This is a genomic window from [Zimmermannella] faecalis ATCC 13722, assembly GCF_000381765.1.
Classification (GTDB): domain Bacteria; phylum Actinomycetota; class Actinomycetes; order Actinomycetales; family Microbacteriaceae; genus Gulosibacter; species Gulosibacter faecalis.
In genome coordinates this window covers 458189-571525 of sequence record NZ_KB907074.1, presented here as the reverse complement: position 1 = coordinate 571525, position 113337 = coordinate 458189, and the positions used below count along the sequence as shown (strand labels likewise).

112 protein-coding genes, 2 tRNA genes, 1 other RNA gene and 1 riboswitch (2 of these 116 only partly in view) are annotated in these 113337 nt (G+C 66.8%); of the genes, 90 read left to right on the top strand and 25 right to left on the bottom strand.

The genetic code is table 11. The annotated features are described in order from the left end of the window. The 7 genes from G328_RS0102700 to G328_RS15625 form a co-directional block, all read left to right on the top strand. On the top strand, positions 1 to 673 hold the 3' portion of the coding sequence (locus tag G328_RS0102700) for an ABC transporter ATP-binding protein (RefSeq protein ID WP_019617809.1). Its footprint begins 251 nt before the window's first position; only the last 673 of its 924 coding nucleotides appear in the window; its start codon lies off the left edge, out of view; it ends in the stop codon at positions 671 to 673. Next, complete coding sequence (locus G328_RS0102695) at positions 649 to 2205, top strand: hypothetical protein (protein WP_154651504.1); 1557 nt, start codon at positions 649 to 651, stop codon at positions 2203 to 2205. Before G328_RS0102700 ends, G328_RS0102695 begins: the two co-directional genes overlap by 25 nt. Positions 2206 to 2254: 49 nt before the next feature. Continuing rightward, positions 2255 to 2536 carry a DUF3039 domain-containing protein gene (locus tag G328_RS0102690; protein ID WP_019617807.1) on the top strand — a complete coding sequence of 94 codons (282 nt, stop codon included), beginning with the start codon at positions 2255 to 2257 and terminating at the stop codon, positions 2534 to 2536. Between the two features lie 102 nt (positions 2537 to 2638). Beyond that, the gene (locus G328_RS0102685; protein ID WP_019617806.1) at positions 2639 to 3643 is read left to right on the top strand and encodes an intradiol ring-cleavage dioxygenase; all 1005 of its coding nucleotides are present in this window, start codon (positions 2639 to 2641) and stop codon (positions 3641 to 3643) included. Between the two features lie 43 nt (positions 3644 to 3686). Further along, complete coding sequence (gene tatA / locus G328_RS0102680; RefSeq protein ID WP_019617805.1) at positions 3687 to 3974, top strand: twin-arginine translocase TatA/TatE family subunit; 288 nt, start codon at positions 3687 to 3689, stop codon at positions 3972 to 3974. A 3-nt stretch (positions 3975 to 3977) separates the two neighbouring features. Further along, positions 3978 to 4727 (top strand): twin-arginine translocase subunit TatC, encoded by a 750-nt coding sequence (gene tatC, locus G328_RS0102675; protein ID WP_019617804.1) that lies wholly within the window; start codon positions 3978 to 3980, stop codon positions 4725 to 4727. Between the two features lie 3 nt (positions 4728 to 4730). Continuing rightward, positions 4731 to 5237, top strand: coding sequence for a twin-arginine translocase TatA/TatE family subunit (locus G328_RS15625; RefSeq protein WP_019617803.1), 507 nt, complete (start codon positions 4731 to 4733; stop codon positions 5235 to 5237). Here G328_RS15625 and G328_RS0102665 read toward each other — a convergent pair. After that, the gene (locus G328_RS0102665; protein ID WP_019617802.1) at positions 5201 to 6553 is read right to left on the bottom strand and encodes a nicotinate phosphoribosyltransferase; all 1353 of its coding nucleotides are present in this window, start codon (positions 6551 to 6553) and stop codon (positions 5201 to 5203) included. The genes G328_RS15625 and G328_RS0102665 overlap by 37 nt on opposite strands. A gap of 101 nt (positions 6554 to 6654) precedes the next feature. Here G328_RS0102665 and murI point away from each other — a divergent pair, with 101 nt between their 5' ends. The 3 genes from murI to rdgB are packed head-to-tail and all read left to right on the top strand — an operon-like array spanning position 6655 to position 8824. After that, complete coding sequence (gene murI, locus G328_RS0102660) at positions 6655 to 7494, top strand: glutamate racemase (RefSeq protein WP_019617801.1); 840 nt, start codon at positions 6655 to 6657, stop codon at positions 7492 to 7494. After that, the gene (gene rph, locus G328_RS0102655) at positions 7491 to 8219 is read left to right on the top strand and encodes a ribonuclease PH (protein ID WP_019617800.1); all 729 of its coding nucleotides are present in this window, start codon (positions 7491 to 7493) and stop codon (positions 8217 to 8219) included. The genes murI and rph overlap by 4 nt, the downstream gene beginning before the upstream one ends. After that, positions 8216 to 8824: an RdgB/HAM1 family non-canonical purine NTP pyrophosphatase gene (gene rdgB, locus G328_RS0102650; RefSeq protein WP_019617799.1), complete on the top strand. Its 609-nt coding sequence runs from the start codon at positions 8216 to 8218 to the stop codon at positions 8822 to 8824. The genes rph and rdgB overlap by 4 nt, the downstream gene beginning before the upstream one ends. A 28-nt stretch (positions 8825 to 8852) precedes the next feature. Here the strand turns inward: rdgB and G328_RS0102645 are convergent, their stop codons facing one another. After that, positions 8853 to 9893: a GTP-binding protein gene (locus G328_RS0102645; RefSeq protein WP_026339609.1), complete on the bottom strand. Its 1041-nt coding sequence runs from the start codon at positions 9891 to 9893 to the stop codon at positions 8853 to 8855. 75 nt (positions 9894 to 9968) lie between these two features. Here G328_RS0102645 and ykgO point away from each other — a divergent pair, with 75 nt between their 5' ends. Beyond that, a complete protein-coding gene (gene ykgO, locus G328_RS16100) occupies positions 9969 to 10091 on the top strand; it encodes a type B 50S ribosomal protein L36 (protein WP_083919511.1) in 123 nt (40 codons plus the stop codon). A 178-nt stretch (positions 10092 to 10269) separates the two neighbouring features. Here the strand turns inward: ykgO and G328_RS0102640 are convergent. Further along, positions 10270 to 10354, bottom strand: a tRNA-Leu gene (locus tag G328_RS0102640). 40 nt (positions 10355 to 10394) lie between these two features. After that, entirely contained in the window at positions 10395 to 11420 is a 1026-nt protein-coding gene (locus G328_RS0102635) for an NAD(P)H-dependent flavin oxidoreductase (protein ID WP_026339608.1), read from the bottom strand. 109 nt (positions 11421 to 11529) lie between these two features. On the opposite strand from G328_RS0102635, the gene G328_RS0102630 reads away from it, so the two are divergent. The 15 genes from G328_RS0102630 (at position 11530) to smpB (ending at position 23396) form a co-directional block, all read left to right on the top strand. Then, positions 11530 to 12759, top strand: a complete 1230-nt coding sequence (locus tag G328_RS0102630; RefSeq protein WP_019617796.1) for a TadA family conjugal transfer-associated ATPase — start codon at positions 11530 to 11532, stop codon at positions 12757 to 12759. Then, positions 12756 to 13622, top strand: coding sequence for a type II secretion system F family protein (locus G328_RS0102625; protein WP_019617795.1), 867 nt, complete (start codon positions 12756 to 12758; stop codon positions 13620 to 13622). Before G328_RS0102630 ends, G328_RS0102625 begins: the two co-directional genes overlap by 4 nt. Further along, entirely contained in the window at positions 13619 to 14563 is a 945-nt protein-coding gene (locus tag G328_RS0102620; protein ID WP_019617794.1) for a type II secretion system F family protein, read from the top strand. The genes G328_RS0102625 and G328_RS0102620 overlap by 4 nt, the downstream gene beginning before the upstream one ends. Before the next feature lie 36 nt (positions 14564 to 14599). Continuing rightward, positions 14600 to 14800 carry a hypothetical protein gene (locus G328_RS0102615; RefSeq protein WP_019617793.1) on the top strand — a complete coding sequence of 67 codons (201 nt, stop codon included), beginning with the start codon at positions 14600 to 14602 and terminating at the stop codon, positions 14798 to 14800. Beyond that, positions 14769 to 15146 carry a TadE/TadG family type IV pilus assembly protein gene (locus G328_RS0102610; RefSeq protein ID WP_051082794.1) on the top strand — a complete coding sequence of 126 codons (378 nt, stop codon included), beginning with the start codon at positions 14769 to 14771 and terminating at the stop codon, positions 15144 to 15146. The genes G328_RS0102615 and G328_RS0102610 overlap by 32 nt, the downstream gene beginning before the upstream one ends. Then, positions 15130 to 15612, top strand: coding sequence for a hypothetical protein (locus tag G328_RS16575; protein ID WP_187325720.1), 483 nt, complete (start codon positions 15130 to 15132; stop codon positions 15610 to 15612). Before G328_RS0102610 ends, G328_RS16575 begins: the two co-directional genes overlap by 17 nt. Beyond that, positions 15609 to 16037, top strand: coding sequence for a pilus assembly protein TadG-related protein (locus G328_RS16570; protein WP_019617790.1), 429 nt, complete (start codon positions 15609 to 15611; stop codon positions 16035 to 16037). The genes G328_RS16575 and G328_RS16570 overlap by 4 nt, the downstream gene beginning before the upstream one ends. 115 nt (positions 16038 to 16152) lie before the next feature. Then, on the top strand, positions 16153 to 17289 hold the full coding sequence (locus tag G328_RS0102595; protein ID WP_019617789.1) for an L-talarate/galactarate dehydratase: 1137 nt from the start codon (positions 16153 to 16155) through the stop codon (positions 17287 to 17289). Positions 17290 to 17308: 19 nt separating this feature from the next. Next, positions 17309 to 17986 carry a FadR/GntR family transcriptional regulator gene (locus G328_RS0102590; protein ID WP_019617788.1) on the top strand — a complete coding sequence of 226 codons (678 nt, stop codon included), beginning with the start codon at positions 17309 to 17311 and terminating at the stop codon, positions 17984 to 17986. 43 nt (positions 17987 to 18029) lie between these two features. After that, positions 18030 to 19145 carry a peptide chain release factor 2 gene (prfB, locus tag G328_RS0102585; protein WP_019617787.1) on the top strand — a complete coding sequence of 372 codons (1116 nt, stop codon included), beginning with the start codon at positions 18030 to 18032 and terminating at the stop codon, positions 19143 to 19145. 57 nt (positions 19146 to 19202) lie between these two features. Further along, positions 19203 to 20825, top strand: a complete 1623-nt coding sequence (locus tag G328_RS0102580; RefSeq protein WP_019617786.1) for a sodium-dependent transporter — start codon at positions 19203 to 19205, stop codon at positions 20823 to 20825. Positions 20826 to 20831: 6 nt separating this feature from the next. Continuing rightward, positions 20832 to 20942: a methionine/alanine import family NSS transporter small subunit gene (locus tag G328_RS16090; RefSeq protein ID WP_083919509.1), complete on the top strand. Its 111-nt coding sequence runs from the start codon at positions 20832 to 20834 to the stop codon at positions 20940 to 20942. A gap of 51 nt (positions 20943 to 20993) precedes the next feature. Continuing rightward, positions 20994 to 21893 (top strand): cell division ATP-binding protein FtsE, encoded by a 900-nt coding sequence (gene ftsE / locus G328_RS13835; RefSeq protein ID WP_051082792.1) that lies wholly within the window; start codon positions 20994 to 20996, stop codon positions 21891 to 21893. Then, positions 21893 to 22807, top strand: coding sequence for a permease-like cell division protein FtsX (gene ftsX, locus G328_RS0102565; RefSeq protein WP_019617784.1), 915 nt, complete (start codon positions 21893 to 21895; stop codon positions 22805 to 22807). The genes ftsE and ftsX overlap by 1 nt, the downstream gene beginning before the upstream one ends. A 106-nt stretch (positions 22808 to 22913) precedes the next feature. After that, on the top strand, positions 22914 to 23396 hold the full coding sequence (gene smpB / locus G328_RS0102560) for an SsrA-binding protein SmpB (RefSeq protein WP_019617783.1): 483 nt from the start codon (positions 22914 to 22916) through the stop codon (positions 23394 to 23396). 71 nt (positions 23397 to 23467) lie between these two features. Here the strand turns inward: smpB and G328_RS0102555 are convergent, their stop codons facing one another. Continuing rightward, a complete protein-coding gene (locus G328_RS0102555; protein ID WP_026339605.1) occupies positions 23468 to 25261 on the bottom strand; it encodes a hypothetical protein in 1794 nt (597 codons plus the stop codon). A 165-nt stretch (positions 25262 to 25426) separates the two neighbouring features. Between G328_RS0102555 and ssrA the strand changes: the two genes are divergently transcribed. Next, positions 25427 to 25796: a transfer-messenger RNA gene (ssrA, locus tag G328_RS16085) on the top strand. Positions 25797 to 26159: 363 nt separating this feature from the next. Next, positions 26160 to 26672, top strand: a complete 513-nt coding sequence (gene aroQ, locus G328_RS13830; protein WP_019617782.1) for a type II 3-dehydroquinate dehydratase — start codon at positions 26160 to 26162, stop codon at positions 26670 to 26672. Between the two features lie 34 nt (positions 26673 to 26706). On the opposite strand, the gene G328_RS0102545 is transcribed toward aroQ, so the two are convergent. Then, positions 26707 to 27927 (bottom strand): cobalamin-independent methionine synthase II family protein, encoded by a 1221-nt coding sequence (locus tag G328_RS0102545; protein ID WP_019617781.1) that lies wholly within the window; start codon positions 27925 to 27927, stop codon positions 26707 to 26709. A gap of 139 nt (positions 27928 to 28066) precedes the next feature. Between G328_RS0102545 and G328_RS13825 the strand changes: the two genes are divergently transcribed. Further along, the gene (locus G328_RS13825) at positions 28067 to 29500 is read left to right on the top strand and encodes an MFS transporter (protein ID WP_019617780.1); all 1434 of its coding nucleotides are present in this window, start codon (positions 28067 to 28069) and stop codon (positions 29498 to 29500) included. A gap of 9 nt (positions 29501 to 29509) precedes the next feature. Here the strand turns inward: G328_RS13825 and G328_RS0102535 are convergent, their stop codons facing one another. The 3 genes from G328_RS0102535 to aroA are packed head-to-tail and all read right to left on the bottom strand — an operon-like array spanning position 29510 to position 32862. Then, positions 29510 to 30325 carry an inositol monophosphatase family protein gene (locus G328_RS0102535; protein ID WP_019617779.1) on the bottom strand — a complete coding sequence of 272 codons (816 nt, stop codon included), beginning with the start codon at positions 30323 to 30325 and terminating at the stop codon, positions 29510 to 29512. Positions 30326 to 30353: 28 nt separating this feature from the next. Continuing rightward, complete coding sequence (rsgA, locus tag G328_RS0102530; RefSeq protein WP_019617778.1) at positions 30354 to 31418, bottom strand: ribosome small subunit-dependent GTPase A; 1065 nt, start codon at positions 31416 to 31418, stop codon at positions 30354 to 30356. 16 nt (positions 31419 to 31434) lie between these two features. After that, complete coding sequence (aroA, locus tag G328_RS0102525; protein ID WP_019617777.1) at positions 31435 to 32862, bottom strand: 3-phosphoshikimate 1-carboxyvinyltransferase; 1428 nt, start codon at positions 32860 to 32862, stop codon at positions 31435 to 31437. Between the two features lie 62 nt (positions 32863 to 32924). On the opposite strand from aroA, the gene G328_RS0102520 reads away from it, so the two are divergent. Both G328_RS0102520 and G328_RS0102515 read left to right on the top strand, forming a co-directional pair. Next, positions 32925 to 33593: a sigma-70 family RNA polymerase sigma factor gene (locus G328_RS0102520; RefSeq protein ID WP_019617776.1), complete on the top strand. Its 669-nt coding sequence runs from the start codon at positions 32925 to 32927 to the stop codon at positions 33591 to 33593. Then, positions 33590 to 33826: a zf-HC2 domain-containing protein gene (locus G328_RS0102515; protein ID WP_019617775.1), complete on the top strand. Its 237-nt coding sequence runs from the start codon at positions 33590 to 33592 to the stop codon at positions 33824 to 33826. The genes G328_RS0102520 and G328_RS0102515 overlap by 4 nt, the downstream gene beginning before the upstream one ends. A gap of 58 nt (positions 33827 to 33884) precedes the next feature. Here the strand turns inward: G328_RS0102515 and thiE are convergent, their stop codons facing one another. After that, the gene (thiE, locus tag G328_RS0102510) at positions 33885 to 34559 is read right to left on the bottom strand and encodes a thiamine phosphate synthase (RefSeq protein ID WP_019617774.1); all 675 of its coding nucleotides are present in this window, start codon (positions 34557 to 34559) and stop codon (positions 33885 to 33887) included. A gap of 14 nt (positions 34560 to 34573) precedes the next feature. Continuing rightward, positions 34574 to 34674: riboswitch (TPP riboswitch) on the top strand. Here thiE and thiO point away from each other — a divergent pair. From thiO to G328_RS0102490, 4 genes are all read left to right on the top strand, one after another. Then, complete coding sequence (gene thiO / locus G328_RS0102505) at positions 34666 to 35814, top strand: glycine oxidase ThiO (protein WP_019617773.1); 1149 nt, start codon at positions 34666 to 34668, stop codon at positions 35812 to 35814. Its footprint overlaps the riboswitch before it by 9 nt. Beyond that, the gene (thiS, locus tag G328_RS0102500; protein ID WP_019617772.1) at positions 35811 to 36098 is read left to right on the top strand and encodes a sulfur carrier protein ThiS; all 288 of its coding nucleotides are present in this window, start codon (positions 35811 to 35813) and stop codon (positions 36096 to 36098) included. Before thiO ends, thiS begins: the two co-directional genes overlap by 4 nt. Positions 36099 to 36101: 3 nt before the next feature. Then, positions 36102 to 36896 (top strand): thiazole synthase, encoded by a 795-nt coding sequence (locus tag G328_RS0102495; protein WP_019617771.1) that lies wholly within the window; start codon positions 36102 to 36104, stop codon positions 36894 to 36896. Next, a complete protein-coding gene (locus G328_RS0102490) occupies positions 36893 to 38074 on the top strand; it encodes a ThiF family adenylyltransferase (RefSeq protein WP_019617770.1) in 1182 nt (393 codons plus the stop codon). The genes G328_RS0102495 and G328_RS0102490 overlap by 4 nt, the downstream gene beginning before the upstream one ends. Before the next feature lie 40 nt (positions 38075 to 38114). Here G328_RS0102490 and G328_RS0102485 read toward each other — a convergent pair whose 3' ends face one another. Further along, a complete protein-coding gene (locus G328_RS0102485; protein WP_275401662.1) occupies positions 38115 to 41795 on the bottom strand; it encodes a multifunctional oxoglutarate decarboxylase/oxoglutarate dehydrogenase thiamine pyrophosphate-binding subunit/dihydrolipoyllysine-residue succinyltransferase subunit in 3681 nt (1226 codons plus the stop codon). Positions 41796 to 41976: 181 nt separating this feature from the next. Between G328_RS0102485 and guaB1 the strand changes: the two genes are divergently transcribed. The 5 genes from guaB1 to G328_RS13820 are packed head-to-tail and all read left to right on the top strand — an operon-like array spanning position 41977 to position 48076. After that, a complete protein-coding gene (gene guaB1, locus G328_RS0102480) occupies positions 41977 to 43407 on the top strand; it encodes a GMP reductase (RefSeq protein WP_019617768.1) in 1431 nt (476 codons plus the stop codon). Positions 43408 to 43433: 26 nt separating this feature from the next. Next, entirely contained in the window at positions 43434 to 44789 is a 1356-nt protein-coding gene (locus G328_RS0102475; protein ID WP_019617767.1) for a hemolysin family protein, read from the top strand. Beyond that, positions 44786 to 45820 (top strand): hemolysin family protein, encoded by a 1035-nt coding sequence (locus G328_RS0102470; RefSeq protein WP_019617766.1) that lies wholly within the window; start codon positions 44786 to 44788, stop codon positions 45818 to 45820. Before G328_RS0102475 ends, G328_RS0102470 begins: the two co-directional genes overlap by 4 nt. Positions 45821 to 45857: 37 nt before the next feature. Then, on the top strand, positions 45858 to 46763 hold the full coding sequence (locus G328_RS0102465) for an ADP-dependent NAD(P)H-hydrate dehydratase (RefSeq protein WP_019617765.1): 906 nt from the start codon (positions 45858 to 45860) through the stop codon (positions 46761 to 46763). Continuing rightward, a complete protein-coding gene (locus G328_RS13820) occupies positions 46760 to 48076 on the top strand; it encodes a glycosyltransferase 87 family protein (protein ID WP_019617764.1) in 1317 nt (438 codons plus the stop codon). The genes G328_RS0102465 and G328_RS13820 overlap by 4 nt, the downstream gene beginning before the upstream one ends. 4 nt (positions 48077 to 48080) lie before the next feature. Here the strand turns inward: G328_RS13820 and metX are convergent, their stop codons facing one another. Together metX and G328_RS0102450 are read right to left on the bottom strand one after the other, a co-directional pair. Continuing rightward, positions 48081 to 49328, bottom strand: coding sequence for a homoserine O-acetyltransferase MetX (metX, locus tag G328_RS0102455; protein ID WP_019617763.1), 1248 nt, complete (start codon positions 49326 to 49328; stop codon positions 48081 to 48083). A gap of 26 nt (positions 49329 to 49354) precedes the next feature. Beyond that, the gene (locus G328_RS0102450) at positions 49355 to 50647 is read right to left on the bottom strand and encodes a bifunctional o-acetylhomoserine/o-acetylserine sulfhydrylase (RefSeq protein WP_019617762.1); all 1293 of its coding nucleotides are present in this window, start codon (positions 50645 to 50647) and stop codon (positions 49355 to 49357) included. Between the two features lie 136 nt (positions 50648 to 50783). Between G328_RS0102450 and G328_RS0102445 the strand changes: the two genes are divergently transcribed. From G328_RS0102445 to G328_RS0102435, 3 genes are read left to right on the top strand one after another with little or no spacing between them, the layout of a single operon-like run. Beyond that, positions 50784 to 51470 (top strand): type 1 glutamine amidotransferase family protein, encoded by a 687-nt coding sequence (locus tag G328_RS0102445; protein WP_154651503.1) that lies wholly within the window; start codon positions 50784 to 50786, stop codon positions 51468 to 51470. Further along, positions 51467 to 52171, top strand: coding sequence for a uracil-DNA glycosylase (locus G328_RS0102440; protein WP_019617760.1), 705 nt, complete (start codon positions 51467 to 51469; stop codon positions 52169 to 52171). Before G328_RS0102445 ends, G328_RS0102440 begins: the two co-directional genes overlap by 4 nt. A gap of 1 nt (position 52172) precedes the next feature. Continuing rightward, positions 52173 to 53627: an amidase gene (locus G328_RS0102435; RefSeq protein ID WP_019617759.1), complete on the top strand. Its 1455-nt coding sequence runs from the start codon at positions 52173 to 52175 to the stop codon at positions 53625 to 53627. A 4-nt stretch (positions 53628 to 53631) separates the two neighbouring features. Here G328_RS0102435 and G328_RS0102430 read toward each other — a convergent pair whose 3' ends face one another. The 4 genes from G328_RS0102430 to G328_RS0102415 form a co-directional block, all read right to left on the bottom strand. Then, positions 53632 to 54090: an SRPBCC family protein gene (locus G328_RS0102430; RefSeq protein WP_019617758.1), complete on the bottom strand. Its 459-nt coding sequence runs from the start codon at positions 54088 to 54090 to the stop codon at positions 53632 to 53634. A gap of 34 nt (positions 54091 to 54124) precedes the next feature. Beyond that, entirely contained in the window at positions 54125 to 54517 is a 393-nt protein-coding gene (locus tag G328_RS0102425; protein ID WP_019617757.1) for a hypothetical protein, read from the bottom strand. A 3-nt stretch (positions 54518 to 54520) separates the two neighbouring features. Further along, entirely contained in the window at positions 54521 to 55258 is a 738-nt protein-coding gene (locus G328_RS0102420) for a PspA/IM30 family protein (RefSeq protein ID WP_019617756.1), read from the bottom strand. A gap of 145 nt (positions 55259 to 55403) precedes the next feature. Then, on the bottom strand, positions 55404 to 57509 hold the full coding sequence (locus G328_RS0102415) for a TPM domain-containing protein (protein WP_020722868.1): 2106 nt from the start codon (positions 57507 to 57509) through the stop codon (positions 55404 to 55406). A gap of 242 nt (positions 57510 to 57751) precedes the next feature. On the opposite strand from G328_RS0102415, the gene G328_RS0102410 reads away from it, so the two are divergent. The 4 genes from G328_RS0102410 (at position 57752) to G328_RS0102395 (ending at position 60419) form a co-directional block, all read left to right on the top strand. Beyond that, complete coding sequence (locus tag G328_RS0102410; protein ID WP_040904448.1) at positions 57752 to 58495, top strand: gamma-glutamyl-gamma-aminobutyrate hydrolase family protein; 744 nt, start codon at positions 57752 to 57754, stop codon at positions 58493 to 58495. Positions 58496 to 58676: 181 nt separating this feature from the next. Next, positions 58677 to 59192 carry an RNA polymerase sigma factor gene (locus G328_RS0102405; RefSeq protein ID WP_019617752.1) on the top strand — a complete coding sequence of 172 codons (516 nt, stop codon included), beginning with the start codon at positions 58677 to 58679 and terminating at the stop codon, positions 59190 to 59192. Beyond that, positions 59189 to 59815, top strand: coding sequence for a methylated-DNA--[protein]-cysteine S-methyltransferase (locus tag G328_RS0102400; protein ID WP_019617751.1), 627 nt, complete (start codon positions 59189 to 59191; stop codon positions 59813 to 59815). Before G328_RS0102405 ends, G328_RS0102400 begins: the two co-directional genes overlap by 4 nt. Beyond that, positions 59808 to 60419: a DNA-3-methyladenine glycosylase I gene (locus G328_RS0102395; RefSeq protein ID WP_019617750.1), complete on the top strand. Its 612-nt coding sequence runs from the start codon at positions 59808 to 59810 to the stop codon at positions 60417 to 60419. Before G328_RS0102400 ends, G328_RS0102395 begins: the two co-directional genes overlap by 8 nt. Before the next feature lie 2 nt (positions 60420 to 60421). Here the strand turns inward: G328_RS0102395 and G328_RS0102390 are convergent. Then, positions 60422 to 60494, bottom strand: a tRNA-Arg gene (locus tag G328_RS0102390). 58 nt (positions 60495 to 60552) lie between these two features. Between G328_RS0102390 and argS the strand changes: the two genes are divergently transcribed. The 7 genes from argS (at position 60553) to prfA (ending at position 69790) form a co-directional block, all read left to right on the top strand. Continuing rightward, positions 60553 to 62217 carry an arginine--tRNA ligase gene (gene argS / locus G328_RS0102385; protein WP_019617749.1) on the top strand — a complete coding sequence of 555 codons (1665 nt, stop codon included), beginning with the start codon at positions 60553 to 60555 and terminating at the stop codon, positions 62215 to 62217. A 13-nt stretch (positions 62218 to 62230) separates the two neighbouring features. Next, positions 62231 to 62986 carry a hypothetical protein gene (locus G328_RS0102380; protein ID WP_019617748.1) on the top strand — a complete coding sequence of 252 codons (756 nt, stop codon included), beginning with the start codon at positions 62231 to 62233 and terminating at the stop codon, positions 62984 to 62986. 28 nt (positions 62987 to 63014) lie between these two features. Further along, on the top strand, positions 63015 to 64430 hold the full coding sequence (lysA, locus tag G328_RS0102375) for a diaminopimelate decarboxylase (protein WP_019617747.1): 1416 nt from the start codon (positions 63015 to 63017) through the stop codon (positions 64428 to 64430). Then, positions 64427 to 65737, top strand: coding sequence for a homoserine dehydrogenase (locus tag G328_RS0102370; protein WP_019617746.1), 1311 nt, complete (start codon positions 64427 to 64429; stop codon positions 65735 to 65737). Before lysA ends, G328_RS0102370 begins: the two co-directional genes overlap by 4 nt. After that, entirely contained in the window at positions 65734 to 66690 is a 957-nt protein-coding gene (gene thrB / locus G328_RS0102365) for a homoserine kinase (protein ID WP_019617745.1), read from the top strand. Before G328_RS0102370 ends, thrB begins: the two co-directional genes overlap by 4 nt. 128 nt (positions 66691 to 66818) lie before the next feature. Beyond that, positions 66819 to 68699, top strand: a complete 1881-nt coding sequence (gene rho / locus G328_RS0102360) for a transcription termination factor Rho (RefSeq protein ID WP_019617744.1) — start codon at positions 66819 to 66821, stop codon at positions 68697 to 68699. Beyond that, positions 68696 to 69790: a peptide chain release factor 1 gene (prfA, locus tag G328_RS0102355; protein ID WP_019617743.1), complete on the top strand. Its 1095-nt coding sequence runs from the start codon at positions 68696 to 68698 to the stop codon at positions 69788 to 69790. The genes rho and prfA overlap by 4 nt, the downstream gene beginning before the upstream one ends. A 70-nt stretch (positions 69791 to 69860) precedes the next feature. Here prfA and epsC read toward each other — a convergent pair whose 3' ends face one another. Next, positions 69861 to 70436 (bottom strand): serine O-acetyltransferase EpsC, encoded by a 576-nt coding sequence (gene epsC, locus G328_RS0102350; RefSeq protein ID WP_026339601.1) that lies wholly within the window; start codon positions 70434 to 70436, stop codon positions 69861 to 69863. A 150-nt stretch (positions 70437 to 70586) separates the two neighbouring features. Continuing rightward, positions 70587 to 71525: a cysteine synthase A gene (gene cysK, locus G328_RS0102345; RefSeq protein WP_026339600.1), complete on the bottom strand. Its 939-nt coding sequence runs from the start codon at positions 71523 to 71525 to the stop codon at positions 70587 to 70589. Positions 71526 to 71710: 185 nt separating this feature from the next. Here cysK and prmC point away from each other — a divergent pair, with 185 nt between their 5' ends. The 16 genes from prmC to G328_RS0102265 all read left to right on the top strand — a co-directional run bounded on the left by prmC (position 71711) and on the right by G328_RS0102265 (position 87792). After that, positions 71711 to 72565, top strand: coding sequence for a peptide chain release factor N(5)-glutamine methyltransferase (gene prmC / locus G328_RS0102340; RefSeq protein WP_187325719.1), 855 nt, complete (start codon positions 71711 to 71713; stop codon positions 72563 to 72565). Positions 72566 to 72595: 30 nt separating this feature from the next. Next, on the top strand, positions 72596 to 73273 hold the full coding sequence (locus tag G328_RS0102335; protein ID WP_019617739.1) for an L-threonylcarbamoyladenylate synthase: 678 nt from the start codon (positions 72596 to 72598) through the stop codon (positions 73271 to 73273). Further along, entirely contained in the window at positions 73274 to 74548 is a 1275-nt protein-coding gene (locus G328_RS0102330) for an MraY family glycosyltransferase (protein ID WP_019617738.1), read from the top strand. Then, on the top strand, positions 74545 to 75021 hold the full coding sequence (locus tag G328_RS13815) for a Cg1360 family ATP-synthase-associated protein (protein WP_019617737.1): 477 nt from the start codon (positions 74545 to 74547) through the stop codon (positions 75019 to 75021). The genes G328_RS0102330 and G328_RS13815 overlap by 4 nt, the downstream gene beginning before the upstream one ends. Positions 75022 to 75184: 163 nt before the next feature. Further along, the gene (atpB, locus tag G328_RS0102320; protein ID WP_019617736.1) at positions 75185 to 75982 is read left to right on the top strand and encodes a F0F1 ATP synthase subunit A; all 798 of its coding nucleotides are present in this window, start codon (positions 75185 to 75187) and stop codon (positions 75980 to 75982) included. Between the two features lie 105 nt (positions 75983 to 76087). Beyond that, positions 76088 to 76321 (top strand): ATP synthase F0 subunit C, encoded by a 234-nt coding sequence (atpE, locus tag G328_RS0102315; protein WP_019617735.1) that lies wholly within the window; start codon positions 76088 to 76090, stop codon positions 76319 to 76321. 11 nt (positions 76322 to 76332) lie between these two features. After that, complete coding sequence (locus G328_RS0102310) at positions 76333 to 76905, top strand: F0F1 ATP synthase subunit B (protein WP_019617734.1); 573 nt, start codon at positions 76333 to 76335, stop codon at positions 76903 to 76905. Continuing rightward, complete coding sequence (locus G328_RS0102305) at positions 76905 to 77696, top strand: F0F1 ATP synthase subunit delta (RefSeq protein ID WP_019617733.1); 792 nt, start codon at positions 76905 to 76907, stop codon at positions 77694 to 77696. The genes G328_RS0102310 and G328_RS0102305 overlap by 1 nt, the downstream gene beginning before the upstream one ends. Before the next feature lie 45 nt (positions 77697 to 77741). Continuing rightward, positions 77742 to 79385, top strand: coding sequence for a F0F1 ATP synthase subunit alpha (gene atpA, locus G328_RS0102300; RefSeq protein ID WP_019617732.1), 1644 nt, complete (start codon positions 77742 to 77744; stop codon positions 79383 to 79385). Positions 79386 to 79411: 26 nt separating this feature from the next. Then, a complete protein-coding gene (locus G328_RS0102295) occupies positions 79412 to 80308 on the top strand; it encodes a F0F1 ATP synthase subunit gamma (RefSeq protein WP_019617731.1) in 897 nt (298 codons plus the stop codon). 32 nt (positions 80309 to 80340) lie between these two features. Further along, complete coding sequence (gene atpD, locus G328_RS0102290; protein WP_019617730.1) at positions 80341 to 81807, top strand: F0F1 ATP synthase subunit beta; 1467 nt, start codon at positions 80341 to 80343, stop codon at positions 81805 to 81807. A gap of 3 nt (positions 81808 to 81810) precedes the next feature. Then, entirely contained in the window at positions 81811 to 82086 is a 276-nt protein-coding gene (locus G328_RS0102285; protein WP_019617729.1) for a F0F1 ATP synthase subunit epsilon, read from the top strand. Further along, positions 82083 to 82883 carry a YaaA family protein gene (locus G328_RS13810; protein WP_019617728.1) on the top strand — a complete coding sequence of 267 codons (801 nt, stop codon included), beginning with the start codon at positions 82083 to 82085 and terminating at the stop codon, positions 82881 to 82883. Before G328_RS0102285 ends, G328_RS13810 begins: the two co-directional genes overlap by 4 nt. Positions 82884 to 82982: 99 nt before the next feature. Next, on the top strand, positions 82983 to 83816 hold the full coding sequence (locus G328_RS16565; protein ID WP_019617727.1) for a DUF5684 domain-containing protein: 834 nt from the start codon (positions 82983 to 82985) through the stop codon (positions 83814 to 83816). 113 nt (positions 83817 to 83929) lie between these two features. Beyond that, positions 83930 to 85027 (top strand): DUF4192 family protein, encoded by a 1098-nt coding sequence (locus tag G328_RS0102270; RefSeq protein ID WP_019617726.1) that lies wholly within the window; start codon positions 83930 to 83932, stop codon positions 85025 to 85027. Beyond that, entirely contained in the window at positions 85024 to 87792 is a 2769-nt protein-coding gene (locus G328_RS0102265; protein ID WP_019617725.1) for an FtsK/SpoIIIE domain-containing protein, read from the top strand. Before G328_RS0102270 ends, G328_RS0102265 begins: the two co-directional genes overlap by 4 nt. Here G328_RS0102265 and G328_RS0102260 read toward each other — a convergent pair. After that, positions 87789 to 88796 (bottom strand): asparaginase, encoded by a 1008-nt coding sequence (locus tag G328_RS0102260; RefSeq protein WP_019617724.1) that lies wholly within the window; start codon positions 88794 to 88796, stop codon positions 87789 to 87791. The genes G328_RS0102265 and G328_RS0102260 overlap by 4 nt on opposite strands. A gap of 105 nt (positions 88797 to 88901) precedes the next feature. Here G328_RS0102260 and G328_RS0102255 point away from each other — a divergent pair, with 105 nt between their 5' ends. The 12 genes from G328_RS0102255 to rbfA all read left to right on the top strand — a co-directional run bounded on the left by G328_RS0102255 (position 88902) and on the right by rbfA (position 102060). Beyond that, positions 88902 to 90233, top strand: a complete 1332-nt coding sequence (locus G328_RS0102255) for a M50 family metallopeptidase (RefSeq protein ID WP_019617723.1) — start codon at positions 88902 to 88904, stop codon at positions 90231 to 90233. Between the two features lie 71 nt (positions 90234 to 90304). Next, a complete protein-coding gene (locus tag G328_RS0102250) occupies positions 90305 to 91306 on the top strand; it encodes an AAA family ATPase (RefSeq protein WP_026339596.1) in 1002 nt (333 codons plus the stop codon). Further along, on the top strand, positions 91303 to 92190 hold the full coding sequence (locus G328_RS0102245) for a DUF58 domain-containing protein (protein ID WP_019617721.1): 888 nt from the start codon (positions 91303 to 91305) through the stop codon (positions 92188 to 92190). Before G328_RS0102250 ends, G328_RS0102245 begins: the two co-directional genes overlap by 4 nt. Beyond that, complete coding sequence (locus G328_RS0102240; RefSeq protein WP_154651502.1) at positions 92183 to 92677, top strand: hypothetical protein; 495 nt, start codon at positions 92183 to 92185, stop codon at positions 92675 to 92677. The genes G328_RS0102245 and G328_RS0102240 overlap by 8 nt, the downstream gene beginning before the upstream one ends. Beyond that, positions 92668 to 93663, top strand: coding sequence for a vWA domain-containing protein (locus tag G328_RS13800; RefSeq protein WP_019617719.1), 996 nt, complete (start codon positions 92668 to 92670; stop codon positions 93661 to 93663). Before G328_RS0102240 ends, G328_RS13800 begins: the two co-directional genes overlap by 10 nt. Then, a complete protein-coding gene (locus G328_RS13795) occupies positions 93660 to 94700 on the top strand; it encodes a VWA domain-containing protein (RefSeq protein ID WP_019617718.1) in 1041 nt (346 codons plus the stop codon). Before G328_RS13800 ends, G328_RS13795 begins: the two co-directional genes overlap by 4 nt. After that, positions 94693 to 95502 carry a tetratricopeptide repeat protein gene (locus G328_RS15615; RefSeq protein ID WP_019617717.1) on the top strand — a complete coding sequence of 270 codons (810 nt, stop codon included), beginning with the start codon at positions 94693 to 94695 and terminating at the stop codon, positions 95500 to 95502. The genes G328_RS13795 and G328_RS15615 overlap by 8 nt, the downstream gene beginning before the upstream one ends. Before the next feature lie 59 nt (positions 95503 to 95561). Then, complete coding sequence (locus G328_RS0102220) at positions 95562 to 97325, top strand: proline--tRNA ligase (RefSeq protein ID WP_019617716.1); 1764 nt, start codon at positions 95562 to 95564, stop codon at positions 97323 to 97325. A 51-nt stretch (positions 97326 to 97376) separates the two neighbouring features. Beyond that, complete coding sequence (nusA, locus tag G328_RS0102215) at positions 97377 to 98405, top strand: transcription termination factor NusA (RefSeq protein WP_019617715.1); 1029 nt, start codon at positions 97377 to 97379, stop codon at positions 98403 to 98405. 46 nt (positions 98406 to 98451) lie between these two features. Then, entirely contained in the window at positions 98452 to 98733 is a 282-nt protein-coding gene (locus tag G328_RS16080; protein WP_083919505.1) for a YlxR family protein, read from the top strand. A 74-nt stretch (positions 98734 to 98807) separates the two neighbouring features. Then, a complete protein-coding gene (gene infB / locus G328_RS0102210; protein ID WP_026339593.1) occupies positions 98808 to 101648 on the top strand; it encodes a translation initiation factor IF-2 in 2841 nt (946 codons plus the stop codon). Continuing rightward, entirely contained in the window at positions 101641 to 102060 is a 420-nt protein-coding gene (gene rbfA / locus G328_RS0102205; RefSeq protein ID WP_019617713.1) for a 30S ribosome-binding factor RbfA, read from the top strand. Before infB ends, rbfA begins: the two co-directional genes overlap by 8 nt. 99 nt (positions 102061 to 102159) lie before the next feature. On the opposite strand, the gene G328_RS0102200 is transcribed toward rbfA, so the two are convergent. Both G328_RS0102200 and G328_RS13785 read right to left on the bottom strand, forming a co-directional pair. Beyond that, positions 102160 to 103056 (bottom strand): HhH-GPD family protein, encoded by an 897-nt coding sequence (locus G328_RS0102200; RefSeq protein WP_019617712.1) that lies wholly within the window; start codon positions 103054 to 103056, stop codon positions 102160 to 102162. After that, positions 103053 to 104054 carry a ketopantoate reductase family protein gene (locus G328_RS13785; RefSeq protein ID WP_019617711.1) on the bottom strand — a complete coding sequence of 334 codons (1002 nt, stop codon included), beginning with the start codon at positions 104052 to 104054 and terminating at the stop codon, positions 103053 to 103055. The genes G328_RS0102200 and G328_RS13785 overlap by 4 nt, the downstream gene beginning before the upstream one ends. Before the next feature lie 39 nt (positions 104055 to 104093). On the opposite strand from G328_RS13785, the gene truB reads away from it, so the two are divergent. The 5 genes from truB to G328_RS0102170 all read left to right on the top strand — a co-directional run bounded on the left by truB (position 104094) and on the right by G328_RS0102170 (position 107630). Further along, complete coding sequence (gene truB, locus G328_RS0102190; RefSeq protein ID WP_019617710.1) at positions 104094 to 105038, top strand: tRNA pseudouridine(55) synthase TruB; 945 nt, start codon at positions 104094 to 104096, stop codon at positions 105036 to 105038. A 59-nt stretch (positions 105039 to 105097) separates the two neighbouring features. Next, positions 105098 to 105418 carry a hypothetical protein gene (locus G328_RS0102185; protein WP_235619836.1) on the top strand — a complete coding sequence of 107 codons (321 nt, stop codon included), beginning with the start codon at positions 105098 to 105100 and terminating at the stop codon, positions 105416 to 105418. Next, entirely contained in the window at positions 105418 to 105831 is a 414-nt protein-coding gene (locus tag G328_RS0102180) for a hypothetical protein (protein ID WP_019617708.1), read from the top strand. Before G328_RS0102185 ends, G328_RS0102180 begins: the two co-directional genes overlap by 1 nt. Then, positions 105828 to 106763, top strand: coding sequence for a bifunctional riboflavin kinase/FAD synthetase (locus G328_RS0102175; protein ID WP_019617707.1), 936 nt, complete (start codon positions 105828 to 105830; stop codon positions 106761 to 106763). The genes G328_RS0102180 and G328_RS0102175 overlap by 4 nt, the downstream gene beginning before the upstream one ends. Positions 106764 to 107333: 570 nt before the next feature. After that, a complete protein-coding gene (locus G328_RS0102170) occupies positions 107334 to 107630 on the top strand; it encodes a hypothetical protein (protein WP_019617706.1) in 297 nt (98 codons plus the stop codon). 256 nt (positions 107631 to 107886) lie between these two features. On the opposite strand, the gene G328_RS15610 is transcribed toward G328_RS0102170, so the two are convergent. Then, positions 107887 to 108549, bottom strand: coding sequence for a maleylpyruvate isomerase family mycothiol-dependent enzyme (locus tag G328_RS15610; protein ID WP_019617705.1), 663 nt, complete (start codon positions 108547 to 108549; stop codon positions 107887 to 107889). Between the two features lie 181 nt (positions 108550 to 108730). Here G328_RS15610 and G328_RS0102160 point away from each other — a divergent pair, with 181 nt between their 5' ends. Continuing rightward, the gene (locus G328_RS0102160; RefSeq protein WP_019617704.1) at positions 108731 to 110890 is read left to right on the top strand and encodes a DEAD/DEAH box helicase; all 2160 of its coding nucleotides are present in this window, start codon (positions 108731 to 108733) and stop codon (positions 110888 to 110890) included. A 134-nt stretch (positions 110891 to 111024) separates the two neighbouring features. Next, entirely contained in the window at positions 111025 to 112545 is a 1521-nt protein-coding gene (locus tag G328_RS0102155) for an aspartate ammonia-lyase (RefSeq protein ID WP_019617703.1), read from the top strand. Between the two features lie 5 nt (positions 112546 to 112550). Here G328_RS0102155 and G328_RS15605 read toward each other — a convergent pair whose 3' ends face one another. Then, positions 112551 to 113000 carry a hypothetical protein gene (locus G328_RS15605; RefSeq protein ID WP_154651501.1) on the bottom strand — a complete coding sequence of 150 codons (450 nt, stop codon included), beginning with the start codon at positions 112998 to 113000 and terminating at the stop codon, positions 112551 to 112553. 42 nt (positions 113001 to 113042) lie between these two features. Between G328_RS15605 and G328_RS13770 the strand changes: the two genes are divergently transcribed. Next, positions 113043 to 113337, top strand: partial view of a PrsW family intramembrane metalloprotease gene (locus G328_RS13770; protein ID WP_083919503.1) — the 5' portion only. It continues 896 nt past the right edge of the window; the window shows 295 of its 1191 coding nt (coding positions 1–295); its start codon is at positions 113043 to 113045; its stop codon lies off the right edge, out of view.

Here is a 113337-nt window from a genome sequence, read left to right as displayed (position 1 = left end):
CTCGTTCTCGGCAATCGTCGGGCCGAACGGCGCGGGCAAGACCACGACGCTCTCGATGATCGCTGGCCTGCTCTCGCCGAGCCACGGCACGGTCGAGGTCTTCGGCATCGACGCGTGGCGCAAGCGTACCAAGGCGCAGGAGCTCATCGGCATCCTGCCCGACCGGCTGCGGATGTTCGAGCAGCTCACGGGCGCGCAGTTTCTCTCGTATGTCGGCGCCGTTCGGGGTGTGAAGGGTGAGACGCTGCAGGAGCGGATGGAGTACCTGCTCGACGACTTCGACCTTCGCGACGAGGCCAACCGGCTCGTCGTGGACTACTCGCTCGGGCTCCGCAAGAAGCTTGCGCTCGCCGCCACCCTCATCCACGCGCCGCAGTTGCTCGTGCTCGACGAGCCATTTGAGGCGATCGACCCGGTCTCGGCAGGCACGTTCATTGATGTGCTCAACTCCTACGTGAACCGCGGCGGCACCGTGATCCTCTCGAGCCACTCCATGGACCTCGTGCAGCGCGTCTGCGACCACGTCGCCGTCATCGCGAAGGGCGAGCTACTCGCCGAGGGCACCGTCGACGAAGTGCGCGGCGATGTGTCGCTCGAAGAACGATTCCGCGACCTCGTGCGCGGACCGGGACAGGCGGAGGGGCTCGATTGGCTCGAAATCTCCTTCGGGTGAGCTGGGGCGGCCTGTTCGCTTCCCTGCGGCGCAGCTCGCAGCTGCGAAGGTCGACCGGCTGGATGCTCGCCCTCGCGGTTGTTGGGGCTGCGGCCGCAGCCGTGTTGCTCACGGTCACGCTTGCTGGCGACGCGACGCAACGGCTCCTGCTCGCACCACTCATCCTCGTCGCGATCCCGCTTGCGGCGTTCGGGCTCGGCGTGCTCGGACACCCGAGTGATGTGCTCGACGGACGTCGGCTGGGGGTACTCGGCGTCGGCCCCGCGCGGGCCGCGACGCAGACACTGCTGCTCGGGTTCCTGCACCCCACCGCGGTCATCGCACTCGTGCCGTACGGCGCGTTCTGGCTCGCGCGCCGCGAGGAGCTCGAGGCGGGGACGGCGCTCGGGCTCGCCGCGCTCGGGTGGGCGGGCTGCGTGCTCGCACACCGGATCGGCACGCGTGTTGGACGCGTCGTCACCGCGCGGCGCACGACGCGCGAGGTGGGCGCCGTCTTCTGGTACCTCGTGACACTCGTCGCGTCGACGCTCGCGTTCGCGCTGCTCTTCCTTCCTTGGCGCGAAGTCCTCGACGACGCAATCGATGCGATCGCGGCCGTTGTCGAGTGGATTCCTGCCGGGAACCTCGCGCTCGCCGGGCGCGACGAAGCGACCGACGTCATCGTGCTTATCAACGCGGCGGTCGTCGCGGTGCTCGGAATCGCCACGTGGCTGATCGAGCGACGCGACGTGACCCGGTCGATGTTTGCTCGCGGCCACGGCGGCCGGGTGCAGCTTGGCGTTCTGCGCGCGGCACCGGGCTCAGCCACCTGGGCCATCGCGGCCCGAACCTGGCTCTCGTGGCTGCGCGACAGCCGCTACCGGCTCTCCCTCATCACCGTGGCGATCCTGCCGCCGCTGCTCGTCTTTCCCTCGTGGATCGCGGGCGTCGGGTCCGCGGAGCTCGTGTTGCTGCCCGTGCCGATCTTTGCCCTGCTGTTCGGGTGGGCACTCCACAACGACACCGCGTACGACTCGACCGCCCTGTGGCTCCACGCGACCGGCGGGCTCCCCGGGCGTGCCGATCGACTTGGCCGGGCTATCCCCACCCTCGTCACTGGCGTCGTGCTCATCTCGGTCGGGGGACTGCTGGTGTGGTGGGTAACGAGCGACCCACAGCGCGCCGTGCTCGTTGCGACGACGTCGCTCGCCCTGCTCGGTGTTGGGGTCGGCGGCTCGTCGATCATGTCGGCCGTCGCACCGTATCCGGTCGCGCGCCCGGGCGACTCGCCGTGGTCGCAGCCGGTCTCATCGTGGGGCGGGTCGTTTGCGGTGCACGGCATTAGCCTCGTGGTCGAGCTCGCGCTGTGTGGGCCCGCGATCTGGTTCGGTGTCGTCGCGCTCCTGAGCGTTGACTGGAACGACGTGTGGCTCGCGGCGGGGCTCGGCGTGGCGACGGGAGTCGCCGTGTGCGCGCTCGGAGTGCTCGTGGGCGGACAGGTGTTTACCGCCCGTCGCACGCGCCTGCTCAACACCGCGACGCTCGTCGACTAACGCGCATCCACGCCGGGTCGCGAGGCCGTGGCCCGAGTACCCTAAAGGCATGACTGGATACGCACGAACCGAAGACCCCGGCTCGATCGGCTCGGGCGGCAGCACGGATGTGCTCGACCGCGAACTCGAGAAGCTCGTAGAAGATGAGCAGTACGACGATGGCGACCACGATAAGTTCTCGCACTACGTGCGCAAGGAAAAGATTGTCGAGTCGGCCGTGACCGGCAAGCCGGTTCGGGCGCTGTGCGGCAAGAAGTGGCTGCCGAACTCGAACCCCGACCGGTTCCCGATCTGCCCCGACTGCAAGCGCATCTACGAGCAGATGAAGTAACGACGCTCACGGCACATAAGAAATAGATAGGGGCCACATCGCTCGTGGCTTAGCTCCTCGCGCAAGGTAATCGCAACAACGGTTACCGGAAGGAGCACCACCATGAGCAATACCCCCGAACCAACCCAGACCCCCGACGGCCCGGCCTACGAGGGCCGACTGCTCGACCACCCCGAAGACGACGTCGTCGATCAAGGCGCCCGCTTTGACGTGCACACGATCCTGAGCCGTCGCGGCGTACTCGCCGCCGTCGGGGTCGGGGCCGGCACGCTCGCCCTCGCCGCCTGCACGGCACAAACCTCCGCGAGTATCGGCACCACCTCCACGTCACCGGCAGGGTCGACCTCAACGGCAACCGCAACCGAGTCGACGACGTCGACATCGTCGACATCGTCGACGATCGACGTGACGAGCGAGATTCCCGACGAGACGGCCGGCCCGTACCCGGGCGACGGCTCGAACGGCCCCGACGTGCTCGAGGAATCGGGCATCGTGCGACAGGACCTCACCCAGAATCTCGACGGCAGCGCGACGGCCGATGGCGTTCCGCTCACCTTCTCTCTCCAGATTGTCGACATGGCGAACGGCAACGTGCCCATGATTGGGGCCGCCGTCTACGCCTGGCACTGTGACGCCGACGGCAACTACTCGATGTACTCGAGCGGTGTTGAGGACTACACCTACCTGCGCGGCGTGCAGGTGACGAGTGACGACGGCACCGTCACGTTCACTTCGATCTATCCGGCGTGCTATTCGGGTCGCTGGCCGCACATCCACTTCGAGGTGTACCCCTCGGTCGACGACATCACCGACTCGGCGAACGCCATCGCGACGTCGCAAATCGCGATGCCCGACGAGACAAACTCCGCGGTGTTCGCCGACTCGCGCTACAGCGCATCCGTGCAGAACTACGCCCAGGTGTCGCTGTCGACCGACAACGTGTTCAGCGACGACGAGGGCGCCTCGCAACTGCCGACGATCACCGGCGATGTGACGAGCGGCTACGTGGCCTCGCTCGTCGTCGGCGTCGACACGACGACCGAGCCAACCGGCGGTGACGCACCTGGCGGCGCGCCCGGCGGTGGCGATGGCGGCCCCGGCAACTAATCGCGAACCCATCACACCGAACCCAACAAGCTAGGAGACTCAGATGTTCGCAAACCTCACGGGCTGGCACGCCCTCATCATCCTCGCCATCGTCGTACTCATCTTCGGGGCCGCGAAACTGCCGGCCCTCGCGAAGAGCGTCGGCCAGTCGATGCGCATCCTGAAACACGAAGTGCGTGACGACACCTCGGCGTCGACGTCCGGCGCGACCGCCGACGCACGCTCCGAGACCTCGCCGAGCGAGCAGGGAACGGCCGAGGAAACGCCAGCGCCGGCCGTGTACGCCACCGCGAGCAGCCACCAGGCGCCGGTGCGCGCCGTCGGGGAGTAACCCGTGACCACCCTCGCCACCCCGGCCGCGATGCCGCTTGCGGGCCACCTCAGGGAGGCTCGCAAGCGGGCCACCCGGGCCGCGATTGCACTCGTGGCCGGGATGGTCGTGGGGTACTTCGCCTCGGATGCCATTCTCGAGGTGCTCCGTCAGCCCATCCTCGAGCTCGCGGAGTCGGGTACGGCAAGCCTGAACTACTCGAGCGTCACCGGAGCCTTCGACCTCAAACTGCAGATCGCGCTCACGGCCGGCATCGTGCTCTCGAGCCCAGTGTGGCTCTACGAGCTCTTCGCGTATGTCGCGCCGGGGCTTCATCGCCGCGAGAAGAAGTACCTCTTCGGGTTCCTCGCAGCGGCGGTGCCGCTGTTTGCCCTCGGATGCGCAACCGCACTCGCCGTCTTCCCTCGCGTCGTCGAACTCCTCACGGGGTTTGCCTCGACTGAAGACACGACCCTGCTGGCCGCGGCCGACTACGTCGAGTTCGTGCTTCGACTCGTGATTGCAATGGGTGTTGCCTACGCGCTGCCAGTGCTGCTCGTCGTCCTCAACTTCATGGGCGTGCTCAGCTCGGCGGCGCTCGCTCATAGCTGGCGCTGGGTCATCGTCGCGATCGTGCTCTTCAGCGCGCTCATCACGCCTGCGGCCGACGCGCTCTCCATGTTCGCGGTCGCGGTGCCGATGACGGCGCTGTTCCTGGCAGCCCTCGGCATCACCCACCTCCAGGACCGCAGGCTCGCAAAGAAAGGGAGCTGACCGATGTTTGGGCTCACCCTGGAAAAACTCGTGATCGTCGCGATCATTGCGGCGATGATCATCGGCCCGATCCGGCTGCCGGGCGCCGCGAAGCGGCTCAGCGAGTTCGTTCGGAGCTTCCGACGCGCGCTCGACGACACCTGCAGCCGCGTTGCGGCCGATGCCGGAGTCGCTGACCTCCGCACGGAGCTCGATGAGCTCGACCTGCGGCAATACGACCCGCGCCGCATCATTCGCGAGGCGCTCGAGACGCCGGCCGCCGGTGACAAAACGACCGCGTCAGTGACTTCGGCAGAGGCGGTACCGGCATCGGCACCGGTGAACGAGGATGCCGGCGTGGTGTTCGACGCGCGAGCTACTCGGCCGCCCGGCCGGTGGGTCGTGTCCGGCACCTCAGCGCATCCACGCCGCGTCTGGGTTGTCGATGAACCTGACCCTTCGGCCTCCGAATCGGCGGCCGAGGTCAGCGAATCTCATGCGAGCGAGGCCGTGCCCGCCTCGTCGACGTAGAACGTCGCGAGGGCCGGGTCGCCCTTGCCGAGGCGGCGGGCGTTGCGGGGGAGTTCCGCGACCGCGGCGGCACAGTGCTCGCGGGCGGCGGCGACGCCCTCTGCCCCGAGCCACTTGCGGTCGATCTCGCCGTTCGTGACGTAGTCGACGTAGAGCGGTCGGTCATCGCTGTCGCCGACCGGCAGCCCGCCGACCGAGATGAGCTCGGCCGAGGCGACGCCGTTTTCGCGGCGCCGCACCGGGTACTTCACGCCACCAACCGACTTCTTCCCGGGAGACGCCTTCGCGACGGGAACCCACTCGCCCGCGTCATCCTTGCGCGCGACGAGCTTATAGACCATGCCCGACGCGACCGCGCCCGAGCCGGTGACGACGGAGGTGCCGACGCCGAACGAGTCGACGGGGGCCGCAGCGAGCGCCGCAATCGCGTACTCGTCGAGGTCGTTCGTCACCGTGATGCGCGTCTCGGTTGCGCCGAGGTCATCGAGCTGTGCGCGCACCTCGTGCACGAGCACGGGCAGGTCGCCCGAATCGAGACGCACGCCGCCGAGCTGCGGGCCCGCGACGTCGACGGCGAGCCGAACGCCCTCGGTGACGTCATAGGTGTCGACGAGCAGAGTCGTGCCGACCCCGAGCGCGTCGACCTGGGACTGGAAGGCGTCGCGTTCCGATTCGTGCAGGAGCGTCCACGAGTGCGCGGCGGTGCCCATGGTTGGCACGCCCCAGCTCCGGCCGGCCTCGAGGTTCGAGGTGGCAGCGAACCCCGCGATGTACGCGGCACGGGCGGCGGCGACCGCGCTTCGTTCGCCCGTTCGGCGCGACCCCATCTCGGCGAGCGGTCGGCCACCGGCGGCCGACACCATGCGCGCGGCGGCGGAGGCGACGGCCGAGTCGTAGTTGAACACGCTCAACAGCATCGTCTCGAGCACGACCCCTTCGGCGAACGATGCGTGCACCTCGAGCAGCGGTGACTGTGGGAAATACGCCTCTCCCTCTCGGTAACCGCGAATAGACCCCGAAAAGCGGAAGTTCGCAAGCCAGTCGAGCGTCTTCGCCGACACCACGTTCGCCTCGCGCAGGAACTCGAGCTCAGCATCCTCAAACCGGTAGTGCTCGAGCAATTCAAGCGCGCGCCCGATGCCGGCGACGATGCCGTAGCGGCGATCGTTCGGGAGCTTGCGGGCAAACAGCTCGAACATGCACTCGCGATCGGCGGTGCCGTCGTGCATGGCGGCGTCGACCATCGTGAGCTCGTAGTGATCGGTCAGCAGCGACGTTGCGGCGGGAGCGGCGGGGCGCGGGTCAGGCTTTGACATGCGCACAGGCTATCGAACCCGAGGCGCTCGACCTAGGCAGGATGCGCGAGCCTCCAAGGCACGCAGGCGCGGCCCGTGCGGCGCGCGTAGAATCGCTGGTCGTGAGTAACGCACCAATTGGCATCTTCGACTCGGGGGTCGGTGGGCTCACGGTCGCTCGCGAGGTGCGGGCACAGCTGCCGCACGAGTCGATCATCTACATCGGTGACACCGAGCACACCCCGTACGGGCCACGCCCGATCGCGGAGATTCGCAAGTACTCGCTCGAGATCCTCGACGAGCTCGTTGACGAGGGCGTGAAGATGCTCGTCATCGCCTGCAACTCGGCCTCGGCGGCCGTGCTGCGCGACGCCCGTGAGCGCTATTCGGTGCCCGTCATCGAGGTCATCGCGCCGGCGGTACGGGCGGCCGTGAGCGCGACGCGCACGGGACGTGTGGGCGTCATCGGCACCGAGGCCACAATCGGCTCGCGGGCATATCACGATGCGTTCGCCGCCGCGGTCGACGTTGAACTCTTTTCGCAGGCCTGCCCACTGTTTGTTGAGCATGTCGAGCAGGGCGACACGACGAGCCCCGAACTGATCGCGATCGCGCGCGACTACCTGGCACCGCTCCAGGAGCACGACATCGATACGCTCGTGCTCGGCTGCACGCACTATCCGCTGTTGCAGGGTGTGCTCGGCTACGTCATGGGGCAGGAAGTGCGGCTCGTGTCGAGCGATGTTGAGACCGCGAAGGACGTGTACCGCACGCTGCTGACGCGCGACCTGCTGCACGACGGGTCCACGCCGCCGCGCTACGAGTATCGGGCGACCGGCTCGAACACCACCGCATTCATGACGCTCGCGAGCCGAATTCTCGGCGGCGAAGTATCGAAGGTCGAACACCACCCGACGGGCGTCATCGACGTCGTCGGAACCGCGATGAAGGAGAACTCATGACCACCCGTGCCGATGGTCGCGCCGTCGACGAACTCCGCCCCGTGCAGATCGAACGCGGTTGGAGCGAGCAGGCCGAGGGCTCGGCCCTCATCTCGTTCGGGCGCACCCGCGTGCTCTGCACCGCATCCTTCACGCCCGGCGTGCCGCGCTGGCTCAGCGGCAAAGGCACCGGCTGGGTAACGGCCGAGTACTCGATGCTGCCGCGGGCGACGAACGAGCGCTCGCAGCGAGAGGCCGTGAAGGGCAAGATTGGCGGGCGCACGCACGAGATTTCGCGCCTTATTGGCCGCGGGCTGCGCGCGGCGATCGACATGCAGGCGCTCGGAGAGAACACGATCGTGCTCGACTGCGACGTGCTGCAGGCCGATGGCGGCACGCGCACGGCCGCGATCACCGGAGCATTCGTCGCGCTCTCTGACGCGGTTGACTGGGCCCGCGCCGAGAAGCACATCGCGCGCAAGGCCGAGGTGTTGAAGGCCTCGGTCTCGGCGGTATCGGTCGGCATCATCGACGGCGTGCCGATGCTCGACCTGCCGTACGAGGAGGATGTTCGGGCCGACACCGACATGAACGTCGTGATGACCGGCACGGGCAAATTCATCGAGGTGCAGGGCACGGCCGAAAAGGAGCCGTTCGACGGCACCGAGCTCAACGAACTGCTCGCCCTCGCGATCAAGGGCAACGCCGACCTCGCGCGGATTCAGTCGGAGGTGCTCGCGCGATGACTGAGCAGGCGGTGCTCGCGTCGAAGAATGCGCACAAGCTCGAGGAACTCCGCCGGGTGCTCGCTGCCCAGGTTCCCGAGCTCGAGCTGCTGCCGTATGATGGCGACGCCCCGGTTGAGTCGGGGCTGACGTTCGAGGAGAACGCGCTCATTAAGGCGCGCGCCGCCTGCGCGGCAACCGGGCGGCCCGCGCTCGCCGACGACTCGGGGATCTGCGTCGACGTACTCGGGGGCATGCCGGGCATGTTTTCGGCCCGATGGGCCGGCCCCGGCCGGTCAGATCGCGACAACCTCGAGCTACTGCTCTGGCAGCTCACCGATGTGCCGGACTCGGCCCGCGAGGCGCAGTTCGTGGCCGTGGCCGCGGTCGCACTGCCCGACGGCCGCGAGCTTGCCGTCCGCGGCACCTGGCCCGGAACGATCCTCCGCGAGGTGCGCGGCGAGGGTGGGTTTGGGTACGACCCGATCTTCCTTCCCGAGGGCGAGACGCAGTCGGCTGGCGAACTCACGCCCGAGCGCAAGGATGCCCTGAGCCACCGGCGGCGGGCATTTGACGCGCTCGCGCCGAAGCTTCGGGAGTTGCTCGGGCTCGACCACGCTGCGTAACAGGGGCCTTCGCGCACGACAATCGAGGTCAGTCCGCGGGGTCGCCCGAGGTCTCCCAGGCCGGGAACGGGTCGGGATACTCGGCCCACGCATCCGGGCCCGCCGCGATCTCGGCGTCGGTGAGGAGTGCTTCGTCGAGGGCAGCCTCTAGCGCCGACTGCTCGAGGTCGAGTCCGATGAACGCGAGGTCCTGCCCGAGTTCGAGGGTGTCGTCGCCGGACTGGAGCGGAATGAGCGAAAACATTGAGCCGATATGCTCCCACTTTGCCGTGGCGGTTGAGCGCGTGGCGAGCCTCGCGAAGCCGCACGAGCGAACGACCGTGCCGAGGGTGGCGGGCTCGATGGTTTCGTCGAGCAGGTGCTCGAGGCGCTTCGGATGGAAGGGCCGCGGCCGATCGTAGCGAAACGCGCTCACGCGAGCGTCGGTCATGTGTGGTTCGAATTCACGGTTCAGTAGCTGCACCCAGCCGGGCTGTTCCTGAGCACGTTCGTACTCGCGTCGGCCCGGGCCGCGAGCCAAGTCGCGCGGCTCGTGGGTAAGCCCCTCGAGATCGCTCCCGGCGAGGTCGAGCTTGAGTCGGACTGCGGGGGAGAGGTGGCTCACGAGCGCCATCGTGGTCGACAGCTCGTCGGTCGTGAGCGCATCCCAGTTCACGAGAAACACGGTGGATGCGAGCTCGAGCTGCGTAACTGTGTGCAGTGCGTGGGCGGTGTATTTGAACTCGTCGCCGTCGATGCGGCGTGTGACGTAGTCGTCGCGGCGAAGGTCGCGCAGCAGGTGGGTGGCGTCGACGACGCACACGAGTTCGACGAGCCGGGTGAGATCGTCGTGCACGAATGCGCCGATGATCTCGGCGACCGGGGTGGTCGATGGAAATTCCACGATCGCACCGCCTGGAGGCTCCGCCCAGGGCGCGAGGGCGACAGCCTCGGTGATGGCGTCGCCGCCCATCACGAGTCGGGCCGCGGGCACGAGCATCCCGCCGCGTTCGGCGGCTCGCCGCCGGGCATACTGATGCCGCTCTGGAGCGCACGTACCAACGACGCCAACGACTTCGACCACCCGCATGAACATCCTCGCCTTCCTGAGCTGACTCGGGCGAGTATACTCACTAATGATAATCGTTCTCAAACAGAGGTGGGTATGAAGGTCCGTGCATCGCTTAAGTCGCTAATCAAGCAGCCCGGGGCGCAGGTGGTGCGCCGTCGAGGTCGCATTTACGTCATCAACAAGCGCAACCCGCGGTACAAGGGAAGGCAGGGCTAGGGCATGGATGAGCTCATGCGGCTGGTCAAGCTGCTTGAAGCAGAGTCGGGGTCGCGCCGCCCAACGACTGACTAGTGCCGATCGCAGTGTCGAGGCCCGCGACACCTTCGCGAACTGACGGCAATTTGCGGCATTTCCGCCGGAAAAGCCGTAAATTGCCGTCAGTTCGCGAAGTTCTTGGTGCGGAAGGCGGGACTTGAACCCGCACGCTCGAAAGCACAGGAACCTAAATCCTGCGTGTCTGCCAATTTCACCACTCCCGCGCAGTGCTCCAGTCTACGGGGATGCGCCGGGCGCGGCGAGTCAGACGAGGTCTGTGAACCGCGCGAGCAGGTCGGCGACCGACTCGTCGCGGCAGTCGCGATAGTTCACGCCAGCCCAGAGGTTCAGGTACTCGGGGTTGTCGGTCGAGGCATCGCGGATGGGCTTCGTCAGGTAGTGCACGAGCGGGTAACTCGCGGGGGCGACGAGGTCGAACTCGTCGACGAAGCGGTTGCGCAGGGCCCGCGCGTTGCGTCCGGAGAATGCGCGGGTCACGACCGTTTCGCGCTCGCCAGCGAGGAGTGCTTCGCGGTGACGGGGGCGGGTGCCCGACTCGTGCGTGGTGAGGAACAGCGTGCCGAGCGCGACGGCGTCGGCGCCGACCGCGAGGAGGTCGCGCGCACGCTCGGGCGTCGAGATGCCGCCGGCCGCGATAAGCCGTGCCCCGTGCGCCCGCGCGAGGGGGAGCACCTCGGCGAATAGGCGATTGAGGGAGTGCGGGTCGGGCGCCGCGGCCTGGTCGAGGGTGCCTCGGTGGCCGCCAGCCTCGGGACCCTGCACGATGAGGAAATCGGGGTCGAGCGCGAGCGCGGCGCGTGCATCCTCGAGGCCCGCGACCGTGATGCCGACGGCGATGTTCGCGTCGTGCAGGCGCGCCATCTCGTCGGCGCTCGGGAGCCCGAAGGTGAAGGAAACGAACGGCACGCGTTCTTCGACGAGGAGGTCGAGCTTGGCCGCGTAGTGGTCGTCACCGGGGGAGTTGGCCACGTCGGCGACACCGACGCCGAGCCGTTCCGCGAGGGGCACAAGGCGTTCTCGGTACCGCGCGGCAGCTTCTAACTGGGGGGCGGTCGATTCGCGCGCAAAGAGATTGACGCCAAATGGTGCGCTCGAGAGCTGCCTCGTCGCGGCGAGGTCGTCGGCCAGCTGCTCGACCGACCGATACCCGGCCGCGAGCATCCCGAATGCCCCCGCATTGCAGACCGCGGCGACGAGTTCGGGCGTGGTCGGGCCGCCAGCCATGGGCGCCTGGACCACCGGAAGCGGGAGAGCTGTGAAGTCGACCACGTGGCCAGTCTAGGCCGGTTGGCGGCGAATCGGCGGAGGGACGGGACCTTCTCCGCGGCACCTGTGGATAACTCAAACGGGGCCAGCGGAATCCGTGCAGGATGCCCATGTGGACATCGCCGTAACGAAAATCGCGGATCGCGTGCGCGATCGAGTTGAGCGCGAGGGGATCGAGCTTGAGCCGGGCTCAAAGTCGGCCCTCGAGCTCGTGCGCTCCGAAGTACGTGCCTACGGGGAGCGTGCGCTGGGTGGCGAGGCGCGCTTGTTGCGCGATGAAGCGAGCACCGTGCGGGCGGTGCTCGCGAATGTCACTGGGTTCGGCGTGCTGCAGCAGTACCTCGATGACCCCGAGATCGAAGAGATCTGGGTGAATGCGCCGAGTCGCGTGTTTGTCGCCCGCGCCGGCGTCGCCTCGCTCACCAACACGGTCATCTCGGAATCCGACCTGCGCGACCTTGTCGAACGCATGCTTCGGTCGACCGGGCGCAGGCTCGACCTGAGCAGTCCATTTGTCGACGCATCGCTTCCCGATAACTCTCGCCTCCACGTCGTGATCCCCGACGTCGCGCGACGCTACCCGTCGGTGAACATCCGCAAGTTCATCCGCCGCATTCGCGATCTTGCGGCGCTCGTCGAGCGGGAGGCGATGACGGCGGAGGCGGCGACGTTTCTCCGAACGGCGGTGCGGTGCGGGCTGAACATTCTCGTCTCGGGCGCGACGCACACGGGCAAGACGACGCTCGTCGGTGCACTCCTCGCCGCGGGTGACCCAAATGACCGCATCGTTACGGTCGAGGAGACCTTCGAACTCGACGTCGTTGCCCGCGATGTCGTCGCGATGCAGTGCCGTCCAGCATCGCTCGAGGGCACGGGGGAGATTACGCTGCGGCGGCTCGTGAAAGAGGCGCTGCGGATGCGACCCGATCGGCTTGTCGTCGGTGAAGTGCGTGAGGCCGAGGCGCTCGAACTGCTCGTCGCGCTTAACTCCGGAATCCCCGGCATGTGCACGATCCACGCGAATTCGGCGCGCGACGCGCTCGTGAAGCTCGCGACGCTGCCGCTCCTCGCGGGCCGCAACATCGACTCGAGCTTCGTTATTCCGACGATTGCGTCGACGATCGACCTCGTCGTGCATCTCGAGCACACGCCGAACGGTGGCCGCCGTGTGGCGGAGGTGCTCGCGCCTACCGGCGCAGTGCACGGGGGAGTGATCGAGGCAACGACGATCTTCCGGAGGGAACACGGAGCCCTTGTTTCGACCGGAATGACACTCACCCGCGACGAGAAGCTCCGGCGCCATGGAATCGAGCCGGAACGACTGCTCGGAGCCAACGCGTGAGCGCCTGGCTGCTCGGCATTGTGGCCGCGACCGGTGTCGCGCTGTGCTGTTCGGTCTGGATGTGGCCCGCCGAGCCGCAGACTCCGTCGCGCTCAATAACGCGGCTCAATCGGGTTGAGGAGCTGCTGCTCCGAGCTGGAATGCCGAGGTTCCCCGCGGTGGCGTTCGTCGCGCTGTTAATTGTGTGCGGCGTGGTTGGCGGTGCGCTGGCACTCGCGCTCAGCGGAGTGCTCGCGCTCGGATTCCTCGGCGTCATCGCCGGCAGCACGCTCCCGCTCATCGCGGTACGCTCGCGCGCGGCGAAACGACGCGCCGCGCATCGCGGAGCGTGGCCCGACACGGTCGACCATCTCATTGCCTCGGTGCGAAGCGGACTCGGCCTGCCCGACGCGGTCGCACAGCTCGCAGAGAACGGGCCGGAGTCGCTCCGCGACGACTTCGGCGTCTTTGTGCGTCGATACCGCGCGACGGGCTCGTTCGCGGTGGCCGTCGATGAGGTTAAAGAACGGCTCGCTGACCCGGTGGCCGACCGCCTCTTCGAAACCCTGCGCATGGCACGTGAAGTCGGCGGCACACAACTGGTGCCAGTGCTCCGCGCATTCGCCGAGCACCTGCGCGAGTCGCAGGCCGTTCGGCACGAGGCCGAAGCACGCCAGGGATGGGTCGTGAACGCCGCGCGACTCGGCGCCGTCGCGCCGTGGCTCGTACTCATGCTGCTGGTGAGCCGGCCCGAGGCGGCGGCCGCGTACAACACGCCGGGCGGAGCGGTCGTAATCCTCGCGGGCCTCGGTGTCACGGTGCTTGCGTATCGGCTCATGCTGACGCTCGGCCGGATTCCCGAAGAGGGGCGGTGGTTCGCATGAGCGGGTTGCAGCCGATCGCGCTCGCCCTGCTGCTCGGCGCCGTGCTTGGGCTTGGTCTCTGGTCGATCGTGGCGACGGCGCCGATGCTCGCGCGGCCCCGACTCATCGACCGGGTCGCGCCGCACCTGATCGACGTCACCCCGGCCGCGCGCGAACACGCACAGCGGCGGAACATCGACCCGCTGCCGGTGCTTGGCCAACTGTTTGCCCCGGCTATTGGATGGCTCCGTCGGCTGCTCGCCGAAGTAGTTGGTGGGAACGAGGTCGTTGCGGCCCGACTCCGACAGTCTGGGTCGCACCAGTCGGTCGAACGATTCCGTACCGAGCAGGCGGTGTGGGCGCTCGGAGGCGCGCTGCTTGGCGTCGTCGCCGCACTCGCGATGTTCAGGTCGTCGGCGAACCAGCTGCTCGTGTTCCTGCTGCTCCCGCTCATGGGTGGTGCGATGGCCGTGGTGGTCCGCGAACTTCGGCTGCGGCACGCGGCGGCCGCGCGCATCCGCCGAATCGCGAGCGAGTACCCGACTGTGCTCGAGTTCATGAGCCTGTCGCTCGCCGCCGGCGAGGGCATCTTTGATGCGATGGTGCGCGTCAGTGGTCTCGGGAACAGTGAACTCGGTGTCGAGTTCGGCGGCGTCGTACGCCGCGTGCGCGCGGGAGCTTCCCTTGGCAGTTCGCTGCGTGACCTCGGTCGCGATCTCGGCTACGTGCCCCTCGCGCGCACGTGCGATCACCTCATCACCGCAATGGATCGCGGCGCACCGCTCGTCGAGGTGCTCCAGGCACAGGCGGGCGATGCGCGCGGGCTCGGCAAGCGTGAGCTGCTCGAAATGGCGGGTCGCAACGAGCTTCGCATGATGGTGCCACTCGTGCTGCTCATCCTCCCCGTGACCGTGCTCTTCGCCCTGTACCCCTCGTTCTTCATCATCTCCACCTCGTTCTGACCCAACGCCGCGCGCGGCACCCGAGAAAGGAAACTCGTGCAACTCATCCTCTGGCTTCAGGCCACCCTCGCCACCGTCTCCGAACGCTTCGCCGACGACGAACGCGGCGACGTCCCCGGCTGGATCCTCATTGCGATCATGAGCGCCGGACTCGTGATCCTCATCTGGGCCCTTGCCGGGCCGCTCCTCACGCAGGTGTTTGAAGATGCGGTCAATCGCGTCACGAGTAACTTCTGATCGCGGCGCGGCACCCGCCGAGTGGTCGCTCGTCGCGGGGCTGCTCACGGTGCTATTCCTCACGGTGCTGCAGGTGGGGTTCGTGATGCACGTGCGCACGACGCTGATCGACGCCGCGGCCGAGGGCGCCCGCGTCGCGGGCCTGCGCGACAGCAGTGCGGCCGCCGGAGCGGAGCGCACCGAACAGCTCGTGGAGCTCGCGCTTTCACCGGGGTACGCAGAATCGATCAGCGTCGACGTGCAGGGCAATCTCGTCGAGGTGCGAATCACGGCACCACTGCCACTCATCGGGCTACTCGGCTTTCCCGACGGGATGGAGGTGTCTGCGCATGCGCCAATCGAATAGCGGATGCGCGCGGTGGTTCGCCTGCGGGGCACGGCGTATTCGTGCGTTGCTTCGGCGCGATCGAGGATCCGCGAGCCTCGAATTCCTCGGCGTCGGGGTGCTGCTGCTCGTGCCCATCGCCTACGGCGCACTGACGCTCGCCCAAGTCGAGCAGGCGCTGCTCGGCGCCGAGCTCGGCGCACGCAATGCGGCGCGCGTGCTGGCCGCCGAGGGCGAGGCGAGCATGCCGCTCGCGACCGAGCACATCAAGCTTGCTCTCTCGAACCACGGGCTCACTGCCGACGCAGCAGAGGTCGAAGTGCGCTGTGCGCCAACCCCCGACTGCTCGGTTGCGGGCGAAACGCTCACGGTCACGGTGCGCTACGGACTCGATCTGCCGCTGCTGCCCGGCACGAGCGACTGGCTGAGCATCCCGATCACCGCGACGAGTACATTCCCGCAACAGCGGTTCGCGGAGGCACCATGATTCGCTCGCGCCACGCCGACGACCGCGGTTCGATCACGCCGCTCGCGATCATCTATGCCGTCGTGGCGCTCCTGCTCGCCACCGTGCTCGCGGCGGCCGGTCACCTCTACCTCGAGCGCAAGCAGCTCCTTGAGCTGGCCGACGGCGCCGCACTCGCGGCGGCCGACTCATACGACCTCGACGCGGTGCACGCGACCGATGGCGGGCTGGACGTGCGCCTTGACCCCGATCAGGCGGTCGCCGCGGCGACCGCGTATGTCGAGCGTTTCGGCAGCGACTCCGCGCACGTCATCAGCGTCGAAGTCGCGGGCGACGCGGTCATCGTGACGGTGGCCACGACGTGGGCGGCGCCGGTCGTGAACGATGTCATTCCCGCATCCGTCGAACTCACCGCAACGGCGACGGCGCGAACACGCCTCGAGTAGCGACGGGCCGAGGCTCCGGGATCGGAGTCGGTCGATACAAAAGCTGTATGAGCAATTACAAACCTGTCTAGTAGGTTGGAGGCGTCAACGTTCCCGACCGCAAAGGCGCATCCCGATGACATACACACCCGACCGCATCCGCTCCATCACGCTTTCGACGCTCCGGCTGCCGCTCGCGCGACCGATCTCTGACGCCAAGGTGCTCACGGGGCGCCAGAAGCCGATGACCGAAGTTGCCTTTCTGATCGCGGAGATTCAGACCGAGCAGGGCTTCGAGGGGCACGGCTTCAGCTACTCGAAGCGCGCTGGCGGACCGGCCCAGTACGAGCACGCCAAGGAGGTCGCGGGCGCGGCAATTGGCGAAGACCCGAACGACATCGAGAAGCTCTACACGAAGCTGCTCTGGGCCGGCGCCTCGGTGGGGCGTTCGGGAGTCGCGACGCAGGCCCTCGCCGCGATCGACATCGCCCTCTACGACCTCAAGGCGCGCCGCGCCGACCTCCCGCTCGCGAAGCTGCTCGGTAGCCACCGCGACTCGGTGCGCACCTACAACACCTCGGGGGGATTCCTCAGCTCGTCGATCGACGAGGTCGTCGAGAACGCGAGCCGTTCCATTGCCGACGGCATCGGCGGCATCAAGATCAAGGTCGGCCTGCCCGACCGCGTCGAAGACCTCGAGCGTGTGCGCCGAGTGCGTGAGCACATCGGCCCCGACGTGCCGATGATGGTCGACGCGAACCAGCAGTGGGACCGCGCGACCGCGATTCGTCTCGGCCGCAAGCTTGAGGAGTACAACCTCGTCTGGATCGAAGAGCCGCTCGACGCCTACGACTTCGAGGGCCACGCCGAGCTCGCGCGAGCGCTCGACACGCCCATCGCGACGGGTGAGATGCTCGCTTCGGTGAGCGACCACAAGCAGCTCATCGCCGCTCGCGGCTGCGACACTCTGCAGCCCGACGCGCCGCGAGTCGGCGGCATCACCAACTTCCTGCGCATTCTCGCGCTCGCTGACGAGGCCGGCCTCGACATCGCGCCGCACTTCGCGATGGAGATCCACGTGCACCTCGCCGCGTGCTACCCCCGCGAGACGTGGGTTGAGCACTTCGACTGGCTCGACCCGCTGTTCGAGGAGCGCCTCGAGACGCGCGACGGCCGCATGCTCGTGCCGAACCGCCCGGGCCTCGGCATTACGTTCACCGAGCAGGCCCGCGCCTGGGTGACGGAGACGATCACCGTCACCGACCCCGCCTAATCTCGGCGACAATCAGCACATGCACGTAACCCGCGCCGAAGAACTCGCCGATCTGCTCGCCGCCCGAATTATCGACGGGACGGTCGCACCGGGGGAGCGGCTGCCGAGCGAGAACAAGCTCGTGGCCGAACACGGCGTGAGCCGCACGGTGGTGCGCGAGGCCCTGCACCGGCTGCAGTCGCGCGGCCTCGTGCGCACCCGCCTTGGGTCGGGTAGCTACGCGTTGACGCCGCCGAGTGATCGGGGCGAGGATGCGTGGCTCACCGCGAGCGGCGCGGCGGAGCGTGAGGAACTGCACGCGTTCCGGATCGCCATCGAGACCGAGGCCGCCGCGCTCGCCGCGCGGCGGCCCGATCCGGCGGTGCTTGACGAACTTGCGGATGCACTTGCCCGCCTCGAGCTCGCTACGCTGCCCGCCGACACGATCTCGGCGGACTTCGCGTTCCACCGGGCCGTCGCCGCGGCCTCGGGCAATCGCTATCTGCTCGGCGCGGTTGATCGGCTCGGGCCCCGTGCGCTCGTGATCCCGCCAGCACGCATCGACGAGGCGCCTCGCGACGCGGCCGAGACGGCAGCCGTGGTTGCGGAGCACCGTGATGTCCTCGAGGCGCTTCGCCGCGGCGACGTGCTCGCCGCGTCCGCGGCGATGCGAACGCACCTCGTCGCGTCGACCGTGCGACGCTCGCCGTTAGCGTGAGTGCCCCGGCTGGCACGCCGCGCGCGGGTAGGCTGGGCAGATCATGATCAACCTCGACATTTCCACCGAGATCGCCGACCAGCGGGCGAAGTTCGCACCGATTCGTGACGTGATGAACCCCGAGCACCTCTCGGCCCGCGTGTCTGAACTCGAGACGGCGGCATCGGCCCCCGATCTCTGGGATGACGTCGAGCGGGCGCAGCGGGTGACGAGCGAACTCTCGCACACGCAGGCCGACCTCAAGCGCATCCAGAGCATTGAGGAACGACTCGACGACCTCGAGGTACTCGTCGAGCTCGCGAACGAGGGCGACGACGAAGACACCGCAGCTGAGGCGCGCGCCGAGCTCGCGGCTATCACGAAGGTCATCGCCGACCTCGAGGTGCAGACGCTCCTCGACGGCGAGTTCGACCCGCGACCCGCAGTCATCACGATTCGCGCCGGCGCCGGCGGCGTCGACGCCGCCGACTTCGCCGAGATGTTGCTGCGCATGTACACGCGCTGGGCCGAGCAGCACGGGCACAAGGTCACGGTGCTCGACACCTCGTACGCGGAGCAGGCCGGCGTGAAGTCGGCGACGTTTGAGGTTGATGCGCCGTACGCGTTCGGCACCCTCTCGGTCGAGGCAGGCACCCACCGGCTCGTGCGCATGAGCCCGTTCAACTCGGCGGGCTCACGGGAAACGAGCTTCGCGGCGGTCGAGGTGGTGCCGCTCATTGAGCAGTCCGACCACATCGACATTCCCGACAACGACATTCGCGTTGACGTCTTCCGCTCCTCTGGCCCCGGCGGTCAGTCGGTGAACACGACCGACTCGGCCGTGCGCATCACGCACCTGCCGACCGGCATCGTCGTGAGCTGCCAGAACGAGAAATCGCAGATTCAGAACCGCGCCGCGGCGATGCGTGTGCTGCAGTCGCGCCTGCTGCTGCAGCGTCGCGAAGAGGAAGAGGCGAAGAAGAAGGAGCTCGCCGGCAACATCACCGCGAGCTGGGGCGACCAGATGCGCTCGTACGTGCTCGCCCCGTACAAGATGGTGAAAGACCTGCGCAGCGGCCACGAGTCGGGAAATCCCGACCGCGTGTTTGACGGCGACCTCGACGAATTCATCTCTTCGGGAATTCGCTGGCGCAAGACAACTGCTGCCGACTCCGAGTAGCATCTCGCGTACAGGTTTCATTCAGGAACCGCTCGGCCTGGCGAAGGAGTACCGACCGTGACGCAAGCACAAACGCAGCAGCCCAAGCAGAAGCGCGAGTTCTTCGGCTCACGCAACATGTTCATCCTCGCGGCCATCGGGTCGGCGGTCGGACTCGGCAACATCTGGCGATTCCCGTACATCGCGTACGAAAACGGCGGCGGTGCATTCATCGTGCCCTACGTCATTGCCGTGGTCTGCGCGGGAATTCCGCTGCTCTTTTTTGACTACGTGATCGGTCACCGCTATGGCGGTTCGGCGCCGCTCTCGATGGCGCGAATCTCGCGCTGGCTCGAGTCCATCGGCTGGTGGCAGGTGCTCATCTGCTTCATCATTGGCCTCTACTACGCCGTCATCGTCGCTTGGGCGGCGATGTTCATGATCTATTCGTTCACCGGTGCGTGGGGCGACGACGCGAACGCGTTCTTCTTTGGTGATTTCCTGCGGATGAGCGATGAGGTCGCCTACACGGGTGAATTCGTCGGTGCCGTCTTCTGGCCCGAACTGCTCGTGTGGGTCGTCACGTTTATCGTCATCTTCCTCGGCGTGAACAAGGGCATCGCGGGCGCGAACCTCATCTTCATGCCGCTGCTCGTCGTGATGTTCGTCATCATGGTCGTGCAGGCGCTGTTCCTGCCCGGCGCCACCGAAGGCCTCAATGCCCTGTTCACGCCCGATTGGTCGGCGCTCGCGCGCGGCGAGGTCTGGGCCGCCGCAGTCGGCCAGATCTTCTTCTCGCTGTCGGTCGGCTTCGGCATCATGATCACGTACGCGTCGTACCTCAAGCGCAAGAGCGACCTCACGGGCTCGGGCCTCGTGGTCGGCTTCTCGAACTCGGCGTTCGAGATCCTCGCCGGGATCGGCGTGTTCGCCGCCCTCGGGTTTATGGCACAGGCCGCCGGTACGACGGTCGATGAGACGGCGACCTCGGGCATCGGGCTCGCGTTCGTCGCGTTCCCCACGATCATCTCGCAGGCGCCACTCGGCGAGCTCATTGGTGTGCTGTTCTTTGGCTCGCTCGTGTTTGCCGGGTTCACGTCGATGGTCTCAATTATCGAGGTCGTGGTTGCGGGCGTGCGCGACAAGCTCGGCCTCAGCCGGCAGGCGGCCGCGATCGCCGTCATCACGCCCATGGCGATTATCTCGCTGCTGTTGTTCCCGACGACCGCCGGCCTCTACTTCCTCGACGTGTTCGACGCGTTCGTGAACCAGTACGGCATCCTCGCGGCCGGCCTCGTCGCGATCATCTGCGTGGGCTGGATCGCCGGCAAACTGCCGCTGTTCTCACGCCACCTGTCGCGACTGTCGAGCATCCCGGCGAACTGGGTGTGGATCCTATTCATCGGCGCGATCGTGCCGGTCGCCCTCGCCTACATGCTCGCGACGCAGCTTATGAAGGACACGAGCGAGGTCTATGGCGGCTACCCGCCCGAGTTCGTCGCGGTCTTCGGCTGGGGCATGGTGATCGCCCTCGTCGTTGTGGCGATCATCCTCGCCGCGCTGCCGTGGTCGAAGCGCGTCGACCCGACGTTCGACGAGGCCGCCGAGGAGGCCGAGGTCGAGGCGATCTATCAGGCTCGGCTCGCGCGCGAGCGTGGCGAGAAGCCCGCATCCCCCGCAGCCGTGAACGAGAAGGAGTGACGTCGCATGAGTCCTGAAGCAATCACGATGATGGTCGTCTCGATCGTCGTCATCTGGGGCGGCATGGTCGCCGCGTTCTTCAACCTGCGCATGCGCGGTACGGATGGAGACGACTAACCGCGCGTCGCTCGGCGATTCGTAGGCGCGCCCCGTAGCGTATGGGGCGTCATGATTAGATTCGATCACGTGTCCAAGGTGTACCGGGGCCAGCACGACGCTGCGCTCGACGACGTCACCTTCGAGATACTCCGAGGCGAGTTCGTCTTTCTCGTCGGCCCTTCGGGCTCGGGAAAGTCGACGGTGCTGCGCCATGTCCTGCTCGAAGAGCACCCGTCGAGCGGGCAGGTGCACGTGCTGGGGCAAGACCTCAGCAAGATCTCGAACCGCAAGGTCCCGTTCTATCGCCGCAACGTGGGCATGGTCTTTCAAGACTTCCGCCTGCTCGTGAACAAGACGGTCTACGAGAACGTCGCCTACGCGCAGAAGGTGATCGGCCGCTCGCGGGCGCACATTCGTCGATCGGTGGCGGATGTGCTCGACACGGTCGGTCTCGCCGGTAAGGAAGACCGCTTCCCGCACGAGCTTTCCGGCGGCGAGCAGCAGCGGGTCGCGATCGCGCGCGCCGTCGTGAACAAGCCGGCGATTTTGCTCGCCGACGAGCCGACGGGCAACCTTGACCCCGTGACCTCTCGCGAGATCATGCGGGTGCTGCGCCGAATCAATAAGAACGGTACGGCCGTGCTGATGGCGACGCACGATGTCTCGATTGTTGATGAGGAACGTCAGCGCGTGCTCGAGCTCGCCGACGGTGAGGTGGTTCGCGACGAGGCCGGTGGCGTGTACACGCCCGAGATCGTGCTCTACGAGGAGCCCGAGGCCCCTGAGGTCGCGAAGGATGCCCGCAAGCCCACGATCGCGGAATCGATGGCTGAGCGCGTCGCGGCTCCCGACCGCACGACGGCGGATATCGAGTCCGACATCGACGCTCCGACGTCGAGGCTCACCGAGCACGACGACGGTGAGGACATTGCCGATGGACTCGATCGCACGCAGGGAGGTGAGCGCTGATGTTCGGATTCATCCTCAGTGAAATGTGGCAGGGGCTGCGCCGCAACACCTCGATGGTCATTTCGGTCATTCTCGTGACGTTCGTGTCGCTGACGTTCGTCGGCGCGGCAATCCTGTTGCAGTTCCAGATCCAGAACATGAAGACGTACTGGTATGACCGGGCGCAGGTCGCGATCGACTTCTGTACGGCCGAGTCGCAGGCGCCCAACTGTGCGGCGGGTCTCGCGACGCAGGACCAGATGGATGCGGTCGAGGCCGAGCTGCAGGGCGATGCCCTCTCGCCGTACGTGAACGAGTACTTCTTCGAGTCGCAGGACGACGCGTATTCGCGCTTCGTCGAGCAGTTCAAGGACGACCCGCTCGTATCGTTCGTGACGCCCGACCAGCTCAACGCGGCCTACTGGGTGAACATGACGGAGCCGCAGGACAGCGACATCATCATCCAGTCGATCACCGACATGCCCGGGGTCGAGTCGGTCACCGACCAGCGGCAATTCCTCGACGGCATTTTCGCCGTATTGAACGGTGCGAGCATCACGGCGTTCTCGGTTGCGCTCGTCATGCTCGTGGCCGCGGTACTGCTCGTCGCGACCACGATCCGACTCTCGGCGTTCTCGCGTCGCCGCGAGCTGCGGATCATGCGCCTGGTCGGAGCATCCAACGGATTTATCCAAGCCCCGTTCATCCTTGAAGGCGTGTTCGCGGGGCTCGTGGGGTCGCTGCTTGCCGCGGTCGCGGTGCTCGGCGGCACGCACTTCTTCGTGCAGGGCTACCTGCAGGTGCGCATGCCCGGTATGCAACTCGTGGGAGTGTGGCCCGAGGCCGCTGGGGCGGCCGGCATCGTCGTCGCGATCGGCGTGCTGCTCGCGGGCCTCTCGTCGAGCATCTCGATTCGCCGCTACCTGCGCGTTTAGCCATCCACTCGTCGGCCGCCGCCTGCGTGAACATCGCGCGGGCGGTAGGCTGGTGCGTTGTCACGAATTCGTCGACGAATCGCGCGACACTCGAGGGGAGGATGCGATGGCTAAGAAGCAGGATGACGGCCGCAAGGTTGTGGCGTCGAACCGCAAGGCGCGGCACGACTACCTCATCGAGGACACGTACGAGGCGGGCATGGTGCTCACCGGCACCGAGGTGAAGGCGCTGCGTCAGGGGCGCGCGTCACTCATTGACGGGTTCGCCCACGTTGAGAACGGGGAGCTCTGGCTCGAGGCCGTGCACATCCCCGAGTACTTCCAGGGCACCTGGAACAATCACGCGCCGCGTCGCAAGCGCAAGCTGCTGCTGCACCGCGACGAGATCCGCAAGATCGCGACGAAGACGCGCGAGGGCGGGTACACGATCGTGCCGCTGCAGCTCTACTTCTCTGATGGCCGCGCGAAGGTCGAGATCGCGGTCGCGAAGGGCAAGCGCGAGTTCGATAAGCGCCAGGCGCTGCGTGAGCGGCAGGACAAGCTCGAGGCGCGCCGTGCGATGCGCTCGCGCGGCTACGTCGGCGAGTAGGCAGCCGGTCTGCAACAACTCGGCCCCGCCACGGAATTCCGTGGCTGGGCCGAGTCGTATCGGGGAGGAGGCTAACCGAGGATGCTTCCCGCGGTCTCGTCGGCGGTCGACTTCAGCGAGTCGAGGAACGTCGCGAGCGATGAGCCGGTGCGCGTCATCGACGTGCCAACGTTCGGCTCAATCGTCGCCCACTCCGTGAGCACGGCCTCGTTCGCGGCCGACTCGGCGTCTGCGGCGTCCTGAATCAGGCCGTCGAGATCGGGGTAGAGGGTCTGGCCCACCTCGACCGTCGGCTCGTTCTCACGCAGGTGGTCGACGACGGCCTGGTTCGCGTCGGCGGCCGCCTGGTACTTTTCGGCAGCGACATCGCACACCGACTGGAATGCGTCGAGGAAGCAGTTGTCGGTGTATTGCTCGGCGAGGCCACTGTAGTAGTCGACGTACGTCGACTCGTAGGCGGAGGCGAACAGCTCCCGGTTGTCGTCGTTGTAGAGGTCGGGGCATCCCTGCGAGTTCGAGCAGGGGAAGTAGATCGCGCCGTCGCTCGTGGTGATCTCGCCGCCATTCTCGACGACGTAGGCGTCGGGCATCGTCGTGTCGAGGTCGCTGCGGTAGTTCTGCTGCAACTCGGCGTAGGCGGGGATCGAGTCACACAGCTGCTGCTGGGCCGTGAGCAGCGAGTTCGACTGCTCGAGGAAGGCGTCGGCCGACTCACGCGAGTCGGTGAGGGCTTTCGCATCCTTCTGCGCGGCGACGTAGGCCTCGGAGGCCTCTGCGCCCTCATCCTGCGGAAGCTCAGGCACGTCGGCGTCGGCGAGCTGCTGGCGGGTCTCCTGCGCACCCGCAATGTCGCCGCAGGCTGCGGAGAGGTCGTCGATGCCGTCGGACGTGAAGTCGAAGAACGTCTGGCTTGACGAGCTCAGCGTCGTCGAGATGTCGGGAGCGGTGACCGCCGCGAGGTTCTCTTCGTTCCAGGTGGCGTTGTAGTCCTTGAGCTCCGACTGGAACGCCGCGGCGAGGTCGTCGCCCCGCTGTACGTTCTGCGAGTTGATGAACCACGGAATCCCGATTCCTGCCGCGAGGCCGAGCACGAGCACCGCGATGATCGTGATGAGGATAGGCGGGCGCCGGAACCAAGGCTTCTTGCGCTTCTCCTCTGGTCGCGGCGGCTCCTGACCGCCAGCGCCGCCGGCCGCAGGGGCCGCCCCCGCGGGCTGGCCGTACTGCGCGCCTGTGTCGCCCGGGAATGCGGCCGGGGGAGCGCCGAACGCCTGGGTTGCGGGCTCGTCGGTGCGGAAAGCCTGCGTGGGGTAGGCCCGGGTCGCCTGTGCGTCGGCACGCTCATTGCTTCCACCGAAGCCGCCGGCAGGGAACGCCTGGGTCGGATACGCCTGGGTCGCGTTCGGGTCGTGCGGCTCATCGTCGCGCGCGGCGTTGACGTCGCCGTCGCTGCCGAGGGCCGCGCTGAACGACTGGGTCGGTGCACCATCGTGTGCCGCCTCGTCGTCGGTGCGAGCATCTTCGTCGCTGACGGGCTCGGGTGTCGAGCCGTATGCCGGCGGAGCAAACGACGACCAGCCGCCGGAGTCGGCCGCGGGCGATGCGGAATCCTGCGACTCGGGTTGGTCACCATTCGACTCGGGCTCGTCGCCCGCAGCGTCGCTCAGCTCCTGTTCGTCGCTCGCCGCGTCGGTGTCGGCAGCCCCGTCATCCGTGGCCTGGTCGCCCGGCAACCCGAGCGGTGGCAGGGGCGGAAGCCCCGGCATGTCGTGCTGCTCCGAGGTGGCACCCTCAGATTCGTCGTCGCGCTTCGACTCGTCATTGTTGCGGCCGAACGGTCCGGCGCCGCCTTCGTTCCAACTCATGTCGACAACTTTACGGAGTCGACGGCGAAAACGAGCGACCGAAGCCGACAAATCAGGCTGGGGTTGCAGACCGCACTTGGGCTCCGCGTCCGGATGGAATAGGATGATGAGTCCCGGTGTTGCATCGGGCATAACTCAATAGCGATGCAAGAGCTTCGCAGTCTCGGGGATGATCGGTTTCGACATCGTTGGGGAAACTGCGTGAAGCGGGTCGAGGACGCGGGGTTATCTCGTTAACGCCCCTCGCAACCAATAAGTGCCAATAACAAGCGCACTGACTTCGCCCTCGCTGCCTAAGTAGCGAGCCCGAGTCCGTCAGCCCAGGTTCGTGTTCGGCCTGGATCCTGACGTCATTTTGAACACTTGCTGTGGAGTCGTGTTGCAGGGCTCCGCGGGACTCTTACTGTGACTGGGTTCGTCGGCCAAGGTGTTTGCCCCAATGGCCGGAACCGAGCAACGCGTTTGGCAAACTGCACCCGGAGAAGCCGCAGACTCGTCGCGATGGACGGGGGTTCAATTCCCCCCATCTCCACGTTTGTCCTGAGTCGCGACATCGTTTACATACGAGTCGCGGCTCAGGACTTTTTTGTTGGCTTGGCGGTTGACGTGTGACGCTGCGCTGGTGAGTCGGGTCATCTTCGCGATCGCGTGGTCATTGTGGCGGAGGTGCGGCGGCCGAGCCAGCCCCACCCATCCGCCCGCGCGCCCATCCGCCGTGCCCATCCGCCCCGCTATCTCCGCAACTGACGGCAATTCGCGGCTTTTCTCTTCAAAATGCCGCGAATTGCCGTCAGTTCGCGGAGGTGCAGGCGTTAGAAACGCCCCGTCCGGTCGCCAGTTTCTGGCGAACCGACGGGGCATTGTCGTGCGCGGGGCGCTGCGGCCTACACTGCATCGCATGCGCATCTTCGTTCTCAACGGCCCGAACCTCAACACGCTCGGGACTCGGAATCCCGAGGTCTACGGCACCGAGACGCTCGCCGATGTCGAGCGTCGCTGCGAGCGTCGTGCCGACGAGCTCGGCGTGACGGTCGAATGCTTCCAGACGAACCACGAGGGCGAACTGGTGGAACTCGTGCAGCGCGCCCGTACCGAGGCGGGCGGCATCGTGCTCAACGCGGGCGCCTACACGCACACGTCGGTTGCGCTCCATGACGCACTCGAATACGCGCAGACGCCAACCGTCGAGGTGCACCTGTCGAACGTGCACCGCCGGGAAGCCTTCCGGCACCACTCCTACGTCTCCCCGCAGGCAGAGGCCGTCATCGCGGGCGCCGGCGCCCTCGGCTACGAGCTTGCCCTCGAGTACCTCGCCGACAAGCACGCTGGCGGCAGCGCCGGAGCCGGTTCCGCGAGCGAGCAGCCGTTCGACCGCATCAAGAATCTCCGCGACATCACGTTCGAGAGCTGAATCGCGGGCGGCTGCTCGCTGCGCCGTCGCCGGGTCAGCCGTACAGACGCTTGGTTGCGCGTTCGGCGCCCGCGGTGAGCGACTCGAGCTTCGCCCAGGCGATGTCGGGGTGCACTCGCCCGCCGAGTCCGCAGTCAGTCGACGCGATCACGCGGTCGGCGCCGACGACCGAGGCGAACTGCTCGATACGGTCGGCGACGAGTTCGGGATGCTCAACGACGTTGGTCGAGTGCGACACCAGGCCCGGCACGATGAGCTTGCCGGCGGGGAGTTCGACATCGCGCCACACCTTCCATTCGTGCGCGTGACGCACGTTCGCCGCCTCGAATGAGTACGAGCCAGCATCGATCGTGAGCATCTGCTCGACGAGGTGCCGGAACTCGATGTCGGTGGTGTGCGGGCCGTGCCACGAACCCCAGCAGAGGTGAAAGCGCACCTGCTCGGCGGGCAGCCCCTTGAGTGCGTAGTTGAGGGCATCGACACGCACCTGCGTGAAGGCGAGGTAGTCGTCGACGGACGGCTCCGGCACGACCTGATCCCAGCTCTCGGCGATCGACGGGTCATCGATCTGCACGATGAACCCGGCATCTACGATCGCCCGGTATTCCTCCTTGAGCGCCTCGGCACACGCCCAGACGACCTCTTCATCGCTGCCGTAGTGGGTGTTCTTGAGTCGCGCGGCCGAGCCCGGCGACAGGGCGGCGACAAAGCCGGTCTGCGAGGCGCCGAGCTCATTGAGCGCCGAGCGAAGGCCAGCCACGTCAGCGGCGACGGCGTCGTGCCCGATGTACTCGATGGGGCCCGTGATCGAGGGCGGGTTCATCGGCTTGCGCCCCGCGAGCACACCATTCTCTGGATCGAGGTAGGCGTCGCGGAAGCGGGCGCGATCCCGCCGATGCGCGAACGAGGCCAGTCGCACGGCACCCGGCTCCGACGTGATCACGTCGTCGTCGGTCTCCTGCCAGCGGTCACCCTGGGCGGGCGTGAGGCCGGAAAGACGGGTGAACGAGTAGTTCCACCACCCGCCATAGTCGACCGCCTGCGTCATGAGGTGCCCGTATTCGCCATCGTTCACGATGTCGATCCCGGTGTCGAGCTGCCGCTTGACGACCCCGACGACCTCGTCGTGCAACACGCTCGTGAACTCATCCCACCCGAGATTGCCCGCCTGGTGGCGCGCGTTCGTCTCGAGGAGGCGCTTCGTTCTGGGGAGCGAGCCAACGTGGCTCGTGAGAATCCGGTCGGTCGACATCATTGCCCTTCGGTTGCGGTTTCTGTCACCGTACGCCTCGGAAATCATGCCCAAGTGCGGGGATGTCAAACGGGGTCACAATCCTTGACGTCGGGCTCGCTGGCTTCCCCGCGACGATCAGTCGGACGACTAGACTGCACTAGTGCAGAATTCCGGAACGACCGAGCAAAATCGCTGGCCAGCCTTCATCGTCTGCATCGCCGTCGCGATCGCCACGATTCTCGACCTCGTCAAGGTCAACGTCGCATTGAGCCCGATCGAGCACACGCTCGGGGCAGGGACATCCGAGGCCCAGCTCATTGTTGCCGGGTACATCCTCGCGTTTGGCATCCTGCTCGTACCGATGGGGCGGCTCGGCGACATCTGGAACCGCAAGGCGATGTTCGTCATCGGCCTGTCGATCTACGTGTTTGCGAGCGCGTGCTGCATGCTCGCCGCCGAGCCGTGGCAACTCGTCGCCGCACGCTTTGTGCAGGGCACGGCGGCGGGGGTGCTCATGCCCCAGGTGATCGGCCTCATTCAGAACCTGTTTCAGGGGCCGGAGCGCGGCGCGGCGTTCGGCATCTTCGGCGCATCCATCGGCCTCGGCACTGCGTTCGGTCCGACCATCGGCGGCCTGCTCATCGCGACGTTCGGTGAAGAGTGGGGTTGGCGCTGGATCTTCGGTATGAACGTGCCGCTCGGCCTACTCCTGCTGCCGTTCGCGATTTGGCTGCTCCCGGGCCGCCAGCGCCACCAGGGCGGCACCGAGCTCGATCTCCCCGGCGTCGTGCTCATGGCAGCCACCGTGTTGTTCACGATGCTGCCGTTCGTGCTCACCTCGGGTGGTGCCGACGACAACCCGGCCCGCTGGTGGCTGCTCGTCGGGGGCGCGGCGTCGGCAATTGCATTCTGGCTGTGGGAACGCCGCTACGTTGCGGCGGGCAAGAGCCCCGTGATCGATTTCCGGCTCTTCAAGCACCCGTCGTATCGCTGGGGCGTGATCATCACGACCCTCTACTTCGCGATGATGCCGCCGATGTTTCTCGTCATGACCCTCTACAACCAGGAGGGCCTCGGTCACGCACCGGTTGTTGTCGGCATGATCACGATTCCGTTCGCGGTCGTGTCGGCGATCGTCTCGGGCGCGGTTGGCCGGTTCACGTTCAAGTACGCGGCGCCAATGGTGCTGCTCGGGATCGGCATTTTCGCGGTCGCGCTCGTCGGCATGGTCATCGCGGGCGAATACGCACCGGCCGAATCGATGCCCTGGATCATGGCAATCGTGCTCGGGTTCGGCGGCGTCGGCGCCGGCATGGTGATGCCCGCGAATCAGATGCGCACGGTGAAGGATGTGCCACTCGAGTCGGCGGGTGTCGGCGGCTCGTTCATGCAGGTCGGGCAGCGGCTTGGCAACGCGATGGGCATTGCGATTGCGACCTCGGTGTTCTTCTCGATCGCCGTCGGCGGGGGAGTCGACCACTATCGGTCGGCATACCTCTGGTCGATGGTGTTCGTACTCGGCGTTGCGATCACGGCGGTGGGGTTCGCCCTGCTCGACTTCTTCGCGCACCGTCGTTCGGCGGGCGCACGCTAGCGGGCCGCGCTAATCGCCGGCGAGGATGCGACGCGCCTCGTCGTGGAGTTCGCCGTTGGTCGCAAGCGCTGAGCCGTGCCACGGGCCCGGGCGGCCATCGACCGAGGTGAAGGTACCGCCGGCCTCTTCGACGATCGGGACGAGCGCCGCCATGTCGTAGGGCTGGAGTCCGACCTCGCACGCGATCTCGTACGCGCCCTCGGCCACGAGCATGTACGGCCAGAAATCACCGACCGTGCGCGAACGCCAGGCGCGCTCGTTGAGCTCGAGAATCGGCTCGACGCGTCCCTCCTCCTGCCAGTACTTCAGGGAGCCATAACTCACCTGCGCGTCGGCGAGCGACTCGACGCCCGACACCTCAATGCGTCGATCGGTCGCGGTGTCGGAGTCGGCGAGGTCATCGTCGAGGTAGGCGCCGAGGCCGGTCGCACCCCACCATCGGCGATTCAGCGCGGGTGCCGAGACGACACCGACTTCGGGCGTGCCGTCGACGACGAGGGCGATGAGTGTCGCCCAGATCGGTACGCCGCGCATAAAGTTCGCGGTGCCGTCGATGGGGTCGATGATCCACTGCCGCTTCGAGGTGCCCTCGGTGCCGAACTCTTCGCCGTACACCGAATCGCTCGGCCGCTCGGTGGCGAGCCGCTCGCGAATTGCCTGCTCGACCGCTCGATCGCCGTCGGTGACGTGCGTGCGGTCTTCCTTCAGGTACACCCCGAGGTCGCGATCGGTGAAGTACCGCATCGAGATCTCGTCGGCGATGTCGGCGAGCTGCCGCGCGAGTCGCAGGTCAGCGGTGATGGGGTGCAGCAGTTCGAGGGCCATAGCTGGATTATCGCAGCATGGCAGCGGCTCACGCCTCTGACGCGCGCATCGAGACGAGCAGTCGGCGCAGCGACGCGATGCGGGTCGCGTCGAGCTCGTCGAGGCGACCGTCGGCGACGGCAGCGTCGAGCTCACAGTCCGGCGCACCCTCGAGGTGCGTGCATCCCCGTGGGCACTCCTCAACGATGGCGGAGAGTGATTCGAAGGGGCGGAACACCGCGTCGTCGGCGACATGGCCCAGCCCGAATGACCGAACGCCCGGGGTGTCGATAATCCACCCGCCACCGCGCACGGGGAGTGCGAGCGACGATGAGCTTGTATGGCGGCCGCGGCCCGTGACCTCGTTGACGTGCCCGGTGGCACGGTCGGCCTCGGGCACAAGCGCGTTCACGAGCGTGGACTTCCCGACGCCGGAGTGCCCCACCATGACGGTGACCGAGCCCCGCAGCGAATCGAGGAACTCGGCACTCGGCTGCTCGCCGAGCGCCGACATATACACCGGCACGTCGAGCGGCGCGACGAGCTGCTGCACCGGCTCGGGTGAAGCGAGGTCGGTCTTCGTGATCATCACCACGGGCTCGATGCCTGCGTCATAGGCGGCAACGAGATAGCGGTCGATGAGCCGGGGCCGCGGTTCGGGCTGGGCCGCAGCGATCACGACGCAGAGCCGGTCGGCATTCGCGACGATGATCCGCTCGACGGTGTCGGAGTCGTCCGCCGAGCGTCGCAGGAGCGAGGCGCGCGGCTCGACACGAACGATGCGCGCGAGCGTGCCCGCGTTGGCCGAGACGTCGCCGACGAGCCACACCGTGTCGCCGACGACAACCGACTTCTTGCCGAGTTCTCGGGCGGTCGTCGCGGTCACCTCGCGCGAAGCACCCGCCGCCTGCCCGGCGATCACGGGTGCCTCGGCACCGACGAGCACCGTGTAGCGCCCGCGGTTCACGGTCGTTACGAACCCGGGTACCGCATCCTCATGCCGCGGCCGTTCCTTCGTGCGCGGTCGCGAGCCGCGACGCTGGGGCCGTACACGCACCCGGTCTTCGTCGAAGTCCCCGTACTGGTCGTACGCGTCGGTTCGGCTCCAGCCCACGGTTAGCGATGCCCCATCACGAGAACTCGAGGAGGTCGTCGACACCAACCGAGGTGTCGCCGGGGTCGCCAGTGAGCAGCGTGCGCCACATGCCCGGGAAATCCGGGAGGGTCTTCGTCGTCGTCGCCACGTCGTCGAGCTGAATTCCGTCGACCGCGAGGCCAATGAGCGCGCCGGTCGTCGCCATGCGGTGGTCGCCGTAGCACTGCCACAGCGCCGGCCGCAGGGCTCCAGGGCGGATGCGCAGCCCATCTTCGGTCTCGTCGACCTCGGCACCGACGCGGGTCAGTTCGGCCGCGAGGGCGGCAAGTCGGTCGGTCTCGTGGCCGCGGAGGTGTCCAATGCCCATCAGACGGCTCTCCCCGTCGCACAGCGCGAGGAGACCCGCGATGTTCGGCGCGAGCTCGCCGCCGCGCGAGAGATCGAGGTCGAGGCCCTGCGGCCGATTGCCCGCCACAATGCCCCGTTCGACGCGGCAGACGAGGTCGCCGTCGTCGAACGAGATCTCGGCACCAAACCGGGGAAGCAGCTCGCGGAGCATGTCGCCGACCTGCGTCGTCGTGGAGGGCCAGTTGGGAATGCGTACCTCGCCGCCGGCGATGACCGCGGCGATCAGGAACGGCGCCGCGTTCGAGAGGTCGGGCTCGACCGTGCGCTCACCGCCAGCGATGGGGCCGGGCTCAACGCGCCAGGTGCGCTCGTCGACGGTCGACGCGTCGACACCACGGGTACGCAACACCTCGAGCGTCATCTCGATGTGGGGGAGCGACGGCAGCGTGGCGCCCGTGTGGCGCAAAGTGAGGCCGTTTGTGAAGCGGGGAGCCGCGAGCAGCAGGCCCGAGACAAACTGGCTCGTCGCGCTCGCATCGATCTCGAGGTCGCCACCGTGTACTTCGCCCGTGCCCTGCACGAGGAACGGCAGCCGGCCTCGCCCGTCGTCGCGCACCTTAACGCCGAGGTCGCGCAGCCCCTGAATCGTGCCGGTCATCGGGCGGACGCGCGCCGCATCGTCGCCGTCGAAGGTAACGGGGCCAACCGCGAGCGCGGCGATCGGCGGCACGAAGCGCATAACGGTGCCCGCGAGCCCGCACTCGATCGAGACCCCGCCGGTGAGTTCGTCGGCCGGCGTAATGACAAGGTCATTGGCGCCACCGCGCACTGCTGGCCGCGACTCAACGCCCGTCCCGAGCTCGGCGACTGCGTCGAGCATGAGCTGCGTGTCGCGGGCGTGGAGCGGGGCGTGGAGCGTGGTCGGCGCATCCGCCAGCGCGGCCGCGACGATCTCGCGGTTCGTGAGCGACTTCGAACCGGGAATCTCGACGCGCGACGCGAGCGGGGCTTCGGCACGGGGCGCCGACCAATAGCCCGGCTCGGCGGAGGCGGGGTCGCCAACGCCGTCACCGTAGAGGTCGAACTCAGGGCCGGAATATCTGAAGATCTCCATCGGTTGAACAGACTATCGCGAGCAACCGCCCGCGAGCCGCAGCCCGGCAGAATAGGAGCCGCATGATCGCAGTGCTTACCGGCCCTCCGGCCGTAGACTCGGTGACGATGAACTCCAGTGATGACGCACCGCAGACCGGGTCGGTGCAGACGGAATCCGATCGGCCGCTCGCCGAGCTCTTCGCCGAGCAGGCAATCCCGCTGCTCGACCAGCTCTACGGGCACGCCATGCGGATGACCCGGAACCCCGCCGATGCGCAGGACCTCGTGCAGGAGACCTTCACGAAGGCCTTCCAATCGTTCGCCTCGTTCCGGCAGGGAACGAACCTCCGCGCCTGGCTCTACCGCATCCAGACGAACCTCTACATCAACACGTACCGCAAGCAGCAGCGCACGCCCTACCAGAACTCGCTCGAAGAGCTCGAGGACTGGCAGCTCGGCGGCGCGGAGTCGTACACCGGCACGACGAGCTCGCGCTCGGCCGAGGCCGAGGCGATCGACAACCTGCCATCGACGGTCGTCAAGGATGCGCTGGCCGAGATCCCCGAAGAGTTCCGTCAGGCGGTGCTGCTCGCCGACGTGCAGGGCTTCGCGTACAAGGAGATCGCGGAAATCATGGACACTCCGACCGGCACGGTCATGAGCCGACTGCACCGAGGGCGCAAGCTCTTGCGTGAGCGGCTGCGTGACTATGCCGGGGAGTATGGAATTGGAAAGGAGCGAGACGCATGACCGACTGTGGTTGTGACAAGGCTCGGCAGGAGCTCGAGGAATACCTGCGCAACGAAATCTGCAGCATGGATCGCGACGTCATCAAGGAGCACCTCGCGACGTGCGAGGACTGCTCGGGTGAGGCCCACGTGAATCAGATGATCACCCAGGTGGTGCGACGCTCGTGCAACGAAGATGTCGCACCGGCCGACCTCCGCGATCGCGTGCTCGCCTCTCTTCGGGGCGACGCGTAGCAGCGCACGGCGACGCGCCTCGCGTACCGCGGGGCGTCGGGCGTGACGCCACTCGCGGTCAGGCGGCCAGGGCGCGGGCCGCGGCAGCCGGATCCGTCGCCTCGGTGACGGCGCGCACGACGACGATGCGCTCGGCACCAGCCTTGCGCACCGCGTGCAGCCGCTCGCCTGCGGCGACCCCGCCGATCGCGAACCACGGCTTGCGGGCCGCCTCGGCGGCGAACCGTACGAGCTCGAGGCCGACGCCCGGTCGCCCGAGCTTCGTGGGGGTCTCCCACACGGGGCCCACGCAGAAGTAGTCGAGCCCCGGGTCGTCGTTCGCGGCGAGCACCTGCTCGTGGGAGTGCGTCGAGCGGCCGATGAGCACCGACTGGCCGACGAGCGCTCTCGCGTCGGGCGTGGCGAGGTCGCCCTGCCCGACGTGGAGCACGTCGGCGCCCGAAAGCAAAGCGATGTCGGCCCGATCGTTCACGGCGAACAGCGCGTCGTGGCGCTCCGCGATGCCGGCGAGCGTCCGCAGCCGCTCGAGCTCGGCGGCCGCCTCAAGGCCCTTGTCGCGCAACTGCACGATGCCCGCCCCGCCGGAGTAGGCGGCGTCGAGGAACTCCGGGAGATCGTCGCGATCGGTCCGCGCATCCGTGCAGACGTAGAGCCGCGTCGCGGCGAGTTTCGCGAGCCGCTCCGCCCGGGTTCGGTGAGGTCTCGACGTCGGGTCTTGGCGCGGTGCGGTCATGCGCCTACAGTAGAGGAATCGTTCGCGGGAGCCCGATTCGGGCTGAGAGGGCTGAGTGCCGACCGCTAGACCTGATGCGGATCATGCCGCCGGAGGGAGAACCGTCATGGCGGACGCCGTTGTCGTGGGCGCTGGGATCATCGGGCTCAGCACCGCGTTCCGACTCGTCGAGCGTGGCTGGAGCGTGCGAGTCTGCGACCCCGCGCCGGCCATGGGCGCGACCCGGGCCGCGGCGGGGATGCTCGCGCCGGCCGCCGAGGTTGTCTGGGGCCAGGAGGCGCTCTGGCCGCTCATGCGTGACTCGGCTGAGCTGTATCCGGAGCTCGTCGAGCGCGTCGAATCGGTGACGGGCATGGCGGCGGGGTATGTCCGCAACGAGACCGTCGTGGTCGGGCTCGACGCGGCCGATCGCCTGGCACTCGACGAACTCACGAAGCAGCAGACGGCATTCGGCATGCGCGCCGAGCGCCTCGATGCACTGGCGGCGCGCCGGCTCGAACCGGCGCTCGGCCCCGGCGTCGTCGGCGGGGTCCGGCTGCGCGACGACCACCAGCTCGACCCGCGGCGGTTCACCGGGGCTCTGCTCGCGTGGCTCGGCGACCGCGTTGTTCGGGAGCCCGTGCGTTCGCTCCGCCGGGTCGACGGGACGACACGCGGCGTGATCCTCGCCGACGGTACCGAGATCGCCGCCGAGCAGACGGTCATCGCGACAGGACGCGCGCTGTTGCCGGAACTGTCGCAACTGCCCCTGCGGTCGGTGCATGGCGACATCCTTCGGCTACGGTTCGCGCCCGAACGCCCGCCCCTCATCGACCGCACCGTGCGAGCCCTCGTGCGCGGCCGCCCCTGCTATGTCGTGCCGCGACCGGGTGGGGAGCTCGTGGTCGGGGCGACGTCGCGCGAGGACGGCCGAGACGGGGTGAGCGCCGAGGGCGTGCATCGGCTGCTCGAGGATGCGCGGCGAGCGCTCCCAGGCCTGCTCGAGGCCGACCTCGCCGAGACAATGGTCCGCGCGCGCCCGGGCACGCCCGACGACCTGCCGCTCATCGGGCGCATCGACGATGGCGCGGTGGTGTCGACGGGCTACTTCCGGCACGGCATCCTGCTCGCGCCGCTCGGCTCGGCCCTCACTGCGGCACTGACGACGGGGGAGCCGGTAGACCCGAGCACGCTGCGGGCGGTCGACCCGGAGCGGTTCGCAATGGCCGGCGCAGGAGCCCCGAACCCATCCCACCACGAGGAGGAACAGGAATGACGAAGACCGAAAACGTCGCCGCCGAGAAACGTGCGGTACCGGAACGCATCGCCATCACGGTCAACGGAGAACCCGTAGAGGCAATCGCGGGCGGCACGCTCCTCGCGCTCGTCGCGGAGCGGATCGGCCGACCGCTCGACGAACGCGGCGTCCCGCTCGACGGGAACCGACTCGGCATCGCGGCGGCCGTCGGCGGCGCCGTCGTGCCGCGCAGCCGCTGGGGCGTCACGGCACTGGCAGCCGGCGACGAGGTCGAGATCGTCACGGCGGCGCAGGGAGGCTGAGCGATGACCGAACGCGACGATCACGAGCCCCTCCGCATCAACGGCGTCGAGCTGCGCAGCCGGCTCATCATGGGAACCGGCGGCGCGACGTCGCTCGCGAGCCTCGAACAGGCGCTCGTCGCCTCCGGCACCGAGCTCACCACCGTCGCGCTGCGACGCTACCGTCCCGGCCCGGGCTCGGCGATGTTCGAGCTGCTCGCGCGTCTCGGGATGCGCCTGCTGCCGAACACGGCAGGCTGCTACACGGCGCGGGATGCGGTGTTTACGGCGCAGATGGCCAGGGAAGCGCTCGAGACGAACTGGGTGAAGCTCGAGGTTATCGCCGACGAGGACACGCTGCTTCCCGACCCCCTCGAGCTCGCCGACGCAGCCGCCCGGCTCGTCGACGATGGCTTCGTCGTCTTCGCCTACACCAACGACGATCCGGTGCTCGCCCGGAGGCTCGAAGATCTCGGTGTCGCCGCCGTGATGCCGCTCGGGTCGCCGATCGGCACCGGCCTCGGCATCCTGAACCCCCACAACATCGAGTTGATCGCGAGCCGCGCGAGCGTGCCGGTCGTGCTCGACGCGGGCATCGGCACCGCCTCCGACGCGGCCCTTGCGATGGAGCTCGGCTGTGACGCGGTGCTACTCGCAAGCGCGGTCACCCGGGCCCACGACGTGCCACTGATGGCCGAGGCGATGCGGGATGCGGTGCGCGCGGGCTGGCAGGCCGCGCGGGCCGGTCGCATCCCGCGGCGTACGCTCGCGCTCGCCTCCTCGCCGAACGAGGGCCGGATGGCCGAGGTGGCGATGTGATCGTGCCACGAACCACGACGCCGCGTCGCCTTCCCCCGCTCGTCGAACCCGGGCCGCCGCTCGACCCCGACGAGCTCGCGAGGTACTCGCGCCAGCTCTCGCTGCCCGGGATCGGCCCGGAGGGTCAGCGGCGCCTGCGCGCCGCGCGGGTGCTCGTGATCGGCGCGGGCGGCCTTGGCGCCCCGGTACTTCAGTACCTCGCCGCCGCGGGCGTCGGGGCGATCACCGTTATTGACGATGACGTCGTCGAGTCGTCGAATCTGCAGCGCCAGGTCATCCATCGCGACGCCGACCGGGGCCGAAGCAAGGCCGAGTCGGCGCGGGATGCGCTGCGCCGGCTCGATCCCGGCGCGCAGGTGCGGGCGATCCGGGGACGACTCGAGCCGGGGAACGCACTCGAACTGTTCTCGCAGCAGGACCTCGTCATCGACGGCACCGACAACTTCGCGACTCGGTACCTCTCGAACGATGCCGCCGAACTCACGGGCGTGCCGCTCGTCTGGGGCACGATCTTCCGCTTCACGGGCCAGGTGAGCGTGTTCTGGCCCGAGCACGGCCCGATGTTGCGCGACCTGTTTCCCGACATCCCGGCCGCCGACTCCGTGCCGTCGTGCGCCGAGGGCGGCGTACTCGGCGCGCTGTGCGGGGCGGTCGGCAGTACGATGGCGATCGAGGCGGTCAAACTCATCTGCGGCGTCGGCGAGCCGCTCATCGGAAGGTTCTGGCGCACCGACGCGCTCGCCGCGACGACCTCAATCCTCCGGTTCGAGTGCGACCCCGATCGGCCGCGCGTTACGAGCCTCGCCGAGGTCGCGGTCGCGTGCACCGCGGCCCGACCGCTCGACGAGTCGGAGGGCGGGGTCGCGCCCGGCGAAGCGACGGCACTCGCCGATGCCGGGCTCGCTCTGCTCGTCGACGTGCGCGAGGCGTGGGAGCGCGAGATCGCGAGCATCCCGGGCTCGAGGGCCACGCCGCTCGGCGAGCTCGAGGCGCACGGCTGGGCCGCCGTCGGCGAGGTGCCCGAGGGCATGACCGTCGTGCTCTTCTGCAAGACCGGAGTCCGGTCGCAGCGGGCCCGCGCCGCGCTGCTCGACGAGGCGCCACGAGAGGTGCGCTCGCTCACGGGCGGGATCGTCGGCTGGCACGAAGCGACGAACGGCGCTCCGCTCGTCTACTGAGACGAGCAGAGCGCCGTGCGGGGCCGCGTGGTGCGGTTGGCTAGCTTCCGAGCGCGCCCTCGATTAGGGCGAGCTGCTGCTCCTGGTGTGCCTTCATCGTGCCGGCCGAGGGCGCCGAGGCCTCGGCACGCGTTACGGCCGTGAGTTCGCGGTCGAGCGCGGGCGCGAGCTGCGCCAGCAGGTAGGGCCAGGCCCCCTGGTTGCGCGGCTCCTCCTGTGCCCAAACGATCTCGGCGTTCGGGTACTGCGCGAGCACGCCGAGCAGCTCCTCGAGGGGCAGGGGGAAGTACTGCTCGAGGCGAACGAGCGCCACCGAACGATCGCCCGACTTCTCGAGCTGCTGCTCGAGGTCGTAGTGCAGCTTGCCCGAGTGGAGCACGACCCGCTTCACCGCGGCCTTGTCGTCGATGCGCTTGTCATCGATGACCGGCTGGAACTTGCCCTGGGTGAACGCCTCGGTCGGCGAGGTCGCACCGCGCAGGCGAAGCATCGACTTCGGCGTGAAGACGATGAGCGGCTTACGCGGCCGCGCGTACGCCTGGCGTCGAAGCAGGTGGAAGTAGTTGGCGGGCGTTGACGGTTGCGCGACGGTCATATTGTCTTGCGCGGCGAGCTGCAGGAACCGTTCGATACGGGCCGACGAGTGGTCGGGGCCCTGGCCCTCGTAGCCGTGGGGGAGCAGGAGCACGACGCTCGAGCGCTGTGCCCACTTCTGCTCGCTCGACGAGATGAACTCGTCGATCACGGTCTGCGCACCGTTCACGAAGTCGCCGAACTGAGCCTCCCAGAGCACGAGCGCGTCGGGGCGCTCGACCGAGTACCCATACTCGAAGCCGAGCACGGCGTACTCCGAGAGCAGGGAGTCGTAGATCGAGAACTTCGCCTGGTCGTCCGACAGGTTCTGGAGGGGAATCCAGTTCTGGTCGGTCTTGCGGTCGTGCAGCAGGGCGTGCCGCTGCGTGAACGTGCCGCGGCGCGAGTCCTGGCCCGACATGCGCACCGACGTGCCCTCGACGAGCAGCGAACCGAGCGCGAGGAGCTCGCCGTAGGCCCAGTCGATGTCGCCCTCTTCCGACATCTTCGCGCGACGGTCGAGCACGCGCTGCAGCTTCGGGTGCACCGTGAAGCCCTCGGGCGCGGTCGCGTGCGCCTCGCCGATGAGCGAGAGCACCGCCTGCGGCACGGCCGTCGACTCGGGCTCGGAGGGCTGCTGCTCCTCGTTCGCGCCAACGGTCGAGAGCTCCTGCGCCGAAATCGACGCGGTGTGCGCCTCGTGCGTCTCGGCGAAGGCACGCTCGAGCTCCGAGTGGAAGTCAGCCTGAGCCTTCTCGTACTCCTCGAGCGTGAGGTCGCCACGACCGACGAGGTTGTCGGCGTAGAGCTTACGCACCGAGCGCTTGTTCTCGATGAGGTCGTACATGAGCGGCTGCGTCATCGACGGGTCGTCGCCCTCGTTGTGGCCGCGTCGGCGGTACGAGATGAGGTCGATGACCACGTCGCGGTTGAACCGCTGGCGGTAGCGGAACGCGAGCGATGCGACGTGGGCGACGGCCTCGGGGTCGTCGCCGTTCACGTGGAACACCGGTGCCTGAATCGACTTCGCGACGTCCGACGAGTACATCGACGTGCGCGCATCCTGCGTCGAGGTCGTGAAGCCGACCTGGTTGTTGATGATGACGTGAATCGTGCCGCCCGTGCGGTACGCACGCAGCTGCGACATCTGCAGGGTCTCGTAGACGATGCCCTGGCCGGCCATCGCCGCGTCACCGTGCACGAGAACCGGCAGCACCGAGAAGTCCTGCGTGTCGTGACGATCCTGCTTCGCGCGGGCGATGCCCTCGAGCACGCCGTCGACGGCCTCGAGGTGCGAGGGGTTCGCCGCGAGGTAGATCGGCAGCTCGCCGCCCTTCGATGACGTGTACGTGCCCTCGATGCCGAGGTGGTACTTCACGTCGCCCGACCCGGTGACCTTGCCAGCCTTCGCGCCCTCGAACTCACGGAACATCTGGTTGTAGGTCTTGCCCGCGATGTTCGTGAGCATGTTGAGGCGGCCTCGGTGGGCCATGCCCATGACGATCTCGGTGATGTTGTCGTCGACCGCGTCCTGCCCGATCTGGTCGATGAGCGCGATGACCGACTCCGAGCCCTCGAGCGAGAAGCGCTTCTGGCCGACGTACTTCGTCTGCAGGAAGGTCTCGAACGCCTCGGCCTGGTTGAGCTTCGTGAGGATGCGCAGCTGCTCGTCGTGCGTCGGCGCAACGTACGGGTGCTCGAGTTCCTCCTGGAACCAGGTGCGCTGGTCGGGGTCCTGAATGTGCATGTACTCGATGCCGATCGTGCGGCAGTACGTGTCGCGCAGGATCCCGAGGATGTCGCGCAGCTTCATCATGCGCTTCGTACCGAAGCCAGCCGTGACGAACTGACGCTCGAGGTCCCAGAACGTGAGACCGTGCGATTCGATCTCGAGGTCGGGGTGGGTGCGCTGCACGTAGGTGAGCGGGTCGATGTCGGCCATCATGTGGCCGCGCACGCGGAACATGTTGATGACCTGCTGCACGCGCGCGGTCTTGTTGATCGCGGCCGCGACGTCGACGTGCACGTCCTTCGACCAGGTGATCGGCTTGTAGGGGATGCGGAGCGACGAGAAGATGCTCTCGTAGAAGCCGTCGCCACCCGTAAGCAGGTCGGAGACGATCTTGAGGAACTCGCCCGAGCCAGCGCCCTGAATCACGCGGTGGTCATAGGTCGACGACACCGTGAGGCGCTTCGAGATCGCGAGGTTGTCGATCGTCTCCTGCGCCATTCCCTGGAACGCAGCCGGGTAGTCGAGCGCACCCGCACCGATGATGCAACCCTGGCCGCGCGTGAGACGCGGGGCCGACTGCACGGTGCCGATACCACCCGGGTTCGTAAGCGAGATTGTGGCGCCCGCGTGATCGGCGGCAGTGAGCTTGCCGTCGCGACCCTTCTTGATGAGCTCCTCGTACGCCTCAAGGAACTCCCGGAAGTTCATCTCTTCGGCGGCCTTGATGCTCGGCACGACGAGACCGCGCGAGCCATCCTTGTTCTGCACGTCGATCGCAATACCGAGGTTGACGTGGGGCGGGGTCACGATCGAAGGCTTGCCGTCGACGATGTCGTAGAAGACGTTCTGGCTCGGGAACTTCGCGAGCGCCCGCACGAGCGCGTATCCGAGCAGGTGCGTGAACGAGACCTTGCCGCCGCGGGTGCGACGCAGGTGGTTGTTGATCACGATGCGGTTGTCAATCATGAGCTTCGCGGGAATCTCGCGGTAGCTCGTCGCGGTCGGGATCGACAGCGAGTCGTCCATGTTCTTGGCGATCGCCTTCGCCATGCCCTTGAGCGCGGCGGTCTCCGCCTGGCGCTCAGGCTGGTCGTCCTTCTTCGCCTTCGCGGGCGCCTCGGCCGGGATCGGCGCGGCGGCTGCCGGACGCGCGGTGGTGCGGCTCTGCTTCGTTGCGGGAGCTGCGGGCGCGGCGGGAGTCGACTCGGTTGATGCGGCGTGCTTCGGCTGCGCGGGAGCCTTCGAGGCGGCGGGCTTTGCGGGAGCCGCAGGCTTCGACGGCGCCGCCTGCTGGTTCTGCGCGGCCTCGTAACGCTCAAGCGTCGGCCACCAGGCCTTGTCAACGCTGTTGCGATCCTCTCGGAACCTCGCGTACATCTCCTCTACGAGCCAGTCATTGGCTCCGAAGTCTGGCACTGAGCTAATGGATTCCGAACCGGTGGTCGTCGACACGCGAAAATCGCCGCCTTCTTCTCGAATTGAAGTTTTTGCTGGAGAGCCGATGCAATCCCAATCGGGTGTCAAGCCTAACGACTTTTCCCGTCGGACACCTACATGTCTCGGAGGTGGGGATTGTGGAAAAGATTAGGCTTCGGGTATGCAGTTTTACGGCCAGGTTCCGCAGCACGACCTCACCTACTCTGACGTGTTTCTCGTGCCCTCCCGCTCCGACGTCGGGTCGCGGCTCAACGTCGATCTCAGCACGACCGACTCGACCGGGATGCGCATCCCGCTCGTCGCGAGCAACATGAACGCCGTATCGGGGGAGCGGATGGCCGCGACCCTCGCGCGCCGCGGCGGCCTCGCGGTGCTGCCGCAGGACCTCGATGACGAGGCCGTGCTCGAGCAGCTGCGCTGGGTGAAGGCGCAGGACCCGCGGCTCACCGCGCCGTTCCGTTTTGCGCCCGACACGACCGTGGGCGAGGTGCTGACGCACGTGCCGGCGGTGGCCGGTCAGGGCGTCGCGCTCGAGGCGGATCGAGAGATCGAGGCGATCGTGCAGGCGAGCGATCTCGAACGTATTCCGGCCGACGCGAGCCTGAGCGACCTGAGTCACCTCGCGGCCGAAGTAATAGATGTATCGGACGATGTGAGATCGACATTCAACACGCTCGAAGACCTGCCGGGGCATTTTGCTGCGGTGCGACGCGGCGGGCGCATCGTCGGCGCACTCTCGCAGGCAGATGCGCTCCGCTCGAGCATTTACCCCGCCGCGGTGGATGATCAGGGGCGACTGCGGGTCGCCGCGGCGGTCGGCATCAACGGTGACGTCGTTGGGCGCGCAGAGCGCCTCGTCGAGGCCGGTGCCGACGTGCTCGTGCTCGACACGGCCCACGGTCACCAGGCCGGCATGCTCAGCGCGATCGAACGGGTGCGAGGCGCCGAACTCGGCGTACCGATCGTCGCGGGCAATGTTGTCTCCGCAGCGGGCACGCGCGACCTCGTGAGCGCCGGCGCGAACATCATCAAGGTGGGCGTTGGACCGGGCGCTATGTGCACGACGCGCATGATGACCGCGGTTGGTCGCCCGCAGTTCTCGGCCGTGCTCGAGTCCGCCGACGAGGCGGCAAAGTATGGCGCGAGTGTTTGGGCCGACGGTGGGGTGCGCTACCCGCGCGATGTCGCCCTCGCAATTGCCGCGGGCGCCGGTGCGGTCATGATCGGCTCGTGGTTCGCCGGCACCGTCGAGGCGCCGGGCACCGTGCTCCACGACGAGCAGGGGCGCCGATACAAGGAGTCGTTTGGCATGGCGTCGTCTCGCGCAGTTGCCGGTCGCTTCAGCAAACTCGACCCGTTCGACCGGGCTCGCAAACTCCTGTTCGCCGAGGGAATCTCGACCTCGACCATCCTCATCGACCCCGAACGGCCGAGCGTCGACGACCTCATCGACATGATCACGACCGGGCTGCGTTCGAGCTTCACCTACGCGGGCGCCAGCTCGATTCGCGAATTCTCGGAGCGCGCGAAGGTCGGGCTGCAGTCGGCGGCGGGCTACGAAGAGGGGAAGCCGCTGCCGGTCTCCTGGTAGCCACACTGGTAATATTCGGCGCAACTATGGACTGGTTACTCCTCGCGGTCGGGATTGCGCTCTGCTTCGGAACCGGCGTCTTCGTCGCGACGGAGTTCACGCTCGTCAATCTCGACCGCAACGACCTCGAGCTTCGGCAACAGCGCGGCGAAAAGCGACTCGGCCCCGTCATTGCCGCGCTCAAGCACACGTCGACGCACCTCTCGAGCGCGCAGCTCGGCATCACCCTCACGACGCTGCTCACGGGCTACACGATGGAGCCCGCGATCACGAGCCTGTTCGGCGACCTCTTGATCGGGCTTGGTGTCGCGCCCGACTGGGTCTCGGCCGTCGGTACGGTCATCGCGATGCTCATCGCGACGATGCTCTCGATGGTGATCGGTGAGCTGATCCCGAAGAACTTCGCGCTGTCGCTGCCGCTCGCACTCGCGAAGATCGTCGTGCCGGTCCAAAACCTCTTCACCGCGGTGTTCAAGCCGGCCGTGCTGGTGCTGAACGGCTCGGCGAACGGCATCATCCGGTCGATGGGCGTCGAGCCGCAGGAGGAGCTTTCTGGAGCGCGGACGGCCGAAGAACTCTCGAGCCTCGTGCGGCGCAGCGCCCTCGTCGGCGTGCTTGACTCCGACCGAGCCGTGCTGCTGAATCGCACTCTGCGCTTCAACGAGCTCACGGCCGAAGACGTCATGACGCCGCGATCGCGGGTACAGACGATTCAGGCGAACGCGACTGTGGCCGACCTCATCCAGCTCGCGCACGCCACCGGGTTCTCGCGCTTCCCAGTCGTTGAAGACGACGTCGACGACATCACCGGGATTGCCCACATCAAGTACGCCCTCGCGGTACCTCGAGAACGTCGCGCGAGCGTTCCCGTTGGCGCGATTAAAGACGATGCGGTGTTCGTACCCGAGACACTGACCGTGGATACGGTGCTCGGGCAGGTGCGCAGCGAGGGCTACCAGATGGTGATCGTGCTCGACGAGTACGGCGGCACCGCGGGGGTCGTCACGCTCGAGGACCTCGTCGAGGAGATCGTCGGCGACCTCGTCGACGAGCACGACCACGCGCAGGTGGAGATCATCCGTCGGCGTGACCGAATCAGTATTGACGGGCTGTTGCGGCCCGACGAACTGCGTGAGCGACTCAACATTCACCTCGATGAGGACGGCCCGTTTGAGACCCTCGGCGGCTACATCATGAGCGCGCTCGGGCGGGTTCCCGAGGTCGGGGACTTCGTCGAGCATCCCGAGGGGCGCTTCGAAGTCGAAGCGATGGATGGCCGCCGCACCGACCGGCTCACGTTCATCCCCGGGCCCGACTACGTGAGCCGTGAAGAAAAACTCCGCCGAGACCGGCCTGACGAAGAGCGGAGCTCGCACTCGTGAACGACTTCATGGGCATCGTCTGGCTGGTCGTGCTGCTGCTCGGCAACGCCTTCTTCGTCGGCGCCGAGTTTGCCGTGATTTCGGCGCGGCGCTCGCAGATCGAACCTCGCGCCGAGCGGGGCTCGCGCTCGGCGCAGACCGCGCTGTATGCGATGGAGCACGCAACGCTCATGCTCGCGACGAGCCAGCTCGGCATCACGATCTGCTCGCTGCTGATTCTCAACGTGTCGGAACCCGCGATTCACCATCTGCTCGAGGGTCCCTTGGCGTGGACCGGCATGAGCGTCGAATGGGTCTCGGTCGCGGCGTTCGTCATCACGCTGGTACTCGTCACGTATTTGCACGTCGTGTTCGGCGAGATGGTGCCGAAGAACCTCGCGTTTTCGGTGCCAGATCGCGCCGTGCTGCTCCTCGCGCCGCCGCTCGTATTCGTGTCGAAGCTGTTCCGCCCCATCATCTGGCTGTTGAACGAGATCGCGAACCTCACGATCCGCGCGTTTGGTGTGAAACCGAAGAACGAGGCGACGAGTGCGTACACGTTCGACGAGGTGGCTGGCATCGTCGAACAGTCGACACGAGAGGGCATCCTTGCGGATGAAGCGGGCACGCTCGCGAACACGTTCGAGTTCACGTCGAAGCGCGTGCGCGAGGTCGCGGTACCGGTCGGCGAGATTCGCGCGCTGCCCATGGGATGCTCGCCTCACGACCTGCAGCGGGCCGTCGCCGAGTACGGCTTTTCGCGGTACGTGATTGCCGACGACGGCGGCCCCGTTGGCTACGTGCACATCAAGGACCTGCTCGACATTCCCGACGAGGTCTTCGAGGACCCGCTCGAGCAGTCGCGCATTCGCTCGCTCACCTCGGTGTACGAGGGCAGCGAACTCGAGGATGCGCTCGCGACGCTCCGGCGCACGGGCCGTCACCTCGCCCGGGTCGTGAGTAAAACGGGCGAGAACACCGGTGTGCTCTTCCTCGAAGACGTGATTGAGGTGCTCGTCGGCGAAGTGCACGACGCGACGGCACGGCGCTGACCGCATTGCCGGTAGATTGGCTGTGATGAACCTGCCAATGACTGACGAGCGATTCCGTACGGTGGTGGCCGCCGACGTGCGCGCAACGCTTGCGTTGCCTTGTGAGGCCGACAATAAGTATCGGCGCGGCGTCGTGCAGCTTGCGACGGGTTCGGCGACGTACCCGGGCGCAGCAGTACTGAGCGCCCAGGCGTCGGCGCGAGCCGGCGCTGGCATGGTGCGCTATGCCGGCCCCGAGCGGGTCGCGAGCGCGGTACTCGCCGTGCGGCCAGAGGTCGTGCACGGGCACGGCAAGTTTCACAGCCTCGTGATTGGTTCGGGCATTCCCGACGCGCGCGACGACGAGCGCCGCGAGTTGCTCGTCGAGGCGCTCGACGCGGGGATCCCCGCGGTGGTGGATGCCGGCGCGCTCACGCTCGTCGAACCCGGCATGCCGGGCGTCGTCATCACGCCGCACGCGAAGGAGCTCGCGGCGCTCATGCATCGCCTTGGGCTTGCCGACTGGTCGGCCGATGACATTGCCGCGTCGAAGGGCGAGGCCGCGGTCGAGGCATCCGAGCTGCTCGGCTGCACGGTGCTGCTGAAAGGCCGGGTGACCTACGTCGTCGAGGGCGAGGACCGCCGCCGGATCTTCGCGCCGAACTCCTGGCTCGCCACCGCCGGCACCGGCGACGTGCTGTCGGGCATTATCGGCGCCCTGCTCGCCGGCCAGCGCGGTCGCGACGAGCAGCCGTGCCTCGCGGCGACCGTCGCGGCGGGTGCGTGGCTGCATGCTCGCGCCGGCTGGCTCGCCTCCCAGACAAACGCGGGCGTGCAGGTCGCGCCCACCACGGTGCACGCCCCGCTGAGCATGCTCGACCACGGCCCGCTCGGCGGGCCCATTCTCGCGTCGGACATTGCGCAGGCGCTCTCCGGTGTGATCGCGGCGGTGCTCGCGAAATGACCCGAAACAACCGCGAGGCCACGCCCTCGGTGCCCCGAAGCACGCGGCGCTTCACGATTCCCCGCCCCGCCTGGTGGACCCTCGAAACCGAACTCTGGGCCCTGTGGCTCCTCTTCATCGGGGTGCACGCGTTCTACGGCTGGATCTCGTCGTGGCACCCCTCCGTGCCCATGAACGACGTCACGGGTGTCTACCGCGGGTGGGTCGAGTCGGCAATCGAGACCGGCTCGTTCCCGGGCGTCCACGAAGCCTTCGTGTATCCGGTCGGCGCGCTCGGGCCGATGCTGCTCACCCAGCTGATCGGCCCCGGTGCCTCGTACGGGCTCGCCTGGATGATCATCGTGATCGTGCTCGACTGCATCGCCCTGTGGTGGCTTACGCTGCGACAGCGCGACTACGCCACGGCGGCCCTGCACCGCAGCGCGGCCTGGTGGTGGCTCGCGTTCCTCGCGCTGCTCGGCCCAATCGCGATCGGCCGCATCGACACGCTCACGGTTCCGATCGTGCTCATCGCCCTGCTCGAGGTGCGCTCGCGCGTGCGAACGTCGGGCTTCTGGCTCACGATCGGTGCCTGGCTCAAGGTGTGGCCGGCTGCCGCGTTTGCCGCCGCCTTCGCCGTGCTCGAGCGCCGGTGGCGCCTCGTGCAGGGCGCCATCGTCGGCTGCGTCGTCGTCTTGCTGCCCGTCATGGTGTTCAACGGCACCGAGGGGCTCCGCAACGCCTTCAGCTTCGTCACGGGGCAGACGGGCCGCGGGCTTCAGCTCGAGTCGACCGCCGCGAGCGTCTTCCTCGGCCTCAAGGCACTTGGCAACGAGGACTACGAGGTGGAGTTCGACTACGACATCCTCACGCAGCAGATTCACGGGCCCGGCGTCGACCAGGTTGGGGATGTGCTCACCCCGCTCATGTTCGTCGTCGTGCTGCTGCTGCTCGGCCTCGCGTTCTGGTGGCATCGCCGCGGCTCGGGGCTCGCACGGCTCTTCCCCGCGCTACTGCTCGCGCTCGTGACGTCGTTCATCGTGTTCAACAAGGTGGGCTCGCCGCAGTTCGTGACGTGGCTTGCGCCCGTGCTCGTGCTCGGCCTCGTGTGGGACGGCCGCAGGTTCGCGCCGCTCGCGCTCATCGGGCTCGTCATCTCGGCTCTCACGCAGTACATCTACCCGTGGTGTTACTGGGCCGTTGTCGGTGCGTACCCCGAGGGCGCACTCGCGCTGTTCACCCGCAACGCGTTGCTCGTGGTGCTGCTCGTGATCGCGGTCGCGTACATGCGGCCGATCGGCGGGCGGCGCGAAGGGGCCGTGAAGCGCGACTAGCGTCCTAGCGGCTCGCGTCGCCGAAGCTCGTGCCGGCGAGGCTTGCGCCCTCGAGAAACTGACGAATGGCGCCGCCGACCGCGGGAATCTCGAGCAGAAAGCCGTCGTGGCCGAACTGCGAGTGCACCGTGAATGCCTCCGGCCCCGTCACGGAGTTCGGGATGCCGGCAGCGATGCGGTGTTGGGAGTCGAGGCGGAAAAGCGTGTCGGAGTCGACGCCGATCACGAGTGTGCGGGCGCGCACCTGGGCGAGCCCAGCATCCACACCGCCGCGACCGCGGCCGACGTCGTGGGAGCTCATCGCGTTCGCGAGCGTGATGTAGCTGTTCGCGTCGAACCGGCGCGTGAAGCGGTTGCCATGAAAATCGAGGTATGACTCGACCGAGTATCGGCCGTGGCCGCCAGCGGGGGAGACCGACGACTGCCACGACCGGCCGAAACGGTCTTCGAGTTCGGAATCGCTGCGGTAGTTGAGCATGGCCATGCGGCGGGCGAGTGCGAGCCCGCGATACGGGCCCTCGCCGGCACCGGCGTCGTAGTAGTTGCCGTCGCGCCACGCGGGGTCGAGGCGAATCGCGTCGGCCTGCAGCGTATTCTGCGCGATGTTCATCGCGTCGATCGCGGGCGGCGCGCAGAGCACGACGAGGTCGCCGACCCGCTCCGGATACATAATCGCCCACTCAAGCGCCTGCATGCCGCCCATCGAGCCCCCCACGACGGCGCGGAATGTGCGAATCCCGAGGTGATCGGCGAGGGCCGCCTGCGCGCGCACCTGATCACGGATGCTCGTGCGTGGGAATCGTGCACCCCACTCGGTACCGTCGGGCGAAATCGAGGCGGGGCCGGTCGTGCCCTGGCACCCGCCGAGCATGTTCGGGGCGACGACGAACAGCTCGTCGGTGTCGAACGGCATGCCTGGGCCGACCATGCCGGGCCACCAGCCAGCGCTCGATTGGCCGGGGCCCGCGACGCCGGCGACGTGGGTGTCGCCGGTGAGGGCATGACAGATGAGCACCGCGTTCGAACGGTCGGCGTTCAGCTCACCCCAGGACTCGTACGCGACCCGGAGCGGTACCTCGCCTCCCTGCTCGAAGGTGAAGTCACCGAGCGACGCGAACTGCCGATTGCCGGGGTGATCACCCTCCCGCCACGCACCAGTGGCGGGAGGGCGGATCCGTGAGGTTGGACGAGTTTCGGAGTCGCTTCGCCGAGACGGCGGACCCGCGCGAAAATCCTCGTCTGACCACTGCATCCCTGGAGTCTATTGCCTTCCGTTTGCTACGCCGTGACGGCGGCAGCGATCGCCTGCTCGAGGTCGGCCAGGATGTCGTCGATGTGCTCGAGCCCCACCGAGAGACGCACGAGACCCGGAGTAACGCCGGCTTCGAGCTGCTGCTCGGGGCTGAGCTGCGCGTGCGTCGTCGAGGCCGGGTGGGTCGCGATTGACCGCACGTCGCCGATGTTCACGACGTGGCGGAAAAGCTTGACCGACTCGACGAATCGGCGACCCGCGTCGACGCCGCCGCGCAGCTCGAACGCGAGCAGACCGCTCGGTCCGTTCGGCGCGTACTTGCGCGCGAGTTCGTGCCACTGGCTGTCGGGGAGGCCCGCGTAGTTCACGCTCACGACGTCGTCATGGCGGTCGAGCCACTCGGCGACCGCCTGCGCGTTCTGCACGTGCCGTTCCATCCGCAGGCTCAGGGTCTCGATGCCCTGGAGCAGCTGCCACGCCGAGGCGGGCGCGATCGCGGTGCCGAGGTCGCGCAGCAGCTGCACGCGAGCCTTGATGATGTAGGCGACGCCGTCGCCGACCGCGTCGGTGTACGTGAGGTTGTTGTACGTGGGGTCAGGCTGGGTGAGGCCGGGGTAGCGGTCGGCATGCTGCGACCAGGGGAAGCTTCCGCCGTCGACGATGAGGCCGCCAATCACGGCGCCATGGCCGCCGAGGTACTTCGTCGCCGAGTGCAGCACGATGTCGGCGCCGTGCTCGAACGGGCGAACGAGGTAGGGAGTCGCAACCGTGTTGTCGACGATGAGCGGAACCCCGGCCTCGTGGGCCGCGTTCGCGACGGTCTCGATGTCGAGCACGTTGATGGCCGGGTTACCGATGCTCTCGGCGTAGAACGCCTTTGTGTTGGGGCGTACGGCTCGGCGCCACTCTTCGGGGTCGTTCTCGTCGAGCACGAACGTCGTCTCGATGCCCTGGCGGGCCAGCGTGTACTTGAAGAGGTTGTAGGTGCCGCCGTAGATCGAGGTTGACGAGACGATGTGGTCGCCGGCGCCCGCGATGTTGAGAATCGCCAGCGCCTCCGCCGACTGCCCGCTCGAAACGGCGAGCGCCGCGGTGCCGCCCTCTAGGGCCGCAACGCGCTGCTCGAGCACGTCGGTCGTGGGGTTCGTGATGCGGGTGTAGATGTTGCCCGTCTCGGTGAGCGCGAACAGGTTCGCGGCGTGGTCGGCCGAGTTAAAGGCGTAGGCGGTGGTCTGCACGATCGGCGTGATGACCGAGTTCGTCGTCGGGTCGATCTGGGCACCGGCGTGGATCTGACGGGTCTCGAAGCGCTCTGACATTGGGTCTCCTTAGCTGTGGCGGCATTGACACTGCTCGTGTCGCGCTGCGTCCATCCTGCCCGGCGGCCGGGCTCGGCAGAAATCGACCGTAATAGTCCGACACCCCCAGCGTGAGCCGCTGTGCGACGATGGAGGCGTGAGTGTGCTGCTTTCAGGAGGCGGCGACCCCGAGGCCCTCGGCCCGGTCGTCGAACGGCTGGTTACCGAGGTGCGGCGAGGCACCGCGGCTGCGCCAACGATCGGCGTGTTACCGGGCGGCAGCCGCGAGCTCATCGACGCCGTTACACGGCTCGGTAGTGCGGCGGGCGTCACCGTGACGGAGCTTCCCACGGCGCCCGCAACGAGCGACGTGCTGCCGCTGAACGCGCTCGTCGTCGGCGACGGTGACGCCGCACAGCTGCTCATGGCACTCGGCGAAGTGGTGACCGATGTGCGCGGGCTGGTACACCGCGGCGCGAGCTACCTCGGCATCGGCGCGGGCGCGGCCATTGCCGCCGACACGGTGCTGCTTGGCGGGAGCGAAATCGGTGGCGTAGCCGTGGGCCCCGCGGCAACCGACGCCGAGACCGAAGTCGAGGCCGCCGCCGGACTCGGGCTCATCGACCTCACGGTGGTTCCCGCGGCCGCGACAAGCGGGCGGGTCGGGCTCGGTGTCGCCGCGATCGAGGCGGAACTTACCGACCGCATCCTCGGCCTCGACCTTGACACGACCCTCGTGATCGGCGAGGGGGAGCTCGAACTGCTCGGCCGTGGCAGCATGTGGGAGCTATCGGCGGGAGACGACGGCGTGACGGTGCGGACGAGCCGAGCGAGTACCGAGTGACCGCGAGCAGCCTCGACGAGCTCGCTTCGCGCGGCACGATCGCTCCCGACTGGGCGGCAGCGCTCGCACCCGCAGCGGGCGACCTCGCGGCCGCGGGGGAGTTTCTGCGTGGCGAGCTCGCGGCCGGGCGAACCTACCTCCCGGCCGCGGCGAACATCCTGCGGGCGTTTTCGCGGCCGCTCGCGGACGTTCGCGTCGTTATTGTCGGACAAGACCCGTACCCGACGCCGGGGCATCCGATTGGCCTGTCATTTGCCGTCGATCGCGACGTGCGTCCGTTGCCGCGCTCGCTCTCAAACATCTATCGAGAGCTGGCAGACGACCTCGGCATCGCGCCCGCGAGCCACGGCGACCTCACCCGGTGGAGCGACCAGGGAGTGCTCCTGCTCAACCGCGTACTGACGGTGCGTCCCGGCACGCCGGGCGCGCACCGGGGCATCGGCTGGGAGGCAGTCACCGAGCGGGCCTTGCGCGCCCTCGCCGAGCGTGGCGGACCGCTGGTTGCCCTGCTCTGGGGTGCCGATGCCCGTAAGGCAAAAGTGTTTCTCGGCGACGTGCCGAGCATCGAGTCGCCGCACCCCTCGCCGCTCTCTGCGAGCGGGGGATTCTTCGGCTCGCGGCCATTCTCACGCGCGAATGAGCTGTTGCAGAGCCAGGGCGCGAGCCCCATCGACTGGCGCGTCGAACGCGAGGAGGACTGATATGAGCGAGCTCCACGACCTCACCGCAACCGAGCAGGTGGAACTGCTGCGTCAGGGCGCGACGACGAGCGTCGAACTCACGGAGCACTATCTCGCTCGCATCGAGCGCGCGAACCCGACGCTTCGTGCCTTCACCACGGTCGACGCCGAGGGCGCGCGTGCGCGGGCGTCGGCCGCAGATGCCGCGGGCCGCCCCGGCGTCCTCCGCGGACTCCCGATTGGCGACAAAGACCTCACGAATCGCGCCGGCGTCGCAACGACCTATGGTTCACTCGCAATGGCGGGGTATGTTCCAGACCTCTCTGATCCGCTCGTGACGACCCTCGACGGCAACGGCGCCGTCTCACTTGGCAAAACCAACACGCCCGAATTCGGCTTCCCGTCGTACTGCGAAAATCGGCTTCCGGGCGGCGTCGCCCGGAACCCCTGGGACCTCGAGCGAGGGCCCGGCGGTTCCAGCGGCGGCGCGGCGGTCGCGGTCGCGGCGGGGCTCCTCCCGGTCGCACCCGGAAGCGACGGCGGCGGGTCAATCCGGATTCCGGCGGCCGCGACCGGGCTTGTCGGGCTCAAGCCGTCCCGCGGGCGCGTGCCTGACGGGAGCGGACTCGGCTCGCTCGCGGGGCTGCCGGTCGCGGGCCCGCTCGCCCGGACTGTGCAGGATGCGGCCCTGCTGCTCGACGCGATGATCGCGCGGGATGCGCAGGGGCACGTCCTGAACCGATTCTCGACCCGGGCGCCTGAGCCGCCACGCAGCTACCACGAGGCGCTCGACGCGACCTACGGCATCCGTCCGCTGCGCATCGCCTGGAACATGTGGACACCGTGGTCGCCGACCTACGAGATCGACTTCGACGACGCGGCCGTTGCCGCGCTGGATGCGACGCTCGACGTCGCCCGCAGGCTCGGGCACGAGGTCGTCGAGTTCACGCCCGGGGCCGAACCCGACTACTTCGAGGCGTTTCGCGCCGTCTGGCGCGGGGGAGCGGCGAGCCTTCCGCTCACCGAGCAGCAGCTTGAGCTGGTGGAGCCGCTCACCTCCTGGCTTGTCCGCAGCGGTCGGGAGCTTCCGGTGGCCGAACTTGCCCGCGGCCTCGGGGCGCTGGCCGGTTTCGAGCAGCGCATCGTCGCGCAGTACGCCGAGTTCGATGCGGTGCTCACGCCGGCGATGGCGCTCACGCCGAGGCCGCTCGGCTGGTTCGATGCCGAAGACGGCGAGCGGAACTTCATGCAGCAGTGCCAGTACACGCCATTCACGAGCTACGTCAACGTTGCTGGGCTGCCGGCGATGTCGCTGCCGGTGACGGCCGAGCCGCTCCCGATGGGGGTGCACGTCATCGGCCGGCCAGGTGATGAGCTCACGCTGTTGCGCCTGGCCCGCGATCTCGAGCGCGAGTTCGAATGGAATCGCCGAGCACCAGCCTGGGCACTCGGCGATTCGGCGACGTCGCGTCGATAGCTGCTTAGCTCGATACGGCCGCTGCGAGCTGGTTCAGCGATTCTTCGAGCCCGGCCTCGTCGGTGACGGGGAAGCTGCGCAGCAGGCTCGGGTCGGTGACCTTCGACCAGTCGTACGTCAGGGTTGCCTCGGTACTGCCCCCGTCGATTGCGTTGAGCTCGTAGACCCACTCCCAGCCGCCGGGCTCCTTGCCGGGCGAACTCGGCTGCCACCCGACGAGCTGGTTATCGGCGAAGGCGACGACGTGATTCTCCATCTGATAGTCGCCCATGACCTCGTTGTGCATGTTCATCGTGAACGTGTCACCGACCTGCTGGATCCGCTGCGACTTCTCGTCGGAGCGCACCATGCCGGTGCCGTCGAACTCGGGATGCCGCTGCGGCAGCGTGAGCACGTCGAGAATCTCGTTGGTGGCCGCGTCGATGACGCGGGTGGCGGAGAGCTGATTCGTGGTTGCAGACATGTCGTCACTGTCTCGCGATCACCTGGCCGTGACCTCAGCGTGGGCCGCGTTTGCGCAGGTAGTGCCCATCTTCGAGCCCCGCCTCGATTTCGAATCGATTCGTCAGGGGGTTGGCACCCGCGGCGAAGTACAGCAGCGGGAAAAGCATGCCGTAGCGCTCCCACTGCCGCACGTGGCGCCGCTCATGACGCAGCACACGCTCAGTCACGTTCGTGTCGGTGAGATAGACACGACCCACGCAGACACCTCCGCGCTTGAACGCCCACTTTGGAAGGCCGTGGAGCACGAACATGCCGTCGAATCGCTCGATACGCCCCACCGACAGTGGCGCCCCGTAGAGGAGCGCCACTGTCGTCGCGAAGTTGCACCCGAGCCGTGAGACGGGCGAGTCGAGGAACACCTCGCGGAGCAGATTGCCGAGTCGCAAGGGCTACTGCGTGATGCTGTTCTGCGCGCCGCCCGACTTCAGCGCGGCGAGGCGGGCCTCGACCTCGGTCATCGTGCCGACGTTCTCGAGCTCCTCAAACTGCTTGTCGAGGCTCGAGGCCTGGAGCTCCTGCTGACCGCGAACCCGAGCCTCTTCGCGGCGAATCTTCTCTTCGAAGCGACCGAGGTCGGTCGTCGGGTCGAGCACGTTGATCTTCGAGAGGGCGTCGTTCACCTTGCCCTGCGCCTCGGCGGTCTTCGCACGGGCCGTCAGCTCGTCGCGCTTACGGATCAGTTCGTTGAGCTTGCCGCGCATGCCCTCAAGACCGCTCTTGAGCTGGTCGACGACCTGTGTCTGCTGCTCGATCTGCGGGCGGGCAGTGTTGACGTTGCCCTCTTCCTCGACCTGACGCTGAATCGCAACCTTCGCGAGGTTGTCAAACTTGTCGGCCGACGCGGTGTCACCGCTGTTGCGGAACTCATCGGCTTTGTTCGACGCGGCGAGCGCCTTCTGGCCCCACTCACGGGCATCCTGCTCGTCCTGCCGGGCGTCGTCCTCGAGCATCCGGAGGTTACCGATTGTCTGGGCAATCGCGGCCTCGGCCTCGGAGATGTTCGAGGAGTAGTCGCGAATCAGCTGATCGATCATGATCTGCGGGTCTTCGGCCTGGTCGATGAGGTTGTTGATGTTCGCTCGCACGAGCTGCGAGATGCGACCGAAGATGGACTGCTTCTGGGCCATGTGGATGCTCCTTGTGTTCGTTCGGTGAATCGGATTTCGAGAATTGCGTGGTCGGTGTGGGTTCGAACCTATGTGGTGTGGCTGACCAATTAGCTGGAAACTGCGCCTCCGCGGCGATCCTCCGCGGGCCGAGCGCGGCGCTTCGCTAGCGAGTACCGCCGCCGCCACCGCCGAAGCCGCCGCGGCTGCCGCCACCCCCGCCGCCGAAGCCGCCAAACCCGCCGCCGCCACCTCCGCCGAAGCCACCAAAGCCACTCCAGTCATTGTTGTGGCGTCGAGACGAGCCGGAGTCGTTGAGGATGCCGCCGATGATGCCGCCGATAATCGCGCCACCCATGCTTGTGAGGAAGTCGCTGCCGCCACTTCGTGATGAGTGGCGGTGGCTGCCGTAGCCCGTTTGCCACGACGATGCGCCCCACGAGTCGCCGTACGAGTACGCCGTCTCGAGTTCTTGTTGCGCAGTCTGGAGGGCGGCCCGCGCAAGGTTGCCCGCTTCGTTGTAGTGCTGCAGTGCCTGCACGGGGTCGCCGGCGCGAAGCGCATCGGCTCGCGCGACCTGCGACTCGGCCTGGTCGAGGCGGGTGCGCGGCGACGAAGAGAGCGCGCCGCGTTTCGAGGCGATGAAGCTGGTCGCGGCCGCAATCTCCGAGTATGCCGACTGGGCCGATTCCTGGAGCCGCGACTTGGCGTGGTCGATACGCTCCTTCTCGCCGAGCAGCTGCGTGAGCTGCGTGTCGACGCGGCTTGCGGCGTCGTGCAGCCGCTCGATCGTGGCTTCCGGGTCACCGAACCGGCCGTTCGCCGAATCGATTGCGCCGAGAATCTTCGTCGCCTCGGCGACGATCTCGGCGACCTGCGGCTTCGCGTCGTTGCCGGTCGTCGCGGCGACCTGCTGCACCTGCGCGACGGTTCGACGAAGGGTTGCCGCCTCGTCGGTGATCTGTTTCGGGGCGCGGTCGTAGAGGCTCCGCGTCTCGGCGAGCCGCTTCACGAGCCCGTCGTACTGCGCGATCGCGTTCTCGGCGTCCGAGATATCGATAATCGCGGCGCCGGGGTTTCCGCTCTCGAGCGACTCGGTCGCTCCCTCGATCTCGTCCTCCGTCAGCTCGAGCAGTTGCCCGGCCTGCGTGAGATCGACCTTGATGCGATCGAGCGCAGCCTGGTCGTAGGCGTCGCCCAGCCCGTCGAACCAGGTCTGCGCATCCGCGAGCCTCGACTTCGACTCGTCATAGTGCTGTCGCACCGCGGCGAGCAGCTGCGGCGCCTGGTCTTGGCGCACGCGAAGGTCTTGGAAGTGGTGTGCCTGGTCGCCAAGGCGCTTCGTCGCAATTTCGGTGATCGAGAGGATGCGGTCGATCCACGCTTCGCGGTCTTCCGGAGCATCCGGAATGTGGTCGAGCAGCTTGCCCTGCAACTCGAAGGCTTCCTTCGACGCGCGCTTCGCCATCTCGACCTCGTCGCGGTACACCTTTACCTCGTCGCTCCCGAACTGGGCCGAGGCGAACGCCATCTCCTCTTCCGACGAGCGGATGAGGTTGTCCATCCGAACGAGCTGAATCGACGCCTGCTGCAGCCGCGCCTCAAGCTCGGCGGCCTGCTGTGCCTCTGCCTCACGAAGCGATTTCGTGCGCTTGCGGCGGTTCACGAAGAACAGCACGCCAACAACGATGAGGACGATGAGGACGATGATGCCGAGCGCGATTGTGAACGCGCTCGTCCCGGAGGCACTCGAGCTACCGCCGCCGCTTGAGCTGCCACCCGAGTAGCTCCCGTTCAGGGCCGTTTCGAGGCCCATGGCCGCCTGCTGCGCGGCGCCAACGTAGTCGCTCTGGTTGAGGTAAGGCGAGAGATCCTCCTGGATCGACTGGCGGTCGCTGCTCGACAGCGGCAAGTCACCGTCGACATTCAGCCCGAAGTCCTGCTCATCGAGGCCGACATACAACACGATGTCATCCGTTCCAAGCTGGCTTTCGAGGGCCACCGCGGTGGCCCAGTCATTGCCGTCGCTCGGATTCTCGAAGGAGTCGACCATGACGTAGTAGAGGGTGCTTCCCGTCGCAGACTCGAGGTCGCTTGACGCCTGTTCGATCGCGTCGATGTCCTGGTTCGAGAGAGTGTTCGTCGTGTCGGTAACGACGGAGTCGACCTGCATCGGCTGCTCGGCGAACGCCGCCTGCGCGGGGAAAAACGCGAGCGCGGTCGCGGCGATGAGCCCAAAGAGCGCGATGAGCGATCGGCCAAGCCTGTGCATCCCAAGCCTCCAAAGTGCGAGCGACCGACAACGAGCCGATCGGGGGAAGTAACAGCTACGAAGTTAGGGCAACTGCCGGGGGAATTGCCTGAACCCGGCGCGTTGCTCGGCCTCGTGGACGTCTCGACGACGGCTACGAACAGCGGTGGACGCGAACAGTCACCTAATCGACCATTCGCCCCGATCCACACGGACATCGTTGTCGTGGCGGCCTGCGCGCGCCGACTGCTATAACGGTGGCCATGACCGATTCTGGCCCCAACTTGCTCGTCGTCGACGCGACGATGCTCCGCGCTGACACGCACTTCACCTCCCTCCTCGAACCCCTGAGTCGACAGGTCGCGCGGGTTGCGGAGTCGGTTGGGTTTGCTCCTCGACGCCTCGCAATCGGCGATGTCGCGGAACAGGAGATCGAGGCGGCATATGCCGAGGCCGACGCGGTCGTCGTTATGGGCGGCGAAGACGTCGCCCCCGAGCTCTACGGGATGACGGCCGACTACCCAGAATCGGGAACGCACCTTCTCGAAGCCGACTCTCGCACGTGCGAGCTCATCCGGCACGCAATCGACGACAAGCTCCCGCTGCTCGGCATCTGCCGGGGCCTGCAGCTCATGAACGTCGCGCTCGGTGGGACGCTCGTGCAGCACCTCGACAACGCGGATGCGCACCGCATGTTGCCTCCTCGGGACGCCGAGTTCGTACCGCACCCGGTTGACATTGCGCCCGGGTCGAAGCTCGCGGGGCAGCTTGGGGAACGGCTTGAGCGCGTCGAATCGTCGCACCATCAGGTTGTCGCCGAGCCCGGCGATGGGGTACGGATCGTCGCGCGTGCCGACGACGGCACACCCGAGGCGATCGAGCACGTCTCGGCACCCGCGGTGGCGGTGCAGTGGCACCCCGAGGCGGGCACTAGCGAGCCGTCGCAGCTGCCGCGCCTGTTGGAGGCCCTCGTACCGCAGTCTGCACTGCCACAGACTGCGGGGTAGTGCACGCTCGGCCGCGGTTTCGCGGGATCGTGCACAACTTTCTTGAACTCGGACCTCACGTTTTCGCTCACGCCACCGTCTACACAGTGAGACCAACACTGCGACCAAGGTGAGTCGTGAGCGCGACGTCAAGAGGAGCTGCCATGCAAGCCCATACGCTGTCCCGTACCGTGAGCCCACAATGACAGCCAGATCCAGCGTGGTGCCGAAACCGGCGTTCGAGCAAGTGATCGAGCAACATGGGCTCACCGTGTTGCGCGTGTGTCGCGCAACGCTCGGGGTGCACGACGCTGACGACGCGTGGTCAGAAACCTTTCTCGCGGCGCTCCAGGCGTATCCGCGACTTCCCGATGGCGCGAATATCGGGGCTTGGCTCGTGCGTATCGCGCGGAACAAGTCGATTGACATCGCCAGAGCCGCGTCCCGTCAGCCCATCCCGACTGCAGAACTTCCAGAACTGCCGTCACAACTCGGCAACCCTGGTCTCGAGAACGACGACCTGTGGCGGGCGGTAGCGGGCCTCCCAGAGAAGCAGCGTCTTGTGCTCACGTTCCGCTACCTCGGCGGGCTGAGTCACGGTGAGATCGCGGCGCTACTCGGCGGCAGCGTGCCGGCGGCCCGGCGTGCTGCCGCTGACGGTGTCGCCGCGTTGAGATCCACCTATGCCAATTTGAACCAGCAAGGAGCCACGCGATGATGCCTGACACTGACGCGTCCGCGTCGCCACGACCGACGCTCACCGCCGATTTCGAACTACTGGGCCGACTCCGGCTGCAGCTGGGCCAAGATGCCGAGCGCGCTGGACTCATCGACGTGGCGTACACCGAGGTCGACAGCCCCGTCGGCCGGCTTCTGTTAGCTGCAACAGAGCGAGGCCTCGTCCGGGTGGGGTTCGCCGTCGAGGGATTCGACCGCGTACTTGGGCAGCTCGCCGAGCTGGTGAGTCCGCGGATCCTGCAGGTGCCCTCGCGCCTCGACCGCACCGCCCGCCAGCTCGACGAATACTTCGCCGGCACACGCACGGAGTTTCACCTCGACCTCGACCGGGTGCTCTCAAAAGGATTCCGCGGGGACGTGCACCGCAGGCTTCCAGAAATCGGTTACGGCACGACCCAGACGTACCGTGAGGTTGCCGAACTCGTGGGTCGCCCCAAGGCCGTGCGCGCGGTTGGTACGGCCTGCGCGACGAATCCGCTTCCCGTTGTCGTGCCATGTCACCGGGTACTCCGCAGCGATGGAACCGCAGGAGGCTATCTCGGCGGCATCGACGCGAAGGCCGCACTACTCGAATTGGAGGCACGACATGTCCACAATGACTAACCACGACATCCTCGACGACACCGGGCTCGTACTGGGTGACGACGGCCGGTTGCGGCCGCCGTGGGCCGCGCGAGACCCACTGCTTCGCGACTACTTCGACACGGAGTGGGGCGTGCCGGTGCACGATGAGGCGGGCGTGTTCGAGCGCATCGCGCTCGAGGGATTCCAGGCGGGTCTCTCGTGGGTCACGGTGCTGCGTAAGCGTCCAGCCTTTCGTGAGGCGTTCGCGGGGTTCGATCCCGACGCGGTCGCGGTGTTTGACGACGGGGACATCGAGCGTTTGCTCGAGCACCCCGGCATCATTCGCAACCGGCAGAAGATCGCGGCAACGATCGGGAACGCACGCGCCACCATTGCGCTGCGCGACGAAGGGGGCCTCTCCGAATTCGTGTGGTCGTACCGACCTGACGACTGGACACCACCGTCGTCGATCGCTGAGGTTCCCACTACGACACCCGAATCGGTCGAGCTCTCGAAGGAACTTCGTCGCCGTGGTTTTCGCTTCGTCGGGCCTACGACCATGTTCGCCCTGATGGAGGCGATCGGCATGGTCGATACACGCCCTCCGGGCGCCTACCGGCCGACGTCGCGACTGCGAACTTAACGTGCCCCCGACAGGAGTCGAACCTGCGACCTACGGTACCGGAAACCGGCGCTCTATCCACTGAGCTACGGAGGCGAACAAGCGACAAGCGTAGCAGTAACTTCGCGCGGGAAATGCGTACGATTGAGTCCTGATGACTGACCAGAACCTTTCGCACGTCCTCGCTGCCGCAACCACCGCAGCACTCGCTCGCCACGATGCCGCCGAGCTACCGCTCAGCGACGACGACCTCAAGCTCGAGCGGCCGCGCAACCGCGACCACGGCGACTGGGCATCCAACATCGCGATGCGATTCGCAAAGCGTGTCGGGGTGAACCCACGCGAACTCGCGCAGGAAATCGCTGCGGGGCTCGCCGACGACCCGAGCGTGAAGCGCGTCGACGTCGCCGGCCCTGGTTTCATCAACATCACCCTCGACGAAGCAGCCGCGGGTGAACTTGCCCGCACGATCGTCAACGCGGCGGGGGAGTATGGCCATTCGTCCGCACTTGCGGGGCACAACATTAACCTCGAGTTCGTTTCGGCGAACCCGACCGGTCCGATCCACCTCGGTGGTGCGCGCTGGGCCGCCGTCGGCGACTCCCTTGCGCGCATCATGACGGCGGCCGGCGCCCGCGTCGAGCGTGAGTACTACTTCAACGACCACGGCGCGCAGATCGACCGCTTCGCGAAGTCCCTCCTGGCAGCCCACCTTGGCGAGCCGACGCCCGAAGACGGCTACGGGGGCGACTACATTGCCGAGATTGCCAACGACGTCGCCGCCAGTCACGCCGACGAACTCGCCGCCGCGACCGACCGAGCCGCGCAGCAGGAGGTGTTCCGCAGCCGAGGCGTCGAGCGCATGTTCGGCGAGATCAAGCGCAAGCTCGAAGAGTTCCGCGTGCACTTCGATGTGTTCTTCCACGAAGACTCGGTGCACGAAGACGGGTCGGTTGCGCGCGCCATCGAACGTCTCCGCGAGCGGGGGCACGTGTTCGTCGACGAGGGAGCGACCTGGCTGCGCTCGACCGAGTTCGGCGACGACAAAGATCGAGTCATCGTGCGCTCGAACGGAGAACCCACCTACTTCTCGGGCGACATCGGGTACTACCTGAACAAGCGTGAGCGTGGCTTCGACGAGTGCATCATGATGCTCGGCGCCGACCACCACGGCTACATCGGCCGCATGATGGCGATGGTGCAGGCGTTCGGCGACACCCCCGAGGTGAACCTGCAGATCCTCATCGGCCAGATGGTTAACCTCGTGAAGAACGGACAGCCGATGCGCATGTCGAAGCGTGCCGGCACCATCGTCACGCTCGACGACCTGGTCGACGCCGTCGGCGTCGACGCGGCCCGATACGCGCTCGTGCGCAGCTCGACGAATAGTTCGATGGACATCGACCTCGACCTGCTCGTGAGCCGCACGAACGACAACCCGGTGTACTACGTCCAGTACGCCCACGCGCGCACGCGAGCCGTGCATCGCAACGCCGAACAGGCCGGCATCGACGGGGCCTCGTTCGACCCGGGCCTGCTGACGCACGCCACCGAGAACGAACTGCTCGGGCAACTGCGCGAATTCCCCCGCATCGTTGAGTTCTCGGCGGTCGAACGCGAGCCCCACCGAATTGCTCGCTACCTCGAAGACCTCGCCGCGGCCTACAACCGCTGGTACGACCAGACGCGCGTACTGCCGCAGGGCGACGAACCGGTTGGGCCGCTCCACAACAGCCGCTACGTGCTGAACGAGGCCGCCTCGCACGTGCTCCGATCGGGGCTCGAGCTCCTCGGGGTCGAGGCGCCCGAGCGCATGTAGCGAGGCAGCACACATGCACGCCGAGCGCCGACGCGCCCGCGGGCGCATCCGAACGCTGCTCATCGTCGGCATCATCGTCGTCGTGCTCGCGGCGACGGAGATCACCGCCCGCCTGCTCGTCGCAAACATCACCGCCCAGCAGGTCGAGACCAACCTGCCCGAACAGGTGACCGCCGACGTGCGCGCACGCCCCGGCGGTGTCTGCGTGGCCTGCGAACTCCTCGGTGGCTCACTCAGCCAACTCGATGTCGCAACCGACGACCTCACGTTTGGCGAAATCACCGGCGATGCGGAGGTCTCGGCGTTTGATGTGGAGCTCGGTGACCCCGTCGTTGTCGGCAGCCTTGAGGGCAGCATCGGTATCAACGAAACCGAGCTGAACGACCTCCTCCAGCAGGTCGCGGCCGACGCCGGAATCGAAATCCATTCAGTTGAGCTTCGGGACGACGGAATCGGCTACTCGACCGAAGTCGACGTGTTCGGGTCGCAGGTCGGCATCTCGGTCGTCGCGAATCTCGAACCGCGCAGCGGCGGGCGACTCCGAGTCGTCGCAAACTCGATTCAGATCAGCTCGGGCGACGCAACCACCCAGGTCGATCTCGATCCGAGCCGCTTCAGCTTCGAAATGTGTCTCGCCGAACACCTGCCCGCGGCGGTCCAGCTGACGAGTGTGGTGCCGTCGGCACAGCACCTCGACATTAACTTCCGCAGTACGTCGTCGGTGCGGCTCGACGATCAAGCATTCGCGGAGCTCGGCGGCTGCAACTGACGGACACAGGGCCGCTAGGATGACCAGGATGCACGCTTCTGACGACACCCCCCTCGCGCCCGCCTGGCTTGAGGTGCCGACCGACACGGGTCTGCTTGACCACGACGTGTGGCCGACGACTGCCGAGCGATCTGCTGAAGGCGAGCTGATGCTCGGTGGGGTCGCCGCGAGCGACCTCGTCGCGGCACACGGCTCGCCCCTGTACGTGCTCGACGAGACCGCCGCCCGAGGTCGTGCCTCAGGCATCCTCGACGCCTTCCGTACCGCATTCGACGCCATTGGCGCCAACGTCGACCTGCACTATGCGAGCAAAGCGCTCCTCACTATCGACATCGCCGAATGGATGGCCGAAGCTGGCCTCGGCCTCGACGTCGCGAGTGGGGGAGAACTCGAAGTCGCACTCGCCGCGGGCGTGGCGCCGGCGACGATCGGGATGCACGGCAACAACAAGTCACGCGGCGAACTCGAGCGCGCCGTGGGCGCGGGCGTCGGCTCAATCATCGTCGACTCGCTCTCCGAGATCGCGCTGCTTGCCGACGTCGCGGAGAAAGCCGGGCGAGTGCAGTCGGTTATGGTGCGCATCAACGTCGGTATTCACGCGTCGACTCACGACTATCTCGCGACGAGTCACGAAGATCAGAAGTTCGGCCTGACTCGTGAGGATGCCGTTAAGGCGGTGCGGCGCATCCGGTCGGCGCCGTCGCTCGAACTGCTCGGGCTGCACTCGCACATCGGCTCCTCGATTTACGAGCCCTCGGGCTTTGGCGCGGCGGCGGAGCGCCTTATGCGGCTGCGGGCAGAACTGCTCGCTGACGGCCCGATTCCCGAAGTGAACCTCGGCGGAGGCTTCGGCATCAACTATCTGCCGAGCGACGACGCCCCCGACATCGCCGACCTCGCGCGCGGGATTGCGGCCGAGGTCGATCGGGTGTGCCGGGAGACCTCGACCGACATGCCGCGGTTTGTATTCGAACCGGGTCGCTCGATCATTGGTCCCGCGGGCGTCACGCTCTACACGGTCGGCACGACGAAGCGCGTGACCGTGCCGGGGGAGCGCGGAGGGACACGAGAGTACGTCGCCGTCGACGGCGGCATGAGCGACAACATTCGCCCCGCCCTCTACGGAGCCGACTATTGCGTGCGCGTCGCGAACCGGACATCGTCGGCGCCAGCTACGCTCGTGCGCGTGGTCGGCAAGCACTGCGAGTCGGGCGACATCGTTGTGAATCACGACTACCTGCCCGACGACGTGACCGCTGGCGACCTGCTTGCGGTGCCCGCAACGGGCGCGTACTGCTGGTCGATGGCCAGCAACTACAACTACCTGGAGCGCCCCGCGATCGTCGCGGTGCGCGACGGAGTCGCACGGGAAGTCGTGCGACGCGTAACGATCAACGACCTGCTGGCGCTCGACGCCGGGTGGAACAGAAAGGCGAACCAGTGAACGAACTGCGCACCGTCAAAGTCGCGCTGCTCGGAGCCGGCTCGGTCGGCAGCCAAGTCGCGCGACTGCTCCTCGAGCAATCCGATGAATTCTCCCGACGAGCGGGCGCCCGCCTCGAGCTCGTCGGCATCGCCGTGCGAAACCTCGAGAGCAAGCGCGACGTTGAGCTGCCTCGAGAGTTGCTCACGACCGACGCCGAGAACCTGATTCTGCAGGCCGACTTCGTGATCGAGCTCATGGGCGGCATTTCGCCTGCGCGCGAGCTCATCACGCAGGCGCTCGAGTCGGGCGCCGACGTCGTGACGGCGAACAAGGCGCTACTCGCGAAGCACGGCCCAGAACTGTTCGAGCTTGCCGAGCGCGTCGGCGCGCAGCTGCACTACGAGGCCGCCGTTGCGGGCGCGATCCCCATTATTCGGCCGCTGCGCGAAAATCTCGCTGGCGACCACATCGAGCGCATCCTCGGCATCGTGAACGGCACAACCAACTACATTCTCGATCGCATGTACACGACCGGCGATACGTTCGAGGAGTCGCTGCGCATTGCGACCGAGCTCGGGTATGCCGAGGCCGACCCGACCGCCGACATCGAGGGGTACGACGCGCAGCAGAAGGCCGCGATCCTCGCCTCGATCGCGTTTCACACGCGCGTGCCGCTCGACTCGGTGCATCGCGAAGGCATCACGCAGGTCACGATCGAACAGATCGAGGACGCGAAGCGCGCCGGGTTCGTCGTGAAGCTCCTTGCCATCTGTGAGCGCCTCAGCGCGGCCGACGGGACCGAGGCGATTTCTGCCCGCGTGTATCCGGCCCTCGTGCCTGACTCGCACCCGCTCGCTTCGGTGCACGGCGGCAACAACGCGGTGTTCGTTGAGGCGGCTGCAGCGGGCCCGCTCATGTTCTACGGCGCGGGTGCGGGCGGTATCCAGACCGCGTCGGCGGTGCTCGGCGACCTCGTCTCGGCAACGCGACGCCACGTGCTCGGCGGGCCCGGCCTCGGCGAATCGATGGATGCGGACCTGCCCGTGCTCGAGGCACGCGACATTCGCACGCGCTACCACATTGCGCTCGACGTGACCGACGCCCCCGGAGTGCTCGCCGAGGTCGCGCGCACGTTCGCGGAGCACAACGTTTCGGTCTCGACGCTCGAGCAGGCGCGCACCGACGACGAGGCGGCCGCGACCGTCGTGATCGTCACCCACCTCGCGACCGACGGCGCACTGCGTGGCCTCGTGGATGACCTGGCCAAGCTCGATGTCGTCACTCGCGTCGCCGGCGTGCTCCGGGTCGAAGGCGGCCGCGAGTGAGCCGAGTTACGGAGGGTGCGAGAGCGAACGTTCGCGTTCCCGCGACGAGCGCAAACCTCGGCCCGGGGTTCGACACCCTGGGCCTCGCCCTCGCAATCTACGACGAGCTCGAGGTCGAGGCGCTCGCGCCGGACCGGTACGAGTTCGACCTGACCGGCGTCGGCGCCGAGTCTGTGCCGAGGGACGAGCGACACCTTGTGCTGCGCGCCCTCAACTATTCGCTCGAGAAGCTCGGATTTGAGCTGCCCGGGATTCGCCTGCGCGCCGTCAATGCGATTCCGCATGGCCGCGGTCTCGGGTCATCCGGTGCCGCAATCGTCGCGGGAGTGCTCGCGGCCACCGGGCTCATCGCCGATCAGCGCACGCTGACCGCCGAGGAGATGCTCGGCCTCGCGACCGAGCTCGAGGGGCACCCCGATAACGTCGCCCCCTGCCTCTTCGGCGGACTCACGATCGCGTGGATGGACGCGAACGGGAACGCCCACTCGAAGCAGCTCGCGGTGCATCGCGGCGTCTCGGTCATGGTGCTCGTACCCGACGAGACGATGTCGACGAAGGTCGCGCGGTCGCTCCAGCCCGAACAGGTGCCGCACGCCGACGCGATCTTCAACCTCTCCCGATCGGCGCTCATGGTCGCTGCGATGATCCAGAGCCCCGAACTGCTGTTCGACGCGACCGAAGACCGGCTGCACCAGACCTACCGCGCATCGGCAATGCCGAAGACGAAGGCGCTCGTTGACGACCTCCGCGAGCACGGCCTCGCCGCCGTCGTGTCGGGTGCGGGCCCGAGTGTGCTCGTGCTCGCCGACGATCCGGGTGCGCGACTCAAGGCCGAGGAGATTGCCGCTGCGCGACCCGACACGACGTGGCACGCGGTTATGACGGCCGTTGATGTGCGTGGTGCTACAGTGGAGTCGGCTGTGGGCCATGCGGCATCAGCGCCGCTCGGCTAGCTCGACCGCAATTCTCGCGATCGACCGCCCGCATCCCATCTCTCTCGGTACGAGCACTTCGTTGCTTGCCCGATTTCCCAGCGCCGCGCGAACGAGCGGGGCGCGTCACACCAAGGAACCAGAACTTCATGACCGATTCTTCAACTTCGATTGATGCCGCGGCGCTCGAGCGAATGAAGGTCGCCGACCTTCAGACGCTCGCGTCACAGCACGGAATCAAGGGCGCGGCGCGGATGCGCAAGAGCGTCCTCATCGACGCGATCCAGCAGGCACAGGCCAAGAGCCAGCCCGCAGCCGCCGAGCAGCCGCAGCAGGCCGAACAGCCCACGCAGGCCGAGGAGGCCACGAGCGAGCAGGCCCCTGCCAACTCGACGGATGCTGCCGAGCAGTCCGGGGCGAAGGGCGACGACGAGTCGTCGACCGACGCCGCAAAGCGCCCGGAACTCGAGATCGAGCTCCCGGAGCCGAAGCACGACAACGCAGAGAAGTCCGCCGAGACGGCCAAGCAGCAGCCCCGCCGCCGAAACCGTCGCGTATCCGGCCAGGACTCGGAGCAGGGAGCCAAGACCGCTGACGAGGCTGAGGCTTCGCCCCTCACGCTTGACGACATCGTGCTCCCGCCCGCGCGTGACGACGATGCTGAGCAGGACGACGAACCGCAGGCGGAGACCGGCGGACGCAAGCGCAACCGCAGCCGGAACCGCAACCGCCAATCGAACGACGACGGCGGCAAGCAGAACGAGCAGACCAAGAACGGTGACTCGAACCGTGGCGGGCAGGACAACAACGGTCGTCAGCAGAACCAGAACGAGCGCAAGCGCAAGCGCAATCGCGACGATGTCGACCCCGAGATCGCACCCGACGACGTGCTGCTGCCGATCGCGGGCATCCTCGACGTGCTCGACAACTACGCGTTTGTGCGCACGAGCGGCTACCTCGCCGGCAACAACGACGTGTACGTCTCGCTCGGCCAGGTGAAGAAGTACAACCTCCGCAAGGGCGACGCCATCGTCGGCGCGATCCGCCAGCCGCGTGAGGGCGAGTACCAGTCGGGCCGCCAGAAGTACAACGCCCTCGTGAAGATCGACACGATCAACGGGGAACAGCCTGACCCGAACCGTGAGCGCACCGATTTTGACTCGCTCCGCGCCCTCTACCCCGAGGAGCGCATCACGCTCGAGACCGCCGGTGGCCACGCCGCCCAGCGAATGATCGACCTCTTCGCGCCGATTGGCAAGGGTACCCGCGGCCTCATCGTCGCGCCCCCGAAGTCGGGCAAGTCGATCATGCTCGAGCGCATCGCGAACGCGATTGCGCAGAACAGCCCCGACACGCACCTTATGCTCGTGCTCGTTGACGAGCGTCCCGAAGAGGTCACGCGACTCGAGCGCACGATTCACGGTGAGGTCATCTCGTCGACCTTCGACATGCCCGCCGAGAACCACACGACGATCGCCGAACTCGCGATCGAGCGCGCGAAGCGACTCGTTGAACTCGGGCTCGACGTAGTCGTGCTGCTCGACTCGATCACGCAGCTCGGTCGCGCCTACAACCTCACCGCACCGGCGAGTGGCCGCATCATCGCGGGTGGCGTTGACGCTTCGGCGCTCTACCCGCCGAAGCGGTTCTTCGGTGCGGCACGCAACGTCGAGAACGGCGGCTCGCTCACGATCCTCGCGACCGCGATGGTCGAGACCGGTTCGCGCACCGACGAGGTGATTCTCGAGGAGTTTGCCGGCACCGGAAACATGGAGCTTCGCCTGTCGCGCGAGATCGCGAACAAGCGCATCTTCCCGGCGCTCGACATTCAGCAGTCGTCGACCCTCCACGAAGACCAGCTGCTCAGCTCCGACGAGCTCGAGGCGACCTGGGCAATTCGCCGAGCTCTCGGCGGTGACGCCCAGGTGTCGCTCGAGGCTGTGCTCGAGCGCATCAGCCAGACGTCGTCGAACGAAGAGTTCCTCGCGTCGGTGCGAGCGAACCCGATCAGCCCGGTGACGGCTCGATGAGCCGCGCGGAGTTTTCGGAGTCGCTCGCCAACCTGCGCGCTGAGCACGCCGAACTGCAGGAGCAACTCGCCGACCCCGAGCTGCACTCAAACCCGGCGCGCGCGAAGAAGGTGAATCGTCGCTACGCGGAACTCTCGCAGATTCTTGCGGCCGACGATCGCCTCACGTCACTCGAGAGCGACCTCGAGGCGGCGCTCGAACTCGCGAAGGAAGACGAGCTGTTCGCCGAGGAGGCCGAGGCGACCCGCGTTCGTGTCGATGCGCAGTCCGAGAAGCTGCGGCGACTACTGATCCCGCGTGACCCCGACGACGGTCGCGACGTGATCATGGAGATCAAGGGCGGCGAGGGCGGCGAGGAATCGGCACTGTTCGCGGCCGATCTCCTGCGCATGTACAGCCACTACGCCGAGGCGCGAGGCTGGAAGATCGAGATGCTCGATTCCACGACGAGCGACCTTGGCGGCTACAAGGACGTCCAGGTCGCGATCAAGTCGTCGTCGAATGACCCCGCCGACGGCGTGTGGGCGTCGCTCAAGTACGAGGGTGGCGTGCACCGCGTGCAGCGCGTGCCAGCGACCGAGTCGCAGGGGCGCATCCACACCTCGACGACCGGTGTGCTTGTCTTCCCAGAGGTTGACGAGCCCGAAGAGGTGCAGCTCGATCAGAACGACCTGAAGATCGATGTGTACCGTTCCTCCGGACCCGGCGGCCAGTCGGTGAACACGACCGACTCGGCGGTGCGTATTACCCACCTGCCGACCGGCATCGTCGTCTCGATGCAGAACGAAAAGTCGCAGATTCAGAACCGTGCGGCGGCAATGCGCGTGTTGCAGGCCCGACTGCTTGCTCGCCAGCAGGAAGAGCAGGCGGCGGCAGAGGCGGATGCGCGGCACTCGCAGATTCGGTCGATGGATCGGTCTGAGCGCATTCGGACGTACAACTTCCCCGAGAACCGGATTGCGGACCACCGTACCGGGTACAAGGCCTACAACCTCGACCAGGTACTGAGCGGTGCGCTCGGTCCGGTGATCGAGTCGGCCGTCAGCGCCGACGAAGAGGCCCGTCTCGCGGCGCTCGGCGGCGACAACTAGCAGTTGAGGGGTCGATTGTTGCTGTTTTGCGGCCGCAAAACAGCAACAATCGACCCCTCAACTGTGGGTGTTAGATGATCCAGTCGCCGGCCTCGTGGCGGGCACTCTGCGAGGTCGGTCGGTTCCGTGCGGGGATGCCCGTGAGCACCGCGCCAGGACCGAACGAGCGGGTTACGACCGCGTTCGCGCCGATGAGGGAATCGTCGCCGATCTCGATCGGGCCGAGCAGCTTCGCCCCCGCGCCGATCATGACGCGGTTACCGATCGTTGGGTGCCGCTTGACGCGCTTGTTCGCCACGCCACCGAGCGTGACGCCGTGATAGATCTTCACGTCGTCGCCCACGATGGCGGTCTCGCCGATGACGACGCCCATGCCGTGGTCGATAAACAGACGCCGCCCGATCGTTGCGCCCGGGTGAATCTCGATGCCGGTCGCGAAGCGGGCGAGTTGCGAGATCGCGCGCGCGAGAAACCGGCGCGCCGGCGTTCCCGTGCACCAGAGACGGTGCGCGATGCGGTGGGCCCAGACGGCGTGGAGTCCTGAGTAGATCACTGCGATCGAGGCGCGTGACCTCGCTGCGGGATCGCCGCGCTTCGCCGCGGAGATGTCTTCGCGGACGCCCTGAAAAAACTCGTCGCCGGGCAGTCGTCTCGGAGGCGTGAATACGCCGGATGCTCGCACGGTGCCACTCACTTTCGTCGCTCGGTCGGTCACCTATCGGGAAGTGCCCGCAGCTGGGGGAACGTCGACGGGGTCGACGCGATTCCTCGCATCGACCCCGTCGGGTGCCTCAGCCTAGTTTCCTTCGCGCAGATCGTCGAACAGCACGCTCGAGAGGTAACGCTCGCCGGTGTCGGCGACGATCACCACGATGTTCTTGCCCGCGTTCTCGGGGCGGCGAGCAACCTGGAGCGCGGCCCAGACGTTCGCACCCGACGAGATGCCCGAGAAGAGGCCCTCGGACCGCGTGAGCTCACGCGAGGTGGCGATCGAGTCTTCCAGCGTCGTGTCGATGACCTCGTCGATCACGCCCTGGTCGAGAATCTCCGGCACGAAGTTCGCGCCGAGCCCCTGAATCTTGTGGGGGCCCGCCTTGCCCTCGGTGAGGAGCGGCGAGTCCTTCGGCTCGACTGCGACGATGCGCACCTCGGGCTTGCGCTCCTTGAGAACCTGGCCGACACCGGTGATCGTGCCGCCCGTGCCAATGCCCGCGACGAAGATGTCGACCTCGCCGTCGGTGTCGTTCCAGACCTCTTCCGCGGTCGTCTCGCGGTGGATCTCGACGTTGGCTTCATTTTCGAACTGGCTCGCGAGAATCGAATTCGGGGTGTTGGCCTGCAGCTCCTGCGCCTTGGCGACCGCTCCGCGCATCCCGTCGGGACCCGGGGTGAGCACGAGCTCGGCGCCGAACGCCTTCATGAGCTGACGGCGCTCGACCGACATCGTCTCGGGCATGGCGATGATCACCTTGTACCCGCGGGCGGCGCCGACTGCTGCCAGCGCGATGCCGGTGTTTCCCGAGGTGCCCTCGATGATCGTGCCGCCGGGCTGCAGCTGGCCGCTGCGCTCGGCCGCGCGCACTATGCCCCACCCGAGGCGGTCCTTCACGCTCGCGGTGGGGTTGTTGAATTCGAGCTTCGCGTACACGTTCGCGTCGGTGTCATTGATTCGGTTGAGCCGCACCAGGGGAGTGCCGCCGATGACCTCGGTCACATCGTTGTAAATCTTTGCCATGTTGGAGTTCACCTCTCGAGTCGGGGCCGGGGCGGTTGCGTCCCCGCCGATCGTGCTCATCAAATCAGGCTCCGCCTGGGCGTCGCTGGTAGCCCGTCACGATGCGTCACGATGGACCATACGCGCCGCCGGTGGTTGCTGCACGGCGGTCGCGTTCTCGTGCCCGGCACGCCTAGAGTATTCGGGTGCGAATCGACGACCTCCTCCGAGCAGCAACGGTGACACTCGGGCGGGCCGGCCTCGCGGCGCCCGAACCGGCAATCGTGGTCGCGGCAGCACTTGGCCGTGGACGAGGTGACCTCGAGCTTGATCGATTGCTCGGTCGAACCGTGTGCGACGACGACGCGAATCGTGTGCGGGAGGTGGTGCGCCGTCGAGCGCGCCGCGAACCGCTTCAGCACATCCTCGGTGTCGCGCCATTCGATCAGGTCGAGGTCGCGGTCGGCCCCGGCGCATTTGTTCCGCGGCCCGAGACCGAGGTGCTGGTTGCGGCAGCGGCGGATCGGCTCGTCGATGCAGAGGCCGGGCTGGTCGCTGACGTCGGCTCGGGCACCGGCGCGATCGCAATTTCTCTTGGCCTCCGTCTGCCACGGATGCGCGTCGTCGCGCTTGAGGCCTCGGCTCACGCATGGCCGTGGTTGCGTCGGAACGTCGCGGCGAACGCCTCGGCCAAGGTTGCGGCGCGCTTCGGTGACTGGCTCCCACAGTTGCGGGCCGCGGCCACGGGGGAACCGCTACGGGGGATCGTCTCGAACCCGCCATACGTGCCGCTCCGTGAGGTGCCCCGCGATCCCGAGGTGCGCATGTTTGATCCCGAACCCGCGCTGTATTCAGGTGGTGACGGGCTCGACGAGATTCGTCGGATCATCGTTTTCGCGGCCGAGGCCCTCGAACCGGGTGGGCTCGTCGCGCTGGAGCATACGGAGGAGCAGGGTGCCGAGATCCGAAACCTTGCCCGGGCGGCGGGCCTCGATTCACCTGAGACGATCGTCGACCTCGCCGGCCGAGAGCGCCACACGCTCGCGACGAGGGGCGGGTGACCCTCAGCAACGTCTAGACTCACGGGTGATATGCCTGACGTCTATGACCTCTCCTCGCCGCAGCGCCTGCTCGTCGGCATGCGCGAAGCGCGCGCCGCACTCGGCCTCGGCGACGTCATCGTGATGCCCACCGACACGGTGTATGGCATCGCCGCGAATGCGTTCAACGCCGAGGCAGTCACGAAGCTCCTCGAGGCGAAGGGCCGCGATCGCACTTCGCCGCCGCCCGTACTTGTCGCCGATAACGCGACGATTGATGCGCTCGCAAGCGAGGTTCCCGACGAGATTCGGGAACTCGTCGCGCGGTACTGGCCAGGGCCCCTCACCGTCATCCTTCCCGCACAGCCGAGCCTCCAGTGGGACCTCGGCGAGACCCACGGCACGGTTGCGTTGCGGATCCCCGACAACGAGTACGCGCGCGAACTCCTCCGGGAAACCGGCCCCCTCGCGGTGTCGTCGGCGAACCGGCACGGTGAGCCCGCGCCGAACAACGCCGCGGACGCGGTCGAGCAACTCGGAGAGAAGGTCCGGATCTTCCTCGACGCAGGGACCGTCGGGGGAGCGGCGTCAACGATCGTCGACGCGACCGGGCTTACCGCGGCCGAACGGTTTCCGGCACGCATCGTTCGCGCCGGTGCGCTCTCGCGAGACGCGATCGCCGAGGTGCTCGGCGAGTTGCTCGAGCCCGAACAAGGGACGTCGAGCTAGGTGCTCTTCTACGCGAGGGTCATCATCATCGCCGCGGTGCTGGCCTTTTTCGCCTCGTGGCTGATCTACCGACTCGCGATGCGGTTCCGCTGGTATCCCTCGATTCGAGAACGCGACGTACACACGACGCCCAAGCCGCGGCTCGGTGGCATCGCGATGTACTTCGCGCTGCTGATTACGCTCGCCATTGCCTCGCAGATCAGCTGGTTTCAACTGGTGTTCGCGAACCCCACGCGCGTGTGGGGCATCATTGGCGCCGCGACTCTCATCGTTGTCGTCGGGGTGATCGATGACATCGTCGATCTTGACTGGATGATCAAGCTCGCGGCGCAGATCGTCTCGGGCCTGATTCTCGCGTTCTCCGGTGTCGCGATTACGTCATTGCCGATCGGCGGGCTCACCGTCGCGTCACAGTGGATGTCGGTCTTCATGACGGTGCTCGCGGTCGTGCTGGTCATGAACGCGGTGAACTTCATCGATGGCCTTGACGGTCTCGTCGCCGGGGTTGCGATCATCGCGGGCGGGGTGTTCCTGCTCTACAGCTACTTCCTCACCGAATCGCTCTCGTCGAGCCGATTCACGCTCGCTGCACTGCTCTCGGCCCTGGTAATTGGCGTGTGTGCGGGATTCCTCCCCTGGAACTGGAACCCATCGAGAATGTTCATGGGAGACTGTGGCGCGCTGCTGATCGGCCTACTCATGGCGGCATCAACGATCGCCGTGACGGGCGAGATCGACCCGAGCATCGTGAGCCGGGATGCGCTCATGCCAGCATTCCTGCCGCTGCTGCTGCCCTTCGCCGTGCTCGTTGTTCCGCTCGTCGACTTCATCCTGGCGGTCGTGCGCCGCATCACAGCGGGCAAGTCGCCGTTCTCGGCCGATCGCAAGCACCTGCACCATCGATTGCTCGACATGGGGCACACCCAGCGTCGTGCCGTGCTCATCTTCTACGCGTGGGCCACCGTCGTGGGTATGGCGGCATTGCTCGCGTTCCTCGTGCAGCCGATTTGGATCGCGGTCGTATTCCTCGTGCTCGGCATGATCGTCTGCTCGATCCTCACCATCTCGCCGCTCTCGCAACGCAAGCGCCTCGAGGTGGAGGCGCAGCGCTCGCCCGAGACCGATGATGACGCCTTCGACCCCCTCGACGAGCTCGGCGTTCGCCAGTCCGACCGCGCCCGGGCGGCCGCGCCCGCGCCGGTGGCGCTACGGCACCGTATCCGTCGCCTCCTCAGCCCGCGCCCGAACCCCCACCGCGATCAAGGAAAATCATGACGAACACCACCAACACCCCAACGAGCGTTCCGGTGATGAAGCGAGTGCTCAAGTGGTCACTCTTGCTCACCCTCGCAATCGCTGTTGTCGGCGGGATCACGGGCTATCTCGTTGCGGGCTTCCCCGGCCTGTGGTCGGCGCTCGTCGCCGCCGGTGTCACGCTGCTGTTCACCGGCCTCACGGTGCTTTCGATCATCCTCGCGGCGCGGTTCGACCCGATGTTCTTCATCGCGGTGATTCTCGGCATGTGGCTGCTCAAGTTCGTTGCGTTTCTTGGCGTCCTCGCCCTCGTCAAGGCGTTCGACTTTACGCACGACTGGGTGCTCTGGAGCACCATGATGGCGGCCATGGTTGGGCAGCTCGCGATCGACGTGATCGTGGTACAGCGCAGCCGCCAGCCGTACGTGAGCGATGTCAAGCTACCGGGCGAGGCGAACGAGGCAGAAAATGGCGGTGAATCGCCCTCCGCGTGAGTGTGGCGGGTTCAATTTATTGCTACAGTAATCAGGTCGGATTACGCCGGTTGCCCATCCGCTGGCACAACGTCGTAAATCCACCGTCAACCGCCGCTCGACTGCGAGTTTGAGTCGTGCCCCGAGACAGGAGAACCCTCTGTACGCTACGGCCCTGAATCTGATGACGGGAATTTCGCTGGCTGCTGGCGATGAGGGTTTCCACGCCCCGAACGTCGACGAGGAGTTCTTCCCGCCGGCACTCTGGTTTGACGGCACCGTCTTCGAGATCAACCGGGTGATCCTGGTTCGGCTAATCGCAATCGCGATTCTCTTGCTGCTGTTCTGGATTGCGCTCCGTCGGCCGAAGCTCGTTCCCACGAAGCTGCAGTCGATTGTCGAGATGGGCGTCAGCTTCGTGCGCGACGGCATCGTCTACGACATGCTCGGCGAGCGGATCGGCAAGAAGTACCTTCCGTACATCCTCGCGGTGTTCTTCGGTGTGCTGTTCATGAACCTTACGGGTGTCACGCCGTTCCTCAATATCTCGGGCAACGCGCTGCTCGGCATGCCTCTCACCTTCGCGGTGTGCACCTACATCGCGTTCATCTACGCGGGTATCCGTGAGGCCGGCGCCGGCACGTTCTTCAAGAACGCACTGTTCCCGTCGGGTGTGCCGTGGCCGCTGTACATTCTGCTGACGCCGATCGAGCTTGTGAACACGTTCATCGTGCGCCCCGTATCGCTCGCGCTTCGTCTCATGCTCAACCTCATGGTCGGCCACCTGCTGCTCGTGCTCTGCTTCTCGGCGACCGCGTTCTTCGTGGGCATGCTCAATGCCTGGACGGCCATGGGTGCGCTGACGCTGTTCGGCGGCTTCTTCATGACGATCGTCGAGCTCCTGGTCGCAGTGCTGCAGGCCTACGTGTTCGCCCTGCTCACGACGAGCTACATCCAGCTTTCGGTCGCCAAGGAGCACTAGCCCCAGGGCTAGCGCGTAGCGCGAACGATTCCCCAGTAAATCTCCAACTGAACACCGACTGATCGCGCCACCCTGGCTCGATATTCCAACCGGAAGGAAACCCCTGTGGACAACACCACACTCGCCGAGATCTCGGGCAACATTGCCACTGTTGGCTACGGCCTCGCTGCAATTGGCCCCGGTATCGGCATCGGTATCGTCGCCGGCAAGACCGTCGAGGCGATGGCACGTCAGCCCGAAATGGCTGGCCGTCTCCAGACCACGATGTTCCTCGGCATCGCGTTCACCGAGGTGCTTGCCTTCATCGGCATCGCAACCCCGTTCATCTTCGGTAGCTAAGGCACTTCCACATGGGCATCATGAATTACGGACCTGCCCTCGCGCAGGTCGGCGGAGACTCGTTTGGGTGGGACCCCGCCCTGCTGCTCCCCGCCAGCTACGACATCTTCTGGTCGCTAGTCGTGCTCGTGGTGCTCCTGCTGTTCTTCTGGAAGTTCGTCCTTCCGCAGCTCAACAAGATGCTCGACGAGCGTGCCGCCAAGATCGAAGGCGGCATGGAGAAGGCAGCCGCCGTGCAGGCGGAAGCCGACGCTCGCCGAGACGAGTACGAAAAGCTGCTGGCTGACGCCCGCACCGAGGCCGCTGAGATTCGCGAAAAGGCACGCGCCGAAGGCGAATCCATCAAGGCCGAGAAGAAGCAGGAGACGCAAAACGAGCTCGACCGCATGACGAAGTCGGCGAAGGAGCAGATCGAGGCAGAGCGCCAGTCGGCCATTGTCTCGCTGCGCCAGGAAGTCGGCACGCTCGCGATCGACCTCGCTTCGGGCGTCGTTGGTGAAAACCTCTCTGACGATCAGCGCTCGGCGGCATACGTCGACCGCTTCCTGAGCGAACTTGACGAGACGGCGGGGACCAACCGCTGATGCGCACCGCAACCAAGCACGCCCTTGAGGCGGTGAACCGCGAGGTTGACCGGCTTACGGCCGCCGACGCCGATTCGGCTCGCAGGCTCTTCGACGTGGCCCTCGCGATCTCGTCGAACAAGCAGCTCGCCGGCGCACTCGTCGACCGCAGCGCCGACGCGACAGCAAAAGCCGCGCTCGCCCGGCGCGTGTTTGGCGAGCGCATCGGAATTGGCGCCACGAACGTACTCGAGGTCGCCGTCTCGCAGAAGTGGGAGTCTGACGCGCAGCTCGTCGTCGCGATCCAGGACGCCGGCATTCGTGCCGTCGCCCAGGTCAGTGGCGCACACGAGCGCATCGGCGCTGAACTCGACGCGTTCCTCGAGGCGATTTCGTCGAACGGAGAACTCGAGCTCGCACTCGGTTCGCGGCTCGCTCGTGGCGAGGGCAAGGTGGCGCTCATCGAGCGTCTCTTCGCGCACAGCCTGAGCGCCGAGACGATGGACGTCCTCCGCTCGCTCGTTACGCTGCCGAGCCGGAAGCGCATTCGTCGCCTTACCACGAACGCCCGCGAGAGCGTGGCCGATCAGGCTGGTCGCCGGGTCGCGACCGTCACGGTGGCCCGGGCTCTGCCCGAGGCACAGCTCGAACGGCTTCGCCTCGCACTCGCAAAGCGTTTCGGCCGCGACGTCGCTGTCAACCAGGTCATCGACCAGTCGGTCGTCGGCGGAATGCGCGTTGAGTTCGGTGACGAAGTCATCGACGACACCGCGGCTGCCCGCCTGAAGAATCTTCGTCTGCAGCTCGCCTAGCAGCGCATCGAACGCGGGGCGACGCCCCAACGACAAGGGAAGAACATGTCAGAACTTACGATCAATCCGGAGGAGATTCGCAGCGCGCTGAGCGACTTTGCGAACTCTTACCGCCCGCAGGGCGCCGAGGCCACCGAGGTCGGCACCGTGATCTCGGCTGCCGATGGTATCGCCCGCATCGAGGGCCTTCCCTCGACCATGGCGAACGAGCTGCTGCGCTTTGCCGACGGCACTCTCGGCCTCGCACAGAACCTTGAAGAAGACCAGATCGGTGCCATCGTGCTCGGCCCCTTCGGCGGCATCGTCGAGGGCATGGAAGTCACGCGCACTGGCGAGGTGCTCTCGGTGCCTGTCGGCGAGGGCTACCTCGGCCGTGTCGTCGACCCGCTCGGTGAGCCCCTCGACGGACTCGGCGAGATCACCGGCATCGAGGGTCGTCGTGCGCTCGAGCTGCAGGCGCCGGGCGTTATGGCCCGTCAGTCGGTTGAGGAGCCCCTCGAGACCGGCATCAAGTCGATCGACGCGATGATCCCGGTTGGCCGTGGCCAGCGTCAGCTGATCATCGGTGACCGCCAGACCGGTAAGACGGCGATCGCGATTGACGCGATCATCAACCAGAAGGCGAACTGGGAGTCGGGCGACCCCTCGAAGCAGGTGCGCTGCATCTACGTCGCAATCGGCCAGAAGGGCTCGACCATTGCCTCGGTGCGTGGCGCCCTCGAAGAGGCTGGCGCCCTCGAGTACACGACGATCGTGGCTTCGCCCGCGTCGGACCCCGCCGGCTTCAAGTACCTGTCGGCCTACACCGGTTCGGCCATCGGCCAGCACTGGATGTACGGCGGCAAGCACGTCCTCATCGTGTTCGACGACCTGTCGAAGCAGGCCGAGGCGTACCGTGCCGTGTCGCTGCTGCTGCGCCGCCCGCCGGGGCGCGAGGCGTACCCCGGTGACGTGTTCTACCTACACTCGCGCCTGCTTGAGCGTTGCGCGAAGCTTTCCGACGAGCTCGGTGCGGGCTCGATGACCGGTCTGCCGATCATCGAAACCAAGGCGAATGACGTCGGTGCCTACATTCCGACCAACGTGATCTCGATCACCGACGGCCAGATCTTCCTGCAGTCCGACCTGTTTCTCGCGAACCAGCGCCCGGCGGTCGACGTCGGTATTTCGGTTTCGCGTGTCGGTGGTGCGGCGCAGAAGAAGCACATCAAGAAGGTCTCGGGAACGCTGAAGATCGACCTCGCGCAGTACCGCGACCTGGCGGCATTCTCGATGTTCGCATCCGACCTCGACGACGCGACCAAGCGTCAGCTCGAGCGTGGTGCTCGACTCACCGAGCTGCTGCGTCAGGGCCAGTACAACCCGTACCCGATCGAGGAGCAGGTCGTTTCGATCTGGGCCGGCACGAACGGCAAGCTCGACAAGATCGAGGTCTCGGACGTGCTTCGCTTCGAGCAGGAGCTGCTCGACTACCTCAAGCGGAACACGGATGTGCTCGACCGCCTGCGCACCTCGGGCAAGCTCGAGGATGAGACCGTTGCCGCCATGGAGAAGGGCATCGACGACTTCGCAGCGATCTTCCGCGGCTCCGACGGCAAGGGCATTGGTGCGCCCGGCCGTGAGGAGTTCGATGCTGCCGACGCCGAGGACGTGAACCAGGAGCAGATCGTCCGCGGTAAGCGCAAGTAGTCGGCACCGAGAGCTAGAGGAGAACCATGGGAGCACAGCTTCGCGAGTACCGGGCCCGCATTAAGTCGGCCCAGACGATGCAGAAGGTCACGAGTGCCATGGAGCTGATCGCGACTTCGCGCATCAGCAAGGCTCGCCGACGCATGGAGGAGTCGAACCCGTACGCGCGTGCGGTCACGCAGGCCGTTTCGGCCGCCGCCACGTACGCCGACATCGATCACGTGCTGCTCAATGAGCACGCCGACGTTCGTCGCGCGGCAATCGTGGTGTTCACGAGCGACCGCGGCCTGAACGGCGCGTTCTCGAGTGGCGTGCTGAAAGAGGCGGAGGAGCTCGCTCGCCTGCTGACCGACCAGGGCAAGGAAGTCACCTACTTCCTCGTTGGTCGCAAGGCGGTCGGCTACTTCACCTTCCGTTCGCGCTCGTACGAGCAGGAGTGGACCGGCACGAGTGAGAAGCCCGAGTTCGGCACCGCGCGCGAGATCGGCAAGGCGCTCGTCGAGCGCTTCACCGCCGATCACGCGGATGGTGGCGTGCAGGAGATTCACTTCATCTACAACCGGTTCGTGAACATGGTCTCGCAGGAGCCCACGACGGTGCGGTTGCTGCCGCTCGAGGTGGTTGAGGGCGACGCCGAGCAGTCGGGTATGGAAGACCTCTTCCCGCTCTACGACTTCGAACCCGACCCCGCAACGGTGCTCGACGCGCTGCTGCCGGTGTACATCGAGGCTCGCCTGTTCAACGCAATGCTGCACTCCGCAGCGAGTGAGCAGGCCGCACGCCAGCGCGCCATGAAGGCCGCATCCGACAATGCCCAAGAACTGGTACGTGACTACACCCGACTCGCGAACAACGCGCGTCAGGCCGAGATCACGCAGCAGATTAGCGAGATCGTGAGCGGCGCGGATGCGCTCGCTTCCTAACCCGCGCTGAACACGAAGAAAAGGACATCCACATGACGACGAACGCGACGTTCGCAGAGTCCACGGCCCCCGCGGCCGCGGGCGTCGGTCGCATCGCTCGAATTACGGGCCCGGTGGTCGACATCGAGTTTCCGCACGACGCGATGCCCGGCATCTACAACGCCCTGAAGACCCAGGTCAACATGGGTGACGAGAGCTTCGAGCTGACGCTCGAGGTTGCTCAGCACCTCGGTGACGACCTCGTGCGCGCCATCGCGATGAAGCCGACTGACGGCCTCGTTCGTGGCCAGGAAGTCACCGACACCGGCGGGCCCATCACGGTGCCCGTTGGCGACGTGACCAAGGGCAAGGTCTTCAACGTGACCGGTGACGTGCTCAACGACTCGATGATCAACGAGCCGTACGAGATCACCGAGCGCTGGCCGATCCACCGCGAGCCCCCGGCCTTCGACCAGCTCGAGTCGAAGACCGAGATCTTCGAGACCGGTATCAAGGTCATCGACCTTCTCACCCCGTACGTGCAGGGTGGCAAGATCGGCCTCTTCGGTGGTGCCGGTGTCGGCAAGACCGTGCTCATTCAGGAAATGATCACGCGTGTCGCCCAGGACCACGGTGGCGTTTCGGTGTTCGCCGGTGTTGGTGAGCGCACCCGTGAGGGCAACGACCTCATCTACGAGATGGAAGACATGGGCGTGCTCGACAAGACCGCCCTGGTCTTCGGCCAGATGGATGAGCCGCCGGGGACGCGTCTGCGCATCGCCCTGACCGGCCTCACCATGGCCGAGTACTTCCGCGATGTGCAGAACCAGGACGTGCTCCTGTTCATCGACAACATCTTCCGCTTCACGCAGGCCGGTTCGGAGGTGTCGACCCTGCTCGGTCGCATGCCTTCGGCCGTGGGCTACCAGCCCAACCTCGCTGACGAGATGGGTATCCTCCAGGAGCGCATTACGTCGACGCGCGGCCACTCGATCACCTCGCTGCAGGCGATCTACGTGCCCGCCGACGACTACACCGACCCGGCTCCCGCCACGACGTTCGCGCACCTCGACGCGACGACGGAGCTTTCGCGTGCGATCGCGTCGCGCGGCCTGTACCCGGCCGTCGACCCGCTTGCCTCGACGAGCCGCATCCTCGACCCGCAGTACGTCGGCGACGACCACTACCGGGTTGCGACCGCGGTGAAGCAGATTCTGCAGAAGAACAAGGAACTCCAGGAGATCATCGCGATCCTCGGTGTTGACGAGCTCTCTGAAGAAGACAAGATCACCGTTTCGCGCGCGCGGCGCATCCAGCAGTTCCTTTCGCAGAACACCTACACCGCGATTCGCTTCACGGGTGTTGAGGGCTCAACCGTGAGCATCAAGGACTCGGTTGAGGGCTTCGACGCGATCGTCAAGGGTGACTTCGATCACGTTCCCGAGCAGGCGTTCTTCAACGTCGGCGCGATCTCGGACGTCGAGGAGAAGTGGGCCAAGATGCAGAAGGAAATGGACTAACGCATGGCCAACTCCGCAAACCCGCTGCAGGTGACCGTCGTCTCGGCGACGGCCACCGTGTGGGAGGGGCAGGCTAGCCAGGTCATCGCGAAGACCTCCGAGGGTGAGATCGGTATTCGTGCCGATCACACCCCGGTGCTCGCGATCCTCGCCGACGGCAACGTCCGCGTGAGCACGAACGACGGGAAGCAGGTGCGCGCGCATGCCGCCGACGGCTTCCTCTCGGTCGCAAACAACGTGGTGACGATCGTCGCCGGTGAGGCGTCCATCGTCGAGTGACCTCCCGATTCCTCGTGCTGTTGCCGCCGTCCGAAACCAAATCGGACGGCGGCAATCGCCGTCTCAACAAGAAGTTCCACTGGCCCGAGCTCGATCCGGTACGCGCGCAGGTGCGCGACGACCTCGTCGAGCTGTCTCGGGGCAACCCTGACACCGCGCGCGCCGCACTGAAGATCTCGCCGAAGCTCGCCGAGACCGAACTCCGCCGCAACCGCGAACTCAGCGATCCGCTGCGCAAGCCGGCCGTTGAGCGCTATACCGGCGTGCTCTACGACGCGATCGATGCACCGTCGCTCGACCCGGCTGCTCGAGCCTGGCTCGATACGCACGTGATGATTCATTCCGCCCTCTACGGGCTCGTCGCGGCATCGGACCCGATCGCGGCGTATCGGTTGTCGCATGACTCACGCCTGCCGGGTACCCCGCTCAAACAGCGCTGGCGCGGGCACATCGCCACCGTGCTTCGGCAGCACCACGGGCCGATCCTCGACCTGCGATCGAAGGGATACGTCGGGCTTGGGCCGATCGACGCCGCGCCAGATCGCGCGTGGGGCGATGTGCGTGAACGGCTCGCCGACGGGTCGACACGGTCGCTCAACCACTTCAACAAGCAGTCAAAGGGACTCCTCGTGCGGCATCTCGCTGAGCGGCTCGCGGGCCAACGCGAGGTGACGTCGCTTAATGATGTCGCCGAGGCTCTGACGGGGTTCGTGGAGTTCAAACCCGCCGATAGTGGTGTTGTCACGATTATCCGGGGCTCGGCGGCGACAACTGGCCCGTCGGTGGAGACCGCGTAACACTCGAGTCGTCACTTCTGCTCAGACCTCGCGTGGCGAACCGCGGCCGGGCTAGTGTGAGCCGGTACGTGACGAATCGCACATAAGGAGCGCGACCTCATGGATTACAGCTATAACGCCTACGTCGGCCTCTCCGCCGGCGTGGTGATCGGCAGTCTGCTCTTCGGCCTCATCATTTACGCCATCGTTGCGTTCTTCATGATGAAGGTGTTCGAGAAGATGAACATCGAACCCTGGAAGGCGTGGGTGCCCCTCTACAACTACTGGGTCTTCCTCGAAGCCGGCGGTAACCCCGGTTGGCTGTGCCTGCTCATGTTCGTCCCCGTCGGCCAGCTCGTCGCGGTCGTGTTCATGGCAATCTCCGCCTACCGAATTGGTATCGGCTTCCGCAAGGAGGGCGCGTGGGTTGTCCTCTGGATCTTCCTCTCGGCCGTGTGGCTCGCCATCATTGCGTTCGACAGCTCGAAGTGGCGTGGCCTGCCCGACGGCGCCGTCGCTGGCCCTTCGGCTGCGGGCGCGAACCAGGGCGTGCAGCCCTACTCGAGCGCCGCATCGTACGGCCAGCCCGCGGGCTACCAGCAGGCGCCGCCGCAGCCCGGCTATGGCCAGCAGCCCGGGTACGGCCAGCAGCAGGGCTATGGTCGGCAGCCCGGGTACGCCCAGCAGCAGAGCTACGGTCAGCAGCAGGGCTACGGCCAACAGCCGGCTGGCAGCCAACACGGCCAGTACCCCGCGCCTGGATATGGGCAGCAGCCGGCGCAGTCGCCGCAGCAGGGCCAGGGTCAGCAGCCGGGCCAAGACCCGTACGCGCAGCGAAGCCAGAACTCCTATGGACAGGCACCGCAGTCCGGGCAGCCGCAGCAGCCGGGCACCTCGTCTGACGGTAACGAGAACCCCTACGCCGGCCCGTACAACCCGAACAACTCGCAGTAGCGATTTAGGAACCGCGCATTCGAGTTATCCCCAACGGAGCATCTCGAAGTCGCTCTCCACAGAATTGTGGGCCCGTCAGCATCGTGCTGGCGGGCCCCTCTACGTTTTCCGGCATGACAACCCCACGCATCCTCTCGTCCATCCCAAGCCTCCTCCAAACCGTTCCCGAACTGCTCGGCTACGAACCGAGCGAGTCGCTCGTGATCGTGCCGCTCAGTGCCAACCACGGTGGTGCGATGATTCGTGTCGACCTGCCCGACGATCCCACGTCGCCCGAGACCGAAGACGAGTATTGCCGCGTCGTCCTCGACCACGTGCTTCGGCTCGGCGATGTTGACGCTGTGTTCTTTGCGGTGTTTACGTCGCGACCGCAGTCTCCCGCGGTGCCACCCTTCACACGCACCCTCTCGCAGCTCGCATTCCATGCGAAGCGTGCGGGCATTGAGGTGATCGGCGGCGCCTGCGTTGCGTCTGACGGTTGGTGCGAGTACTGGGGAAACGGGGCTGGCCCCCGCGACGAGGTGGCATCCGCGCTCGCCGGGGTTATCCCCGAGGACGTCACTGCGGCATCGCGTATCGAGCCGGCAAGCGACCACGACCGCGCTCGGGTGGCGGCAATCGTTGCGGAACAACAACGTCTCGCCGAAATCACCGACGACGAGGTGCTCTGCGCCTGGAACGTGTACATCGACGGCGCGAACTGGCTTGATCCCGAGTACGAGCCGATTCTCATCGCACTCATCGCGCGAGGGCTCGAACGTCTCCGAACCCTCGAACTCCTCGTGGCGAACGGGGTATTTGGGAGCGACACCGCGGATCGTGTTGAGGCGGCCTGGCTCGATCTCGCCGACCATATGATCGATGCTGAGCTGACGGGGATCACGGAGGTGTTTGCCGACGTCGTTCCCGCTGACCTTGACCGCACCGACCGGGCCGCGGCGGCGCTGCGGACGGTTGCGAGTCACCTCGATGAGCGGGCGACTCGCGGCGCTCTCGCAGCGCTCGCGTGGCTGCACTGCTGCTCAGGCAGAGCATCCCTCGCCGCCGAATACGCCCTGCGCTGCCTTCGCTTCGGTCACCACCCGCTCGCCGCGAACGTGCTCGAACGGGTTGATGAAGGCTACGTTCCGGGGTGGATCCAGGGCGCAAGCTGTGTCGGGCCCGTTCGCGACGATGAGATCGATCGACTGCTCGAGGAACGTGGTCAGTGATCGAGCTTGCGGAAACTCCGGCGGAACTCCACGAACCAACGATCGCGCTGCCAGAACTTCCTCGGCGCGAAAAGCCGGGTGGGTTTCCCTTTGTCATGGTGATCGCGCCAGTGATTGTCGCGCTGGTGCTGTTCGCGGTGCTGCGGAGCCCGTATGTGCTCATCTTTGCGGTGTTCGGGCCCGTCCTCGGGATTGCCAGCGTCATCGACCAGCGGGTTGGTGCCCGTCGGCGGTATCGACGGGCGCTCGAGGACTACGAGGGGGAGCTTGAGCGGAGCCGTGCCGAGATCGCCGCGGCGCACGAGCGCATCCGTCGGCGGGCACGCACGCAGGCACCGCTCGCACGCGACATTGTGCGGGGAGCACGCTGTGCGACCGGACTCACCCTCGGCGTGACCTCGGTGGTGGGGTCGTTGCGGACGAGCGGAAATCACGCTGAGCTCGCCCGGCATGCGCTCATCGTCGACCGGATGCCGCACACAGTGACGGCATCGGCCGTGGTGGTGCGGGGAGGCGGTGCCGAATTCGCCTCGGTCACACGGGCGGTCGCGGTGAGCCTCCTCGCACCGGATCCGTCGGCTCGGTTCGCGGTCGTGGGGGAGCGCCTCAGCGGGCTACGTGCCGAACTGGCCCGGTCAGGTATCGAGATTTGCGACCCAGAGGAGGCAGAGGTGCTCCTCGCGGATGTCGACGCCCAAGGGCGGGCGCACATGGATCGGCACGAGGAGATCGTTCATGTGAAGCTTGACGGCGATGGTGAGGCCTCGGTGACTGACGCCGACGGCACCATCACGCGGATAGCGCCGGCGCAACTCGGTGCCCCGGAATTCGAGGAGTGGCTCGCGAGCGTCGCCGAGGCGCAGGCGTCGCGGCATCGGGCAGAGCGTGCGTTGCCGAGTGAGTGCTCGCTGTCGGACGTGCTCGGACAGGGAAAAGCTGGACCCGGGTGCGCAACGTTTCTCGTCGGGGTTTCAGGTGGGCGCGCGGTCGACCTCGTGGCCGATGGCCCGCACGCAGTCATTGGAGGCACGACCGGGAGCGGTAAGAGCGAGCTGCTTGTCTCGTGGGCGGTCGCGCTTGCGGCGGAGCACACGAGCTCGGAACTCGTACTGCTCTGCCTCGACTTCAAGGGTGGCGCCACCTTTGACGCCATCGCAGCCCTGCCGCACTGTACTGGCATCGTGACCGACCTCGATGGCGACGAGGCGGTGCGTGTGGCAGAGGGACTCCGCGCGGAACTGCATCGCAGGGAGGCACGCCTTCGGGAACTCGGCCTTCGGGAAATCCCGCGCGATGATGTGGCCGACGGAATACCCCGGCTCGTCGTATTCATCGACGAATACCAGGCTCTGGTGCATGCGCACCCTGAGCTGCAGGAGGTCGTGGCTGACGTTGCGGCCCGTGGACGCAGCCTTGGCATACACCTCGTGCTCTGCACGCAGCGTCCGACAGGGACGTTTCGCGAGGAACTCCTCGCGAACGCGGCGATTCGCGTGTGCCTTCGCGTCGAACTCATCAGCGACTCGAACACCCTGCTCGGCGTTCCGGACGGTGCGAAGCTTGATCGCCAGACACAGGGGCGCGCACTCGTGCGAGTCGGAGGAGGGATGCCCGAACGCGTGCAAGTCGCCCGCTGCCCCGACTCACTGATCTCGAAGTTGGCTGCTGTCGAAGCACAACGGCTTCGGGCGGCGGGGGCCGCACCGCCGCGGCGTATTTGCCAGCCACCGCTCCCGTTCGTGCTTCCTCGCCAGTCGGCAGAACCCACGGCGCTGGAGCTCACGTTCGGGCTCACCGATCTGCCCGAGCAACAAGTACAGCGGCCCGCGCTTCTCCGCGCAGGTGAACAACTGTTTGTGCTCGGCACGCGCGGCTGCGGCCGAACGACGACCGTGCAGACCCTTGCGGAGGCGGCACGAGATTCTGACTGGTCGGTCACTGCCGTGCCCGCGGATCCGGAGCTAGCCTGGGATGCCATCGCCCGGCTCACGGTCGACGCCGAGTGCGGCCCCGCCCTCGTGCTTTTCGACGATTTCGATCTGCTCGAGCAGCGCTTTGACGACGAGCACAGGGCCGTGCTGCTCGAACGAGTGCAGCTCCTGCTCCGCTCCGGCGGCGCCACATCCCGCAGCTGCGTCTTCACTTCTCGCCGAACGAGCGGGCAATTGCTGCGCGTGCAACAGCAGTGTGACCGCACACTCCGGCTCGCCCACACCAACCGGAACGACTGGATACTCCAGGGAGGAGAAGCGAAGCATTGGCAGTCGTCGCTCCCGCCGGGGCGGGGACGGCTCGAGGGAACTCTCGTACAGGTCGCGATGCCTCGAGAACCCGGCCTCCAGCGAGCAGATTCGATTGACTGGCTCCCGTTCGACATTGGGGAGGGGCCCGTTGCCGTTGTTGCCCGGCGAACCGGAGCATTGCGCGCGAGCTGTATCGATCGCGGTATCACCATCGAGCCGCCTCCGACTGCCGCAACCCTCCGCGAGGCAGCCCCGACCGGACACGTGCTGCTCGGCGATGTCGAGCAGTGGCTCGGAGCCTTTGGCTCGCTTGGCCGAATCAGCGAACAGCGCCCGGTCATTGTGCTCGGCGCGACGCCGGGGGAGTGGCGAAGCCTGTTTCGGGCAGATCCGCTCCCACCAGCGCTTGCCAATTCTGACAGTCGCGGCCTGCTCCGCCATCCGGACGGGCGACTCGAGCGCTTGCTCGTGCGTAACGGCGTGCCGGTGGGTGTGCAGAAGACAGCCCTCGCGAGCAGCTAGAAGGTTGTGGGTACGTCGCTTCCCAGCAGGATGCTCCCGACTGGCGCGCCGCCACCGAGCACCTCGAGACGCAGCGAAGGAAGCACGCGCTGCGCGTCGTCGGCGGCAATTGCACCGGCGGCAAGCAGTAGCTGCAGACCGACGAGCATGCTCGCGCGATTCGATCCGTCGAGCATCTTCACCGCGACCGAGGTGCCGTCGGGCGCGACGAGCACCTGCACGCCCTCGGCGCCCGACTTTGCGAGCACCCCGAGCTGTTCGATCACGACCGAGTCGGCCCGCCCCGCACCCTGAACCGTCCAAGGATGCGCGAGCTGCGCATCCCAGACATGAGCCGCATTTCGGAAGATCGCGAACGGCGATGAGGCCTGCGACGTTGCGAATCGTGACATCGCGCGGGCCAGTCCGACGAGTGAAATCGCGAACACGGGCGCGCCGCAACCGTCGACGGCGGTGGCGCGAACCTGCTCGCCGGCGAAGCGCGCGACCGTGTCGGCGACGAGGCGCTGGAGCGGATGGTCGGCCTGCAAGTACGACTCGGTGGGCCAGCCCGAGGCGGTGCATGCCGCGAGGAACGCTGCGTGCTTCCCCGAGCACTCCAGATAGATTGCGGCCGACGCCTCTCCGGAACGCACGAGCGAGTCACGACTCGCTCGGTCACCTGGCCACGCGGCGGGACACTGCAGCTTGCGCTCGTCGAGTCCTGCCCGCGCGAGGACGTCGCGCACGAGCGCGACGTGACCGGGAGTTCCGATGTGACTCGCGCACGCGATCGCGAGGTGCTCGCCATCGAGCGAGGCACCGGCCTCGAGCGACGCGAGCGCTTGCAGCGATTTCAGTGAGGAACGAGGAAACACCGCGGCCTCGGGGCTTCCGAGCGAGAACAGGACCTCACCCTCGCGGCCGGTGACGACCGCACTGCCAAGGTGTCGCGATTCCACAAACCCGTTGCGAGTCACCACTGCGAGCTCGGCCGCCGCATCCCCCGTGAACGTGCCGGTCACAACTGGCCTCCTTGATGCGCAAGCGATCTCTCTAACCCGGCCATGTTACGCGTTCCCCGGTTCCAAGCAGGAGCCGAGTGGTTGCGGGGGTTAGGCTTCTCGGTCGTGACTGGAATCGTGCTCTTCATCATCGGGATCCTCGCCGCACTCGTCGGCCTTGGGCTCTCGATCGCGCTGCACGAACTCGGGCACCTGTTCTTCGCGAAGCGATTCAACGTGCGCGTACCCCAGTACATGATCGGGTTCGGCCCGACCCTGTGGTCGTTCCGGCGCGGGGAGACCGAATACGGTTTCAAGCTGCTGCCGCTCGGCGGCTATATCTCGATGATCGGCATGTACCCGCCCGCACCCGGGCACAAGGCCGAGGCCGCCGGAACGGGGATGTTCAGTCGGCTGATTCAGGACGGTCGCGAGGCGAGCGCCGAAACGATTCCGGCGGGCGAAGAACACCGCGCGTTCTATCGACTGTCGGTGTGGAAGCGGCTCCTCATCATGTTCGGCGGGCCGATCATGAACTTCATCCTCGCCGCCATCATCTTCTCGATCGTTGCCGTCGGCTTCGGCGTGTATCAGCCCACGACGACCGTGAGCGAGGTCTACCGCTGCGTCGTGCCCGCGGGGTCGACGGAATCTGCTGACGACTGCACCGAGGCATCACCCGCAGCGGAGGCGGGCATCGAGCCCGGCGACCGCATCACCGAGCTCGATGGTGCGCCGCTGAGCGGCTGGGACGAGCTGCAAGCGAAGATCCGGGTGTCATCAGGCGTTCCGCTTGAACTCACGGTCGTCCGCGGCGGCGAAACGCTCCAGCTGCAGGTCACGCCGCGCCCCAACGAAATCTACGTCGTCGACGACGCGACGGGCCGCATCGTTGAAGATGACGCCGGCAACCCCGTGACGACCACGGTCGGCTTCGTCGGCTTCACCGCCGCGATGGAGCGTCAGCAGCAGGGCATCGGCTTTGTCGGTGAGATGTACTGGCAAAACATCTCCGGCGTCGCGAACGTGATCGTGACGATGCCCGAACGCGTCGTGCAGATGTTCCAGGCCGGATTCCTTGGCGCGGAACGCGACCCCTACGGGCCGATGAGCGTCGTTGGTGTGGGCCGAATCACCGGGGAGGTCGTCGCGCTTGAGGACACCCCGGTGCTTGACCGGGTCGCGACCGTGCTCACGATTGTGGGGTCGCTCAACGTGATGCTCGGCGTCCTTAACCTCGTGCCCTTGCCGCCACTCGACGGTGGGCACATCGCTGCTGCCCTGTGGGATGGCCTACGCCGCTGGTGGGCGCGGGTGCGCGGCAAGCCCGACCCTGGGCCGTTCGACGCGGCAAAGCTGCTCCCGGTCACGATCGTCATGGCGGGCGTGCTCATGGTCATCGGCGCACTGTTCATCTTCACTGACATCGTGAACCCGATCAGCCTCTTTTCTGAGTAGCGATGTCATCGCCGAGGACGCCCCAGGGGACGACTCGGGTCGGACGCGGGGCGTGGAAATCGGTGCGTACGATGGCCTGCATGACTGCATCCCCCCGGATCTCGCATGACGAGCTCGCCCGAGCGTACGATCTCACCGGCAAGATCGGCACGGCACTCGAATCCAGGGTGGTGGGGCAGGACCGCCTCCGGCAGACGCTGCTGATCGGGCTGCTCACGGGCGGGCACGTGCTGCTCGAATCGGTGCCGGGTCTCGCGAAGACGACGGCGGCCGAAACGCTCGCCGCATCGCTCAACGGCGAGTTCAAGCGCATCCAGTGCACGCCCGACCTGCTGCCGAGCGACATCATCGGCACCCAGGTGTACGACGCCGTCGAGGCGCGCTTCGAAACGCGCCTCGGGCCCGTGCACGCGAACGTCGTGCTGCTTGACGAGATCAACCGGTCGAGCGCGAAGACCCAGTCGGCGATGCTCGAGGCGATGCAGGAGCGCCAGACGACCATCGGCGGCAAGCGCTACCCGCTGCCGAGCCCCTTCCTTGTCATCGCAACGCAAAACCCGATTGAGCAGGAGGGCACGTACATCCTCGCCGAGGCACAGCTTGACCGGTTCATGCTGAAGGATGTGCTCGACTACCCGCAGCCGCACGAGGAGGCCGAGGTGTTGCGCCGCATCGACGCGGGCGTGTTCACCGAGGGGCTCAGCCACGTCGCCGAGCTCGATGACGTGCTGCAACTGCAGGAGCTCACCCGACGCGTCTACATCGACCCCGCGATCACCGAATACATCGTGTCGATCGCCTACGTCTCGCGGCACGTCGATCAGTACCTCGTGCCCGAGCTCGCGCGGCTCGTCGAGGCCGGCGTCTCACCACGCGCGTCGATTAACTTCACGGCGGGTGCGCGGGCGGTCGCGCTGCTCGCGGGCCGTGACCACGTGATCCCCGAAGACGTGCGTTCGCTTGCGTACCGCATCCTTCGCCACCGGGTGCTGCTCGGGTTCGAGGCGGAGGCGACCGGCGTGAAGCCGGAACGTGTGATTGACGCACTCCTGCAGGCGGTTCGCACTCCGTGACCGAATCGCTCCTCACCCGAGTGAAGACCCGCCTGTTCCTTCGGGCGCGGCGACGCGCGACGCACCTGCTCGAGGGCCAGTACGCGGCGATTCACCGGGGGCGCAGCATGGACTTCGACGACCTGCGCGAGTATTCGCCGGGCGACGAGGTCGCCGACATCGATTGGAACGCGACCGCACGGTCGGGTACGACGCTCGTGCGGCGGTGGGCCGACGAGCGCCGCAACCGGCTCTGTCTCGTCGTGGACTCCGGTCGCAACATGGCGGCAAGCTCGGCGGGCGGAGACACGAAGCGCGACATCGCAATTATGGCGGCCGGCGCCCTCGGCTATGTCGCCGTGCGGCATGGCGACGAGGTCGGGGTCATCACCGGAAACGCCGATGGCGTGCAGCGGTTGCCGTTCCGCGCGACCGAGGCGGCGCTCGAGCGTGGCCTACGAGCGATCGCCGATCCGGTCGCCCTCGATGGCGCTCGAAGCGACCTGCTTGGACTCCTCGAGCGGGTTCGAATCTCGCTGAAGCAGCGGATGTTCGTCGTTGTGATTGCCGATGAGGTGCAGCTCGACGAGCGGCTGCGGATACAGCTGGGGGCACTCGCTGCGGCGCACGAGCTCATCTGGCTGGAGATAGGCGACGCCGATCCGTTCGGGGCCGACGGCCGTACGACGAGCTATGACGTGGCCGGCGACTGGACCATGCCCGCGTCGCTCGCCCGTTCGCCGCGGCTCCGGGCCGAACTCGCTTCGGCTGCGCGGGAGCGCGACGCAGAACTTCGCAATGAGCTTGAGCGACGAGGCGTCTCACACACCCGACTCGAGCGGATCGACGACGCGGTACCTCGCATTCTCGACCTGTTGCGGGCGAGGAGGCACTCCCGTGTCTAGTTTCGCGGCTCAGGATGCGCCGACCCTGCCGGGTGAGGTGATGCCCCTCGTCGGGTACAGCCCGTTCTGGCTGCTCGTGGGGATCGCGCTCATCGTGCTCGTGCTTGTGTACTACGTCCTTGCATGGGCATTCACACGAGAACGAGGGGAGCGAGTCGAGGCAACGCCGGAGCACGAAGTTGACCTTGCGGACGAGCGACGCACCGCCTTCGCCCGCCTCGATGAGATCGAGCAAGCCGTTGCCGCCGGCCGCCTCGACGATCGCACCGCCTACGAACACATCAGCGTCACGGTACGCGAGTTCGTCGCCGAGGCGACCGGCGTGCCAGCCGACCATATGACGCTGACCGAGCTTGCGACGACCGAGCTCTACGGCACGACGCGAACGGTGGCGCAGCTGTACCCCGGCATCTTCGCGCGGGATGCGCAGCGGAACGTCGCAGCGGCGACGCACGACGCGAGGCAGGTGATTTCGGGATGGAACTAGCGTTCTGGTGGCTTCCCGTCGCGGTCGTCGTGCTCGTCGTCGCCCTGGTTGTCGGGGGCTGGTGGTGGAGCCGCCTTCGGCCACGGCCGACAACGGCGATCGCGAACTCGCAACGACTCACCGACCTCCCCGGCTACCGTCGGGCGCTCACCCGAGCGAGCCTGCTGACGGGCGTGACCGCGGTCGTACTCGCGCTCGTGCTCGCTACGGCAACGATGACCGCGGCACGGTGGGTGTACACCCGCGTCGAGACTCCCGAGAAGTACAACCGCGATATCGTGCTCTGTCTCGACGTCTCGGGGTCAATGACCGAGTACGACGCGCGGGTGATCGACCGCTACCTCGAGATGCTGCCCGGCTTCGACGGCGAGCGCATGGCGCTTGTCCTCTGGAACTCCTCGGCGGTGCCGGTCTTCCCTCTCACCGACGACTACGAGTTCGTCGAAGATCAGCTCACGCAGGTGCGCGACGCGATGCAATCGCAGACCGGGTCGGCCGTGTATACGTCGGGCACTCTCAACCGGCCCGGTGCCTCACTCGTCGGCGACGGGCTTGCGTCATGTGTCATGCAGTTCCCAGGGGCCGAGCCCTCGTCAACCGAGCCGCCCGTCGACGACGGGCGATCACGGTCGGTGATCCTCGCGACCGACAACGTCGTGAACGGCTCGCCATCGGTGTCGCTCGAGCAGGCGGCGAACTATGCCCGGGAGAACTTCATTACTGTGTACGGGCTCGACGCGAACGAGTACGACGACGCGTTCGCCGCCGAGTACGAGGGGGTCATGGAAAGCAACGAGTTCCCGTACTTTCCACTCACAGAAGAGGACTCGGTCGATGAGATCGTCGACGCCATTACGAGCGAACAGACAAGCCTGATTCAGGGAGCCCCGCAGCTGTACATCATCGACCGGCCCGATTTTTGGCTGTGGGGAATGATCATCGGCGTGCCGATCTTCCTCGTGTGCGTTCGGAGGCTGCGGATATGACCTTCAATCCAATGCTGCCGGTATGGCTGCTCGTCGCGTTCGGCCTGCTACTTGTTGGCTATGTCATGTTCGCCCTGGTTCGGGCGGAGGGGCGAGCCCGCCTCATGTGGGTCGGCCGGCTCGTGCTCGTGCTCGCGCTGGTCGGTGCGATCGCGCGACCCGGCGTTGGCTCGGTGGCAGCGAACGTAGCGAACGACGCGGTTGATGTCGTGTTCGTGGTCGACACGTCGCCGTCGATCGCCGCAGAAGACTGGGACGGCGGTGAGATGCGCCTCGACGCGGTGAAAGACGATATTGCGGAGCTTGCGGCGGCGCATCCCGGCGCACGGTACGCGCTCATCACGTTTGGGCGTACCGCGGTGCAGCGGCTTCCGTTCACGAATGACGCGACGGCGCTGCAAGAGTCGGTCAACCAGCTCGCTCCGGATGACGCGTACTACGCGATGGGGAGCTCGCCGTTCGCGGCGGCCGACCTGCTCGAGGAAGTACTGCAGGGTGCGGCCGACGCCGACACGAAGGGCGAACGGGCGCGACTTGTGTACTACCTCGGTGATGGGGAAGACACGGGCGGTGATCGTCCGCTCGACTTCTCAGATTCGGCGACGCTCATCCAAGGGGGCAGTGTGCTCGGCTACGGCACCGAGGCCGGTGGCCGGATGCGCGCATACGACGAGTACGGGCGCGATTACGGCGACTACATTTACGACACCAGGACGTACGAAGACGGTATCTCGGTGATCGATGAGGGGAACCTCGACGACATCGCCCAGCAGCTGCGCGTGCGCTATCAGCACCGCGACGCGAATGCCGACCTGGAACCCGCGACCGTCGACGTTGCGCGCGGGGTGATGAGCTCCGACGCGGCAAATCGCATGACCTTCCCGATCTACTGGGCATTCGCCGCTGTGGCCGTGGCCTGGCTGCTCTTCGAGGCGTTCGTGCTGACACGATCAGGGCGACAGCTGCGCGACGCGATCGAAGACCAGGATGCGCGCGATGACGCACGTCGAGCTGCGGAGGAGGCGCGAAATGGCTGAGACCGACGACAACATCGTCGAGCGGCGTACCGTCGCACGCTCAACCCGAACCGCCGGCACCGGCGGAACTGCTGTGTCGTCCGCTCGGCGTCGACGCCGACTCCGGCGGCACCTGCTGCTGTGGAGCCTGCCGATCGCCATCGTGCTGTTGCTGACCTCGGCGAAGCTGATCGCGCAACACGTCATTGCCCAATCCGCGATCTCGCAGTACGCGAGCGGTGACTACGAGCAGGCGCTCAACACGTCGGGCCAGCTGAAGTTTCTCAACGTGGTCGAGCCGTGGAAACCCTTCTACAACATGGGCACGAGCTACCTCCAGCTCGAGGCGCTGCCCGAGGCGCAGGAACAACTGCGCGCCGCCCTCGATCTCGCGACTCCGCCCGAGCAGTGTCCGATCCGCGCGAACCTTGCGATCGCGATTGAGCGGGAAGGCGACCTCGCGCTCGAGGCCGAGGATGCCGACACGGCGATGGCGAAGTACGGGGAGGCGCTCGGGGTGCTCGAAGAGGCTGACCCGTCGTGCGAGCTGTCGACATCGAACCGGTCGATCACCGATAGCGACGAACGAATTCGGCAGAAGCTTGAAGAACTGCAGCAGCCGGAGGACGGCGAGGGCGGTGATGGCGACGAGCAGCAAGATGGGAATGATGGCGATCAAAAAGACCCGGATGCGAGCCCAGACCCCGACTCACTCGATGAGCTGGAAGACGGCATGGGGGAGAACCAGGAAGATCGTCGGAACGACGTCGACAACGAAGAGAACGGCTACGGTGGCGGCAGCCAGCCCGATCAGCCCTGGTAACCGGAGCAACCGCACCAGCGCGGTCTGCGAAGACGGCGGCGGTCGGGTGCCGGGGTACGATGGCCGACGTGATTCAACGTCTGTCGAACTACTTCCTTCGCACGCTGCGCGATAACCCTGCCGACGCCGAAGTCGCGAGCCACCGCCTGCTCGTTCGTGCGGGGTATATCCGCCGCCAGGCCCCCGGTATTTTTGCGTGGCTCCCGCTCGGCTTGCGGGTGCGTCGTCGCGTCGAACAGATCGTTCGGGAAGAGCAGAATCGGGCTGGCGCTCAGGAGATGCTGTTCCCCGCGCTGCTCCCACAGGAGTTCTACGAGACGACCGGCCGCGTCGACGACTATGGCGATGGGATGTTCCACCTCCGCGATCGCAAGGACGCCGAGATGGTGCTTGCCCCGACACACGAGGAGGCATTCACCTTCGCGGTGAAGGACCTCTTCTCGTCGTACAAGGACCTCCCGGTCATGCTGTATCAGATTCAGGACAAGTATCGCGACGAGGCGAGGCCTCGCGCCGGAATCCTGCGCGGCCGTGAGTTCACGATGAAGGACGCCTACTCGTTCGACTGGAACGACGAGGGTCTCGACGCGAGCTACCAGTCGCAGCGCGACGCGTATGAGCGCATCTTCTCGCGACTCGGCCTCGACTACGTCATCGTCGCGGCCGACTCGGGCGCGATGGGCGGTTCGAAGTCGGAGGAGTTCTTGCACCCGACCGAGGTCGGCGAGGACACCTTCGTGCGTACCGCCGACGGGAGCTACGCGGCGAACGTCGAAGCCTATACCGCAACTCCGGCTCCGGCACGGGATGCGTCGAGCGACCCGGCGGTCGAGGTCTTCGCGACCCCGAACGCCGGCACAATCGCGGCGATTTGCGAGCAAGAAGGCATCACGGGCGACCAGACGCTAAAGAATCTGGTCGTCGCACTCGTCGACCACGAGGGCAACCGCGAGCTCGCAATCGTCGGCCTGCAGGGCGACCGCGATGTCGACATGAAGCGGCTTGAGGTGGCATTCTCGCCGCGCGAGGTCGAGGCAGCGACCGAGGCCGACATGGCTGGGCATCCCGAGCTGATTCGCGGCTACATCGGGCCATGGAAAAACGGTGCCCAGTTCCTCGGTGAGGAATCGACCACGGGCATTCCGTACTACCTCGACACCCGAATCGGCGACGGGTCGACCTGGGTAACGGGCGCGAACGAGTTCGAACAGCACGTGCGCCACCTCGTGTACGGCCGTGATTTCACGGCCGATGGTCGGGTGGAAGCCGCCGAGGTGCGTGACGGCGACCCCGCTCCGAACGGCGCCGGTCCGATCACTGCGGAGCGTGGCACCGAGATCGGGCATGTCTTCCAGCTTGGCCGCAAGTACGCCGAAGCGATCGGTGCGAAGGTGCTCGACCCGAACGGCAAGCAGGTCGTCGTGACGATGGGGTCGTACGGCATCGGCGTGACGCGAAACCTCGCTCTCATCGCAGAACAAAACCACGATGACCGCGGGCTCATTTGGCCGGAGTCGATCGCTCCCTTCGACGTGCACGTGATCGCGACCGGCAAGGGCGAGGTGCCGCTGCAGGTGGCGGAGCGTCTCGCGCTCGATGCTGAGGCGCACGGGCTTGAGGTGCTCTTCGACGATCGTCCGAAGGAGTCGCCCGGCGTGAAGTTCGGCGACGCCGAGCTGATTGGTGTGCCGTGGATTCTCATCGCCGGAAAGACCGCAGCTGACGGCATTGTCGAGCTGTGGAACCGTCGCACGAACGAGCGCGAACAGGTGTCGCTCGACGACGCCGTCGCGACGCTCGTCGCTCGCCGTGCGGTAGGATAGTCGCTTCCGGCGCGCGAGCGCCGTGAGACATTTGAATACGGAGGAGACCCCATGAAGATCGATCCTGCAGTGCTGCGCATGCTTGAGCGAGAGCGGGAGATTCCCTTCGACGAGCTCGTCGAGATTCTCGAGCAGGCGATCTTCGCGGCCTACGTCAAGCACACGACGGCCGAGGCCGGCCAGCCGACGCCTCCCGAGGGCGCGCGCGTCAACCTCGACCGGCAGACGGGCGAGGTCACGATCGTCGAGCCGCAGTTCGACGACGAGGGTGAGGTCATCGGCGAGGCGCTTTTGCCGGCCGAGGACTTCGGTCGCATCGCGGCTTCGGCAGCCAAGCAGGTCATCACGCAGCGGATGCGGAACATCGACACCGACAAGGTGCTCGGGGAGTTCCGTGGGCGCGAGGGCGACATCGTGAACGGCGTGATTCAGCAGGGCGAAGACCCGAAGATGGTTCGCATCGAGATCGCCCCCGGCGTCGAGGCGGTATTGCCGCCGGAGGAGCAGGTACCGGGCGAGGATTACCGACACGGCCGTCGCATTCGTGTGTTTGTCACGAAGGTCGAGCGCGTCGAGCGCGTTGGGCGCGGCACCCGCAGCGCGCGCATCACGGTCTCGCGCACGCACCCGCAACTCGTGCGCAAGCTCTTCGCGAACGAGGTGCCCGAGATTGCGAACGGCATGGTCGACATCGTCGCGGTCGCGCGCGAGGCCGGGCACCGGTCGAAGGTCGCGGTGCGCGCGACCGAGCCCGGGTTCAACGCAAAGGGCGCCTGCATTGGCCCGCTCGGCGCCCGCGTGCGCGCCGTCACGAACGAGCTCGACGACGAGAAGATCGACATTGTCGACTATTCGAACAACCTCGCGGAGTTCGTGGCGAACGCCCTGAGTCCCGCGAAGGTGTCGAGCTCGTTCGTGCTTGACCCGAAGACCAAGGCGGTGCGCGTGCTCGTGCCCGACTTCCAACTCTCGCTCGCGATCGGCAAGGAGGGGCAGAACGCCCGACTTGCCGCGCGACTCACTGGCGCCCGCATCGACATTCAGCCCGACAGCGTGATGGAAGACCCGGACGAATCGTAGCGTCGACGTCGAGTCGCGCCAGCGAGTCTGGTCGCGGGGGAGTACTATGAACTCAGTGCGAACGTGCATCGGTTGTCGTGTGCGTGCCCCACAAGAACAACTCATCAGAGTTGTCGTGGTGGATGCGCGGCTCCGGGTCGACCGGAATCGTGCACTTCCCGGCAGGGGCGCGTGGCTGCATCCGCAGGTCGGATGCGTGCAGAACGCCCTCGACCGCAAGCAGTTCCGACGCGCGCTGCGGGTCGGGGAGCTGGATGAAACCGAGCTTCGTGCGTACCTAGAAGAACTACCAGCAAAGGTTGTTGATCGGACTATGGACCAATCATGAGTGGCTCGCGATGAGGCACAACCGCTAATTGGTCTGCTCCCACTCGGGGGGTAGACCCCCTGATGAGGAGAACTGTGGCAAAACCACGCGTACATGAGATCGCCGCCGAGATGGGCGTCGAATCCAAGGTCGCACTCGCGACCCTGCAAGAGATGGGCGAGTTCGTTAAGACCGCCTCGTCGAGCGTCGAGCCCCCGGTGGCTCGCCGACTGCGCGACGAACTGAAGCGTCGCGCCGAGGCCGGTGGCTCCGCTGAGTCTGCAGCACCGGCAGCGTCGGAGTCGAAGGGCTCTGCGCCGAAGCCCGGCGCACCCAAGCCTGCCTCGGGCTCGAACGCCCCGAAGCCCGGCGCTGCCCGCCCCGCGGCTCGTCCCTCGACCCCTGGGCCGAAGCCCGGCGCGGCGGCGAAGCCCGCGGCGAAGCCGGCTGCAAAGTCGACCGAGGCCCCGGCGGCCAAGCCGGCTGCCCGCTCGGCGGTTACGCCGACGCCGACCCCTGCACCGAACCAGCAGGATTCGGGTGACCAGGCACAGCAGGCACGACCGGGCGCCAAGCCCGGCGCTGCCGCACCGAAGCCCGGCGCGCCGAAGCCCGGCGGCGCTGATGGCAACAACATCCCGCGTCCCCGCGGACCTCGGCCCGGGAACAACCCCTACGCCTCGTCGCAGGGGATGGGCGCGCGCCCGCGCCCGGGCAACAACCCCTTCAGCCCGAAGGGCGGCTCGCCGCGTCCTGGCGGTCCTCGCCCCGGTGCGCCGAAGCCCGGCTCGGTCGGAGGCCGTGGGCCCGCGGGCCCCGCGCGTCCCGGTCAGCCCCGGGTGCTTCCGGGTGAGCGTCCGCAGCACGCCGGTGGCGGCGCTGGCGGCGGTCGCGGTCGCGGTGGCGGCGCCGGTGGCGGTGGTCGTCCCGGCGGCGGCTTTGGCGGTCCGCGTCCCGCCGGTGGCGGCGGTCGTCCTGGCCCCGGTGGCCGCGGTCGCGGTGGCACGGCAGGTGCCTTCGGTCGCGGTGGCGGCAAGTCGAAGGCGCGCAAGTCGAAGCGGACGAAGCGGGCAGAATTTGAGATGCGGGAGGCGCCGTCGATTGGCGGCGTGAAGGTTCCCCGCGGTGATGGCGAGACGCGCATCCGGCTGCGTCGTGGTGCCTCGATCTCGGACTTTGCCGACAAGATTGATGCGTCGCCCGGCGACCTCGTGACCGTACTGTTCCACCTCGGTGAGATGGCGACGGCGACGGAGTCGCTCGACGAGGCGACCTTCGAGATCCTCGGTGGCGAGCTTGGCTACAAGATTGAGATCGTTTCGCCCGAGGACGAAGACCGAGAGCTGCTCGAGGCCTTCGACATCGACCTCGAGGGTGAAGAAGAGGCCGAGACCGATGACGAGCTCGAGGTTCGTCCTCCCGTCGTCACCGTCATGGGCCACGTCGACCACGGTAAGACCCGACTGCTCGATGCGATTCGTCGCAGCAATGTGCAGGGCGGCGAGGCCGGCGGCATCACGCAGCACATTGGCGCCTACCAGGTCACCGGTGAACACGACGGCGTCGAACGCGCCATTACGTTCATCGACACCCCGGGTCACGAGGCCTTCACGGCAATGCGTGCCCGCGGTGCAAACGTCACCGACGTTGCGATCCTCGTGGTTGCGGCTGACGACGGCATCATGCCGCAGACGATTGAGGCGCTGAACCACGCGAAGGCGGCCGATGTGCCGATCGTCGTCGCGGTGAACAAGATTGACGCCGAGGGCGCGAACCCCGACAAGGTGCGGGCGCAGCTCACGGAGTACGACCTTGTTGCCGAGGAGTACGGCGGCGACACGATGTTCGTCAACGTGTCGGCGAAGACCGGCGACGGTGTGCGCGACGTTATCGACGCCGTGCTGCTCACCGCCGACGCCGAGCTCGACCTGCGGGCAAACCCCAACAAGGACGCTCGCGGTACCGCGATCGAAGCGAAGCTCGACAAGGGCCGCGGTGCGGTCGCCACCGTGCTGATCCAGTCGGGAACGCTGCGCGTCGGCGACTCGATCGTTGCTGGCACGGCCTACGGTCGCGTTCGCGCGATGCTCGACGAGAACGGCGAAAGCGTCGAGGCGGCAGAGCCGTCGCGCCCCGTGCAGGTGCAGGGGCTCAGCTCGGTGCCGCGCGCTGGCGACACGTTCCTCGTTACCGAGGACGACCGTACGGCCCGGCAGATCGCCGAGAAGCGCGAGGCGGTCGAACGCAACGCGCAGCTCGCGAAGGCTCGCAAGCGCATGTCGCTCGAAGACTTCACCCGCGCGCTCGAAGAGGGCAAGGTGCAGTCGCTCAACCTCATCATCAAGGGTGACGTTTCGGGTGCCGTCGAGGCGCTCGAGGACTCGCTCCTCAAGATCGAGGTCGACGACTCGGTGCAGCTGCGCATCATCCACCGTGGCGTGGGTGCGATCAGCGAGTCCGACGTGAACCTCGCGACCATCGACAACGCGGTGATCATCGGCTTCAACGTCCGACCCGACATGAAGGCCCGCCAGGCCGCCCTGCGCGAGGGCGTCGACATCCGCTTCTACTCGGTCATCTACGACGCGATCGAGTCGGTCGAGCGTTCGCTCACCGGCATGCTCGAGCCGGAATACGAGGAAGTCCAGTCGGGTGTCGCGGAGATCCGCGAGATCTTCCGCTCCTCGAAGTTCGGCAACATCGCCGGCTGCCTCGTGCAGTCGGGCACGATCACGCGCAACGCCAAGGCCCGCATCATCCGCGAGGGTGTTGTCGTGGCCGATGGCCTCGCGATCGAGTCGCTGCGCCGGTTCAAGGACGACGTGACCGAGGTTCGCGACGGCTACGAGTGCGGTATCGGCCTCGGTAAGTTCAACGACATCCAGGTCGGCGACGAGATCGAGACGACCGAGATGGTGGAGAAGCCCCGTGGCTGAGAACCCGCGCGCGGCTCGCCTCGCTGACCGCATCAAGGTGCTCGTGGCGCAGGCGCTCGAGCGGGGGGTCAAAGACCCCCGGCTCGGGTTCGTCACGATCACCGACGTGCGAGTGACCGGCGACCTCCAGCACGCGACCGTCTTCTACACCGTTTACGGCAGTGAAGAAGAGCGTGTCGAGACCGGCGCAGCGCTGAAGAGCGCGACCGGCATGCTGCGCTCCGAGGTCGGCCGGAACCTTAATGTCCGGCTCACGCCCTCGCTCGAGTTCGTGCTCGACGCGTTGCCCGACACCGCGGGTCGCATTGACGACCTGCTCGAGCGGGCGCGGGAAGAGGATGCGCGGCTTGCCGCGGAACGCGATGGCAAGGGCTTCGCCGGCGAGTCGAACCCGTACCGCGAGGAGGACTAACTCCAAAACCGCGCAGTTCGCCCCGTGCTGCGGGAACCCAGGTGGTTGCCGCTTCACGGGGCGAACGGCCGTTTCCGCAGTCGGTACAACCGCGCGGCGTTAGTGGGGGAGCCGCCGTAATTCGCCGTCGGCCATTGCGAGGCCGTCGCTCACGAGGTCGTCGACGAGCCGGAGCGCACGGGCGCGTGGCTCGGCATCGATCGCGCCGATACCGGCGACGATCTCGTCGAGCGCAACGCCCTCCTCTGCGTCGCGGAGGAGGGCCATGATTCGCCCCCGCACCTGCCGATCCGAGCCTTCGAACTTCGGCTGCGGGCGGCGTGGCGCCTCGCCGGGCGGTCGCCCCGCGAGGTTCCACTCGCACAGGTCCGACACGGGGCAGTCGTCACACGCGGGTCGACGCGCGGTGCAGATCACCGCGCCAAGCTCCATGGCGCCGGCGTTCCAGCTCGCCGCGGCGGCCTCATCCTCTGGCAGCAGCGCGAGCATCTCGGCGTCGTCTCGCCGGTGATTCGGCGCCCACGCGAACTCGTCGCCGTGTTGCGTGCGCGCGAGCACGCGCCGCACGTTGGTATCCACAACGGGCACGACCTCGCCGAATGCAAACGCGGCGACCGCCGCTGAGGTGTACGGGCCGATGCCTGGTAGGGCGAGGAGGTCTTCTCGGTGCCGCGGCACGTCGCCGCCCCACTCGTCGACGATTGCCTGCGCGCATCGACGCAGCTGGATCGCACGGCGCGGATACCCGAGCCGATCCCACGCTCGAATGGCGTCGGCGTCAGACGCATCGGCGAAGTCCGCTGGCGTCGGCCAGCGCTCGAGAAACTCGAGCCACTTGGGCAGCACCCGCGACATCTGGGTCTGCTGGCTCATGATCTCGCTCACGAGGATCCCCCAGGGCGAGCAGTTCGTTTCCCGCCATGGAAACTCGCGAGCGTTGCGGTCGTACCAGTCGATGACGCGCTCGACGAGCTCTGATAGCTGGTGACGGCTCATCCCGTCACGCTCGCAACCACCCGTGCTAACTCGGCTGCGGGAAGAAACCGACGCGTTGCCGTGACGTGCTCGACGAGGCTGACGAGCGCGGCGTTCACCGGCGTCGCAATACCGAAGTCGTGACCGACGCGCACGACCTCGCCGCTCAGATCATCGATTTCGGTCGGTTCGCCGCGTCGGATCGACTGCAGGGTTGAGGCGGGATTCGGAAACACCCCGAACATGCGGCCGAGGCGACCACGAACGATATCGAGCGCGCGCCCCTCACGCACCGCGGTGACGTGCGCCGGATGGAGCCGGCCGACGGGCGCGGGGCGGATGCGCTGCGCATCGATCACCGCGACGGTCTCCTCGAGCGCCCGCGCGAGAATCGGCGACAGTAGTGGATGGGTCGCGGTGTACTGCACGCTCGAACCGGTAATGGCCGGGAGCGGATTGACCTCGTTGAGGAGCAGCTTCGTCCACAGCAGCCCGGGCAGATTGTCTGCGGGCCGCGTCGGCAGTGCGGCGTTGAGGACGTGCGCGAGTCTGGTCGCCGCCGGAGCATCCGCCGCGAGCACTGGGGCGATCGTCATGCTGCCGAGACCGGTAAGGCGAACGCGCCCCGGCCCGAGCCCACTCGCGGGAAACGTCGTGAGCAGCCCGAAGACGCCGGCATCGCGGCCGAGCGCTTTGGCGGCACGTTCCGGACCGCGGACGCCGTTTTGCGTCACGATGACCGGGCGATCGCCAATCGCGTCGGCGTGTTCCTCGAGCGCGCGCTCGGTCTGGAACGTTCGGACGGCGAGCAGCACGACCTCGGCCTCGTCGTCGACCCGAGGTCCAACCGAAACTCGGGAGGTGTGTTCCCCGGCGGCGCCAACAAGACGGAGTCCGTGTTCGCGCACTGCCGCAAGAGTGTGTCCACGGGCGACCGCGTGCACCGAATGCCCGGCACGGTCGAGGAGGGCGGCAATCGCGCCGCCCACCGCGCCGATTCCGATCACCGAGACACGCATCGTCCCAGCCTAGCCAGCCGGCGGCATAGAATTGTGCGGATGTCTCCTCGCACCGATGGCCCGCACGGGCTGCTGCTCCTCGACAAGCCGGCCGGTATCACGAGTCACGATCTCGTATCCCGCACCCGGCGAGCGCTCGGCACCCGAAAAGTCGGCCACGCGGGCACACTCGACCCGATGGCGACCGGGCTCATGCTCGTCGGGGTCGGTGACGCGACCCGCCTGCTTACGTATCTCGTCGGTGAAGACAAGGTCTATGAAGCGACGGTGCGATTCGGCAGCACCACGACCACCGAGGATGCCGAGGGCGAGGTCAAGTGCGTCGCCGACGAATCCGCGCTTCGCGCGATCACCTACGACCGGCTCGAGGCCGCGCTCGCGACGCAGCGAGGCGCGATCAACCAGGTGCCGAGCGCCGTCAGTGCGATCAAGGTCGACGGCGTGCGAAGCTATCGCAGAGTCCGCGACGGCGAAGACGTGCAGCTTGCACCACGACCCGTGACGATCACGGAGCTGCGGGTGCTCGGAACGGAGTTTCATCGGGGAGACGCTGAAGCAGGGGCGACCGCCTCGCTCGAGGTGCGACTCCGCGTCGCCTGCTCCTCTGGGACGTACGTGCGGGCCATCGCCCGCGATCTCGGCGAAGAACTCGGCGTCGGTGCGCACCTCTCGGCACTACGGCGGCTCGAAGTCGGGCCCTACTCGGTCGACGATGCTGCTGACGTCGCCGACCCAGACCTCGCGTCGTTCTTGCGGTCGCCGGGGGAAGTCGCCACGCGCCAGTTCGCCGTCTACGAAGCTTCGGAGGAGGTCGCGGCGGCACTCCGGAACGGTCGGAAGATCGAGGCCCCCGATGAGGTTGCCGAACTGGTTGGCCCGATCGCGGCGATCGATACCAGTGGCACACTCGTTGGCCTCTTCGAGGTGCGAGATGGGGTCACGAAGATCCTCATGAACATGCCGCAACGGCAGGGTGACGCATGATCGAGTGGTACGCCTGGGCACAACTCGGGATAGGCATCGTGGGGGGCATCATCTGCCTCGTGGCCGCATTTCGCGATCACAAGCCGAACGACCTGACGGTTGGTTCCGTCGCACTGCTCGAAGTACTCCTGCTGGTGCAGCTGGTCATGGTGCTCATCGCTCCCGCGGCGGGCAATCCGGTGCGTGGCGACGCCCTCGAGTTCTGGATGTATCTCATTGCCGCCCTGCTGATTCCGCCACTGGCGATCGTGTGGTCGATCATCGAACGCGTGCGGTGGTCGAACGCCGTGCTCGCGGTCGCCGCCTTCGCCATCGCCGTCATGGTCATTCGGATGCAACAGATCTGGGTCGGCGCCGCATCGATCATCGGGGGTGCCTAATGGGCGCCTCACGATTTCTCGTCGCCATTTACGTCGTGCTGTTTCTCGCCGCTACCGGACGGAGCACCTACCAGATCATCAGCGAGTTTGACGCGGCACCGCTTGCGTACACGCTGAGCGCGGTCGCCGCCGTCGTGTATCTCGTCGCGGGCGTGGCCCTCGCGCTCGCGCACCGCGGGGGCGTGTGGCGCCTGATCGCTTGGATCGCGCTGACCTTCGAGTTTGCCGGGGTCATTGGTGTCGGAGTGCTCTCGGGACTCGACCCCGAGCTGTTTCCCGCCGCGACGGTCTGGAGTGGGTTCGGACGCGGATACCTGTATATTCCTCTCGTGCTCCCTCTCGTCGGATTCTCGTACCTTGAAACGCAGCTGCGTCAGTCGAGGCTCCGTGCGCCGAGCGAGGTGACGGCATGATCGTGCTCTCGAATCACGACTCGCTTCCCGAGGAGTTGAGGCCGTCAGTCGTCACGATCGGAAAGTTTGACGGCGTGCACTGCGGTCACCGGGCGCTCATCGACCGGGCTCGTGAGCTCGCGAGTGCGTCGGGTCGCTCGACCGTCGTCGTCACCTTTGATCGGCATCCCGCGGTGCTGTTTGCGCCAGAGCGAGCGCCGCGTCCGCTCGTGTCGCTCGTGCAGAAAGAGGAACTCCTCGAGGAAGTCGGCATCGACGCGGTCGTGGTCGTGCAGTTCACCCGCGAGTTCTCGCAGCTCACTCCGGAGCAGTTTGTTGACTTCCTCGTTGACGAACTCGGTATGGAAGCGATCGTGCTCGGGAGTGACTTCCGCTTCGGGCATCGCGGTGCGGGCGACGTCGAGTTCCTTCGCACACGAGGAGCGCGAGACGGGTTCGACACCGTCGTCGTGCCCGAGACCTCCGACGGCACGGACCACCGCGCCTCGTCCTCGCGCATCCGGATGCTGCTCGACCACGGAAATGTTCGCGCCGTCACCGCCGCGCTCGACCGGCACCACGTCATTCGCGGCGAGGTCGTGCACGGCGCGAAACGGGGGCGCGAGCTCGGCTTCCCGACGGCGAATCTTGGCCCCGAAACGGTCGAGGGATACGTTCCGGCCGATGGTGTGTACGCGGGATGGATGCTCGTCGACGGCGAGCGGCTGCCCGCGGCGATCTCGGTCGGGAACAATCCGACGTTCGAGGGGGTGCCGCAGAAGCAGATCGAGGCGTACGTGCTCGACCGGAGCTTTGACCTCTACGGCAAGACCGTTTCGCTCGAGCTCGTCGACTTCATCCGTTCGATGGAGCGATTCGACTCGCTGCCCGCCCTCGTCGCCGAGCTGCATCTCGATGTGGAGCGTACGCGAGAGCTCCTCGCCGCGGAGTAGGACCGCTGACCTCGGTGGCCGCTGGGTGGAAACTGGGGAGATGATCGGGCAATCGCTTCTCTATCCAGACTCGTTTTTCGTCAGGTGTATGGGCTGTTGAAGTAGAAATGTCGGCATGAATCAAAGTTCCGCATTTCTGCCGGTTCCTGTTGCAGGCGTGTACCCGTTGGTGCTGAGTGATTCTCGTGCGGCAATCTCGATCGGTCCCTTTTCGATCGACGAGTCGTATCTCCACGCGGAGGTCCACGCGATCCTCGCGCCGGGTGTCGTGCTCGAGTGCGTAGAGCGGCCGTTTCGTCATGGCCGAGATTCCGCTCCGGCTGAAGTGGAGGTCGCCATCTGGTTGTCAAGCCCTGAGGTTTCGCTCTTCGAAGCACGGGGAGGATGGAATCAAACTCATCATGGCTGCACCAAGTCGAACTTTCGAATCGCTGCGCCCCTGCCAGATCTCGGCCACTTAGATCGGCTGCGGGTGCATGTTGACACTGGCGGTTCGCAGCGATCAGTCGAGATCATCGATCGGTTCGTCGGATCCGCGCGCCGGGAATTGGGCCAATTTGGGAGGTCGACATGACGAGCGACGATTCCCGGAATCTCGACATGGACATCCACGCCTGGATCAATCTTGAGTCACCCACGCTACCCGCGTTCGTTCGGGACGTGCCGGATCTCAAGGCCGAGGGCCCGGGTGTGGTGCTTCGCTGTACGTCGTTCTCGGTGACCCCTGTCGGAGTGGAGTTCCTTTTCGGGGCAGTGGCCGAAGGCGATGGGTCGCGCCGCATTGAGCGGCGACCTCCTCGCGTGCCCAGGCAGATCGGCGATGAGGACGCGTTGTCGATGTGGATCTGCGATCCATCGCCCCCGTGATGTTTGGGTCAGCACGACCAAGATCTCCCGCCTGTATCGGGAGGACGGTACGCCCGAGAACCGATACCGTCACCGTGCTGCATTGGGCTTCGGCCTCGATCATGACCTCGTCGACGGAGATGTCACACTTCATCTGCGCTGGGGACGGCTGGACCCGGTTGAGCATAGCCTCGTGCTTCCCGAAGCCCAGCTACGGGCCGCGGCGAAGTCAATGCTCTCCTGGAACATGATCTAGGAACGCGGCGACGAAGGGACGTCAGTGCTCGGGCAGGCTGCGTCGGCCGAACAGGTGCATGATGATTTGGCCCGCTGTTGCATCGAGCGGTTCGCCCGTGCCGATCTGCCAGCGCGCATCCGTCGCCCGAAGTGCGCGCCGCTTCACGATGCGCACCGACTTGCCGCCGAGCGGCATCTTTGTGCGCGCGAGCGCGACCGAACCGGTTGACCGCGGGCTGAGGCGCAGCGGAACCCCGAGCGCTTCGGTGACGTCGTAGGCGTGGACGACCGCCTCGGTGAGTTCGATGATGCCGACGCGAGTATCGCCAGCGAGCTTGCTCGTCGCGATTGCGCGCAACTGCTCAACGAGCACCTCGGTGGGTGCCGCGGCCTGCTCGCGTGCGAGGTCAGCGACGACACGATTGAAGTTGAAGCCCTTGCGCGCGAGCGTCGCGAACCCCGAGCCGACCATGTCGCTCGTCGTGCCGCCGAGTCGCCAAATCACGTGACCGGCAACGTCGCGCACCCGCCAGCCCTCGCAGAGGCTCGGCGCCTCCCACTCCGCCTCGTTTAGTCCCTCGAGCAGGTCGGCCAGCCGATCGATCGAGGTCGCGACATGCGCGCTCCAATCACCCGTCGTGCGCGCTGCGGGGCGCGAGTAGGGTCCGGATGCGGCGGGCTGCTCGGGTGGGTTGGGCGTCACACGGGTAATTATGGCACTCCGTCAGTTGGACTCTGGGTCGCGCGGGCGCGATTCGGGTAAGCTGGTCGCGACGCCCCGCGTATTCGGATCTCTGCATGTTCCGTCGCCCGGCCCCCGACGTTCTGAAGTCACCTTTGAGTCGACCATTGTCGCTCGGAGTTCCACCTGTTGAAGGAGGCGCATGTCGCCGAAGTCGCACACGCACATGAATGCCCAGGCAAGCCGTCGTCGCCGCTCGAAGGCCGACAACACGGGCGTGATTCCGCAGCTCGCGAAGGCGGCACGCGAGGTTGAATCGGCCGCGAAGCGCGGCAGCATGTCGCCGTCTATGCGCACGAAGTTTCAGGTGGTTGGGCTCCTCATGCGTGAGGAGCGGGCTCGGCTCAAGGAGGATCAGAGCATTTCGGCGGGGGAGCGGGCCGAGTCGCTGAAGCGGCTCGAGGGCCTCGGCGCGATTCTCGCGAAGACGGCCGTGTACGACACGTCGCTGATGCAGCTGCTCAAGGCCGATGCGCCAACGACGCAGCAGGCGCGCGACCTGCGCAAGCAGATGCTCTTCGCCGGCGGCGTCGAGATGGTGGTCGACCGGGAGGTCGTGCCCGAGCAGCCGACGCAGCAGGTGTTGCTGCCCGAGAACATCCGCGAGCGGCAGGTGCTGCCGACGAGCGTGAAGGCGCGTGTGCGCTCGAACCCGTTCCTATCGCCCAACCTCGCGAACCTGCGCCCGGCGGGCCAGCACTACAGCCAGCTGCGAAACTGGGAGCTCACTGGCCCACTGCTCAAGGCATTTGCGACCGGCGCCGGCGGCGGCATCGCCTCGATGGAGCTGCCCGACGCGCCGCGGTTCGACCGCGTTTCGCCATCGTCGCTCGAACTCATGCCGCACCAGGCGCAGCTCATCGAGGCGGTGCGCCTTGGCCAGCGCTCGATCCTGCTGGCCGACGAGCCCGGCCTCGGGAAGACTGCTCAGGCTGTACTTTCCGCATCGGTGGCAGACGCGTATCCGCTCCTGTGCGTCGTGCCGAACGTCGTGAAGACGAACTGGGCGCACGAGGTGAAGCAGTGGACGCCGACCCGACGCGCGACGATCATCAGCGGCGATGGTGACGACATCGATGCGTTCAGCGACGTGTTCATCGTCAACTACGAGATTCTCGACCGGCACATCGGATGGCTGCAGCGCATCGGCCTGCGCGGCATCGTTGTCGACGAGGCGCACTTCATCAAGAACCCCACCTCGCAGCGTTCGCGGCTCGTTCTGCAGCTCGCGGATCTCGTGCGAGACCGGGTGCGCGGCCACGACCCGCTCTTGATGGCGCTCACCGGTACGCCACTCATCAACGACGTCGACGACTTCCGCACGATCTGGCAGTTCCTCGGCTGGCTCAAAGACGGCAAGCCGACACCGGTGCTGCTCGACGCGCTCGACGAGACCGGGCTCGTGCCGAGCGACCCGGGCTTCGCCGCAGCAGCCCGTCGTGCGGTGATCGACCTCGGCATCGTGCGTCGCCGCAAGGTCGACGTCGCGAAGTCGATGCCCTCGAAGCGCATCGTCGATATGCCCGTCGAGCTCGACACCGAAGAGGGCGCGTCGATTCGCCGCGCCGAGCGGTTGCTCATCGACCGCTTGCTCGCCCGCTACGCCCGGATGCTTACGGCCGCGCAGCTGCCGGCCACGACGATCGACGAGGAGCGAATTCGCCTGCTCGCCAGGCAGGAAGTCGAGGAATCGAAGGCCTCGAGCGCCGGCGACTCGATCTTCTCGATGCTCCACCGCATCGGTATCGCGAAGTCGCGCCTCGCCGCCGAATACACGGCGCAGCTCGCGCACTCGGCCGGCAAGGTCGTGTTCTTCGCGAAGCACATCGAAGCGATGGACCGGGCCGAAGAGGTGTTCGCGGCCGAGGGCATCAAGACAGTGCACATTCGCGGCGATCAAACCACGGCGCAGCGCGACCGGGCGATCGATGCGTTCCAGCACGACCCCGAGGTTGGCGTCATCGTGTGCTCGCTCATGGCCGCGGGCGTCGGCATCAACCTGCAGGTCGCAAGCGACGTGGTGCTCGCCGAGCTGAGCTGGACCGCGGCCGAGCAGACGCAGGCCATCGACCGAGTGCACCGCATCGGCCAGGAGATCCCGGTCACCGCGTGGCGCATCATCGCCTCGCAGACGGTCGACGCGCACGTCGCCGAGCTCATCGACGCGAAGCAGGGCCTCGCGGCGCGTGCGCTCGAAGGAAGCGACGAGGGCGAGACCGCGAGCGACAGCATCCAGGTCGAGGCGATTGTGAACATGCTGCTTGAACGCCTGCGGGCCTTCCAGCAGGGGAGCGATGCGTAACTGACGGGCGTTTTTGCACCGAGAACTTTGGTCAGAGGGCAAGTTGTCCGACAGGGTTGCTAAAACGAATGCCCTTCACCCTATGCTTGTAGCCGAAGGCATCGGAGCCACAACGCAACGAAGGTGAGTGCACATTGTCAACGTCTGACCAGTTCCGCATCGAACGCGACTCGATCGGCGAGATCCAGATTCCCGCCGACGCCTACTGGGGCGTGAACACCGCCCGCGCGGTCGAGAACTTCGACATTGCCCGGCGACAGATCAGCGTGTATCCCGACTTCCTCGTCGCCTTTGCGCAGGTGAAGCAGGCGGCCGCGCGCGCGAACCGAGACATCGGCGTGCTCGATGCCGAGCGCGCAGAGCTCATCGACCGCGCCTGCCAGGACGTCATCGACGGCAAGCTGCACGACCAGTTCATCGTCGGCGTGATTCAGGGCGGCGCGGGCACGAGCTCGAACATGAACGTCAACGAGGTCATCGCGAACCGCGCGCTTGAGCTCGCGGGCCGCGCGTTTGGCGATTACGAGTACATCTCGCCGAACGACCACGTCAACGCCTCGCAGTCGACCAACGACACGTACCCGTCGGCGGTCAAACTCGGCCTCGTGCACGCGACGCAGAACCTCATCGCCGAATACGAGCTGCTGCAAGACTCGATCATGAAGAAGGCGTTCGAGTTCAAGAGCATCCTCAAGGTCGGGCGCACGCAGATGCAGGACGCCGTGCCGATGACCCTCGGCCAGGAGTTCCACGGCTTCGCGACCACCGTCGGCGAGGACATCCAGCGCCTGAAGGACGTCGAGCCGCTGCTGCTCGAGCTCAACCTCGGCGCGACCGCGATCGGCACGCGGATCAACGCGCCCGCCGAATACCCGGCGACGATCATGAACCACTTGCGCGAGATCACCGGGTACGACAACCTCGTGACCGCGACCGACCTCATCGAGGCGACGAGCGACACGGGCGTGTTCATGTCGCTCTCGAGTGTCATGAAGCGTGCCGCGATGAAGCTCTCGAAGATCTGTAACGACCTGCGTCTACTGTCGTCGGGCCCGCAGGCCGGTCTCGGCGAGATCAACCTGCCCGCACGCCAGGCGGGCTCGTCGATCATGCCGGGCAAGGTCAACCCCGTGATCCCCGAAGCCGTGAGCCAGGTCGCGTTCGTCATCGCGGGCTCCGACGTCACCGTCGCGTTCGCCTCCGAGGCGGGCCAGCTGCAGCTCAACGCATTCGAACCGGTCATGATGCACACGATCATGCAGAACTCGACGTGGCTGCGCCGCGCGATGCGCACACTCCGGGTCAACTGCATCGCGGGAATCACCGCCAACGCAGACAAGACCGAGGCGCAGGTGGCCGCGTCGGTCGGCCTCATCACCGCGCTCAACCCCGTGATCGGCTACGCCGCCGCCTCGAAGATCGCGAAGCAGGCGCTCGCGAGCCACGAGAACGTCGCCGACCTCGTCGTTGCCGAGGGGCTGCTCGACCGTGAGCGGGTCACCCAGCTGCTGCAGCCCGAGGCGCTCGCGGGCAAGTTCCCCGAGCCGACCAGCGTCGGCTCGCTCACGGCCGAGGAGATCGCGGAGCAGGAGCGCCGCATCGATTCGCTCGACCCGAAGCAGCTCGCGGGCCACATTCAGGAGCCCGCGAACTAGGGCGATTACTCGTTCAGGTTGCGATCGTCGGCGCCATGCTCATCGAGCATGGCGTCGTCGTCGTTATCGCCGAGGTCGTCGAGGGCACCGTCGCGCAGATCGCCAGCGCTCAGCACCGTCTCGGCCTGGCGCTGTCGCGTGCGCTCGTTCGCCTCGGTGATCTCCTGGCGCAGTGACTCGGCGCGAGAGTTGATCTCGCTGCGGAGCGACTCCGTGGTGTGCACAATGCGCGCCGGGATCTCGCGCGACGTCTCGGTCACCCGGCCCGTCGCTCGGTGGAGCGCGTCGACCGCGACGTCGAGTCCCTGCTGTGCGGCGCCGACGGTGTTCTTCGCGGCGGGGGAGTCGGCGACCGTCTGCGCAGTCGACTTGATCTGCTCGTAGCGACCGCGACCGGCGCGGGCGCCGAGCACGAATCCGAGGGCAGCTCCGACGACAAACATGGCACGCTTCATGTTCTTCAATCTACCCGGCGGGGGAGCAACTACGCTGGGCGGATGCCTACGAAAGACCTCCCCGCGGCCGCTGGCGGAACGACCAAAGTGCCACTGCGGCTCCCGCGTGACCGCCGGGGTCCATTCGTCTGGATGCTCGTGCTGTCGATCGTGCTCACGCTCGGCCTGATCGCCGTCGGCTGGCTCCTCGTCAACTGGCAACTCTCGGCGATCGTGATGGCGATTCCGGCGCTCATCCCACTCACCATCGTCATCGTCGCGGTGCATTTCCTCGACCGCTGGGAACCCGAGCCGCCCATCCTGCTCATTCTGTGCTTCGTGTACGGCGCCGGCGCCT

What these genes read in the sequence shown, in the direction of transcription:
- G328_RS0102610 (WP_051082794.1), top strand. Translation starts at nt 14,769, where the DNA reads ATGCGGTCAATCGCGTCACGAGTAACTTCTGATCGCGGCGCGGCACCC.
- G328_RS0102665 (WP_019617802.1), bottom strand. Translation starts at nt 6,553, where the DNA reads ATGTCAAAGCCTGACCCGCGCCCCGCCGCTCCCGCCGCAACGTCGCTG.
- G328_RS15625 (WP_019617803.1), top strand. Translation starts at nt 4,731, where the DNA reads ATGTTTGGGCTCACCCTGGAAAAACTCGTGATCGTCGCGATCATTGCG.
- rho (WP_019617744.1), top strand. Translation starts at nt 66,819, where the DNA reads ATGACCGATTCTTCAACTTCGATTGATGCCGCGGCGCTCGAGCGAATG.
- G328_RS0102495 (WP_019617771.1), top strand. Translation starts at nt 36,102, where the DNA reads ATGACCGAACGCGACGATCACGAGCCCCTCCGCATCAACGGCGTCGAG.
- metX (WP_019617763.1), bottom strand. Translation starts at nt 49,328, where the DNA reads ATGCAGTGGTCAGACGAGGATTTTCGCGCGGGTCCGCCGTCTCGGCGA.
- ykgO (WP_083919511.1), top strand. Translation starts at nt 9,969, where the DNA reads ATGAAGGTCCGTGCATCGCTTAAGTCGCTAATCAAGCAGCCCGGGGCG.
- G328_RS0102395 (WP_019617750.1), top strand. Translation starts at nt 59,808, where the DNA reads ATGACTAACCACGACATCCTCGACGACACCGGGCTCGTACTGGGTGAC.
- G328_RS16080 (WP_083919505.1), top strand. Translation starts at nt 98,452, where the DNA reads ATGAACTCAGTGCGAACGTGCATCGGTTGTCGTGTGCGTGCCCCACAA.
- G328_RS0102410 (WP_040904448.1), top strand. Translation starts at nt 57,752, where the DNA reads ATGACCGATTCTGGCCCCAACTTGCTCGTCGTCGACGCGACGATGCTC.
- G328_RS0102545 (WP_019617781.1), bottom strand. Translation starts at nt 27,927, where the DNA reads ATGATGTCGACCGACCGGATTCTCACGAGCCACGTTGGCTCGCTCCCC.
- G328_RS16575 (WP_187325720.1), top strand. Translation starts at nt 15,130, where the DNA reads ATGCGCCAATCGAATAGCGGATGCGCGCGGTGGTTCGCCTGCGGGGCA.
- G328_RS0102645 (WP_026339609.1), bottom strand. Translation starts at nt 9,893, where the DNA reads ATGCGGGTGGTCGAAGTCGTTGGCGTCGTTGGTACGTGCGCTCCAGAG.
- G328_RS0102285 (WP_019617729.1), top strand. Translation starts at nt 81,811, where the DNA reads ATGGCCAACTCCGCAAACCCGCTGCAGGTGACCGTCGTCTCGGCGACG.
- G328_RS0102250 (WP_026339596.1), top strand. Translation starts at nt 90,305, where the DNA reads ATGGCCTGCATGACTGCATCCCCCCGGATCTCGCATGACGAGCTCGCC.
- G328_RS0102295 (WP_019617731.1), top strand. Translation starts at nt 79,412, where the DNA reads ATGGGAGCACAGCTTCGCGAGTACCGGGCCCGCATTAAGTCGGCCCAG.
- thiO (WP_019617773.1), top strand. Translation starts at nt 34,666, where the DNA reads ATGGCGGACGCCGTTGTCGTGGGCGCTGGGATCATCGGGCTCAGCACC.
- G328_RS0102200 (WP_019617712.1), bottom strand. Translation starts at nt 103,056, where the DNA reads ATGAGCCGTCACCAGCTATCAGAGCTCGTCGAGCGCGTCATCGACTGG.
- thiS (WP_019617772.1), top strand. Translation starts at nt 35,811, where the DNA reads ATGACGAAGACCGAAAACGTCGCCGCCGAGAAACGTGCGGTACCGGAA.
- G328_RS0102175 (WP_019617707.1), top strand. Translation starts at nt 105,828, where the DNA reads ATGATCGTGCTCTCGAATCACGACTCGCTTCCCGAGGAGTTGAGGCCG.
- G328_RS0102620 (WP_019617794.1), top strand. Translation starts at nt 13,619, where the DNA reads ATGAGCGGGTTGCAGCCGATCGCGCTCGCCCTGCTGCTCGGCGCCGTG.
- G328_RS13815 (WP_019617737.1), top strand. Translation starts at nt 74,545, where the DNA reads ATGACGAACACCACCAACACCCCAACGAGCGTTCCGGTGATGAAGCGA.
- G328_RS0102335 (WP_019617739.1), top strand. Translation starts at nt 72,596, where the DNA reads ATGCCTGACGTCTATGACCTCTCCTCGCCGCAGCGCCTGCTCGTCGGC.
- G328_RS0102535 (WP_019617779.1), bottom strand. Translation starts at nt 30,325, where the DNA reads ATGGCCCTCGAACTGCTGCACCCCATCACCGCTGACCTGCGACTCGCG.
- G328_RS15605 (WP_154651501.1), bottom strand. Translation starts at nt 113,000, where the DNA reads ATGAAGCGTGCCATGTTTGTCGTCGGAGCTGCCCTCGGATTCGTGCTC.
- G328_RS0102450 (WP_019617762.1), bottom strand. Translation starts at nt 50,647, where the DNA reads ATGTCAGAGCGCTTCGAGACCCGTCAGATCCACGCCGGTGCCCAGATC.
- G328_RS0102685 (WP_019617806.1), top strand. Translation starts at nt 2,639, where the DNA reads ATGAGCAATACCCCCGAACCAACCCAGACCCCCGACGGCCCGGCCTAC.
- lysA (WP_019617747.1), top strand. Translation starts at nt 63,015, where the DNA reads ATGCACGCTTCTGACGACACCCCCCTCGCGCCCGCCTGGCTTGAGGTG.
- prfA (WP_019617743.1), top strand. Translation starts at nt 68,696, where the DNA reads ATGAGCCGCGCGGAGTTTTCGGAGTCGCTCGCCAACCTGCGCGCTGAG.
- rph (WP_019617800.1), top strand. Translation starts at nt 7,491, where the DNA reads ATGACCACCCGTGCCGATGGTCGCGCCGTCGACGAACTCCGCCCCGTG.
- G328_RS0102420 (WP_019617756.1), bottom strand. Translation starts at nt 55,258, where the DNA reads ATGGCCCAGAAGCAGTCCATCTTCGGTCGCATCTCGCAGCTCGTGCGA.
- G328_RS0102220 (WP_019617716.1), top strand. Translation starts at nt 95,562, where the DNA reads ATGGCCGACGTGATTCAACGTCTGTCGAACTACTTCCTTCGCACGCTG.
- G328_RS0102380 (WP_019617748.1), top strand. Translation starts at nt 62,231, where the DNA reads ATGCACGCCGAGCGCCGACGCGCCCGCGGGCGCATCCGAACGCTGCTC.
- G328_RS0102400 (WP_019617751.1), top strand. Translation starts at nt 59,189, where the DNA reads ATGATGCCTGACACTGACGCGTCCGCGTCGCCACGACCGACGCTCACC.
- atpD (WP_019617730.1), top strand. Translation starts at nt 80,341, where the DNA reads ATGACGACGAACGCGACGTTCGCAGAGTCCACGGCCCCCGCGGCCGCG.
- G328_RS0102515 (WP_019617775.1), top strand. Translation starts at nt 33,590, where the DNA reads ATGACCGACTGTGGTTGTGACAAGGCTCGGCAGGAGCTCGAGGAATAC.
- aroA (WP_019617777.1), bottom strand. Translation starts at nt 32,862, where the DNA reads ATGGAGATCTTCAGATATTCCGGCCCTGAGTTCGACCTCTACGGTGAC.
- thiE (WP_019617774.1), bottom strand. Translation starts at nt 34,559, where the DNA reads ATGACCGCACCGCGCCAAGACCCGACGTCGAGACCTCACCGAACCCGG.
- G328_RS0102520 (WP_019617776.1), top strand. Translation starts at nt 32,925, where the DNA reads ATGATCGCAGTGCTTACCGGCCCTCCGGCCGTAGACTCGGTGACGATG.
- G328_RS0102310 (WP_019617734.1), top strand. Translation starts at nt 76,333, where the DNA reads ATGGGCATCATGAATTACGGACCTGCCCTCGCGCAGGTCGGCGGAGAC.
- G328_RS0102405 (WP_019617752.1), top strand. Translation starts at nt 58,677, where the DNA reads ATGACAGCCAGATCCAGCGTGGTGCCGAAACCGGCGTTCGAGCAAGTG.
- rdgB (WP_019617799.1), top strand. Translation starts at nt 8,216, where the DNA reads ATGACTGAGCAGGCGGTGCTCGCGTCGAAGAATGCGCACAAGCTCGAG.
- G328_RS0102555 (WP_026339605.1), bottom strand. Translation starts at nt 25,261, where the DNA reads ATGAGTTGGAACGAAGGCGGCGCCGGACCGTTCGGCCGCAACAATGAC.
- ftsE (WP_051082792.1), top strand. Translation starts at nt 20,994, where the DNA reads ATGATTAGATTCGATCACGTGTCCAAGGTGTACCGGGGCCAGCACGAC.
- G328_RS16565 (WP_019617727.1), top strand. Translation starts at nt 82,983, where the DNA reads ATGGATTACAGCTATAACGCCTACGTCGGCCTCTCCGCCGGCGTGGTG.
- G328_RS13800 (WP_019617719.1), top strand. Translation starts at nt 92,668, where the DNA reads ATGGAACTAGCGTTCTGGTGGCTTCCCGTCGCGGTCGTCGTGCTCGTC.
- atpA (WP_019617732.1), top strand. Translation starts at nt 77,742, where the DNA reads ATGTCAGAACTTACGATCAATCCGGAGGAGATTCGCAGCGCGCTGAGC.
- G328_RS0102465 (WP_019617765.1), top strand. Translation starts at nt 45,858, where the DNA reads ATGACTGACGAGCGATTCCGTACGGTGGTGGCCGCCGACGTGCGCGCA.
- ftsX (WP_019617784.1), top strand. Translation starts at nt 21,893, where the DNA reads ATGTTCGGATTCATCCTCAGTGAAATGTGGCAGGGGCTGCGCCGCAAC.
- argS (WP_019617749.1), top strand. Translation starts at nt 60,553, where the DNA reads ATGACTGACCAGAACCTTTCGCACGTCCTCGCTGCCGCAACCACCGCA.
- G328_RS0102180 (WP_019617708.1), top strand. Translation starts at nt 105,418, where the DNA reads ATGGGCGCCTCACGATTTCTCGTCGCCATTTACGTCGTGCTGTTTCTC.
- G328_RS13820 (WP_019617764.1), top strand. Translation starts at nt 46,760, where the DNA reads ATGACCCGAAACAACCGCGAGGCCACGCCCTCGGTGCCCCGAAGCACG.
- aroQ (WP_019617782.1), top strand. Translation starts at nt 26,160, where the DNA reads ATGCGCATCTTCGTTCTCAACGGCCCGAACCTCAACACGCTCGGGACT.
- G328_RS16570 (WP_019617790.1), top strand. Translation starts at nt 15,609, where the DNA reads ATGATTCGCTCGCGCCACGCCGACGACCGCGGTTCGATCACGCCGCTC.
- G328_RS16090 (WP_083919509.1), top strand. Translation starts at nt 20,832, where the DNA reads ATGAGTCCTGAAGCAATCACGATGATGGTCGTCTCGATCGTCGTCATC.
- G328_RS0102475 (WP_019617767.1), top strand. Translation starts at nt 43,434, where the DNA reads ATGGACTGGTTACTCCTCGCGGTCGGGATTGCGCTCTGCTTCGGAACC.
- G328_RS13795 (WP_019617718.1), top strand. Translation starts at nt 93,660, where the DNA reads ATGACCTTCAATCCAATGCTGCCGGTATGGCTGCTCGTCGCGTTCGGC.
- G328_RS0102595 (WP_019617789.1), top strand. Translation starts at nt 16,153, where the DNA reads ATGACATACACACCCGACCGCATCCGCTCCATCACGCTTTCGACGCTC.
- guaB1 (WP_019617768.1), top strand. Translation starts at nt 41,977, where the DNA reads ATGCAGTTTTACGGCCAGGTTCCGCAGCACGACCTCACCTACTCTGAC.
- G328_RS0102270 (WP_019617726.1), top strand. Translation starts at nt 83,930, where the DNA reads ATGACAACCCCACGCATCCTCTCGTCCATCCCAAGCCTCCTCCAAACC.
- G328_RS0102305 (WP_019617733.1), top strand. Translation starts at nt 76,905, where the DNA reads ATGCGCACCGCAACCAAGCACGCCCTTGAGGCGGTGAACCGCGAGGTT.
- G328_RS0102430 (WP_019617758.1), bottom strand. Translation starts at nt 54,090, where the DNA reads ATGTCTGCAACCACGAATCAGCTCTCCGCCACCCGCGTCATCGACGCG.
- G328_RS0102590 (WP_019617788.1), top strand. Translation starts at nt 17,309, where the DNA reads ATGCACGTAACCCGCGCCGAAGAACTCGCCGATCTGCTCGCCGCCCGA.
- G328_RS13785 (WP_019617711.1), bottom strand. Translation starts at nt 104,054, where the DNA reads ATGCGTGTCTCGGTGATCGGAATCGGCGCGGTGGGCGGCGCGATTGCC.
- tatA (WP_019617805.1), top strand. Translation starts at nt 3,687, where the DNA reads ATGTTCGCAAACCTCACGGGCTGGCACGCCCTCATCATCCTCGCCATC.
- nusA (WP_019617715.1), top strand. Translation starts at nt 97,377, where the DNA reads ATGAAGATCGATCCTGCAGTGCTGCGCATGCTTGAGCGAGAGCGGGAG.
- truB (WP_019617710.1), top strand. Translation starts at nt 104,094, where the DNA reads ATGTCTCCTCGCACCGATGGCCCGCACGGGCTGCTGCTCCTCGACAAG.
- G328_RS0102160 (WP_019617704.1), top strand. Translation starts at nt 108,731, where the DNA reads ATGTCGCCGAAGTCGCACACGCACATGAATGCCCAGGCAAGCCGTCGT.
- cysK (WP_026339600.1), bottom strand. Translation starts at nt 71,525, where the DNA reads ATGGCAAAGATTTACAACGATGTGACCGAGGTCATCGGCGGCACTCCC.
- smpB (WP_019617783.1), top strand. Translation starts at nt 22,914, where the DNA reads ATGGCTAAGAAGCAGGATGACGGCCGCAAGGTTGTGGCGTCGAACCGC.
- G328_RS0102435 (WP_019617759.1), top strand. Translation starts at nt 52,173, where the DNA reads ATGAGCGAGCTCCACGACCTCACCGCAACCGAGCAGGTGGAACTGCTG.
- G328_RS0102170 (WP_019617706.1), top strand. Translation starts at nt 107,334, where the DNA reads ATGACGAGCGACGATTCCCGGAATCTCGACATGGACATCCACGCCTGG.
- atpB (WP_019617736.1), top strand. Translation starts at nt 75,185, where the DNA reads ATGACGGGAATTTCGCTGGCTGCTGGCGATGAGGGTTTCCACGCCCCG.
- G328_RS15615 (WP_019617717.1), top strand. Translation starts at nt 94,693, where the DNA reads ATGGCTGAGACCGACGACAACATCGTCGAGCGGCGTACCGTCGCACGC.
- G328_RS0102415 (WP_020722868.1), bottom strand. Translation starts at nt 57,509, where the DNA reads ATGCACAGGCTTGGCCGATCGCTCATCGCGCTCTTTGGGCTCATCGCC.
- G328_RS0102690 (WP_019617807.1), top strand. Translation starts at nt 2,255, where the DNA reads ATGACTGGATACGCACGAACCGAAGACCCCGGCTCGATCGGCTCGGGC.
- prfB (WP_019617787.1), top strand. Translation starts at nt 18,030, where the DNA reads ATGATCAACCTCGACATTTCCACCGAGATCGCCGACCAGCGGGCGAAG.